General features: G+C 60.7%; 118 protein-coding genes and 1 pseudogene (1 of these 119 cut by a window edge). 84 read left to right on the forward strand and 35 right to left on the reverse strand.

The annotated features are described in order from the left end of the window. Nucleotides 1–17: 17 nt before the first annotated feature. The 8 genes from C7440_RS19795 to C7440_RS05125 form a co-directional block, all read right to left on the reverse strand. A complete protein-coding gene (locus C7440_RS19795) occupies nt 18–164 on the reverse strand; it encodes a hypothetical protein (RefSeq protein WP_165832447.1) in 147 nt (48 codons plus the stop codon). Next, nucleotides 161–397: a hypothetical protein gene (locus C7440_RS05100; RefSeq protein WP_116517672.1), complete on the reverse strand. Its 237-nt coding sequence runs from the start codon at nt 395–397 to the stop codon at nt 161–163. The genes C7440_RS19795 and C7440_RS05100 overlap by 4 nt, the downstream gene beginning before the upstream one ends. Before the next feature lie 416 nt (nt 398–813). Further along, nucleotides 814–1,098 carry a hypothetical protein gene (locus tag C7440_RS05105; protein WP_116517673.1) on the reverse strand — a complete coding sequence of 95 codons (285 nt, stop codon included), beginning with the start codon at nt 1,096–1,098 and terminating at the stop codon, nt 814–816. Then, nucleotides 1,095–1,412, reverse strand: a complete 318-nt coding sequence (locus tag C7440_RS05110; protein ID WP_116517674.1) for a hypothetical protein — start codon at nt 1,410–1,412, stop codon at nt 1,095–1,097. The genes C7440_RS05105 and C7440_RS05110 overlap by 4 nt, the downstream gene beginning before the upstream one ends. A 186-nt stretch (nt 1,413–1,598) precedes the next feature. Further along, nucleotides 1,599–1,973, reverse strand: coding sequence for a hypothetical protein (locus C7440_RS05115; RefSeq protein WP_116517675.1), 375 nt, complete (start codon nt 1,971–1,973; stop codon nt 1,599–1,601). A 32-nt stretch (nt 1,974–2,005) separates the two neighbouring features. After that, a complete protein-coding gene (locus tag C7440_RS19800) occupies nt 2,006–2,182 on the reverse strand; it encodes a hypothetical protein (RefSeq protein WP_165832448.1) in 177 nt (58 codons plus the stop codon). Beyond that, nucleotides 2,179–2,337 carry a DUF1391 family protein gene (locus tag C7440_RS05120; protein ID WP_116517676.1) on the reverse strand — a complete coding sequence of 53 codons (159 nt, stop codon included), beginning with the start codon at nt 2,335–2,337 and terminating at the stop codon, nt 2,179–2,181. The genes C7440_RS19800 and C7440_RS05120 overlap by 4 nt, the downstream gene beginning before the upstream one ends. 442 nt (nt 2,338–2,779) lie before the next feature. Then, the gene (locus C7440_RS05125) at nt 2,780–3,001 is read right to left on the reverse strand and encodes a hypothetical protein (protein WP_133244261.1); all 222 of its coding nucleotides are present in this window, start codon (nt 2,999–3,001) and stop codon (nt 2,780–2,782) included. A gap of 342 nt (nt 3,002–3,343) precedes the next feature. On the opposite strand from C7440_RS05125, the gene C7440_RS05130 reads away from it, so the two are divergent. Continuing rightward, nucleotides 3,344–3,979: an NYN domain-containing protein gene (locus C7440_RS05130; protein WP_218940598.1), complete on the forward strand. Its 636-nt coding sequence runs from the start codon at nt 3,344–3,346 to the stop codon at nt 3,977–3,979. A gap of 809 nt (nt 3,980–4,788) precedes the next feature. Here the strand turns inward: C7440_RS05130 and C7440_RS05140 are convergent. After that, nucleotides 4,789–5,892: a hypothetical protein gene (locus C7440_RS05140; protein ID WP_118984223.1), complete on the reverse strand. Its 1,104-nt coding sequence runs from the start codon at nt 5,890–5,892 to the stop codon at nt 4,789–4,791. 90 nt (nt 5,893–5,982) lie between these two features. Next, nucleotides 5,983–6,333 (reverse strand): helix-turn-helix transcriptional regulator, encoded by a 351-nt coding sequence (locus C7440_RS05145; protein ID WP_165832449.1) that lies wholly within the window; start codon nt 6,331–6,333, stop codon nt 5,983–5,985. A gap of 86 nt (nt 6,334–6,419) precedes the next feature. Between C7440_RS05145 and C7440_RS05150 the strand changes: the two genes are divergently transcribed. Both C7440_RS05150 and C7440_RS05155 read left to right on the forward strand, forming a co-directional pair. Then, nucleotides 6,420–6,671: a transcriptional regulator gene (locus tag C7440_RS05150; protein ID WP_116517976.1), complete on the forward strand. Its 252-nt coding sequence runs from the start codon at nt 6,420–6,422 to the stop codon at nt 6,669–6,671. Continuing rightward, on the forward strand, nt 6,664–6,951 hold the full coding sequence (locus C7440_RS05155) for a hypothetical protein (RefSeq protein ID WP_116517682.1): 288 nt from the start codon (nt 6,664–6,666) through the stop codon (nt 6,949–6,951). The genes C7440_RS05150 and C7440_RS05155 overlap by 8 nt, the downstream gene beginning before the upstream one ends. A gap of 1 nt (nt 6,952) precedes the next feature. Here C7440_RS05155 and C7440_RS05160 read toward each other — a convergent pair whose 3' ends face one another. Next, nucleotides 6,953–7,180 carry a hypothetical protein gene (locus tag C7440_RS05160; protein WP_116517683.1) on the reverse strand — a complete coding sequence of 76 codons (228 nt, stop codon included), beginning with the start codon at nt 7,178–7,180 and terminating at the stop codon, nt 6,953–6,955. Nucleotides 7,181–7,213: 33 nt separating this feature from the next. On the opposite strand from C7440_RS05160, the gene C7440_RS05165 reads away from it, so the two are divergent. From C7440_RS05165 to C7440_RS05210, 11 genes are all read left to right on the forward strand, one after another. After that, entirely contained in the window at nt 7,214–7,777 is a 564-nt protein-coding gene (locus C7440_RS05165) for a hypothetical protein (RefSeq protein WP_116517684.1), read from the forward strand. Next, the gene (locus C7440_RS05170; RefSeq protein ID WP_116517685.1) at nt 7,777–8,220 is read left to right on the forward strand and encodes a recombination protein NinB; all 444 of its coding nucleotides are present in this window, start codon (nt 7,777–7,779) and stop codon (nt 8,218–8,220) included. Before C7440_RS05165 ends, C7440_RS05170 begins: the two co-directional genes overlap by 1 nt. Continuing rightward, nucleotides 8,217–8,570, forward strand: coding sequence for a Ref family recombination enhancement nuclease (locus C7440_RS05175; protein WP_116517686.1), 354 nt, complete (start codon nt 8,217–8,219; stop codon nt 8,568–8,570). The genes C7440_RS05170 and C7440_RS05175 overlap by 4 nt, the downstream gene beginning before the upstream one ends. Nucleotides 8,571–8,727: 157 nt before the next feature. Then, nucleotides 8,728–9,105: a hypothetical protein gene (locus tag C7440_RS19710; RefSeq protein ID WP_133244262.1), complete on the forward strand. Its 378-nt coding sequence runs from the start codon at nt 8,728–8,730 to the stop codon at nt 9,103–9,105. 173 nt (nt 9,106–9,278) lie between these two features. Continuing rightward, the gene (locus C7440_RS05180) at nt 9,279–10,097 is read left to right on the forward strand and encodes a hypothetical protein (protein ID WP_116517687.1); all 819 of its coding nucleotides are present in this window, start codon (nt 9,279–9,281) and stop codon (nt 10,095–10,097) included. Beyond that, on the forward strand, nt 10,094–11,422 hold the full coding sequence (gene dnaB, locus C7440_RS05185) for a replicative DNA helicase (RefSeq protein WP_116517688.1): 1,329 nt from the start codon (nt 10,094–10,096) through the stop codon (nt 11,420–11,422). The genes C7440_RS05180 and dnaB overlap by 4 nt, the downstream gene beginning before the upstream one ends. Beyond that, nucleotides 11,419–11,649, forward strand: coding sequence for a hypothetical protein (locus C7440_RS05190; RefSeq protein WP_116517689.1), 231 nt, complete (start codon nt 11,419–11,421; stop codon nt 11,647–11,649). The genes dnaB and C7440_RS05190 overlap by 4 nt, the downstream gene beginning before the upstream one ends. After that, a complete protein-coding gene (locus tag C7440_RS05195) occupies nt 11,649–12,038 on the forward strand; it encodes a RusA family crossover junction endodeoxyribonuclease (protein ID WP_116517690.1) in 390 nt (129 codons plus the stop codon). Before C7440_RS05190 ends, C7440_RS05195 begins: the two co-directional genes overlap by 1 nt. Beyond that, nucleotides 12,035–12,385: a hypothetical protein gene (locus C7440_RS05200; protein ID WP_116517691.1), complete on the forward strand. Its 351-nt coding sequence runs from the start codon at nt 12,035–12,037 to the stop codon at nt 12,383–12,385. Before C7440_RS05195 ends, C7440_RS05200 begins: the two co-directional genes overlap by 4 nt. Next, the gene (locus C7440_RS05205) at nt 12,385–12,576 is read left to right on the forward strand and encodes a transmembrane Fragile-X-F family protein (protein ID WP_116517692.1); all 192 of its coding nucleotides are present in this window, start codon (nt 12,385–12,387) and stop codon (nt 12,574–12,576) included. Before C7440_RS05200 ends, C7440_RS05205 begins: the two co-directional genes overlap by 1 nt. Further along, nucleotides 12,573–12,932 carry a hypothetical protein gene (locus C7440_RS05210; RefSeq protein WP_116517693.1) on the forward strand — a complete coding sequence of 120 codons (360 nt, stop codon included), beginning with the start codon at nt 12,573–12,575 and terminating at the stop codon, nt 12,930–12,932. The genes C7440_RS05205 and C7440_RS05210 overlap by 4 nt, the downstream gene beginning before the upstream one ends. Nucleotides 12,933–13,252: 320 nt before the next feature. Here the strand turns inward: C7440_RS05210 and C7440_RS05220 are convergent, their stop codons facing one another. Then, nucleotides 13,253–14,011, reverse strand: a complete 759-nt coding sequence (locus tag C7440_RS05220; RefSeq protein WP_133244263.1) for a hypothetical protein — start codon at nt 14,009–14,011, stop codon at nt 13,253–13,255. Between the two features lie 26 nt (nt 14,012–14,037). Here C7440_RS05220 and C7440_RS05225 point away from each other — a divergent pair, with 26 nt between their 5' ends. The 15 genes from C7440_RS05225 to C7440_RS05305 all read left to right on the forward strand — a co-directional run bounded on the left by C7440_RS05225 (nt 14,038) and on the right by C7440_RS05305 (nt 24,767). Next, nucleotides 14,038–14,250 (forward strand): hypothetical protein, encoded by a 213-nt coding sequence (locus tag C7440_RS05225; RefSeq protein WP_116517696.1) that lies wholly within the window; start codon nt 14,038–14,040, stop codon nt 14,248–14,250. Between the two features lie 238 nt (nt 14,251–14,488). Continuing rightward, nucleotides 14,489–14,701: a hypothetical protein gene (locus C7440_RS05230; protein WP_133244264.1), complete on the forward strand. Its 213-nt coding sequence runs from the start codon at nt 14,489–14,491 to the stop codon at nt 14,699–14,701. 369 nt (nt 14,702–15,070) lie between these two features. Next, the gene (locus C7440_RS05240; RefSeq protein WP_165832450.1) at nt 15,071–15,721 is read left to right on the forward strand and encodes a putative metallopeptidase; all 651 of its coding nucleotides are present in this window, start codon (nt 15,071–15,073) and stop codon (nt 15,719–15,721) included. 30 nt (nt 15,722–15,751) lie between these two features. Continuing rightward, on the forward strand, nt 15,752–16,192 hold the full coding sequence (locus C7440_RS05245; protein WP_116517699.1) for a DUF2280 domain-containing protein: 441 nt from the start codon (nt 15,752–15,754) through the stop codon (nt 16,190–16,192). Next, nucleotides 16,189–17,523, forward strand: coding sequence for a terminase large subunit domain-containing protein (locus C7440_RS05250; protein ID WP_116517700.1), 1,335 nt, complete (start codon nt 16,189–16,191; stop codon nt 17,521–17,523). Before C7440_RS05245 ends, C7440_RS05250 begins: the two co-directional genes overlap by 4 nt. Further along, nucleotides 17,523–18,902 (forward strand): DUF4055 domain-containing protein, encoded by a 1,380-nt coding sequence (locus C7440_RS05255; protein WP_116517701.1) that lies wholly within the window; start codon nt 17,523–17,525, stop codon nt 18,900–18,902. Before C7440_RS05250 ends, C7440_RS05255 begins: the two co-directional genes overlap by 1 nt. Then, complete coding sequence (locus C7440_RS05260) at nt 18,889–20,061, forward strand: phage minor head protein (protein WP_116517702.1); 1,173 nt, start codon at nt 18,889–18,891, stop codon at nt 20,059–20,061. Before C7440_RS05255 ends, C7440_RS05260 begins: the two co-directional genes overlap by 14 nt. A gap of 240 nt (nt 20,062–20,301) precedes the next feature. Continuing rightward, nucleotides 20,302–21,069, forward strand: a complete 768-nt coding sequence (locus C7440_RS05265) for a hypothetical protein (protein ID WP_116517703.1) — start codon at nt 20,302–20,304, stop codon at nt 21,067–21,069. A gap of 8 nt (nt 21,070–21,077) precedes the next feature. After that, the gene (locus C7440_RS05270) at nt 21,078–22,082 is read left to right on the forward strand and encodes a major capsid protein (protein ID WP_116517704.1); all 1,005 of its coding nucleotides are present in this window, start codon (nt 21,078–21,080) and stop codon (nt 22,080–22,082) included. 4 nt (nt 22,083–22,086) lie between these two features. Then, a complete protein-coding gene (locus C7440_RS19715; RefSeq protein WP_133244265.1) occupies nt 22,087–23,007 on the forward strand; it encodes a hypothetical protein in 921 nt (306 codons plus the stop codon). Beyond that, nucleotides 23,004–23,381, forward strand: coding sequence for a hypothetical protein (locus tag C7440_RS05285; RefSeq protein WP_116517707.1), 378 nt, complete (start codon nt 23,004–23,006; stop codon nt 23,379–23,381). The genes C7440_RS19715 and C7440_RS05285 overlap by 4 nt, the downstream gene beginning before the upstream one ends. Further along, nucleotides 23,381–23,608 carry a hypothetical protein gene (locus C7440_RS05290; protein ID WP_116517708.1) on the forward strand — a complete coding sequence of 76 codons (228 nt, stop codon included), beginning with the start codon at nt 23,381–23,383 and terminating at the stop codon, nt 23,606–23,608. Before C7440_RS05285 ends, C7440_RS05290 begins: the two co-directional genes overlap by 1 nt. A gap of 1 nt (nt 23,609) precedes the next feature. Continuing rightward, nucleotides 23,610–23,966: a hypothetical protein gene (locus tag C7440_RS05295; RefSeq protein ID WP_116517709.1), complete on the forward strand. Its 357-nt coding sequence runs from the start codon at nt 23,610–23,612 to the stop codon at nt 23,964–23,966. Between the two features lies 1 nt (nt 23,967). Beyond that, on the forward strand, nt 23,968–24,351 hold the full coding sequence (locus C7440_RS05300) for a hypothetical protein (RefSeq protein WP_116517710.1): 384 nt from the start codon (nt 23,968–23,970) through the stop codon (nt 24,349–24,351). After that, nucleotides 24,348–24,767, forward strand: coding sequence for a phage tail terminator-like protein (locus C7440_RS05305; RefSeq protein WP_116517711.1), 420 nt, complete (start codon nt 24,348–24,350; stop codon nt 24,765–24,767). Before C7440_RS05300 ends, C7440_RS05305 begins: the two co-directional genes overlap by 4 nt. 41 nt (nt 24,768–24,808) lie before the next feature. Here the strand turns inward: C7440_RS05305 and C7440_RS05310 are convergent, their stop codons facing one another. Next, the gene (locus C7440_RS05310) at nt 24,809–25,555 is read right to left on the reverse strand and encodes an NUMOD4 domain-containing protein (RefSeq protein ID WP_116517712.1); all 747 of its coding nucleotides are present in this window, start codon (nt 25,553–25,555) and stop codon (nt 24,809–24,811) included. Nucleotides 25,556–25,584: 29 nt separating this feature from the next. Here C7440_RS05310 and C7440_RS05315 point away from each other — a divergent pair, with 29 nt between their 5' ends. Both C7440_RS05315 and C7440_RS05320 read left to right on the forward strand, forming a co-directional pair. After that, a complete protein-coding gene (locus C7440_RS05315; protein WP_116517713.1) occupies nt 25,585–26,508 on the forward strand; it encodes a phage tail tube protein in 924 nt (307 codons plus the stop codon). Between the two features lie 3 nt (nt 26,509–26,511). Next, a complete protein-coding gene (locus C7440_RS05320; protein ID WP_116517714.1) occupies nt 26,512–26,985 on the forward strand; it encodes a hypothetical protein in 474 nt (157 codons plus the stop codon). A 581-nt stretch (nt 26,986–27,566) separates the two neighbouring features. Here the strand turns inward: C7440_RS05320 and C7440_RS05335 are convergent. Then, nucleotides 27,567–28,235, reverse strand: coding sequence for an Arc family DNA-binding protein (locus tag C7440_RS05335; RefSeq protein WP_116517717.1), 669 nt, complete (start codon nt 28,233–28,235; stop codon nt 27,567–27,569). A gap of 500 nt (nt 28,236–28,735) precedes the next feature. On the opposite strand from C7440_RS05335, the gene C7440_RS05345 reads away from it, so the two are divergent. The 17 genes from C7440_RS05345 to C7440_RS05425 all read left to right on the forward strand — a co-directional run bounded on the left by C7440_RS05345 (nt 28,736) and on the right by C7440_RS05425 (nt 43,876). Continuing rightward, complete coding sequence (locus C7440_RS05345; protein ID WP_116517719.1) at nt 28,736–29,245, forward strand: hypothetical protein; 510 nt, start codon at nt 28,736–28,738, stop codon at nt 29,243–29,245. Then, a complete protein-coding gene (locus tag C7440_RS05350; protein WP_116517720.1) occupies nt 29,242–29,895 on the forward strand; it encodes a KilA-N domain-containing protein in 654 nt (217 codons plus the stop codon). Before C7440_RS05345 ends, C7440_RS05350 begins: the two co-directional genes overlap by 4 nt. Before the next feature lie 41 nt (nt 29,896–29,936). Then, on the forward strand, nt 29,937–30,464 hold the full coding sequence (locus C7440_RS05355; RefSeq protein ID WP_207775379.1) for a hypothetical protein: 528 nt from the start codon (nt 29,937–29,939) through the stop codon (nt 30,462–30,464). Then, nucleotides 30,457–30,915 carry a hypothetical protein gene (locus C7440_RS05360; protein ID WP_116517722.1) on the forward strand — a complete coding sequence of 153 codons (459 nt, stop codon included), beginning with the start codon at nt 30,457–30,459 and terminating at the stop codon, nt 30,913–30,915. Before C7440_RS05355 ends, C7440_RS05360 begins: the two co-directional genes overlap by 8 nt. 414 nt (nt 30,916–31,329) lie before the next feature. Beyond that, nucleotides 31,330–34,608, forward strand: coding sequence for a tape measure protein (locus C7440_RS05365; RefSeq protein WP_116517723.1), 3,279 nt, complete (start codon nt 31,330–31,332; stop codon nt 34,606–34,608). Beyond that, a complete protein-coding gene (locus tag C7440_RS05370; protein WP_207775380.1) occupies nt 34,605–35,300 on the forward strand; it encodes a hypothetical protein in 696 nt (231 codons plus the stop codon). The genes C7440_RS05365 and C7440_RS05370 overlap by 4 nt, the downstream gene beginning before the upstream one ends. Before the next feature lies 1 nt (nt 35,301). Further along, a complete protein-coding gene (locus C7440_RS05375) occupies nt 35,302–35,781 on the forward strand; it encodes a hypothetical protein (RefSeq protein ID WP_116517724.1) in 480 nt (159 codons plus the stop codon). Nucleotides 35,782–35,783: 2 nt separating this feature from the next. Next, the gene (locus tag C7440_RS05380) at nt 35,784–36,005 is read left to right on the forward strand and encodes a hypothetical protein (protein WP_116517725.1); all 222 of its coding nucleotides are present in this window, start codon (nt 35,784–35,786) and stop codon (nt 36,003–36,005) included. Nucleotides 36,006–36,009: 4 nt separating this feature from the next. Continuing rightward, nucleotides 36,010–36,204 carry a hypothetical protein gene (locus C7440_RS05385; protein WP_116517726.1) on the forward strand — a complete coding sequence of 65 codons (195 nt, stop codon included), beginning with the start codon at nt 36,010–36,012 and terminating at the stop codon, nt 36,202–36,204. After that, nucleotides 36,201–36,686, forward strand: a complete 486-nt coding sequence (locus C7440_RS05390) for a DUF1833 family protein (protein WP_116517727.1) — start codon at nt 36,201–36,203, stop codon at nt 36,684–36,686. The genes C7440_RS05385 and C7440_RS05390 overlap by 4 nt, the downstream gene beginning before the upstream one ends. Further along, nucleotides 36,683–37,075: a hypothetical protein gene (locus tag C7440_RS05395; protein WP_116517728.1), complete on the forward strand. Its 393-nt coding sequence runs from the start codon at nt 36,683–36,685 to the stop codon at nt 37,073–37,075. Before C7440_RS05390 ends, C7440_RS05395 begins: the two co-directional genes overlap by 4 nt. Then, complete coding sequence (locus C7440_RS05400) at nt 37,065–39,743, forward strand: sulfur carrier protein ThiS (RefSeq protein WP_243410826.1); 2,679 nt, start codon at nt 37,065–37,067, stop codon at nt 39,741–39,743. Before C7440_RS05395 ends, C7440_RS05400 begins: the two co-directional genes overlap by 11 nt. 59 nt (nt 39,744–39,802) lie before the next feature. Continuing rightward, entirely contained in the window at nt 39,803–42,160 is a 2,358-nt protein-coding gene (locus C7440_RS05405; RefSeq protein ID WP_116517729.1) for an SGNH/GDSL hydrolase family protein, read from the forward strand. Nucleotides 42,161–42,263: 103 nt separating this feature from the next. After that, nucleotides 42,264–42,746 carry a glycoside hydrolase family 19 protein gene (locus tag C7440_RS05410; RefSeq protein WP_243410827.1) on the forward strand — a complete coding sequence of 161 codons (483 nt, stop codon included), beginning with the start codon at nt 42,264–42,266 and terminating at the stop codon, nt 42,744–42,746. An 11-nt stretch (nt 42,747–42,757) separates the two neighbouring features. Next, nucleotides 42,758–43,090 carry a hypothetical protein gene (locus C7440_RS05415; RefSeq protein ID WP_165832451.1) on the forward strand — a complete coding sequence of 111 codons (333 nt, stop codon included), beginning with the start codon at nt 42,758–42,760 and terminating at the stop codon, nt 43,088–43,090. Continuing rightward, nucleotides 43,083–43,508 (forward strand): hypothetical protein, encoded by a 426-nt coding sequence (locus C7440_RS05420; protein WP_116517731.1) that lies wholly within the window; start codon nt 43,083–43,085, stop codon nt 43,506–43,508. The genes C7440_RS05415 and C7440_RS05420 overlap by 8 nt, the downstream gene beginning before the upstream one ends. Then, on the forward strand, nt 43,505–43,876 hold the full coding sequence (locus tag C7440_RS05425; protein WP_116517732.1) for a hypothetical protein: 372 nt from the start codon (nt 43,505–43,507) through the stop codon (nt 43,874–43,876). The genes C7440_RS05420 and C7440_RS05425 overlap by 4 nt, the downstream gene beginning before the upstream one ends. Nucleotides 43,877–44,023: 147 nt before the next feature. Here the strand turns inward: C7440_RS05425 and C7440_RS05430 are convergent, their stop codons facing one another. From C7440_RS05430 to C7440_RS05440, 3 genes are read right to left on the reverse strand one after another with little or no spacing between them, the layout of a single operon-like run. Beyond that, entirely contained in the window at nt 44,024–44,563 is a 540-nt protein-coding gene (locus tag C7440_RS05430; protein ID WP_116517733.1) for a hypothetical protein, read from the reverse strand. Between the two features lie 20 nt (nt 44,564–44,583). Beyond that, nucleotides 44,584–45,270 carry an SOS response-associated peptidase gene (locus tag C7440_RS05435; protein ID WP_116517734.1) on the reverse strand — a complete coding sequence of 229 codons (687 nt, stop codon included), beginning with the start codon at nt 45,268–45,270 and terminating at the stop codon, nt 44,584–44,586. A 2-nt stretch (nt 45,271–45,272) separates the two neighbouring features. Beyond that, a complete protein-coding gene (locus tag C7440_RS05440; RefSeq protein WP_133244267.1) occupies nt 45,273–45,578 on the reverse strand; it encodes a hypothetical protein in 306 nt (101 codons plus the stop codon). A gap of 364 nt (nt 45,579–45,942) precedes the next feature. On the opposite strand from C7440_RS05440, the gene C7440_RS05445 reads away from it, so the two are divergent. The 3 genes from C7440_RS05445 (at nt 45,943) to C7440_RS05455 (ending at nt 49,404) form a co-directional block, all read left to right on the forward strand. Continuing rightward, a complete protein-coding gene (locus C7440_RS05445) occupies nt 45,943–47,556 on the forward strand; it encodes a sensor histidine kinase (RefSeq protein WP_133244268.1) in 1,614 nt (537 codons plus the stop codon). 32 nt (nt 47,557–47,588) lie between these two features. Then, nucleotides 47,589–48,467 (forward strand): DMT family transporter, encoded by an 879-nt coding sequence (locus C7440_RS05450; RefSeq protein ID WP_165832452.1) that lies wholly within the window; start codon nt 47,589–47,591, stop codon nt 48,465–48,467. Nucleotides 48,468–48,624: 157 nt separating this feature from the next. Continuing rightward, entirely contained in the window at nt 48,625–49,404 is a 780-nt protein-coding gene (locus C7440_RS05455; RefSeq protein WP_165832453.1) for a response regulator transcription factor, read from the forward strand. Between the two features lie 63 nt (nt 49,405–49,467). Here the strand turns inward: C7440_RS05455 and C7440_RS05460 are convergent, their stop codons facing one another. Next, the gene (locus tag C7440_RS05460; RefSeq protein ID WP_017524967.1) at nt 49,468–50,370 is read right to left on the reverse strand and encodes an aspartyl/asparaginyl beta-hydroxylase domain-containing protein; all 903 of its coding nucleotides are present in this window, start codon (nt 50,368–50,370) and stop codon (nt 49,468–49,470) included. Between the two features lie 614 nt (nt 50,371–50,984). On the opposite strand from C7440_RS05460, the gene C7440_RS05465 reads away from it, so the two are divergent. The 19 genes and pseudogenes from C7440_RS05465 to C7440_RS20050 all read left to right on the forward strand — a co-directional run bounded on the left by C7440_RS05465 (nt 50,985) and on the right by C7440_RS20050 (nt 70,816). Beyond that, nucleotides 50,985–52,136 carry a porin gene (locus C7440_RS05465; RefSeq protein WP_116517739.1) on the forward strand — a complete coding sequence of 384 codons (1,152 nt, stop codon included), beginning with the start codon at nt 50,985–50,987 and terminating at the stop codon, nt 52,134–52,136. Nucleotides 52,137–52,749: 613 nt separating this feature from the next. Further along, a complete protein-coding gene (locus C7440_RS05470) occupies nt 52,750–53,853 on the forward strand; it encodes a porin (protein WP_017524969.1) in 1,104 nt (367 codons plus the stop codon). Between the two features lie 288 nt (nt 53,854–54,141). Further along, nucleotides 54,142–55,275, forward strand: coding sequence for a porin (locus tag C7440_RS05475; RefSeq protein WP_116517740.1), 1,134 nt, complete (start codon nt 54,142–54,144; stop codon nt 55,273–55,275). Nucleotides 55,276–55,623: 348 nt separating this feature from the next. Next, nucleotides 55,624–55,983, forward strand: coding sequence for an NADH-quinone oxidoreductase subunit A (locus tag C7440_RS05480; RefSeq protein WP_026068039.1), 360 nt, complete (start codon nt 55,624–55,626; stop codon nt 55,981–55,983). A gap of 97 nt (nt 55,984–56,080) precedes the next feature. Next, the gene (locus C7440_RS05485; protein WP_017524972.1) at nt 56,081–56,557 is read left to right on the forward strand and encodes a NuoB/complex I 20 kDa subunit family protein; all 477 of its coding nucleotides are present in this window, start codon (nt 56,081–56,083) and stop codon (nt 56,555–56,557) included. 46 nt (nt 56,558–56,603) lie between these two features. Further along, entirely contained in the window at nt 56,604–57,215 is a 612-nt protein-coding gene (locus C7440_RS05490; protein ID WP_017524973.1) for an NADH-quinone oxidoreductase subunit C, read from the forward strand. Nucleotides 57,216–57,217: 2 nt separating this feature from the next. After that, nucleotides 57,218–58,474: an NADH-quinone oxidoreductase subunit D gene (locus C7440_RS05495; RefSeq protein WP_017524974.1), complete on the forward strand. Its 1,257-nt coding sequence runs from the start codon at nt 57,218–57,220 to the stop codon at nt 58,472–58,474. 50 nt (nt 58,475–58,524) lie between these two features. Continuing rightward, the gene (nuoE, locus tag C7440_RS05500; protein ID WP_017524975.1) at nt 58,525–59,019 is read left to right on the forward strand and encodes an NADH-quinone oxidoreductase subunit NuoE; all 495 of its coding nucleotides are present in this window, start codon (nt 58,525–58,527) and stop codon (nt 59,017–59,019) included. After that, nucleotides 59,016–60,383 carry an NADH-quinone oxidoreductase subunit NuoF gene (nuoF, locus tag C7440_RS05505; protein WP_017524976.1) on the forward strand — a complete coding sequence of 456 codons (1,368 nt, stop codon included), beginning with the start codon at nt 59,016–59,018 and terminating at the stop codon, nt 60,381–60,383. Before nuoE ends, nuoF begins: the two co-directional genes overlap by 4 nt. Nucleotides 60,384–60,398: 15 nt before the next feature. Then, nucleotides 60,399–62,726 (forward strand): NADH-quinone oxidoreductase subunit NuoG, encoded by a 2,328-nt coding sequence (gene nuoG / locus C7440_RS05510; RefSeq protein WP_017524977.1) that lies wholly within the window; start codon nt 60,399–60,401, stop codon nt 62,724–62,726. After that, the gene (gene nuoH, locus C7440_RS05515) at nt 62,727–63,800 is read left to right on the forward strand and encodes an NADH-quinone oxidoreductase subunit NuoH (RefSeq protein ID WP_116517741.1); all 1,074 of its coding nucleotides are present in this window, start codon (nt 62,727–62,729) and stop codon (nt 63,798–63,800) included. Nucleotides 63,801–63,817: 17 nt separating this feature from the next. Then, nucleotides 63,818–64,306 (forward strand): NADH-quinone oxidoreductase subunit NuoI, encoded by a 489-nt coding sequence (gene nuoI, locus C7440_RS05520; RefSeq protein WP_017524979.1) that lies wholly within the window; start codon nt 63,818–63,820, stop codon nt 64,304–64,306. Nucleotides 64,307–64,322: 16 nt separating this feature from the next. Then, on the forward strand, nt 64,323–64,937 hold the full coding sequence (locus C7440_RS05525; RefSeq protein ID WP_017524980.1) for an NADH-quinone oxidoreductase subunit J: 615 nt from the start codon (nt 64,323–64,325) through the stop codon (nt 64,935–64,937). After that, a complete protein-coding gene (gene nuoK, locus C7440_RS05530; protein WP_017524981.1) occupies nt 64,934–65,242 on the forward strand; it encodes an NADH-quinone oxidoreductase subunit NuoK in 309 nt (102 codons plus the stop codon). Before C7440_RS05525 ends, nuoK begins: the two co-directional genes overlap by 4 nt. 16 nt (nt 65,243–65,258) lie before the next feature. Continuing rightward, complete coding sequence (gene nuoL / locus C7440_RS05535; RefSeq protein WP_116517742.1) at nt 65,259–67,265, forward strand: NADH-quinone oxidoreductase subunit L; 2,007 nt, start codon at nt 65,259–65,261, stop codon at nt 67,263–67,265. Then, complete coding sequence (locus tag C7440_RS05540; protein ID WP_116517980.1) at nt 67,262–68,764, forward strand: NADH-quinone oxidoreductase subunit M; 1,503 nt, start codon at nt 67,262–67,264, stop codon at nt 68,762–68,764. The genes nuoL and C7440_RS05540 overlap by 4 nt, the downstream gene beginning before the upstream one ends. Before the next feature lie 12 nt (nt 68,765–68,776). Beyond that, nucleotides 68,777–70,261, forward strand: coding sequence for an NADH-quinone oxidoreductase subunit NuoN (gene nuoN, locus C7440_RS05545; RefSeq protein ID WP_116517743.1), 1,485 nt, complete (start codon nt 68,777–68,779; stop codon nt 70,259–70,261). A 9-nt stretch (nt 70,262–70,270) separates the two neighbouring features. Beyond that, nucleotides 70,271–70,375: pseudogene (locus tag C7440_RS20045) on the forward strand (DUF2818 family protein); the annotation flags it as partial. A 171-nt stretch (nt 70,376–70,546) separates the two neighbouring features. Further along, nucleotides 70,547–70,816 (forward strand): DUF2818 family protein, encoded by a 270-nt coding sequence (locus C7440_RS20050; protein ID WP_243410855.1) that lies wholly within the window; start codon nt 70,547–70,549, stop codon nt 70,814–70,816. A gap of 636 nt (nt 70,817–71,452) precedes the next feature. On the opposite strand, the gene serB is transcribed toward C7440_RS20050, so the two are convergent. Then, a complete protein-coding gene (gene serB / locus C7440_RS05555) occupies nt 71,453–72,298 on the reverse strand; it encodes a phosphoserine phosphatase SerB (protein ID WP_116517745.1) in 846 nt (281 codons plus the stop codon). 123 nt (nt 72,299–72,421) lie between these two features. Continuing rightward, nucleotides 72,422–75,919, reverse strand: a complete 3,498-nt coding sequence (gene mfd / locus C7440_RS05560) for a transcription-repair coupling factor (protein ID WP_116517746.1) — start codon at nt 75,917–75,919, stop codon at nt 72,422–72,424. A 27-nt stretch (nt 75,920–75,946) separates the two neighbouring features. Between mfd and C7440_RS05565 the strand changes: the two genes are divergently transcribed. The 3 genes from C7440_RS05565 to C7440_RS05575 all read left to right on the forward strand — a co-directional run bounded on the left by C7440_RS05565 (nt 75,947) and on the right by C7440_RS05575 (nt 79,131). Next, a complete protein-coding gene (locus tag C7440_RS05565) occupies nt 75,947–76,696 on the forward strand; it encodes an IspD/TarI family cytidylyltransferase (protein ID WP_026068043.1) in 750 nt (249 codons plus the stop codon). After that, nucleotides 76,693–77,178 (forward strand): 2-C-methyl-D-erythritol 2,4-cyclodiphosphate synthase, encoded by a 486-nt coding sequence (gene ispF, locus C7440_RS05570; protein WP_116517747.1) that lies wholly within the window; start codon nt 76,693–76,695, stop codon nt 77,176–77,178. Before C7440_RS05565 ends, ispF begins: the two co-directional genes overlap by 4 nt. 129 nt (nt 77,179–77,307) lie before the next feature. Further along, nucleotides 77,308–79,131, forward strand: a complete 1,824-nt coding sequence (locus C7440_RS05575; RefSeq protein ID WP_243410828.1) for an alpha/beta fold hydrolase — start codon at nt 77,308–77,310, stop codon at nt 79,129–79,131. Between the two features lie 21 nt (nt 79,132–79,152). Here C7440_RS05575 and C7440_RS05580 read toward each other — a convergent pair whose 3' ends face one another. The 3 genes from C7440_RS05580 to ompR all read right to left on the reverse strand — a co-directional run bounded on the left by C7440_RS05580 (nt 79,153) and on the right by ompR (nt 81,918). After that, entirely contained in the window at nt 79,153–79,701 is a 549-nt protein-coding gene (locus C7440_RS05580) for a peroxiredoxin (RefSeq protein WP_017524993.1), read from the reverse strand. Nucleotides 79,702–79,772: 71 nt separating this feature from the next. After that, nucleotides 79,773–81,140, reverse strand: coding sequence for an ATP-binding protein (locus C7440_RS05585; protein ID WP_017524992.1), 1,368 nt, complete (start codon nt 81,138–81,140; stop codon nt 79,773–79,775). A 43-nt stretch (nt 81,141–81,183) separates the two neighbouring features. Then, nucleotides 81,184–81,918 carry an osmolarity response regulator transcription factor OmpR gene (gene ompR / locus C7440_RS05590; protein WP_017524991.1) on the reverse strand — a complete coding sequence of 245 codons (735 nt, stop codon included), beginning with the start codon at nt 81,916–81,918 and terminating at the stop codon, nt 81,184–81,186. Between the two features lie 268 nt (nt 81,919–82,186). Here ompR and tsaB point away from each other — a divergent pair, with 268 nt between their 5' ends. After that, complete coding sequence (tsaB, locus tag C7440_RS05600; RefSeq protein ID WP_116517749.1) at nt 82,187–83,458, forward strand: tRNA (adenosine(37)-N6)-threonylcarbamoyltransferase complex dimerization subunit type 1 TsaB; 1,272 nt, start codon at nt 82,187–82,189, stop codon at nt 83,456–83,458. Beyond that, entirely contained in the window at nt 83,451–84,440 is a 990-nt protein-coding gene (locus C7440_RS05605) for a uracil-DNA glycosylase (RefSeq protein WP_116517750.1), read from the forward strand. Before tsaB ends, C7440_RS05605 begins: the two co-directional genes overlap by 8 nt. A gap of 54 nt (nt 84,441–84,494) precedes the next feature. On the opposite strand, the gene lplT is transcribed toward C7440_RS05605, so the two are convergent. Further along, the gene (gene lplT / locus C7440_RS05610) at nt 84,495–85,799 is read right to left on the reverse strand and encodes a lysophospholipid transporter LplT (RefSeq protein WP_116517751.1); all 1,305 of its coding nucleotides are present in this window, start codon (nt 85,797–85,799) and stop codon (nt 84,495–84,497) included. A 321-nt stretch (nt 85,800–86,120) separates the two neighbouring features. Here lplT and smc point away from each other — a divergent pair, with 321 nt between their 5' ends. The 3 genes from smc to ligA are packed head-to-tail and all read left to right on the forward strand — an operon-like array spanning nt 86,121 to nt 92,747. Further along, complete coding sequence (gene smc / locus C7440_RS05615; protein WP_165832455.1) at nt 86,121–89,645, forward strand: chromosome segregation protein SMC; 3,525 nt, start codon at nt 86,121–86,123, stop codon at nt 89,643–89,645. A 43-nt stretch (nt 89,646–89,688) separates the two neighbouring features. Next, nucleotides 89,689–90,705 carry a cell division protein ZipA C-terminal FtsZ-binding domain-containing protein gene (locus C7440_RS05620; protein WP_165832456.1) on the forward strand — a complete coding sequence of 339 codons (1,017 nt, stop codon included), beginning with the start codon at nt 89,689–89,691 and terminating at the stop codon, nt 90,703–90,705. Continuing rightward, entirely contained in the window at nt 90,702–92,747 is a 2,046-nt protein-coding gene (gene ligA / locus C7440_RS05625) for an NAD-dependent DNA ligase LigA (RefSeq protein ID WP_116517754.1), read from the forward strand. The genes C7440_RS05620 and ligA overlap by 4 nt, the downstream gene beginning before the upstream one ends. A gap of 207 nt (nt 92,748–92,954) precedes the next feature. Here the strand turns inward: ligA and C7440_RS05630 are convergent, their stop codons facing one another. From C7440_RS05630 to msrB, 4 genes are read right to left on the reverse strand one after another with little or no spacing between them, the layout of a single operon-like run. After that, nucleotides 92,955–93,731 (reverse strand): peptidylprolyl isomerase, encoded by a 777-nt coding sequence (locus C7440_RS05630; RefSeq protein WP_116517755.1) that lies wholly within the window; start codon nt 93,729–93,731, stop codon nt 92,955–92,957. Nucleotides 93,732–93,745: 14 nt separating this feature from the next. Next, entirely contained in the window at nt 93,746–94,024 is a 279-nt protein-coding gene (locus C7440_RS05635) for a BolA family protein (RefSeq protein ID WP_017524628.1), read from the reverse strand. Next, nucleotides 94,024–94,596 (reverse strand): septation protein A, encoded by a 573-nt coding sequence (locus C7440_RS05640; RefSeq protein ID WP_017524629.1) that lies wholly within the window; start codon nt 94,594–94,596, stop codon nt 94,024–94,026. The genes C7440_RS05635 and C7440_RS05640 overlap by 1 nt, the downstream gene beginning before the upstream one ends. Continuing rightward, a complete protein-coding gene (gene msrB / locus C7440_RS05645) occupies nt 94,593–94,988 on the reverse strand; it encodes a peptide-methionine (R)-S-oxide reductase MsrB (protein WP_017524630.1) in 396 nt (131 codons plus the stop codon). Before msrB ends, C7440_RS05640 begins: the two co-directional genes overlap by 4 nt. Before the next feature lie 243 nt (nt 94,989–95,231). Here msrB and C7440_RS05650 point away from each other — a divergent pair, with 243 nt between their 5' ends. The 3 genes from C7440_RS05650 to C7440_RS05660 are packed head-to-tail and all read left to right on the forward strand — an operon-like array spanning nt 95,232 to nt 98,877. Then, on the forward strand, nt 95,232–96,269 hold the full coding sequence (locus C7440_RS05650; RefSeq protein WP_017524631.1) for a branched-chain amino acid ABC transporter permease: 1,038 nt from the start codon (nt 95,232–95,234) through the stop codon (nt 96,267–96,269). 2 nt (nt 96,270–96,271) lie between these two features. Next, complete coding sequence (locus C7440_RS05655) at nt 96,272–98,110, forward strand: branched-chain amino acid ABC transporter ATP-binding protein/permease (protein ID WP_017524632.1); 1,839 nt, start codon at nt 96,272–96,274, stop codon at nt 98,108–98,110. Next, the gene (locus C7440_RS05660; RefSeq protein WP_017524633.1) at nt 98,107–98,877 is read left to right on the forward strand and encodes an ABC transporter ATP-binding protein; all 771 of its coding nucleotides are present in this window, start codon (nt 98,107–98,109) and stop codon (nt 98,875–98,877) included. Before C7440_RS05655 ends, C7440_RS05660 begins: the two co-directional genes overlap by 4 nt. A 1,008-nt stretch (nt 98,878–99,885) precedes the next feature. Here C7440_RS05660 and C7440_RS05665 read toward each other — a convergent pair. The 6 genes from C7440_RS05665 to fdxA form a co-directional block, all read right to left on the reverse strand. Then, nucleotides 99,886–100,626 carry an ABC transporter ATP-binding protein gene (locus C7440_RS05665; protein ID WP_017524553.1) on the reverse strand — a complete coding sequence of 247 codons (741 nt, stop codon included), beginning with the start codon at nt 100,624–100,626 and terminating at the stop codon, nt 99,886–99,888. A 148-nt stretch (nt 100,627–100,774) separates the two neighbouring features. Beyond that, a complete protein-coding gene (nth, locus tag C7440_RS05670) occupies nt 100,775–101,413 on the reverse strand; it encodes an endonuclease III (RefSeq protein WP_116517756.1) in 639 nt (212 codons plus the stop codon). After that, complete coding sequence (locus C7440_RS05675) at nt 101,410–102,045, reverse strand: RnfABCDGE type electron transport complex subunit B (RefSeq protein WP_116517757.1); 636 nt, start codon at nt 102,043–102,045, stop codon at nt 101,410–101,412. The genes nth and C7440_RS05675 overlap by 4 nt, the downstream gene beginning before the upstream one ends. A 51-nt stretch (nt 102,046–102,096) precedes the next feature. Beyond that, on the reverse strand, nt 102,097–103,329 hold the full coding sequence (locus tag C7440_RS05680; RefSeq protein WP_116517758.1) for a polyhydroxyalkanoate depolymerase: 1,233 nt from the start codon (nt 103,327–103,329) through the stop codon (nt 102,097–102,099). Between the two features lie 255 nt (nt 103,330–103,584). Further along, nucleotides 103,585–104,469 carry a ferredoxin--NADP reductase gene (locus C7440_RS05685; protein ID WP_017524549.1) on the reverse strand — a complete coding sequence of 295 codons (885 nt, stop codon included), beginning with the start codon at nt 104,467–104,469 and terminating at the stop codon, nt 103,585–103,587. Between the two features lie 27 nt (nt 104,470–104,496). Further along, entirely contained in the window at nt 104,497–104,820 is a 324-nt protein-coding gene (gene fdxA, locus C7440_RS05690; RefSeq protein ID WP_017524548.1) for a ferredoxin FdxA, read from the reverse strand. 221 nt (nt 104,821–105,041) lie between these two features. Here fdxA and pncB point away from each other — a divergent pair, with 221 nt between their 5' ends. Both pncB and C7440_RS05700 read left to right on the forward strand, forming a co-directional pair. Continuing rightward, the gene (pncB, locus tag C7440_RS05695; RefSeq protein ID WP_017524547.1) at nt 105,042–106,220 is read left to right on the forward strand and encodes a nicotinate phosphoribosyltransferase; all 1,179 of its coding nucleotides are present in this window, start codon (nt 105,042–105,044) and stop codon (nt 106,218–106,220) included. 29 nt (nt 106,221–106,249) lie between these two features. Next, nucleotides 106,250–106,600, forward strand: coding sequence for a RidA family protein (locus C7440_RS05700; protein WP_017524546.1), 351 nt, complete (start codon nt 106,250–106,252; stop codon nt 106,598–106,600). Nucleotides 106,601–106,682: 82 nt separating this feature from the next. Here C7440_RS05700 and C7440_RS05705 read toward each other — a convergent pair whose 3' ends face one another. Next, nucleotides 106,683–107,195 (reverse strand): flavodoxin family protein, encoded by a 513-nt coding sequence (locus C7440_RS05705; RefSeq protein WP_017524545.1) that lies wholly within the window; start codon nt 107,193–107,195, stop codon nt 106,683–106,685. A gap of 147 nt (nt 107,196–107,342) precedes the next feature. Here C7440_RS05705 and C7440_RS05710 point away from each other — a divergent pair, with 147 nt between their 5' ends. Continuing rightward, on the forward strand, nt 107,343–109,449 hold the 5' portion of the coding sequence (locus tag C7440_RS05710; protein ID WP_116517759.1) for a RelA/SpoT family protein. Its footprint extends 116 nt past the window's final position; the window shows 2,107 of its 2,223 coding nt (coding positions 1–2,107); it begins with the start codon at nt 107,343–107,345; its stop codon lies off the right edge, out of view.

Consider the following 109,449-nt stretch of genomic DNA (forward strand, 5'->3'; position numbering starts at 1 on the left):
GAAATACTCTTCGGCTTTCATAAGACCGCCGTGAGCAGGTGATCTGCCGCCAGCCATCCAGTCACGAATAAAACGGTTAGCGGGTACGCATACCAAGGCGCCTTATCGGTGTCGCCCGGCTGGCGGTAGCATTCGAGGGTTATGCGGCTCAGCAGCTGTTTCATTTGGCCTCCATATATCGAATTTCCCACCACTCGTATTGATCTGGATCAGCCTCATCGGCCAATGCCTGGGCTTGTTGGGTGATGATTTCTTGCCAGTACTTCGGGGGCTTGCCGAGAAAGTCCTGTTCGTTGCGCATTGCGTGAGCCAGGGCGTGCCAGACAAGCTGCGGACAAAGGTCGACGCAATCCTGATCGACGACGCCCGAGTCGGGGTCTCGCGTGATAGTCAGCATGGGGATCTCCTTTGGGGAGTCAGAATGGGTGGAGGGTGCGCAACCGCCTTGAAGCAGGCTTGTTGGCTTTACACGTATCGGATTTCAGGAGAAGCGCCGGGGGCTAAAGTCCGGCGTACTGCGCACCCTCGCGAAAACTCACGGCGACATGGGCTTTCGGGAGGATGCTGATATAAGAATTTGGGTTATGTCAGGTTCGCGGTGGAAGTTGATTTAAGGGTGGGCCCGTATCGTGGAGCCCATGACGCGAAGCTGCACCGCCCGGCCGCACAGTCGCAACCCGTTATCCATATTGGCGGCGAAAATTTGCCACCTTTCGGCTTCAGCCTTTGCTCTTACCTCCCGGAACGGCTAGGCGGGCGACCAATATGGATACTTCATGGCCCTGCGCCGCAACCGACGCGGGCAGGGGTGGCCTATGGGTTATGGCTGGCCGGGCCGGGGAGGGGTGGGAGTAGGGCCTGAATGGAATCGAACACGAACCCCTCGACATGCACTCTGGAATCGTGCAATAGGTTCAATACCGATTCCACCGCCTCCCTCACACAAGCGTCTTTGTAGGCTTCGGCCTGGTCCACAGTGATAAGGCCCGATATCGTCAGGCCTGGCGTATCGAGGTCGACGCGCTTTAGGTCTACGACTCGAGCTCCGCTTGGGGCGGTGTAGAGGTAGGCGCAGGGGGTGGGCATCGTTACCTTCATGGCTGTTTCTCCATTGCGGCGTCGATCAGCCTTCCAAATTGATAGGCGATGTTGCCGAAGCCCCCGGAAAAATGGTAGCAGCCTGTCTCGTCGGGCTGTCCAAACATGGCTCGCACCATTTCATTAGTAGGATAGACTGGCACCGTCGCCCAGCCTTCCCGTAGCCTCTGCACCTCAGGAGATTGCAGGACGGCTTGCTCGATGAATGGCAATAGCGCCTCTGCCAGTGCGCCAGCTCCAAGATCATGCTTACCATCAACGCGGCGTATCTCTTGGGCTAGATCATCCACGTTAAGCAATGCTTCAGTGGTCATGGCTGGCTCCCTCAGTCTTGGCGGCAGGCTCTTGTTTGTGAGGACATTCGCCTAAGTAGCCGCAATACTTGCCGCCGACGATCACATACCCGCACATGAATCCGGGTCGGATCGAGCCGCGGACGGCGCAGGTTGGCTTTGGGTCTTGTTTGTGTTCCATCTTGTTCTCCTTGTTATCCGGCGCAGTCACTTAGCCAGCGATGCGGCGTATTCGATTAGGTAAATCTTTGGGGCGATCCAGATTTGGAGCCAGTCGAGACTCCATGCCAAGCTCGGAAGGCCGTAGAGAAAGCACAGAAAAAAGGCCACTAATGCTGCCGGAGGCATATTTTCGCCATCCCAAAAATCGGTGTTGCGCCAAACGCGGACTATTGCAATGGTGACGCCAATAAACCCCGCGATGGACAGCGAGAACAGCAGTCCGGACATAACCGCCTTCCACACCAACAACTGCTGAATGACATCCGGCAATTGTGCCGACAAGAACTGGGTACCGGCGTCGATTCCCTGCGTCGCCCTGGCCAGTATTTCGGCCAGCGCCGTTTGTAGTTGTTCGTTCATATGTCCTCACATGAAAATCGCAGCGCTGACGGTCAGCGGCGATGGGGTTGGGTTGGCTGGGTTATTCGCACGTCCGAAATGTGCTTCATCTGGCGTAGCTTTTCCGCGGCGCGCTCGGCGTCCGCTTTGTCTTTTGCGTAATACCGGCCTGAAAATTCCGGGTTTCGGTACCGGACGTAATCCACGCGCCAGGCCTCGACGATTTTCATTTCACGATCACGCCGCGCTTGGACAGCCAGCGAATGGCGGCAGGGCGGGTTTTGAAGGTCTTGGATTGGGCGAGCGTCAGCGCGAGGTAGCCATCGGCGGTTTCGATTAAGCCGCGGCTGATCCGCTCGTTGTTGCCTTGGTTGAGTGTTTGCATATCTATCTCCTTGTCATGCGAAACCAGCCTGCATCCAGGCTGATTTCGGATAACGCCACGCTGGTTGTCGTGGCTTTTGGCATGGACTTGCCCATGCCTGCAGCGGTCTGGTTAGATATCCCGCCTGCCGTCTTGTCCGAAACTTCCGGGCCTCCTCGGCTCCCCGCTACGTTTATCCACCCCGGGTGGGTGCATTGCGCTTTTCAGTCCGCGCCAGTGACTTGATGCTCAGCGGCTGGTTGTCCGCCTACGTTTCACTGCAATCCGCCTTAGCGGGGGTACTGCTGCATCTTCATTCGCCCTACTTGGCTGCGATCGCTCGCTAGGCCGTTCCTTGCGGGTGGTGATGCGTTAAATGAAGTATAGAAAAACTAGACCTAGATGTCAAGAAAATATTGACTAGGAATAGAAAAAATAGACTGAAACGGACAGGATTGGAAAATTACGCGACTTGCAAGAGCTTTTCTTGTGCCGCCTCAGCGTGCTCGAGCGCCACTAGCAGCAGATTCTGTCTATCGTCGAGGCCGATGTGGTCAAACAGGGAAGGGCAGGCCGCCCAGGACCGGAGTGTAGAGACGGTCAGGGATAGTTGCTCAATGCCGTCTATGAGCGCGGCGGTACGGTCATTCGGTGGTTGTTCGTGGTCTTTCTTGTTATCATCCATCTCGCTATCCTCATATAGCAAAAGCAGTTCCAGCGCCCCGCGAAGGTCAGAGTTCGCGGGGCGTTTCCTTTGGCACCTCCAAATTACACTGTATAAATAACCAGTACAAGGCGTAACAAGTGGATAACCTGTGAATAGATTCAGCAAGCTCAAGCAGGGCGGGGCGAAGGGGAATTGATCGGGGAAAACCCTACTCAGAACGAGCAGGGCGGATCAGGGAAGGGTGGGGCAGAATATTGCTATGGAATATTTAGTTTGCTACACTGTGGTTGATATCCCCCATGTCTTAGACATGGGCCGCGGGGCCTCTTCGGAGGCCCTTGCTTTTTTAGGCAGCAAATAATGAGAAGAACTGCTGTTTACGTCGACGGATTCAACCTCTATTACTCGACCCTGAAGGGAACGAAATATAAGTGGCTCGATCTGAAAGAACTGTGCCAGAGGGTTCTGCGCCCAGAGAATGACATCGTCTGCATTAAATACTTCACAGCAGACGTTAGCCCCAAGCCCTCTGATCCGGATATGCACATCCGGCAGCAGATATTTTTTCGAGCTCTACGTGCGCAGATTCGAGAGCTTGAGATCATTAAAGGCCAGTTTTCCAGTCACGTGGTGACCAAGAAGCTGCATCCGCCCATTAATGGCCAGCGGCACGCCACCGTCTTGGAAACGAAAGAGAAGGGGTCGGATGTGAATCTTGCTGTTCACCTAATCAACGACGCTTGGCTAGATAGGTTTGACTGCGCAATTGTCATTTCAGGTGACAGCGACCTGGCTGAGTCGATGCGATTAGTTAAAACACACCACCCCAAGAAGATCATCGGCCTGCTTACATCAAAGCGCGGCACTTCCAAAGAAATGGTTAAGTGCGCTGACTTCACGAGGTATATTTCCACGAGCGCTCTGGCCAACTCACAAATGCCTGATATCGTCATCCCGAATCTGGGCAACCCTATCAGGAAACCGGCGGACTGGTAGCGGGTAAGCGCCCAGAACGAGTAGGCAAAAGAAAACCCGCCGTGGCGGGTTGTTGACCGCCCCTCGACATGAGAGGCGGGGCGCGCAATTAACTACTTATTGCTTTGGTGTTGCCCAGACTTTTGACCAGGCTGCTCTTGGCCGGGCTTTTGCCCACCTTGCTGTGCGGATTTATTCTGGTCCTGTTCGCCTGGAGCCTGTTGCTTTCCGGGTTGGTTCGGTTGGTTCGATTGATTTTGTGTCATGGTTGTACTCCAGAAGTGTTCGATCCGCGCCTATCAGAATGATTCGACTACGGCTTAAATGGTTAGAGGTAGGGCATGCTGTCTGCCGGGCCGTACTGCTGCTTTAATAAGGCAGGCCGGAATGTTTCTCTTTCATCAAGCGAAGGACTCGGCGGCGAACTTGCGCCCGCCTTTTGCTGTGGCCGATTTCATCGAATGGCGATGGCGGGGGAGGTGGCCAGTCCATGTTGACTGCCTTCAATTCGGGCGTCGGGAACCGCAGGACATTGAGGTGATTCGTCATAAGAGCTCCAAGAGCATCCTAGCGGGTCCGCATAATGGCTGAGCTAGGACTATTTCCCTTGGCGGATCATTGCGACTTCGATGAAGCCGGTGCGCAAAGGGCGCATGCGGGGTGCACGCTTTAAGTGGGGAAGAAGCTCGGCTGGGTGTGTCGTGGTATGTCGCCGCTTCCTTAGCTGATGAATTCAGTGTGGGGCCCGCAGCGAATTAAAGATACCGTTACTTTGTATCTCTTGTTACTGGCAAAAGAAAACCCGGCGCGGGGCCGGGTTGGGGCGGTGGCTAGGGCCGTGGCGGCGGCGCTGCCAATGCAATCTCCGCCTGCTTCGGAGCTGGCGGGAAGCTCTCGATATACGCTTCTCGTATGCCGTCACTTGCCTTCTTCATTCTGACATTGATATAAAGCTTTTCGCCTGTTTTTGGCGCGAGGAACACAGCGTTTGATTGTTCGTCTGCAATCGGATGATCTTCATCCTTCAGGTTCATGTGCGCGGTAAACTCGTCCCCATTGCCCGCCAGGCCCACCCTTACTACTCCCTCTGGCGTTGGCTCGGTGGTAGATGTAACGCGATAGTACCCGACAATATTGAACACGTCCGGTATTTCTCTTGATGATCGTTGATTCAATTCCTCGATCTGCGCTCTGTCGAGTTCGACAGATCCAACTTTTAAGCTGGTTGCTTCGGGGCTATATTTGGCTATCGACTTTACGCCTTCCGCTGTGGCTGCGTTGAATCGACTGGCAATAGGGCTGCTTCCAATGGCAGAAGCTACCAGATCAGCTTGAATCTTATCCCGCTCAACTTCAGCGCGAATACGCTCGACTTCCGTCTCTGATGCAGCTTCCGCTTGGGCGGCCTTGTATTGTTCAGTTTGAACGGCTGTCTTGTGTGAAAAGTAGTCCTCGCTGAACGCTGTTGCCACCCATCCGGCGGCGGCAAACCCACCCAATCCCAGCAGGATTGAAAGCAATAGGGCCGCCTTCTCTTTTGGTGTCATTCCATCCATCGCCTTTTCAACCAGGCTCTTGCCAATGTCGAGCGTCTTGGCAAGAAGCTCAGTACATCCGTCATCAACATCGAATACCAGCGTGTAATTCTTAAGTTCTGGTTTTGGTATTCTGCCGTAGTTATCACTATTATAAATGGCGAACGCGACTGCCTTATAAATTTCTCTTTGGTAGTACCATAGGCCTCGAGCCAGTCCGCCAGTAATCGTTCCATGAAAGTTCGGCCCGCTGATTTCTATGGCTAGCTCAGCTATCTCCCCAAACAATTCCAGGCTTTCATAATCTTTCTCGGAAAAACTGAAGTCGTCTTGCTTTAATTTTTCCAGAAGAGACAGGGCCTCGCCAACGTTGCCAATTCTTATTTTTGATCCATCCATTTCCATTCCACCAACCATCTACACATCCCCACATCAAACTAAATTCTTGTTACTTGGCGGGCACAAAGTCACCACTCACTATAAAAATGGCTAATCTTTTTTGATGTCTAGGCTTACCGCATCTGCGGAATGCAGGATCGCTCGTTCGAGTTTGGCCCGCTGCTGATCGTCCAGTGATCGAACCTTATTTTCGTCAATCGAAGTGAACGGCCATGCGGCGCCGGTTCCGCTGGACGACTTTACATTAGCCTGGGCCGCAGTGCCTGGAAATGGTTCCCTGAACTCAGTGATCTCAGCGATCTTTATCAACTGGTCAAGGCTTGCTTCATGGTTGCCTTTCTCCCACGCCCAGACATTCCCTTTGGACATGCCCATACGATCCCCCAGTTGTTGCTGGGTGAGCTTTGCGTGTAGGCGTGCGGCCTTAATCCATCCCTTCATGTCCATATATCGAGTGTAAAGAAAATCTGTACAGATCGGGTCTATATAATCTTGACTTTAACGTCTAGAAAAACTAGACTATGCGCATGAATACCAAACCTCAGATCCATCCACTGGTAGAAGCGGCCCAAAAATTCGGCTCCGAGGCGGCGCTCGCTCGCGCTCTTGGGGTCAGTCGAGGCGCTCTTAACCAATGGAAGAAGAAAGGGCGCGAAGTTCCGGCGGAGCATGCCCCTGAAATCGAGAAGCTCACCGGCGTGCCGTGCGAGAGCCTGTGCCCATCGGTTCGCTGGGCCGTGGTTCGTCGTTCTGAACTCAAAGAGGCCGAGCATGCGTGAGCCTTTCGACTTTTCGGGCCTGAGGGCCAAACAAGAGTGGCTGATTCTTTATATGGGCTGGCGGCCCGGACAAAAGTACCCCGATGGATCGCCCTGGCCGCAGCCGAGCAAACCCACAGTCAGGAAGCTGATCGAGCGCGGCCTGATGGAGGCGGTCGAAGTGAAACAGAACTCTGGTCGATTCCTCTTGACCGTCACGGAGTACCGCGTCCCGCTTCATGTTCACGCCGCCTTCTGCCTGACATGCGGGCCTGACGAGGACGGGGCCACCCATGCCTAGCTCAATGCATCGTCACCGCCCCATCTTCGCCCGCTCCCCATTGGTGATTAAGCACCAGCCGGTGGTAGACCGCCTCTATATGGTCGTCGGTCGGGTCCGCAAAGGATCGATAGGCCAGGCCTACGGCCTGTTCAAAAAGGCTGTCGCAGATGTACTCGTCCATCCCCGCAGTGTGCCCGGGCGGCAAGGGCGGGGGAATTCGTACTTTCCGAGTGTTGTTTTTGTCCATGGCGCCATTGTGGCGGCAGGGCAGGAGTAAGTCATGCAAGTCAAATCGCAAAAAACCAAGCTGGCTCTCATGGCGCACTACGTTGACCAGTGGCGGGAGCGGGCAGGGAGCCGCGAGACGGTCGCTGTAGCCATCGTCGAAACCCATGTTGCCGCTGGCTTCAATACCCGCGCCAAGCTCCATTTCGACACCCAGGGCGATGCATTCACGCTGGCGAAGAACGCAGCGGACCGTATTTTCCGCTGGCTGGACGACAAGACGAAGGACGGCAACTTCATGCCGCCAAACTTCGAGGATTCGATTCTTCTGGCTATGCCCGAGGATTTGCGGCTGGGCTACCTGAATGAATGGCTGCGCCTGTTTGGCATGGCTGCCAAGGGATTGCACGATTCATCCGAGAGCGCCACGCCCAGCCAATTGCTTCCTGGTCTGATCAAGGAAAGCTCCGAAGCCACCCTTGCCCTGGCCTCATTGCCTGAAGACCCCACGACGGCACAGCTTGACGCAGCGGACCTCGAGTTCGCCGAGGCCATCGAAGAACTGCGAAAGGGCCGGGCCGCCCTCCAGGCTAAGCGTAAATTGCGGGCGGTGGCGTGATGGAGAAGCAAGTATTCCAATTCCGCCATGAAGCGGCCAGGCGCAATGCTGCTCAATTCTGCATGACGGCCCCTGAGGGCTGGTTCGCACGCTTTGATGCGCCGAAGAAATCCCGCGATCAGGAAGAAAAATACCACGCGATGATCGGCGACATCGCTCGGCAGGTTGATCTGCTGGGCGAGCGCCGCGACGTGGAAGACGCCAAGCGCCTTCTGATAGATGCCTTTTCCCGCGTTATGACCGCCGCAGGAACGCCGCTGCGTCAGAGAAGTCGCATCGTTCCTTCACTGGACGGCTCCGGATTCGTTCAGCTCGGCGTCCAGTCGCGTCGGTTTCTGGTTGGTGAAGCGTCAGAGTTTATTGAATACCTGTACGCCTTCGGCACCGAACATAGCGTCAGGTGGTCCGAGAAAAGCGGCGTGCGCGAGAGGGCGATGCCATGAAGGGCCGTTCTACCACAGCCGCGCAGAAGCGCTTCCACGACCTGCTTGCCCAAGAAATAGGCTGCGTCGCTTGCGCCAAGCTGGGCATCTTCACGAACTACGTAAGCATTCACCACATCGACGGCCGCACAAAGCCTCTGGCCCACTTTAAAGTGCTGCCGCTATGTGGGCCCCACCATCAGGACGCGGGAATTCCCGGCGTCGTCGCCGTCCACCCTTGGAAGACGCGCTTCGAGACCGCATACGGCCGACAGGCCGACTTGCTGGCCGAGAGCGTCCAGATTCTCATTGACCGCGGCTTTCAGTTGCCCTCCGAGGCCCTGGAAGCCGCCGGATTGGAGGTCGCATGAACGTCTATTTCAGAACCGATAACGGGCTCGTCCGAGTCTTTATTCGTGAGACTGACCCAGGAATGGCTCAGGTTCAAGCATACCTAATTGCTTGCGAGCAGCGAGTACTGCCTACGTCGGCGGTTCTCGCTGTCATTAGCGGGCGCGTGGAGGCCTCATGAACGGCCAACAACTCGCCGACATCGGCATCGAGACGGCTCGGCAGCACGCCGAGGCAGTGACAACCAGCTGGACGGAGCTCGTTATGGCTCGTCTGGAAGCATGGGCGCCGCGCCAGCGTGAGCCGTTCGCTTTGGAAGACTTCCGCTTTCACATCGAGCGGCACTTCGAAGAGCTGATTCCACCCAGCCCGAATGCCTGGGGTGTCATAGGCCGTCTTGGTGTTAGCCGCGGCATCCTGAAGCCCACGCGCGAATACCGATCAGCCCGCAGCCCAGGAACACATGGGCATCCCGTGCCCACATATACCGCAGCCCAAAAACAAAACCCGGCAACCGCGCCAACGGTTCCGGGCCCTTCAAGTGCACATGCGTAAGGAGTACGTGCAATGAATGAACAAATTCTATTTGATGCCAGGGACAGGGTCAAGGCCCAACAAATGGCAATGGCTAGGAATATTAGCAAGCTGACTACGAAGACTGCGCAGAAGCGTCAGGCGCACCTGCTGTGCGAATCGCTCAAGCAAAGCATTAGGGCGAGGGCGTAGGCATGGCGAGAGCGAGAAATATCAAACCAAGCTTCTTCGCCAATGACGATCTTGCAGATATTGATCCGCTTGGCCGTCTGCTGTTTATCGGGCTATGGACGGTAGCGGATCGTGACGGGCGATTGGAAGATCGACCGCGCCGCATAAAGGCAGAAGTGCTGCCGTATGACGATTGCGACATTGATACCCTGCTGGGAGACCTGCAGAAACACGGGTTCATCCATAGATACGAAGTGGGCGGGGAAAGGTTCATTCAGGTGGTGAACTTTGCCAAGCACCAGAATCCGCACGTCAAGGAATCGGCCAGCTCTATTCCGGCACCAGACGAGCACCATGCAAGACCGGTGCAAGAACAGGGCAAGGCACATCCTGAACCGGAACAAGTCGGGCTGATTCCTGATTCCGGATTCCTTGATACCAATAACCCCCCTAACCCCCCTGCCGGGGGTGAAAGCCCGACCACGCCAAAACGGGAACGCAAGCCACGCATCCAGCTGAAGACCTTCATCGATAACTGCCGAGCAGCCGGTGAAAACGCAATCAGTGGATACAAGCCCTTGCTGGAGTACGTAGAGGCCACAGGGCTGCCCATGGAGTTCGTTCAGCTCGCCTGGGATGAATTCAAGCGCCAGTTCGGCCCCGGAGGCAAGGACGAAGCTCGTAAGCAGGCCGATTGGCGTAGACATTTCCTCAACTACATCGAAAAAAACTACATGCGCCTTTGGTATGCCAGGGTGGCTGATGGTGGCAACGAGTACTTCCTGTCGACTCAAGGCTTGCAGGCCCAGGCGCTGCAGTCGAACCGGGAGGCGGTGGCATGATCTACAACCAAGATGCCGAACAGTCCGTTCTGGGCGCCTTGCTGCTGGACAATGACGCCTATGATCGTCTTGGCGACCTGCGAGCCGAGCACTTCTACCGCGCCGATCATCAGCAAATCTTCTCGATGGCGGCTAAGTCGATTGAGAGCGGCGGGCCGGTCGATGTCGTGACGCTCAGCGATAAGCTGCCGGAGAGCATTTCACTGGCCTACCTGCACGAACTGGCGACCAACACGCCTAGCTCTGCGAACATCGGGCGCTACGCCGAAATGGTGCGTGCTTGCGCTCAGCGCCGTGCCCTCGCAATCCTGGCCGGCGAGGTGACCGAGCAGGCAAAGATCAACGTCGATCCCGCAGGGATCATCGATAAGGCACAGGCAGCGCTGGAGTCCATCGCCGAACAGCGGATAAAGTCCGAGCCGATTAAGGCGGGCGATGACATGGTCCGGTATATCGAGGAGTTGGAACGTCGAGCCGAGGGAACGGGGCCCAAGGCGATCCCAACGGGTTTCAGCGACCTCGACGCCAAGATGATGGGCGGCTTTCGACGCGGTGAGCTCTGGATTGTGGCGGCAAGGCCCAAGATGGGCAAGAGTGCCTTTGCGTTCAACGTTGCACTGAATGCTGCCGAAGCGCATTCGGTGCTGGTTCTCTCGATGGAGATGCCAAAAGACCAGATCCACGATCGGAACATTGCCGTTCTGGGCGAAATAGACCTGCCACACGTCATCGACCCGCGTCGCATGCAGGGCAACGACTGGGCAAAGCTCACCCACGCCGCGCAGCGACTGGAGACGTTGAGCCTGTATCTGGACGACCAGGGCGCACTGCGGCTCATGGACGTGCGGATGAAGGCTCGCCAAGTCAAGCGCCGGCATGGGCTCGATTTGATCGTAATCGACTATCTGCAGCTTATGGATGGCGAGGGCGATAACCGCAATGCGCAGATCGAGGGCATTACTCGGGGCCTGAAGGCGCTTGCCAAAGAACTCAAGATCGCCATTGTCCTGCTCTCCCAGCTAAATCGCAGCCTTGAGCAGCGCCCCAACAAACGCCCGATGCCCTCCGATCTGCGCGACTCCGGGGCCATCGAACAGGATTGCGACGGCGCCATCTTCCTGTACCGAGACGAGGTCTATAACCCCGACTCTCCGGACAGGGGCATTTGTGAGGCCAACATCGGCCTAATCCGCCAAGGCGAGCCCGGAACTGTCGGGCTCAAATATGTCGGCAAGCAGACCAAATTTCAAAGCTTGGCGCTGGGTACTGTCTTTGGACAGGCGCGGCCTCCAGAGCGCAAGACGCGCGGAGGGCTGAAGGATTGAAAGTTCAATGCATCGACTGCCAGCACTTCAGCCTGCGCGACGCCGGCAAGATGGCCCGCCAGGGTTACGGGCACTGCGACCTGCAGAAAAGCAAGAGCTCGTTCGAGAGCGCCGACTTCGAGCGCCAGTGCCGCGAGCATAGCCACGTCGACAGAGAAACCTCTATCAGCCGGCGCGGCTGGCTGGAAGGAGAGCGCATGAAGTTTGCGAGGGAGGTGATGGGCTAATGATCATCCTTGATCTTCCATACCCGCCTTCGGTGAATACCTACTGGCGTCACGCCACGATCAAAGGGCAGCAGCGAGTCCTGATCAGCGAGGCCGGCCGTAAGTACAGAAAGGCTGTGTACGAAGCCGTGCTCATGGCGGCACCAAGCCAGCGTCGTGTAGCCGCGGGACGCCTCGAGGTGGGAATCAAGGCATACATGCCGGACCGCCGCGCGCGCGACCTGGACAACCTTCCTAAAGCGCTGCTCGACTCGCTGACGAATGCCGGGGTCATCGCAGACGACAGCTTGATAGATCGCCTCGTTATCGAGCGCGGCCCCATCGTCAAGGGCGGCAAGGCCCGCGTTTACATCGACGCCTTTACTGAGATCGAGGAAATCGACAAATGAACAGCTACGAACTCAAGAAAGCAGCCATCGACAAGCTGCGCGCAACGACAGGCAAGAAGCTGCCCTCAACCGCAGTCATGCTCGATATCTGCAGGGCCATAGGTCGGCACCCAAAGGGCGGGCTGACCCCGGCTCAAATTCTGCGCGACTACGTGGGGATCAAGAACGAGGCACCCACAAACGCGGTGGCCGCGCCATACAGACCGACCTTTCGAGAGATGGAGTCACGCCCGCACCCTCGGATGGCCGATATCCAGCGAGCGCAGCCGCCGATGATGACGCCGACAGGGACAGGGAACTGGAACCAGTATTCGCAGTACATGCTTGATAACGGACGGAGTCGCTAATGAAGCCCACAACTTTCCTCGGCCTGTTGGCCCTGATCCTCATAGGCCTGAAGCTTGCGGGCCTGGGCATGGTCGCCGACTGGTCCTGGTGGGTCGTTCTTTCGCCTATCTGGATGCCGTGGGCCATCGTGGTCTCCGTGGGAGTCCCGGCGCTGTTCGTATATGCCGCTGTCAAAGTGTGGCGCCGATGAGCGAAGCAATCACCGCCGACGATCTTCTCTGGAACTGGGCCCGCTGGTGCTGGTCGGGAGAGACTGTGGGCAACATGACGCCTTACGTGTCCTGGGAAGACGATCACAGGCCGATCAATCATGAGCAAGCCCAAATCGTGGACGAGATGCACCGCGGGCTGCCGCACCATGAAGGAATGGTCATCACGGCCGAGTATCCGCAGAAAAACGCAATGTTCGGGGAGTTGCACGCTCGGGCGCGTCAAGAATCAGCCCGGCGCTGGATAGGGCGGGTTACTGGCGTGTGGCTCACGGAGCACGAATACAAGCTTTACCTGGGATTTTTCAAAGATGCGGTCGGGAGGAAGCTGCTGTGAAGTATGCGCATGAGGTGATCGACTTGCTGGCGCCATACCCGGGCCGGCAGTTTCGGATGGCCGAGATTGTCCGGTATGTTGAGCCCCAGGCTAACGGGGTAGCCCGTCAGCGAGTGCACAAGGGCGTGCTTCGGGTACTGAAGTCGCTAGAAGAGCATGGGCAGGTTGAGATCCAGCCCGCAGCCGAGGCAGGCGGTTTTGCCCGGTACTCGTGGAAAGTGAGACATCAAGTCGTTGCGAACCGGGACAGAAACCGCGACAATATCGGCAGGGCTTTTGCGCCCTGAAAAAACGAACCCCGCCGCGAGCGGGTTTTTTTATTAAAAAGGTATTTTGTCGAGTACTTCTTTGCTTATCACCCATAGCTTTCCAATGTTGCCGGCTGTTTTGGCGACTTTGTCTATAACGGTGACGGTAGTTGCCATAGCCGATTTGAGCTTATCCAGCGCTTTACGAGTTTCTTCCGGATTCTCGTTGGCAGATGAGGTGAGGGCCTCTTGTTCTGAAACGATATCGGCGGTGATGGTTTTGATGGCTTTCTCTAACGGACCAATACCGTAAATTACGTAATCCTCCAGCGCGCTCCGCAGCTCGGTTACTTGTCTGCGCAGGATCTGCCGAAGTGCTGCTGGCAGCGAGTCGTCACCCAGCAGCGCCTCCAGCTCTGTGATTTTTGCTTGAATATCTTGTCTATCTTCGTTGGAGATTGTGTCTTCTAGCGAGCCTACCGCCCACTCCGCCCATCGTAGGGCAGTGATAATTTCCGGGCCAAAATGCGGCTTTATTTCGATCCATCGCTGAGACATCTTGGCGGGAGAAAGCCCATTCTTTATTTTCAAATGGGCATTGTGGTACAGAACTTCTGGAACGCCTCGCTCTCGCAGAAGTATTGATAGTTGATCCACTTGGTCGATTATGGCGACGAGCCGACGCGAGATTTCAGTCTCCTTCAATTGCTCGCCTTTGTCCGCAGGCTGGGCCAATACGTCCGCCCACCACTTCATGGCAGTTTCGTTCTCGTTGGCTTTTCTTTTTGAAATAGCAGTTGTGATGTTCAGAATTCTGCTGGCTGGATTCATAGCTTTAGAGCGTTGGATGGCAAAACATGAATATAAGACATTATTTGAAACAATTGGCGCTAGACTTGCCGGCCCGGAATGGGATCGACAAATCCGTATTCATCCTTGCTAGACTCTTCACTCCTCGCAGCCGCTGGCTTTCAACCGACCTGCGCATGGCAATGAATCTTGTTTTTGCCAAGTCCAAGCTACGGGCCCTGGCTCTCACGGTGCTGGGCCGCGATGCGGTGATCGGATAACACTTGTCTCCTCCCGAGGTTGTTCTCACCCTCTTTCGCGCCCGCCTGAGTCCTTGTGATTCGGCGGGCGATTCTTTTGGAGCTTGTTATGTTTGGTCCACAGGAAAAAGGACATTGCATCTTCACTCCCAAGCGCAGCAAGGGCCTGGGGCCTAACAAGGCATAGTAATGGACGGAGACGCAACGATCGAAGGCTGGTATGGCCGCATTCGTGAGAGCTGGACGTACTGGCCCAAGAATGACGGCTGACATGATCTTTTGCCTCTCTGTCTGCCCCGAGCAATGCCGCGTCATTCTCGACGATGAGCCGCACGGTGACGTATTGGCGGTGATCGAGGAAAAGAACTGGCAGGCGGCCCGACGCCAGGCGCTGGCGCTCAAGGAAATGGACCCGTATTTCTATCGGGACGGCTGGGGCTGGATGAAGAGGGTGGAATCTGGCATGCTGTAGCCTTGTGTTACAAAAAGGAGGGCCCGTGGCGGCAGGAATCGAACCGAACGTATGGTTTCCGGTGGTGTCGGTCGTGCTTGGATTTGTATGCAAGGGAATCCTCGATCACCTCACCGAACGACGGCGTATGAACGCCGATGGTACGGTTGGATGTTGCCGAGTTTCGCAATTGTGTGGCCGCAATTTCGTTAGCTAGGGGTGAAGCTGAGGCGGATTCCATCCTCCAGTCTTTATCGGATTTAGCAAGGACTTTACACGATCAAATCGGTCTCGAACTTCGGCGGTTGGATAGCAGCGAGGACATCATTCTGGCGTAGCTTCCACCGGTGAACGGTACAACGGCTCGAGGTGGATTTTTATTGGACGAACATGTCAAAGCGACAATCCGAGCCAGAGATTTCCCGCCCGGTCCCGCCGGCGAGCCTATTGCCCGGCTCCGAAGATTTGCTGATTTACACGCATCTTGTCCCCGCACCGGAGGTGGGCGCATGGGTACAGGACACCATACTTTCTACGGATGGCCCGCTGCATAATCCTGACCATGCGCACCTATTGGACGCTGATCTGTGTTTCCTTTGGGCCTCCAGCGCCTTCGCCAAACAAGCCCGCACGGTAGTAGGCCAAGCCGAACAGGTCATGTTCCGCGCTGGCGGCTGGCAGAAGGCCCGTCAGGAGCAGCAGATGCGCGAATGGTTCGGCTATGTCCCGAGCTTCATCATTACGCTGGCTGCCGACTACTGCGCCCAGTGCAGCGACGCCGAGTTCTGCGCCCTGGTCGAGCACGAGCTTTATCACATAGCCCACGCCCTGGATGAATTCGGCGCACCGAAGTTCGACAAGGAAGGCAACCCCAGGTTGATGCTCCGCGGCCACGACGTCGAGGAGTTCATCGGGGTAGTGAAGCGCTATGGCGCCAGCAAGGAAGTGTCACGTATGGTCGAGGCTGCCAAGCATTCACCCGAGGTGGGAAACATCAACATTGCGAGGGCTTGCGGAACCTGTCTGCTGAGGGCGGCGTGACGTAGACCTTGCTTAGACGGATTTCACATTATGGCAACGCTCAGTGAGGCGGCTAAGCGCTTCATTGTCCAAGCGCTTGCCTGCTACGACACACCGACGCAGGTCGCCGAAGCCGTCAAAGAGGAATTCGGCATTGATGTGCCGCGGAACCAGGTCGGCCGATACGACCCAACCAAGGCATCGGGCCATGATCTGCCAAAGAAGTGGCGAACGCTGTTCGAGGACACGCGCAAGAGATTCCGTGAGGAAACTGCCGAGATTCCGATAGCCCAGCGCGCCTACCGCCTGCGGAAAATGGGCCAGATAGCCGCCAGAGCCGAGCAGATGCGCAACCTGCCGCTGGTACTGCAGATACTCGAGCAGGCCGCCAAGGAAACGGGCGATGCGTATGTGAACCACAAAACAAGCGGGTCGGGTGGCAGTGAGGTCGCACAGGCGCTAACCGACTTGATCGACAAGCTGCCTTCATGAGTACCGGCAACCTGTTACTGGATCGTCAGATCGCCCGCTGGTATCCGCTCATTGATCATTCCGTCCAGCTGGCGCTGGTGGACGCGGTGCCAAACGGCATCCGGTTCCCTTTGGTGCCGGCCGGGCGTCGTAGCGGCAAGACGGAGCGATTCAAGCGATTCCTGGTCAAGCAGGCCAATCGAGTGCCCGGCCCATACTTTGCCGCGGCGCCAACGCACGATCAGGCCAAGAAGATATTCTGGGATGATCTGAAGGCATTCACGCTGTCGGCAGCGCACGCCAAGCGCCCGAGCGAATCGGACAGGATCATCTTTCTGCCCAACGGTAGCGAGATCCATGTGATTGGGCTGGATAAGCCCCAGCGCATCGAGGGGATTCCCTGGAAGGGCGGCGGCATCGACGAATTCGCCGATGTGAAGTCCACCGCTTGGGAGGCGAACATTCTCCCGGCGCTGAACACGGTCAATCCGCTGGATCCGGAATACCGGGCGTGGTGCTGGCTGCTGGGCGTGCCGGACGGCCTGAACCACTACTACGATTTGTGTAGCGCTGCGGAGACCGGGCAAAACCCCGACTTCGCGGTGTTTCACTGGAAATCTGCGGAGATCCTGCCCCCCGACGTGATCGCTGCGATGAAGCGAGCCATGTCGGCCAAGCAGTTTCGGCAGGAGTTTGAGGCCAGCTTTGAAACCGCCTCGGGACGAATCTACGAGGATTACAGCAAGGCCAATCACACGAAAGAGGTTATCCAGCCGCACGAGCAACTGATGTGGATGCATGACCAGAACTTTACGCCTCTGTCATCTGCCATTGGCGTGCGGCGCGGCCAGGACGGAAATGATCTGTATCTGCTGGACGAAATCGTGTTGACGAGCGCCGTATCGAAGCAGTCCGCGCTTGAGTTTGTCGAGAAGTTTAAAGGCCACAGAAACAAGCATGTCCTGATCTACGGAGATCCGGCGGGCCAGGCAGGCGAGAAGCACGGCCATGCCTCTGACTACACCGATATCGAGGGCGTGCTAAAGGCCAATGGCTGGACGTATACGAGGAAGGTCAGGCCCGCGCACCCGGCGATCAAGGATAGGCAAAACGCGATGCGAGCCAAGATTCGAACCGCAGACGGGCATATCAGCCTGTTCGTGAACCCGGTGACCGCCAAATGGTGTGACAAGGGCCTAGCAACCGTACAGCTCAAGGAAGGCTCGACCTTCCAAGAGGATCAGAAGAACCAATACCAGCACATCACGACCGCAATTGGATATTGTGTTGACCGTGAGTGGCCAGTTATTCAGCGCACAGGCGGCATCCGCCAAATAACAGGAATTCGATAATGCCCGTGCAAGACAAGAATCCCGACTACATGGTGCACATGGCAGAGTGGCGGATGATGGACGACGCCCTGGCCGGCGAATCGGCCATCAAGGGCAATGACGAATACCTGCCAAAGCCATCGGGTATGGTCGAGGCGGAAAAGCTGAATGCCGACAATGGCTATCTGTACAAGGGCTACCGCGAGCGGGCGCAGTACGAACAGTGGGTGCGCGACAGTATTCGCTCAATGATGGGCATGGTGTCGCGCCTGCAGCCTGAAATCAAGCTGCCACCCGGCATGGCTGGCATCGTCGAAAATGCCACCTCCGACGGCTTCAGCCTGAAGCAATTGTTCTTTCGCATGGTGCGCCAGGCTGTTTCCCATGGCCGTGTGCCGACTGTCATCAACGTGGACGATAAAGGCCAGCCGTACTTTTCCACCTACAAGACGGTCAACGGCATCAACTGGAAAGAGGAAAACATCGGCGGGCGCCAGGATTTGGTGTTGGCCGTTTTCATCGAGTTCCGCGAAAAGAACCCGAAAGACGAATATTCGCACGAGGTGACGCAGGTTTACCGGGTGTACACGCTGATCGAGGGCGTCTGCCACACGGGCGTGTTTGATGAGCGTGGCGCTGTCGTTGAAGAGTTCCGGCCACTTGGCACGACCAATACGGGCGGCGAACTTGTGCGCGGCCTGCCGTGGCTGCCGGTGATCTATTGCGGATCCACGGATAACAGCCCGGGCGTGGACGAAATCCCGCTATTGACGATGGCCAGGGCAGCGATCAAGTCCTACCAACTGAGCGCCGATTACTTCACGGCACTACACCAGACCAGCCACCCGCAACCATGGGTGTCGGGCCTGGATCAGAATACCGATCTTCGCGTAACCGGCCCGTCGGCGGCCTGGGACTTGGGGCCGAATGGGCAGTGCGGATATTTGGAATTTACGGGCGCCGGCATCGAGGCGGTTCGCCAGGCCATGAGCGACCAAAAAGGCGCAGCACTGGAAGCGGGCGCAAAGGTCATGGATGTGGGCGGCACAGAGTCAGGCGAGGCAAGGAAGGCCCGCCAGGATGATCAGCACGCCACACTGCATAGCATAGTGATTACGGTGGCTGAGGCTATCGAGCAGGGGCTACGGTACGCGGCTGAATGGCTTGGGTATCCGCCCGATCAGGTGACGTTTTCCGTTGAGCCGGACTTTTCTCACCCAGACGTCAACCCGCAGGTGCTGGCCCAGCTACATCAAGCTGTGCTTGCCAATGGCGTTAGTTGGGATACGTACTGGACTTATTTAACGACCGCCAAGCTGCCGGATCGTGAGTACGATGTGGAAGCGGCGCTGGTTGAAGGCGCGATGATCGGCGGGGCGATTGGCGATGGCGACGCGTGAGGAACTACGGGCGGCTCAACGCGCCATTGTCGCCGCCCTGGCGCAACACGCCGCCCACAACTACCGGGCATCATCGGCGGTCGTCAATGCGATTAACGTGGAAATTGACCGACTTGCCAGAGAATTGACCGCAAGTTTGGCTGAACGACTGGATGATCTGACGCAAGCCGAGCTGCAGGCCTTTGTGCAAGGCCGGTACACCACCCCGCGATTGAAGGCCATGCGCGCCGAAATCGACGGCTGGGGCGTGGCGCTGGATCAAGCTATTAAGGCCGAGTGGGACAAGACCGCCCTGGCCCTGGCCGGCTACGAGGCGGCCTACATCGGCGAAGTGATGCATAAGACTGTGGATGGCCTGCCCAAGGCGAAGGTCAAGCCCGAGCAGATCTTGACCAAGGCAAACCGCGCTCCGCTGTTTGGCCGGTTCGTCGACGACATGCTTTCAGACATCGGCCCGGCGCAAAAGGATCGGATATTTGCCAGCCTTCGCCAGGGCATTGCGGCAGGGGAAAGTAACAGCCAGATCATCCGGGCGCTACGAGGAACGCCCTCGCTCAAGCACCAAGACGGCTTGATGCAGGCAGCTAAGCGTGATGTGGAGCGGCTGGTTAGGACGGCACGAAACCATGTGGCCGACGTCGCAGGCGAGGAAATCTTCGATGCGCTGGGTGTTGAGCAGGTTGTCCGCGTAGCCACCCTTGAGGGCCGGACTTGCGCGGCCTGCGCGGCGCTGGATGGGAAGACCTACAAGCGTTCCGAGCCTCGACCCCCGGCTACCCTGCACCCGAACTGCCGGTGCCGCTATGCCCCATCATTTGATGGCGACCTGATTGGCAATCGGCCCTATGTGCGCGCCTTGAAGGTGCGAAAGCGTGACGGCAGCAACGAGTTCCGCTCCATTGGCGACATGACCAAGAAGCAGCGCGAGCAGGCCGGCCTAGACGTGGGGCAGGTCAAGGCCAGCACGACGTTCGGCAAGTGGTTTGGCGGGCAGGATGCGGCCTTTAAGCGCGAGTGGTTGGGCCCGGCCCGATACAAGTTGTACACCGAGGGCAAGCTGCCGCTGGAAAGATTCTCCGACCCGCGCGGAAAGATTTACACTCTGAATGATCTGCGTCAGCGTGATGCGGAAACATTCAAGGCTATCTTTGGAAACTAAGCCCGAACCCTGCGACGTTTATTTTTTACAGTGGTGGACACTTCGGATCGTCGAGCAATACCCGGCGCACGAGGTGCCGCAGGCGTGGCTGATGATGCAGATATCGATCAAAACGCAAGAGAAAGCTAACCCATTCTGACCCGCCAAGCGCGGGTTTTTGTATTTCTGGGCCCCGTCTAAGACGGGGCCTTTTCATTTGCTGGCCAGGCCGGCGCAAACAATCCCAAGGGGAACAACACCATGTTTGAAGACCTTGATCTGGCCGAGCTTGGCCTCGACATCCCGGAAGACAAAGCCGCGGCCCTCAAAGAGGCGCTGGCGGCCAAAGGCAAGGAAGCATTGGATCAAGCTGTAACAGGCTTGAAATCCAAGAACCAAGAGCTTCTGGGAACCATCAAGACTACGAAAACAGAACTTGAACAGTTCAAAACTCAGTTTGATGGGCTGGATATCGAATCGGTCAAGGCGCTGCTAAGCAAGGCCTCGACAGATGAGGAAACGCGGCTTCTGGCAGAAGGCAAGATCGATGAAGTCATCAGCAAACGCACCGAGCGCCTACGCAACGACTACGACAAACAGCTGAACGCCGAAAAGAGCCGGGCCGACAAAGCCGAGGCATTTGCCAATCAGTTCAAGGACAAGGTCCTGTCTGACTCGATCCGCGAGGCAGCAAGCAAGGCCGGGGCACTGCCTGAGGCGGCTGAAGACATCATTCTTCGGGCACGTGGCACGTTCCAGCTGAACGAGCATGGTGAGCCCGTGGCTGTCGACAAGGATGGCGAGACCATCTACGGCAAAGACGGCAAAACCCCTTTATCTCCGCTCGAATGGGCGGAATCCCTGCGTGAAAACGCTCCTCACCTGTGGCCAAGGGTCCAGGGCGCCGGAAAGACCGGCGATGACGGTGGTAAGGCTACCGGCAAAAAGCGAAGCGACATGTCCGCTGAAGAGGCGGCCGCTTTCGTCCAGAAACACGGGCGCGAAGCCTACTTGAAACTACCGAAATGAGGTGAACTATGGGTACCAACACTACCACCAACTCGAACCTGATCATCTATAACGATCTGGCTCAAACGGCCTACCTGGAGCGTCTGCAGGACATTCTGGCGGTCTTTAACCAATCGTCTGGCGGCGCCATTGTGCTGCGAAACGAGAACATTGAGGGCGACCTGCGTAAGCGTGCCTTCTATAAAATCGGCGGGTCGCTCGAGCATCGAGACGTGAACTCGGAGACGCCCGTGTCCGGCAAGCCTATCGGCGCAGGCGAAATGGTCGGCGTGAAGACCCCCTGGAAGTACGGCCCCTACCAAACCACCGAGGAAGCTTTCAAGCGCCGCGCTCGCAGCGTCGAGGAGTTCTCCATGCTGGTGGGCCAGGACATGGCTGATGCCGTGTTGGACTACTACATTCAGGCTGCTTTCGCGGGCCTTGGCGCCGCGATTGGCGGCAACGCCAACATGGTGGCCTCCGGCTCGTTCGCGGTCGACCACAAGAAGGTCCTGACTAAGGGCATGCGCAAGTTCGGCGACCGCTTCAACCGCATTGCGGTCTTCGGCATGGACTCCAATACCTACTTCGACCTGGTCGACGATTCGATCGATCAGAAAATCTTCGAAGAAGCGGGTGTTGTGGTCTATGGCGGCGGCCCCGGCACCATGGGCAAGCCTGTCCTGGTATCCGACAAGATCCCCGCAGACAAGATTTTTGGTCTGCAGGCGGGGGCCGTGACGATCACCGAGTCTCAGGTTCCCGGGGTTCGATCCTACGACATCAACAGCGAGGAAAACCTTGCCATTGGCTTTCGGGCTGAGGGCACGTTCAACGTCGACCTGTTGGGCTACTCGTGGAAAGACACGGCGGGCGTCAACCCGAACATGGCCACCGTAGGCGCCAGCGCGAACTGGGAGAAGTATGCAACCAGCGACAAGGCCACCGCAGGCGTGATCATCAACCTGCCTAGCTCGGGGTCTGGCTCCGCGTCCGCCTCCGGTTCGGCATCCGGCTCGGGTAGCGGGGTCTAAGCGCATGCGCGTCGGAATCTATTCAGGCGTGCGCAATGTGGCGGCCCTAGCGCTTGGCGAGGGATTCTCCCTCGTCGGCGCCGAGGTCAGCCACCGCAACGTCCAGTACTACCGGGGCGAGCGTGAGCGTTTCGATCTTGTCGTGACGCTTGCCTTGCGTGAAGGCCGCGCTGTGCTCGAGCAGTACAGCGGGGCCTGCCCCGTGCTGGTTGCTGATTGGGGCTATCTCGCCAGGGTCAGTCACCCTGGTGAGAGTGCCACCGGCCACTGGCAGGTCAGCCTGGGCGGCCTGAACAAGATTCCGACCTTCGCCTGCCCGCCCGATCGGTTCGATGTCCTCGGGCTCGATCTGGTCGAGCGCGGCGGCGACCCTGACGGCTATGCGCTGATTTGCGGCCAAGTTCCTGGCGATGCTGCCCATGGTATGGATGCGGCCGCGCTCAAGGCGTGGCTGCTGGAGGCTGTCGCCAAACACGGCAACGTCGTGTACCGCCCGCACCCTCGAGGTGGCATCGATCTGCCGGGCGTGAAAACGCAGCGCGGCTCATTGGCCGAAGCATTGGCCGGTGCGCGTCTGGTTGTGACCTTCAACAGCAACGTAGGCCACGATGCGCTGATTGCGGGCGTTCCTGTCCTATGTGGCCCCGGCGCGGCCTACGACGAATTGGCCGGCGAGGTGCTGCCCAGCATCCAGGCCCGCCGCGACTATTTCAGCCGCGTTGCCTATGGCCAATGGACGCTGGCCGAAATGCGTTCCGGAGCATGCCAGAGGTTCATTTTTGAGCATCTGCTGACTGGCGTGGGGCCGGCTATCGGATCTCCAAGTTCAGATGATGCCGAGTCTAGCCCTACAGTGGACTCAGGCGTGGCGCCGGCCGTAGCGGCTCCGAAGCGCCGCGGGCGCAAGCCAAAGGTAGCGGCATGATCGAGTACATCACAGTCGAAGAGGTCGATGCGCTGCTGGGTTCGTCCTGGTCCGCTGCCGACAAGAAGGACGAGGCCGTTTTGATTGCCAACGTCTGGATGACGAACCAGCAGTTGCCCGACACCGACCCCATGCCCGAAGAATGGAAACGTGCGGCGGCTTACGTGGCCCGCGAGGCGGCTAAGGGCGGCATATACGGCCAGGCCGAATACGGGCTCATGAGCAAGTCGGTTCAGGCCGGTGACGTATCCAGTTCCAAGACGTTCGCGAGCAATCACAAGATTGTTTCGGCGGGCGAATCGCTGGCGCTAGCCTTGCTCAAGCCGTGGCTAGGTGGCCTGGGCGGCGGTGTTTTTATGCTGAAGAGGATTTGATGGGCACCATCACCAGCCTGGACGATCATCGCCCGCACATGACCATGCACACCCAGCGCGACCGGGTGCATGTCATTCCGGCATCAGTGTTCGTCGGCATTGCCAAGGGCGAATTGACCGTCGATTGCCTGGATGACCGCGACGAGCTTATGAGCCTGATCGTTGCGGAATGGCTGGATTTTCACGGGCTAAAAGGCGCGGAAGAGCTGCGCGTGATTGAGGATTGACATGGGCCTTCGTGACGAAATCACCGCGGACATTGTGGAAGCATTCGATTCCGATCTTGCGGACGCCGTGACGCAGTTCACCGGCACGCGCATTACCGGCGAAGGTACCTACGACCCGATCACCGAAGAATGGACGCCCGGCACGCTGACCTACACGGGCCGCGGCGTTTTCGGAAGTTTCGAGGCGGCGCTGGTCGACGGCATCCAGATTCTGGCCACTGATGAGAAGCTGACTGCATTGCAGGCAGAAGTCACCGAAGCCCCGAAGGTCGACGACAAGATCAACGGTAGGACAGTGCTGGCTGTAGGGCAGGATCCGGCCGGCGCTTCCTGGTCGCTTCAGCTAAGGAAAGTCTGACATGGCCGGCTGGGACCGCAAACCCTCCGAATTCATGGTGCAGGTCAAAGGCGACCTGACCCAGCAGCGCCGCATCATCACGATGGAGGTACTGCAGGGCGTCGTTATGGCCTCCCCGGTGGACAAGGGCACGTTCCGTGCGAGTCACCAAGTGACCGTCGACAGCGTTTCGCTGACCTACGATCTAGAGAAACAGGATAAGGGTGGTGGCACCACGATCAGCGATGGCATGACGGCCATCGCGTCGATCGACAAGCCCTTTGGTGAGTCGACCGTGCAGACGAACCTTCCATACGCGGAGGAGCTTGAAAACGGCCACTCTGGCCAGGCGCCAGCGGGAGTGTACGGCGTCACATTCGCCGCGGTAACGGAGAAGCACCGATGACTTTCGATCAAATCCGAATCGCGATCACGACGCGAATGACGACTTTCGCCGGCATCGAGCAGGCCCGCATTGAATACCCAAACCAGCCAGGCATCTTCACGCCGCCGGACACTGGGCTGTGGTGCCGCTTGAGTATCCTGCCGGGCACATCGTTCATGGCAGGCATGGCCGATCAGCCTTATACACGCAAGCCAGGCCTGATCGTGGTCCAGTGCTTTGCTCGGGCGCGCACCGGCGTTAAGGCGCTGGCTGTACTCGCCGACGCGCTGGAGGCGCATTTTGCGTACTGGACGTTTGGTGATCTCGAGTGCCTGGAGGCCAGTCAGGTCAATGTGGGGGCTGGCGACACAGCGGGGCGCCCGGAGGGCACGGGCTTTTACCAGATCAACGTCAGCATTCCATACCGGGCCGGATAGCCCTATTCAAACCCATTTCTGCGCCCGATACCGGGCTTTTTCTACGCCTGCTTCGGAGGCCGGGTGTTCGGCACCTTATTCGGCATGGTTATCCACTCGCTTCGGGGAAAGTATGGCGGTTTGCCGCATTCAGGAACATGAACGTGTCCCCATTGCTTGCCGGTATTAATATTCGTGATCGACCCATTGGTGACGCCGTAAATTTTAGCGATGTGCTTTTGGGGCGTCCCAGCCTTTAGGCTTTTAATGATTGATCGAACGTCATCTTCGGTAAGTATTGCTTTGTGATGGCGAGACCCCTTTCGTCCCGATTGCAGCCCATTTTCATAAGAATGAATGGTGTTACCTCGAACGGTTGTCCATTCGAGGTTGTCGGCGTGATTGTTTGTTTTAACGCCATCCTTGTGATTGATAACGTCGCAGCCTTCGGTTTTGCGACAGAACTCAGTGGCAACCAGCCTGTGGATCCGATGAATCTTTGACCCTTCGGCTGAGAACATCCGAATAACGAAATAGCCGTCTGTCAGCGTTTGGCGCATCAACTGACCTTTCCTTCGGCGCTCTCGACCGGATGGGCCGACACATACGCGGTCTAAAGATCGTACTCGACCAAGGTTCGAAACTTCGTAAAGGGATTCAAAGCCCGAAACAGGCTTCCATATTTCTTGCATAAAACTCTCCATCAAAGAGTAGTCATCACTGAAGGAAGGCGCGGCAGAACCGGTGATGAGCCAGTCTTTTCGCCCGCTAAAGCTAGCCGCACCCACTGATTTTATCACCCGACGCATGGCGTCACATCAACCAAATGGAGGCCCTCATGTCGAGTGGAGCCAAAGTCGTTACCCACTACATTGCCGAAGTTACCCCCGGCACCACACCCGCCGTCGGCACCTGGAAAACTGCTCGGCTCACGAGCAATACGCTTTCCCCCACGCCCACGACCGAAGTATCGGACGAAATCACCAATAGCCGCTTGAATCAGGGCTCGGTAACCACTGGCCTGACCATCGCGGGCGATCTTGTAGGTGAAATGTCCTTCGGCACCTTCGATGACTGGCTCGCGGCGCTGTTTTACGGCACGTGGGCGACGGATGTGCTCACCATCGGATCGACGCGCCAAACGTTCAGCGTGCAAAAGGGCTTCACGGACGTTTCGACCTATCACCTGTTTAAGGGCGTTCATGCCGCAACGGGCTCGATTGAGATCCCCGAAGAAGGCAAGATCACCCTGACCATCGGCGCTCAGTGCCTGGATTACACCGATGCATCGACCTCGTTTGTTGTGGGCACGCCAGATGATCCGACTACTACTCCCTTCATGTCTTCGCTGTCGGTTGGCGATATCAAGGTCGACGAGGTGTCGCTGGCGGGCACGGCCTGCATTTCAGCGATGACGGTGAACATCGACAACACCGTGCAGCTGCAGCGCTGCTTGGGTTCGGGGAAATTGGGCCCAGGCGCAATCATCGAGACCGAGGCCGCGATCACCGGCACCATGACCCTGGCCTGGTCTGCGAAGGCTTACCAGATTTGGAAGGAGCAGATCTCGCGCACCCAGTTCGAGGTCGAATTCCCGATCACAGACAGCCTGGGCAATGCGTACACCTTCAACTTCCCCAAGGTCGAAATCGACGGCGAACTGCCTTCTGGCGGCAAGCGTGACATCATTCAAGCGACCCTGAACTGGACGGCGGTTCAATCGGCCCCCACCATTACACGCGTCCCTGCTGAGGAGCCTTAATCTATGGCGTTGCGTATTTCACAAGCTGACCCGGCGGCCATCGGAGAGCGATGGGTAGATTTTGATAAGGAGATTTCCTTCAAGATCGCCGGCATCGACACCGAGGCGTACCAGATCGCGCTGGAGCGGGCCCGCCGGCTAATTGCCCGGGAAGATGCCGGCCAGACACTGGCCAACCTGACAGCAGGCAAGAGCGATCGGCGCGAGCATGACATTCAATGCGACCTGCTGGGCCGGTACATCGTGCTGGACTGGAAGGGGCCCATTGAAGACGACGATGGCAAGGTCGTGGCCTATTCGCCTGAGCTGGCCGCCAAGCTGCTGCGCGCGAACGTCGCGGTTTTTGCTTGGGTCATCACCGAGGCAACTAAGGTGGCGCTCGACGCGAAGCAGGAGGTTGCCGAGACAGTGGGAAAGCGCTCGAGCGGTTCCGCTGGGAACGGGAATGGCAGGGCAAAAGCCAAAAGCAGGGCCTGATCTATTCCAAACTGGGTATGGCCGTGCCGCAGGAAGCGGAAACGGACCCGATTACCGACCACGTCATAGGCGTGTTCTGGGCGGCTAATCGAGCCAGACGTTACTTGGCCGGCATGGGTGGCGCCGCGGCGCTACCGCTCTCCTCAGTTGAGATTGGCCAGGCAGTCGGCGCTTACGGCTCGCCGTTGTCCCGAGTTGAACTGGACTCCTGCGTTCTGGCCATCGATCGCGATTATCTTGATGGGGTATAGTTTCCGTAGTATTTACTTACGGGGGATGGAGTGCGAAATTTATTCGGTTGTTTGGCGCTGCTTTTGATGCTGGCCGCCTGCGGGAAGCCTGACACCCAAAGAGTGGGTCGTGAGTTTAACTCCATGAAAGAGTGTCTGGAATTCATCGGAAAAGACACGAACGACTCACTGAAAGTTGCAACAGATAAGCCCGGGGACGTCTCTGGCAGAACGGTGCGCGATAAGCTGTTTTTCCGGTGCGAAGCGCGTGCCACCGGGACGCGAGGGGTGATTCTTGAGGGGCGATGGGATCGCCTGAAGTAAACAGGAGACCAACGCCGCCTAGTGCGGCTATTTTTTTGGAGATTTGCCGGCAGAGCCCAGTCCGCGTTTAGGCGCATTCTTGCCGGGGATAGTGGGGGTGCGCGATTTGCCGACGGATTCGACGGCTTTCTCTAGTTTCTCCCCTAGAGCAGACCGATCGGCATCAGGCCTGATTTTGTTGACCAGTACCAGGCGATCCACAATAGGGCCGGTATCCGAGTCAGTTGGCGTTTGGACTGGTTTCGCGGCCTTAGTGCGGGCCACATTGGCTGCTTGAATTTGATCTAACCGCTCTGCGATCTTCTGTATCTCGGCCGCGGTGAGCAACGCGCTCAGCGGGGTGCTGCCAACGATCTTTGAATAATGGCTTTCTACTTCTGCCGGTGTTCCGGTGAGGGCCGGTCCTTCTACCCTCTTGATGAGCGACGAGGCGCTTTCTTTCAGCACTTGATCTACGCCGCCGAGCCGATGTATTCGGTCCAGCAATAGAGAAAACTCCTCATGCCGCAGCACTTTCATCATCGCAAACCGGAGCTCAGCACCTCCATAGGTAGAAGATATGTCCGATAGCGTGAGCTCCAGGCGAGCCACGATCTCCGCTGTCAAAGTGCGGCCACTAGTTCTCGCAGCGTCGTCGAGCTTGTCACGTAGCTCCTGAGGCATGCGGAAATTTACTTGGGGGTCTGTTCTTGCCATTGTTGCAATTTAACCTAGCATCGTGCTTGCACACAACCAAGCAATGTGCTTAAATAGCACCGTGCTTGGTTGAAAGCATATTTGAAAGGAGAGTAGCAGGATGAAGCGAATAGGCTTTATGACTCGCCTGACACCCGAAAACCACAAATGGCTTGAGGGGAGGGCGAGGGAAGAGGATAGGTCAATGACCTATGTGCTGGATCGGGTTGTGTCGCACGCTCGGGAATCCGACCAGGCAAAAGAAAACGCACCAGAGGCGGCAACCTCTGATGCGTCGATGCAGTAATCCCCAACTACGAAATTAAGGAAAATGCAATGACTAATTTTAGCCGCGCTTTCGCAGAACCGCAAGGAAAGGTTCTTTATCACCCCGCATTCGGGCAGGAGCCCGTTGTAAATCCGCGCCGTCCGCGTCGCTTGCCGGAGGGCGTGATAGCAGGAGACTTCCGCCGCAAGCCCTCGGGTCCTGGGCTTCGCATCGTGATGCAGGAGGTGCGGGCATGAATACAGCAACCCATACGGTCACGAAAGGGCCAGCCATCCCGCCCGACATGCTGGAAGACGTGCAGCCAATTAGCCAAAAGAAGGCTGACAATTCGAGCGTCAAGAAAGCCAAGGCGATGAGGGACGCTCAGGCCCAAGCCCAGGCCGTTAACCGGCCCCGGCTTGCCATCGAAATAATGATGGGAGTGGTTGCTGGAAATCTAAAGACCTTGCATCGCGAAATGATTGATGAAATGGGAACGTCAAAAGAGCCTGAACTGCTCAGCGACGTGCTGCATTTGATCGAGATCAGCGAATCGATGCTTGGCTCCCTAATGGCGGGAAAGCCGGCCAATTATGATGACTTCGAAGGTGAAATCCTTCCAATAGGCGCATTGATGCGTGTTGCCAGTCGTTTCTACGGCAAACGCGACGATTATTTCTCCCGAGCGATCTGCGGCATCGAGCAGGTTATCGATGTTGCGTTGGAGGTGGTTGAGGCAGAATCGAGGAGGGCCGAGGCATGAGCGATATCATCACCATGGACTACGAAGGCATGCAGGTCGATTTCACGACTGATGCCTGGTTCAACGCGACGGCTGTGGCTAGCCGGTTTGGAAAGTTGCCTAATGAATGGTTGCGCTTGCCGGAGGCCACGGAGTATTTGAAGGCGCTCGAGCGTAAATACGGGAAAATCCCGCATTTCAAAACCCGGCGCGGGCGTGGGGGCGGCACTTGGATGCACCCTCGCCTGGGGGTGGCATTTGCCCGCTGGCTGGATGTGGATTTTGCCATCTGGTGCGACGAACAGATCGACCGCTTGTTGCGTGGGGAGGGTATGGACTGGCGGCGCTTGCGTCACGAAGCAGCGTCGTCTTTTAAAGTGATGACGGATGCCATCCTGTACACGCGTAACGAGGCGGGTAAGAATGTGGCGCCATACCACTTCTCGAACGAGGCCCGGCTGGTCAATTGGGCGCTGTCCGGACAGTTCGTCGGGCTAGATCGCGATGCGATGGCAAAGGCCGATCTTGACCTGCTTGGAAAGCTGGAGGTCCGCAATACCGTCCTGATCGCTCAGGGCCTGGATTACGAGACGCGAAAGCGTAAGTTGCACGCCTTTGCTGCGGCATGGCGATGCGCCCATCCCGACACCAAGGCTTTGGAGGTGGCGTGATGGAACTGCTTACGCTAAGAATCACTGGAACGAGCCCGCTCATGATGCACAGCGACAAGCTGGCGAATCCCCTCAACCCGGCAACGAAGGCGCACAAGGAGTTGACCGGAAAGCGCAAGAAGACCGACGACGATCACCTGGCGATTGCGCGATCCGAGTTCATCGCGGGGGCGTATTGGGATGATGTGACTGGCTTCTATGTGCCCGGCCAAAACTTCGATGCCACGTTCTGGACGGGCGCGAAGTTGCAAAAGCTGGGCGTTCATTGGAAGCGCGGATGCCTGGTGATGACAGATAAGGCCAAGTTGCTGTTTGATGGCCCAAAGACGCCAGAAAAGCTCTGGGAAGACCTGAGGTTCGTGGACTGCCGGGGCGTCAAGGTCGGACAGTCCAAGGTCATGCGGTACCGGCCGATTTTTCCGGAATGGGAGGCTTCGCTCGAGGTAGCTGTCAATACTGACGTGATTGACGTTGCGGAGGTCAAGAAGGCAATCGACGACGCGGGCGCCCTAATCGGTGTTTGCGAGTATCGCCCGCGTTTCGGACGGTTCGGGGTGCGTTATGACTGATGTGACGACCCTTCCAAGTTGGCGGCAGGCCGCCCAAGACCTCTTGCAAGAGTTCGGGTACGGCGACCTGATTCCTCTTGGCTGGCTGGAAGCCCGGTTCGGCATACCCAGCTTGTCGGAATCTCAGCGCCTGACCGCCGAGCAGTTCAAGGAGCGACAGTTCGAATGGTTGGCGAACGTTGAGGCGTTCAAAGACCATTTGCTGAAGGAGCATCAGGTGTGCTTACAGTCAGTGCGCGGCAAGGGTTACCGCTGGGTGCCGCCGCATGAGCAGACTGCCTTGGCTGTTCGCGAGTTTGAGCGTGATGCTCGGAGAGTGTTTCGGCAGACTGGAAACAAGCTGCGCAATTTGCGGCACACTGAGCTGACGGACGAGCAGCGGCGGGCCAATATGGACGCCACGGTGAAACTCTCGGCGCTGGCGGGCATGACTCGCAAAGCGTTAAGTTAACTAGTCAAGCTGCGGCTTGGTGTGGCTCACTCTGGTGAGCCAAGGCGTGGTGAGCTGGGGCATGGGCTGTAAGCAGCCGGTTCCGCATTCTTCTGAGTGCGGTTCCGGGTGGCGATAGCCGCCTTTATTTTGCCACGGCATGGCTCGATACGACTTGGCGCGTTTGGCCGGGGCCGGGCATGGCATGGGCTATTAACAGCGGCCAGCATCTTGCAAAGGGTGCTGGTCGATGCGAATAGCATCATATGGTTCGCTATGGCGTGGCATGGCGAGGTAGGGCCGGGCCTGTTTCGGCTTGGCGCGGTATGGCATGGGCCGAAAAGGCACTAAGGGCGACTCTTTAATGGGTCGCCCTTTTTTATTGGAAATTACCTGTCGGACTTGCATTTGCGGGTCTTTACTCTTGGTGCCGCAATGAGCGAAAGCAGATTATCTATCGTCATCGATTCGCGGTCGGCTGAGCAGAAGGCTCAGGACCTTGAGAAGGCCCTGACTGCGCTCGATGATGCTGGCATTCGCGTTGTCAGCACGACAACCAAGGCGGGCAAGTCCAGCACAACCGCTGGGCGCTCATTCAGCGCGACCGGCAAGGAAGCGCACCAGGGCGCCCGCGGCATCGACGACATGAACCAGTCGTTGCGCGAGACGGACGAACGCGCCGCAACCGCTGCCGCCACGATCAGCCGCACCCTGAAAGCAGCTATTGCCGGCTTTTCGGTCATGCATGTCATCGACACGGCTGACGAATGGGGCCAGTACGCCAGCCGCATTCGGATGGCGACCGAGAATGCCCAAGAGTACGAGCATGTGCAAAAGCGCATGGCCGAATCGGCGCAACTGACCTATCGCGGCATCAACGAGACTCGTGAAAGCTTCATCCAGCTTTCCCCGGTGCTTCGGGACATGGGTCTGACGCTTGACCAGAGCATTGACGCGGTCGATACATTCTCGGGCCTTTTGGTGGTCAATGGCGCCAGCGCCATGCGCAGCACTGCAGCCATGGAGGCCCTTGCCAAGTCGTTCCAGCGCGGCAGGGTAGAGGCTGACGCCTGGATGACCATCTACAGCACGGTGGACAACATCGTGAACCTGCTGGCGCAAAGCTCGGGCAAGACGACGACCGAAATCCGCAAGATGGGCATCGAGGGCAAGATATCGGCCGATATGCTGTCCAAGGCCCTCATTGAGGGCAATGAGCAGATTCTGAAGGCGGTGGAGGAAATGCCCACGACGGTTCGGGATGCGCTGCGCAATATCAATACCGCATTCACGGAGTACGTGGGCTGGAATAACGAGGCGGCTGGAGCGACGGCGGCACTTGCTGCTGGGCTCGGCATCCTGGGCGACAACTTCGAGACCATTGCTAATGTCATTGGCGTGACGGCTGCCGGCGCGCTCTTTGTTTATACCGCCCGCACCATCGAAAGCACCCGGGCAACCATTGCATCGTTCGCGGCCCGCACTCACGCAGCCAAAGCGATTCTCGACGAAGCGCAGGCGCAAGCCGCACAAACCGCTGCGACCCTAGCGCAAACTCGGGCAATGGCTGGCCTCACCGCGTCTCATGCGCAAGTTGCGGCCGCAACCAAGGCCCACGAAGCCGCGCTCAAGCAGCTTGCTGTCGCACAAGCCGGCTACACGCGCGCAGGCACGGCGCTTCTGGGCGTTTTGGGCGGACCAGTCGGGCTTGGCGTAACGGCCGCCCTGGCCGCCGCATCATTCCTGACGTTCAGCAGCAATGCGGACGCGGCACAGCGCAGCGTACTGGACCTGAAGCAGCCGCTCGAGCAGGTGACCCAGCAGTTCCGGGAGCTTGCTGAATCGCAGCGGCAGGTCGCGCTTAATGCCGCAAATCAGGAACTGAGCCAGGGCGTCAAGCAGCTTGATGCAGCCATGAAGGAACTGGCCCAGGGCTCGGTTGTGGACGGGGCGGCCGCGATGGCGCGCTGGCAGGGCGCCAGCACCACGGCGATCCGGGAACTGACCGAGTCGGCCAAGAGCGGGGCCATTTCCTACGATGAACTGGATTCGCGGATTGTCACCCTGATCCAGAGCTTCGCCCAGGCCGATGGGGCTTCCCAAGAATGGGTGCGCCATCAGACGGAGCTTGCGTCCCAGGTCGCCACGACCGCCCGGGAGATGGAGAGCGCCCGCACGCGCGCCGACGAACTGCGCAAGGCTAATGATGATCTTGCTTCGGCCGCATCCGGCGCCGCAGGGGCGCAGGAATCGCTGAATGCGGCGCTTCGGGGCTTTGATGGCGAATCGGGCAAGTACCTGACGACGCTGCAAGAGCGCGTTGCTAAGCTGCAGGACGGCAATAGCGAAACCAAGAAGGCCGAGCGCTACCTGAGTGGGCTGACTGACGTCTCGGATCAATACCGAACTGCCCTACTGTCGGCAGCTGCAGCGGCTGACTACTTGACCGAGCAGCAGAAGCTTAGCCGCTCCTCGAGCAAGGCATCGAAAGATAGTTTGGAGAGCCTGCTGCCCACCTTGCGCGAGCAGGCCGCCGTTTTAGGCATGACCGAAGAGCAGGCGGCCCGGTACCGAATCGAAATGGCCAAGGGCACCGAGGCCCAGCGTCAGGAAGCCTTGGCGCTGTTCGACAAGGCGCAGGCGCATAAGGATGCCGAACAGGCTCTGAAACTTGAAACCGAGGCCATGCGCGAACAGCGTAACTTGGCCGCCGAGATTGCGGTGTTTCAAGCGCAACAGGATCTGAGTATCACTGGGATGGGTATGGGGGATCGGCGCCGGGCGCAGTTGGAGCAGGAATACGCAATTCAGGAAGAGTTCGCCCGTCGACGCCGTGAGCTGGATGAGGCTCAGCGTGTCGAGTCGACCCGCCTATCCACAGAGGCCTATGACCGACAAGTAGAGTACCTGCGGGAGATTGAAGAGGTAAAGATCGGCATTATTCGTGATTCTGCGCAGCGGCGGATGATCGAGGAGCAAAACTGGGTGACTGGCGCGCGCGAGGCGCTCACCAACTATATAGACGTAAGCCGCGACATTGCCGGTCAAGTCGAAGCAGCTTTCAACAATGCATTCGCGGGCATTGAGAACACGGTCATTGATTTCGTCAAGACTGGCGAGTTGGATTTACGCTCCTTGCTGGCCTCTATCACGGAAGATGTCTTGCGGATGCTTGTCAGAATGGGTATCCAGATGGCAGCAAACGCGGTTCTGGGCAACACGCTAGGCGCTGCAACTGCCGCCGCATCTGCGGCTATGGGCACCGCGACGGCAGCGGCCTGGGCCCCAGCCGCAGCATTCGCATCGCTTGCTTCGTTCGGGGGCAACTCCGCGCCCGCTATGGCGGGTATCGCCTCGACAGTCGGGCTGGCTCAGGGCTTGGCACTCATGGGCATGGCGCATGATGGCATCGATTCGGTGCCTAAGACTGGGACATGGCTACTCGAGAAAGGCGAGCGCGTCACGACTCGCGACACGAGCGCACGGCTCGATGCAACTCTTGCCAATATTCAGGCCAGCCAACGCAATGAGGGTTCGGAAAGCAGCATCGTCGTGAACCTCATCGAGAGCCAGGAAAAGGCCGGTCAAGTTGAGCAGAAGGTTTCGGAAGACGGCGACCGGGAGCTCAACCTCTTTGTTGCCGACATCCATGGTGATGGCCCAAGATCGCGGGCGCTTGAACGGACATATGGACTTCGAAGGGTGGGGCGATGATCGCGTCCGATATAGATTTCCCGGCCGGGCTGCCGGATGCATTGCGCGATGGGTATGGTCTTGAGCATGTGTCGCCTTTTGAGCGCACGTCAATGCAGTCAGGTCGGTCGCGCTCGAGGCGTACTTTTACCAGCGTTCCAACGCGCGCCGATGTGGCCTGGTTCTTCACTGAGAACCAAGCGGCTGCCTTTGAAGCGTGGTTCCGCGATGAGATTCACGATGGCGTTGACTGGTTCAACTGTACGCTCAGGACGCCCGTGGGCGTTGGGAAATATGTGTGCCAGTTTGCCGAGATGTATCGCGGGCCAATCCTTGTTGGCGTCAATTATTGGCGCGTTTCTGCCAAGCTGGAGATATGGGAGCGGCCCCTGATGCCCGAGGGCTGGGGCGATTTCCCTTGGTTCGTCACTGGAGCCAGCATTTTCGACATGGCCATGAACCGGGAATGGCCGGCGCACGCCGCCGGCGCTCCGGAGATCGAGCTTCTGTCCGAAGACGACCTCTTTCTGCTGCTGGAAAGCTCCGGCACCGAGGCGGTGAAGATCTCGCAGCTTCCCCTGGCCCAGCCGTTGACCGGCAACGAATACATCCCGGTCGTGCAGTCGGGCGTTACCAAGAAGAGCAAGGCGTCGGACATCTCTAAGTCAGACACAACCAACTACGCCCTCTACTACGGCATTTCAAAGGATTGACATGGCAACTCAAGAGGCAAATCTGATTGCGGTGTTCCAGGCCATTGGCTTGGATGTGAAGGCGCTCTACGCGAACCAGGGCAATCTGGCCTCGCTCACGACCACGCAGAAGGGCAATCTCGTAGCAGCCTTGAACGAACTCAAGACCCTGATCGGGCAGGCCGGCGCGCAGATTGACGACGACACGCCGTCATCTTCGACCACATACTCGTCGACCAAGATCAACGCTGCCATTACGGCTGCAATTGCCGCTCTGGTGGACGGCGCGCCCACTACGTTCGATACGCTCAAGGAAATCGCTGACTACATCGCCAGCGACGAAACGGCCATGGGCACGATCACAACCGCGCTGAGCAATCGAGTGAAATTCAACGAGCCGCAAACTCTGACCGAGCTCCAACAGATCCAGGCCTGCGAAAACATCGGTATTGGCGATCCGACGACCGACTTTGAGGCCGAGTACGCTGCGGCGAAGGCTTAGCCATGCTCGTTGCAAAGATATCCGCCTTGGTCGCCGCGATAGGCGCGGACATTAAGGCCCTGACGACCGGCAAGGCGAACGATTCCGACCTGGCCGATGTTGCGAAGTCGGGCAGCTTCGACGACCTGTCGGACGTGCCCACCAACGCCCTGGGCAATCGAACGATAAGCACCGATCCGCCTTCTGGTGGCCAGGACGGCGATATTTGGTACCGGGTGGAATGATGATATGCCGCAAAGCCTCAACGTGGGTGGCGCCTGGAAAGACGCCCAGGAGATATACGTGCCGGTCGACGACGCGCCGCGTCGCGTGTTCTCCGGCCACATCAATGTAGGCGGTGCCTGGAAGGTCTTCCACATCCAGGGCCATCCAGACGATGGAATTCTTGACTTTGCCATAAACAGAGCGTGGCCTGAATCATGACTCAAGTAGCTGTGTGGTACGCAAGTGCCCCGACCGATGAATTGGCGATCGCCACCATTGAAATTCAGGTGCCCGGGAAAGACCCCATCCGGGTCTGCAATGGGTTTGAGGATCAGTGGTTAGGCATCGATGGCGTGATGCGCTTCTTCGAAGCCGGCTCGCTGTCCGTTGCCCTGCCTGCCAAGAACACGACCGGCCAGCAGACGCTGCGCTTTGGCATCTCGGGCGTGAATGGTGTGGCGCAGCGGCACGTGGACGACGCCCTGGCTGCCGGCGAGGTCGTGACGATGATCTACCGGATGTACCTGATCAGCGACAAGACCGCCCCGGCAGAGCGCCCGCGCGTCATGACGGTGGTAGGTGGTGCGTTTGAGGGCGGCGACGCAACGTTCGAGGGCAGCTACTACGACCTCCTGAACAGCGCCTGGCCTCGTGAGCGCTACACCGTCGAGACAGCGCCCGGCGTGCAGTACCTGTCATGACCCTGGATGATCTATTGACGACCCGCTACCGGAAATACGGGCGTGGGCCGGGTGAACTCGACTGCTGGGGGCTCGTCAGGATCGCCCGGGCGGGGTTGTTCGGGCGCGATTGGCTGCCCAGTTACGTGCAGATCGACCCGCAGGATAAACAGGGCCTGACAAAGGCGGCGGCGGAAGTCCGGGCGCAGGGCGGTTTTGTCGAGGTCGATATTCGGCCAAGTGCCATTGCAACGGCCTGGCGCGCCCGACTGTGCGTCCATGTGGGCATTGTGGTCGAGGCCGACGGGCGGCTCTGGGTGCTGGAGACGGACGAGGGCACAGGCCCAGGCCTGATTCGACCGGCTAGTTTTGAGCGCCGGTACTCCAAGGTTATCTACTATGACAATTAAGGTCTATCCGAGCTTGATGCCCGGCGAGCCCATGGAAACGCACGCCTGGTCCGGCACCTTCGCCGGCTGGCTTGAGTCCAAGGGCATTGACTACCAGGCTCATGAGGTCCAGCCTATAGGCGTTACGCTAAACGGCGAAGAACTTCCTGTCGAGCAGTGGACTGAGGTAGAGATTGCCAAGGAGGATGATGTCGAAGTCCGCCCGCTGCCTCACGGCGGCGTGTTCAAGGGCATCGCCAACATCATCGGCAAGCTGTTCAATGCCGTCTTTGGCTGGCTATTTCCTCGGAATGGTGGTGATGATTACCAAAGTCCCGCCCAGGGCAGGCAGCTGGAGGCCTCTGAGGGCAAGGCCAACCGCGCTAAGTTGGGTGATGTGGTACCTGAGTTGGCTGGCAGGTTCATCCGATACCCAGATTACCTAACCCCGCCGCGCCGGCATTTCGTCAATCGACGGGAGCAATGGCTGGAGTTCCATGCGTGTATTGGGCCTGGGAGCTATCAGATCAACGCCGCCGACGTAAAGGTGGGCGACACGCCGTTTTCCTCGCTGGGGGCCGACGGCTCCTATCAGCTGTTCGGGCCTGGCGCGAACCTGTCTGCAATCTCCACACATGAGCACTGGCATACGGTCGACGAGGTGGGCGGAACGTCCTCGGGTACAGCAGGCCTGGAACTAAGCACCGAGATCGGCAACCGGGTGAACTCGGACCCCGCCGCCTATGACTTTGACGGCCTGAGCGTAGTCCGCTCAAGTGGTCAGTTCCCGCCTGCTTGGGGAGCGCTAACTACTGTGTCGGTTGAGTACCCCAGGCCCTACGCAATCACAACCCAAACCGAAACGATTGGCGGGTTTCCTGCCAGCATTTCCGAATTCGAGGGATATTTCGGACATGTAGACGTCACGCTCAATGCCTCGGTGATGATCGGGCCTCGCGGGAGCGAAACTGAGTACATCGTACATTCGGCCACCGCTTTAGGTAGCGGCGTGTACAAGGTCCGATTCATGGAACTGACCGGAAGTCCGCCTTCCCTGACGCCCGTGGTGGTCCCGGCTTCTCCGAGCGAAACGCTGATGTTCGGCTCGAGCGTGGCCCGCTCAATCGCGTCGATGACCGAAACGTCGTTGACGCTGGCCGGCCCGGGCTTCGAAACTGCAACGGTGAGCGGTGCCACGGTGGCGCATGCGGGTGGTCGTGTCTATGGAGAGTGGACGAGCGAGTTTGTAGCGTGCCCCGGCAATGAAACGTCGAACACCTATGAAATCGACGTGTTCTTCCCGGGCGGCCTTGCGTTCATCAACGATGACGGCTCGCTTTCGGGCCGAGCCGTCGAGGTTGAGATTCAGTACCGGGACGTGGCCGGAGGCGCATCGACCACGATCTTCAAGTCGTACTCAGACAACACGCTGGACCAGATCGGCGTGACCGAGCGCCTGACGACCCCAACGATGCGGGCAGCATTCCGGGTGCGCAGGGTGAGTGCAGAAGGGACCGAAACCAGTGTGCGCGACACAATCCACTGGTACGGACTGAAATCTCGATTGCGCACACGCACCAGCTACCCAAACTGGACCACAATGTCTGTGAAGCTTCGCAGCGGAGGAAGGCTTGCAGCTCAGTCTGAGAACCAGATCAACGTGGTGGCCACGCGGATTCTGCCCACGCTGCAGCCGGACGGCTCTTGGGCGGCAGAGCAACCGACCCGAGACATATCCGCCTTCCTGCGATATATCGCCCAGTCTATCGGCTACGCCGACGGCGATCTCGACATGGAAGAACTGCAGCGCCTGCATGCCATCTGGACTAGCCGTGGCGAGACAATGGACCATGTTTTCGACCTCACGACCGTGAAAGAGGCGATGAATACCACGCTTGGGGCGGGCATGGCCGAATTGACCATCGCCCACGGGCTGATCAAGCCAGTACGGGACGAGCCGCGCACCCAGTTTGAGGCTGGGTATAGCCCACAGAACATGACGGGCCCGCTGCGCAGGACATTTCGGGCCCGCCGCCATGATGATCCAGATGGAGTCGAGGTCGAGTTCACAGACAGCGAAACGTGGACGCAACAGACCGTCATTTGCGCGCTACCCGGAAGCCAGCGCCTCAAACTTGAAAAGGTCAAGCTGCAGGGCGTGACGAGCCGCACGCGGGCCTGGCGCATTGGCATGCGTCGAGCAAGAGAGCAGCGGTACCGGAACTGGGACTACAGCTTCGAAACGGAAATGGACGCGCTCAACAGCGAGTACCTGTCCTACGTTCCCTTGCTGGACGATATCCCGGGATACGGGCAGTCAGCGCTGCTTGAGCATGTGACGTCAGCTGGCAGCAACGTCATTCTGCGCGTCACCGAGCCGGTTCGATGGGAAGAAGGGCAGAGCCATGTCGTGGCCTATCGCAGGGCGGACGGCACGTTGGCTGGTCCTTGGGTGGCAACGCCTGGGCCGGATGACTACAGCATTGTGGCGCCGATTCCTGCCGCCGAGCGGCCCACCGTCTCGCTCAAGCTGGAATTGCCCCACGTCTACGTGGGAACGGTCGAAAACTGGTGCTTCCCGGCCCTGATCACCGATATAAGCCCGCGCGGCACTGAGCGGGCCAGCGTATCGGCTGCGAACTACACAGACGCCATATACGCCGACGACGACAACAGCCCACCCAACTAAATCGAACCACTCCCATTAAGGCCTGCCACCAAGCGGGCTTTTTCTTTTGAGGCGACACAATGACGACTTACAACACTGGCAACCCCATCGGCTCGACCGCTGTACAGGATCTGTACGACAACGCGGAGAATCTTGATCTGCTGGTCAACGACCGCACCAAGCGCGAGCATGAAGACCGCCTCGGCGTGTCGCGCAAGACTTGGTGGGGCATGGAGCAAGATTTCCAGGACTTCCTTGTTGATTCTGGTTATCAGAATATCGGCGACTATGCGGCCGACTTGGAGGTCTCCGCGCGCAATCAGGTTTTCTGGAAAGACGGAGAGCTGTATCGTGCCGGTGCTGCGCTGGAGTTGCCCTATACGACGACGGGTGACTGGCTGGTCGAAGAGGGGCTGTTTGTGCCTGTGGGTGATGCTGCACTCCGGCAGGAGCTTTCTAGCCCCGAGGGCGACGGCATGATCGGCGTCAAGCAGCCCTTTACCGGCTCAGTGGCAACGACCCAGCATGAGGTTAATGCTCGCACAATATCGTTATTGGACTTTGGCGCCACTACAGACGGTACTGATGCGTGGCCAGCGTTCTCGGCCGCAATCTCGGCTGCCGGAGCAAATGGGGTGGTGAAGGTTCCCGGAAAGCCCGGCGATACATATTCGCTCCTGACAATCCCTACCGGGACTGCAGAGACTCTGAATAATGTGTTGTTCGACATCGATCCGGGAGTCGTCATCCACACGCCGCTGAGCATTGCGTATATGCAAAGCAACATGCGCGTGACCCGCACCACAAAATTTCTAAATGGGGCTGATGACTCCGTCTTCTACGCGTCTCCACAAACATCGGCACACGTGCAGGACAAGCTCATCTGGCCTGGCCCGAGTGATGCAGACCGATCATCCCTCGAGGCCATCGATGTCTTCGCAGAGACCCGGTTCGTGAAATTTAATCACGATGGTGGCGGCGACTCCTACGATGTCTACACGCCGGGTAACGCCGATTTCTCTTCGTTCTCCAACAGCGTCCCCCACGATGGTTACGTCTACTGTGGCCTGTGGAGAGCGCGTCCGGATGAAGAGATACGCGCCGGGTTCACCGGTTACAACACCAGTGCCACGGCTCTGTTCGCAGTTGTTCGATGCGCCTCTGGACGGTACGGAATCTATGGCGGGTATGCGTCGGCTAACTTCACTCGATTTAGCAAGACAGTTGGGGGGGCGCTGAAGACTACCGCCGTGTCCCCCGAGACAGCGGGGTTGACCAGCTATGCTGCGCTTCTCTCAGTCGTAGGCATTCGCGTGCAGAATGTTCGCAGATTCTGCGTAACGATTAACGGAGTGAGTGTCGCTGAGTTCGACACCGACAGTGACATTATCGAGGCTGGGTTTGGATGTTACGACCAAGGGTCGACCGGCACGTCCCTTAAAGTGCAGGACGTGGTTAAGACCCGTTACGCGACTGCCGTCCATGGAGTGCGCGGTCTGAACATAGCCGTTTTTGGCGACTCGATCACGGCTGGCGGCGGCGTTCAGCACGTTTATGGAAGCTGGCCGGAGCAACTGCGCAAAATGTACGATGGCGCCGCAGGCATGCGCATCAAGACGATCAACAACTTTGCCATCTCGGGGGACTCTTCGGCGGGCCAGAAGGCTTTGTGCACAAGTGCGAATCTAGTCGGCTCTGACATCGTCATGGTCCTCGTGGGAACGAACGATATACAGGGCGCCGTACCCGCGACGACGACGACCTCTAATGTCGCGGACATGATCGACACCTGCCTGAACGCCGGCAAACCCGTTATCGTAGGGCTGCCTCCCATGTTCTACCCAAACACGTTCACTGGAACAGGCCAGAACACGCACGGGTACTCCATAGGGGGGCCTACGCGCCAGGCGCTCGCGCGACTGTGCGCGGTGAAAGGCGTTCGGTGTGTCGATTCGATGGGCGGCCTGGGGAACGTTGCGCCGCTCTATCTGAGTTCTGTCTCGCAGGACGGGATGGTATTTGACAATATTCATCCGACATACTTCGGCCGACTCACGCTCGCCCAGTTATTTGGCAATGCCCTGCTGGGAATTTTTGCCGGCGAGCGGCAGGTGATTCAGTCCAGGCAATCACTGACCGACGCGGGCCTCCAGAACGGGGCAACGTTCACGACAGAACGGCCGTCATATGTGGTCGATCATATGTCTGGCACGGTGCATCTGGCGGGCCGTATCGATATTCCGGCTGGCTACACCACCGGCACCATTGTCTATACGTTGCCAGAAGCCCTGCGGCCTGGTTCGACAGTCCAGTTTTCGCAGCCAAACTCGACTGCGATGTCGATCCTACAGATCGCTCCGGACGGCAACGTTCGCTTTTTTCGCCCGCCGGCCGGCGCTGACTGGATCGGCGTTTCTTGCTCCTACAGCAATCGATAGGCGCCGGGACTGGCCGCCTAGATCGCCCTCTACGGAGGGCTTTTTTATGCCCATACCCATGACTAAAGACCAATTCCGAGCCGCCACTAGGCTGAGCGCAGCTATGGCTGACCTCTGGTATGAGCCCGTCGAGCGCGCCATGTTCGAGTTCGCTATCGTCTCGCCGTATCGAGCCGCGATGTTCCTGGCCACCATTGGCCATGAGTCAGGCGATTTCGTGCACACGCGGGAGATTTGGGGCCCTACGCTAGCGCAGCAGCGCTACGAGGGCCGGGCAGACCTAGGCAACACCCAGCCGGGGGATGGCTCGAGATATCGAGGCAGGGGCTTGATCCAGATCACTGGACGCGCCAACTACGCCGAAGTTTCCAGGGGTCTCGGGGTGGACTTCTTGAGTCAGCCCAGCCGACTGGAAGAAACGGAGCACGCAGCGCGATCGGCGGCCTGGTGGTGGGCTAGCAACGGATTAAACGAATTAGCCGATACCGGCGACTTCCGAGCGGTCACACGACGGGTGAACGGCGGCTACAACGGCATGGCAGACCGCCAGCGCCGATACGAACTAGCAATCAAGGTACTGGGGTGAAGATGCCGGAATTGGACGGAATACCAACATGGGTGTACGTGATCGGGGCGCCCGTGGGCTTCTTCGCCTTCAGGCTTCTGTGGCCGCTGATGAAGCAGTCGGTGGATACGCAGGTGGTGCAGGGCCGCACCGAATCTGGGCTGCTGGCCCAGGTGATGGTCGAGCGGGACCGGGCCTTGAAGCGCGCCGACGATGCCGAAGACCGGGCCGACGCACTATTCAAAGAGCTGGCCGATGTAAAGGCGCAACTGACGGTCATGGCCTACCAGTTGGAGGTAGCCAACGCCAAGATCGAAGCGCTGACCAACCAGATAAACGCCATGGCAGGAGAGCGCAATGCGTGAAACTATTTGCAGGCTCCGGCATCTGGCCGGGCGGTACAAGTTCATTTTCGCCGTAGCGGGCATTTTCCTGTCCGGCGCGCTGCTGGGAATGGGATATGGCTCCTGGCACTACGATGCCGCACTGACCCGCCAGCAAAAGGCCTATGAGCGCCAGGTCGCGCGCCTGGAAGACGACGTCAGCCGAGAGCGGGGGATCAACCGAAACCGACTTGAGGTACTTGCGCAAGAAATGGACGAAATTTCGGATGCCGTGGGGCGGCTACTGACCGTGGCCGAGGCGGCGTCGCAGACTGCTAAGACTGCAGCCACTACGGCCAAATCGGCGGCCGCCACCGCCCGGGGCGCCGCCAAGAACGCCGCGCAGGCCAACATCAAGATTACCGAGGTTAAGCCGGTAAAGAATATGAGGCTGGAATGATCAAGCTGCTTGCCAATAAGTACGTATTGGGCGCTTTGGGCCTGGCGGTGCTCGTGGCTTTCGTCTGGGGCTACGGTCGCTACCAATATGGTCAGGGGGTGACGGACACCGAGACAGCCGCCCAGCTGGCCGCCGCTGAACAGTACGTGGCCGACGTCAAGCGCATCAACAACAGTATCGGCGTGCTGCAGGCCTATATCGAGGAGCTAGAGAATGCGAAGCCAAGGACTATTACCGAATACCGCACCCGTACTGTGGAAGTGCCTTTGCCTGCTGATTGTCGTATTGACGATGGGCGGTTGCGCACAATACAGGACGGCATCGAACGCGCCAGAACTGCCGGCCAACCTGGCCGCCGCGTGCCCTGAAATACCGGTGTTTGATTCGCAGGACTGGGACGCGCTCGCTGAAGCTTACATTGACTTGGCATTCCAATATGCCCAGTGCCGGGCTAGGCATCGGGCGGTGGTAGAGGCGTGGCCGCGTTGACAGCTAGTTCAGAATAGGGGGGCTCGCTACGGGTTGGCAGCCTTTTCCAATACCGCGAGGAAGGTCCAGTCCGTATCGAACTCTGGCGCAGGTAACCGAGCGTCGCATCGCAACTCAGTGGCCAATTGCCATGCAGATAGCCCACGGATACCGCACTGTTTAATTGATGAGTACGTGGCTTCAATGGCGTCGTTGTAGACAAATATCGAAAACGAAATTTCTTCACTGCGGCGAATCAAGTGAGGCAGAGTCAGAACTCGTGATGCCAGAGCCGCGTTAATTGTCCGAAAGTCGGCATTAGCCGGGATTTCGAATTTGGGCGTCCTGACCTTAGAGAGCGTGTTGGTGTCTTGGGTGTGATATGCCTCAGCGATGTCTTCGCCGGCGCTCTCGATGTACCCGGCACAGTTAATTGCATAGGCTTCCAATGCGCTTATCAGTGAAAACGAGTGTGCGGTTTTGGCTTGATGCTCCTTTCGTTTGTCCAGTCGGTACGAGTAAAGGATCGTGAGCCCGGAAGCCAGCACGCCGCCGGCCAAGCCTGAGAGTATTGAGCTAACCCACATATTTTCCCCCACTGCGCCATTTATCTTGAACTGGGTATTGATCTTACAGGCTCCGCCGCATCTGGCATCTGATACTTGCTATTTCCCACCTTCCGCGTGACTTCCCACCACTGAAAAGCCGATTCGGGCCGCGGCGTTGACAGCAGCTCGAGCGCCGTATCGACGGGCAATTCGGGATCGATCCAGGCCCGCGCATCGTCGGGCGTCAGGCATATCGGGCGTCGGTCGTGGATATCGATCATTCCTCCCGCCGCGTCGTCCGTGACGATGACAAATCCCGTTTCGGCCAGCACCTCGCGGCCCGGCAGCCACGCAGTCAAGCCAGCCATCAATATCGGTTCGCCATCCTTGGGATTGATGTACCAGGGCTGCTTGTCCCCCTTTTCGCCGGTCCACTCGTACCACCCATCCGCGGGCACGATGATTCTGCGAGCAAGGAGGGGCCGCCAAAACGGCGAGCCCTTGAGCACAGTATCCAGACGGGCATTCGATGCTGGGCCCCGCTTGTACCAGGGTGGTTTGTAGCCCCAAAAGAGCCGGTCAATATGCTCAGCGCCGTCATTGAGGCGATGGATGACCAATGGCCGGGTACCTGGCGGCACGTTGTACTTCAGGCCTGATCCCGCGTCCAGAATCGTACCCACATTGGTACGAATCGTCTCCATGTAGTCGGCTTCATCGCGTGCCTGTTTGATCCGGCCGCACATGATCAATCCTCGAAATAGATTCTCCAGGTTTGATAGTAACGGCGGCCTTCAATTTCCTCAAAACCCTTGACCGATAAAACGCGGTCGCTCATGAACGCCAGCATTTCCGGATCTTGAAGCTCTGGAATCGGCGAGTCCTCGTCCTTCCCGAAATATCCACGGCGAACGACCGTCAGCCGGCCAGGGCCCCTGTTCAGTTCTGGATGCCGCATCCAGTACATTTGAACTGGGCCGGGAACAGGAGGGCCCCATTCACGTTCCGGGAGTAGCTGGCCAAGGCGATGAGTGCGAACGACAGTGACTTTCATGGTGCCGATAAACTGTATATATGTACAGTATTTTTAGCACAAAAAAGCCCGCACGGTGGCGGGCTGTTTTACTCCAATCTCCCCATTTCCTACCCAAATTTACCGCAATACCTTTATTCATGCGGAACCTCGAGTCTCGCCGTCGGCACCAAAATTTAAGATCGGTCTGTTTCATGTCAACGACCGACAGAACACCAGAAACCCGTATGTACGAAGTACATGCGGGTTTTTTACTGCAGTAAGCAGATATCGCGAAGGGTCGCCGCCTGGCAGAAAGCTCAACATCAAAAACTGATACATAATTGCAGAAGCAACTCTGAAAATCTCGGTGGTGCTATCCGGGTCGACATGGTTGGGCCAATTTATGTTGAATGACGCTGGTACGCAACTTGCGCTCGCCCATCCTCTGGTGGTGGTTCTCATTGCCCTTGGCGTGCTTGCGTTGTGGCGCGCCGATCCACGGCGGCCGCGGTATTTGCTTTACTTCGGCTTGAGCTATCTGCTCTATGCCGCCGGAGCCGCGTCACAGGTCGTTCTCGTTCCTTCAGCTCATGCGCACAACGTACTGTTCAGCGGCTTGATGTACTTGCTGGCCGTCATTGTTTTCGCGCAGGGGCTGATCGCTCTGTCCGGGGCGAGGCCTCGCTATGCGGTCCCGATGGCAATTCTGATTGCCGCCATGGCATGCCGGGCGTATTTCCTGTTCATCGAAGAAAATGGCGTTTTGCGGTCGTACTGTCTGAACGGCGCCGTTTTCCTGGTGTTTTTGCATGGTGCGGTGGCGGCTCGCAATCTGCGCAAGGGGCTGTGGGCCGAACGGGTGGCGTATTACGCCTTCCTGTTGTTCACACTTAGCACCTTGCCGCGGGCGCTGCTTGTGAAGTCCAGGCCGGCGGGCGACTATGGTTTCGACTTCAGCGCCTACTGGATATTCACCCAGCTTTCGATCTACGCCTTCGCCCTGGCGTTTGCGCTCGCCTTGATCGTCACCATCGTCCAGCGAAACGCCCGAGCGAAATCCATCAGCGACAAGAACCTCAGCCTCATCAGCCACGACTTGCGTGCCCCTCTGGCGACCATCGTCGGCAATCTGCGCCTGTTGGAAAAAACTGCGAGTCCGGAACAGGTTGCGCATATGCGGGCGATCGAGCGCAGCACGCAGTATCAAGCCTCGTTGATCGAAGACATTCTTGCGGGCGGGCACGACGATTTTCGCTTGTTGAACGTCGACCCTGGGCCCGTCCAGGTAGAGGCCTTCCTGACCGAGTTGTGTGTCCACGGCCGAACATGGTGTATTGCGGGGAACAACGACTTCTCCCTGCGCGTCCTGACGGAACTGCCCGGCCAGATACAGACGGACGAACGCCGATTGAAGCAGGTTCTGCTCAATCTGATTTCCAACGCGGCGCTGGCAACCCGCCGGGGCACGATTGAACTTCATGTGGCGGCGTCGCCCGGCGAATTCGGGTCGGCAAAGCTCGAGTTCAAGGTCCAGGATACGGGGCCGGGCATCGAGGCCGGTTTTCTAGCCATGCTCTTTCAGGAAAATCAGCGTCCCGATCAGGAATGGCCCGGCACAGGCCTGGGCCTGTATATTGCACAGAGAATTGCAAAGAATATGGGCGGCGTGCTCGAGGTGGCCAGCGAATCCGGCAAAGGTAGCTGTTTTTCGCTCGTGCTTCGGGTACCGGCATGCTCGCAGACCCCGTTGCCGGCCGAATGGCAGCCGCTCGAATCAAAATTAGAGACGGGTGGGACGGCCGTTGCTCATGGGCCTCCATCGGGCGGCAAGCCCCCTGGCGTAGTGCTGGAAAAGTTGGCAGCGTACGCCCTTCAGGGCAGTTATAGCGACATCGACGAGCTGCTCGAATCGGCGGTATTTTCTTCGTCATGCCATGATGGCTTCAGAACCGCGGTAAAAGCGGCGCTCGACGAATTGAATTTCGACGCAATCCGCGAGTTGGCTCAACGCAGCTGATTCGCCGCTGCTTTTGGGTATCATGGGCGCCTATGAGTGTTTTCTCTTCACGCGTCCCGTTGGGCATCGCTTGCATCACGAGCGGCATCTTCTGCCTGACGATCAGCGATACGCTGGCCAAATGGCTGGGGCATATGTATTCGCCCATGCAGATTCTGTTTCTGCGCGGCGGCTTGGCCGCAATCGTGCTGCTGGGCCTGGCCGCGGCGGCGGGCGGACGCCAGGCCCTGCACACCCTGCACCCGGGCATACATTTGCTGCGCGGGGCCCTCAATGTGGCGGCGGCATATTGCTTTTACCTGAGCCTGACCATGCTCCCCCAGGCCGAGGCCACGGCCATCGCTTTCAGCGCGCCGTTCTTCGTCACGATTATTTCCGTACTGTTCCTGAAGGAAAAGGTGGCGTTGGGAGGCTGGCTTGCGCTGTGTATCGGGTTCGCCGGCGTGATGCTGGTCGTGCGTCCCAGCCCGAGCCACATGCAATGGGCCGCGTTGCTGCCGCTGGCCACGGCGCTGGCCTACGCGGTCATGATGACTACGGCGCGCTACATCAAGGCTCAGGAAAGCATGCTGACCATGATGCTCTATCTTGCGCTGGGCCAGGCCATCTTTGCCGGACCTTTATCTGTTCCGGTATGGCAGCCCATACAGTCTGGACATCTGCTGGGCTTTGCCGGCATTGCGTTGTTCAGCACCTTGGGACTGGGTCTGATTTCCCAGGCCTTTCGCGTGGCCCCCGCCTCTATCGTCGCACCGTTTGACTACAGCGGCCTGATCTGGGCCGCGCTGTTCGGCTGGCTGGTCTGGCACGAAATACCCTCCAACTGGTTCTACATTGGCGCCTTGCTGATTACAGGCAGCGGCATCTACGTCGCGCTGTTCCATGAGCGCAGCGCCAAGAAGCCTTCCTGAGCCCGCCTCCGGGCATCCACTGTCAACAAACGTCAAGCCAGGACGAAATTCTTGGACAGGAAACAGGCCGTTTTTTATATATAGGGCCTGTTATTGTCCAAATGAATTTTGTCATTTTGTGAAGTCCTTTCCTTCTCTACCCCTACCCGCGGCCCATGTGCTGATTGTCGACGGCAGCGCCGAAGAGCAGCATCTTCTCAAGGAGATGCTGCGGGGGAACGACTTTCATCTGAGTGTGGCCGCAGAGGGCCGCGAAGCCTACGATCAGGCGCTGCAGAGCCGGCCGGACATGATATTGATGAATCTTCAGACACCGGGCCTGGATGCGTTCGCGATGGAGCGCATGTTGCGCGAGAACCCGCTTACCGAAGACGTGTCGGTGCTGTTCTACGCCACCGTCAAGCACCTGAGCGGCATCGAACTTGCCGATCGCAGTGAAATCCTCGATTACCTGATCAAGCCGTTTACGGTGGGGCAGCTTGTCGAGCGGGTGCAGGCGCAATTGCGCTTGTCTTTGATGTTGCGTGAGACTCGCGGCGCGCGCCGCGAGGGCGCCCGTTCCGGAAACCGGGGAGATTGGGATCTGGTTCGCCGGGCCAAAAAGCACATGGAAGAACGGCTGCCCGAGATACGGCGCCTGGCGGATATCGCCGAGGCCCTGGCCGTATCGGAGCGGCGCCTGGGCCATGCTTTCCAGGGCTGCCTGAACATGTCGGTGGCCGAATACATGCGCCAGGAGCGCATGCGCAAGGCCAAATATCTGCTGACCCACACGACCCTGAGCATACGCGCCATTGCCGCGACGGTGGGTTTTTCGAGTGCTGCCAATTTTTCCACAGCGTTCAACAGCTGGGTGGGCGCGTCACCATCGTCGTTTCGCAACCAGGCGCTGACGAACGCGCTGGCCCTGGACAGGGTGCTGGGCCGACAGCCCTAGTGTCCTGTTTGGCTAATTTTTAACCAAACAGGACACTAGCCTTGCGCCGCCGCCTGCGCCCGGTCAAAGGAAGATGATCAGTGCGATGACGCCCAGGACGAGGGCGGCCCGCACCAGTTGATAAACCGTTTTGTTCCAGCGCTTGAAGCGCCGACGGTATTGGCCCACCACCGCCGAGAAGCGAAAAAGGCGGCTGACCAGGCCCACTTGGTCGCCTTCCTGGTTGGGCGAGGCGGCCGCAGTCATGACGACCCTGGAGAACCAGCGATTGAATCGGGCGGCCCAGCCATACTTCAAGGGCCTTTCCAGGTCGCAGAACAGTATGGTGCGTGTCTGGTCGGTGGTGTTCTCGGCCCAGTGGATGTAGGTTTCATCGAAGACGACGCTTTCGCCGTTGCGCCAGCTGTAGCGCTGGCCGTCCACTTCGATGAAGCAGCCGTCGGCATTGGGTGTGTCCAGCCCCAGGTGGTAGCGCAGCGAACCCGCGTAGGGATCGCGATGAGGGTTCAGCTTGGCGCCGGGGGGCAGCACGGCAAAAAGGGCCGCCTTGACCTCGGGAATCTGGCGCAGAAGGGCCACGGTGCGTGGACATAGCTCGGCGGCCGACGGATGCTCGGCGTCGTACCACTTCAGGTAAAAGCGCTTCCAGCCGGTCTTGAAAAACGAATTGAAACCCGCGTCGTCGTTGTTGGCCGCCGCGCGTATGCGTTCAGCCTGCGCCAGGTTGGCGGCTTCGGCGCGTATCACTTCCCAGTTTTCGTCGAGCGCCACAAGCCCTTTTATGCCGGTGTCGGAAATATAGGGCCGTGCCGGGACAGCCGAAAACAAATACATGAAGGCATTGACCGGCGCCAGCAGGGCGGTGTGGTTGAACACCGTGCGAAAGAAACTGAGACGGACCTTGCCCCGGAAGTAGATATAGGTCAGTGAACCCAGCCACAGGGCAATGATGCCTACCTTGATCATACGGATTCCTGTCTGTGAACAATACGTGATTTTATCGCGTGTCGTCGCGTGTGGTCGCCGCACTGCGCCGCGGATTAGCGGGGCTATGCAAAAGGGGGGATAAGCGGGAGGGCGAGGCGTTTCGCTTAACGGCAGGGGTGCCTCTGTTCATTCAGCTAAGAAGTATGACAGGGGTAAATTTTGGCGCAATATTTTAGTTTACATAAATGCAGAAGTATGTGATCTGATTATTGTTCAAAAAAATTAAATGCAGTTATATATTGCGACGCGTCAAAAATGACAAGAAATAAAAATGAAATATAAATGTAGTGGAATAAAAGTGTAAAGAAAGAGGTTGGGAAAAATAAACAAAAAATATGTTCTTGAGAACGACCATTTAAAGGGTTTTATTGCACTGCACAATAAGACAATTGGGTTACAGAAAAGAGCGATAAAACAACAATTTCGTTGTATTTAAGCTGCAAAAACAGAAGAAAAGTGCGGCTTCCTCAAAGTGCTCATGGTTCGCCAAGCCGTTTTTTGCTGGAATACCTCCAACTTCCGCTCGCGAAGTTGGAAAGGCGGCAGGCCAAACTTCGCTGCCCCGCTACTTAAATCTACGGAGATTTTCAAACATGAAAAAGAGTCTGCTCGTTGCTGCTCTGATCACCGGCTTTGTCGGCGCCGCTCAAGCCGAAACCTCGGTAACCCTGTACGGTCGCGTCGACGGCGGTATTGGCTACCAGCAGTTCAAGGGCACCAACCCCACAACCGGCGAAAGCTTCAAGGGCAGCAATACCGGCATGGCCAATGGCATCATGGGCGGCAACCGCTGGGGCCTGAAGGGCGCCGAAGATCTGGGCGAAGGCCTTCAGGCTGTGTTCGTTCTTGAAAACGGCTTCAACCTGAGCGATGGCACGCAAAGCGACGGCATGTTCGGTCGCCAGGCAACCGTCGGCCTGAAGTCCTCTTCCTGGGGCCAGCTTGATTTCGGCCGCCAGACGACTGTCGCCAGCAAGTACCTGTCGGGCGTTGCCAGCCCCTTCGGCGCCGACTGGGGCCAGGCTTCTGTCGGGTCGGCCTTCAGCGCCATCAACAGCGTCCGCTACAACAACATGATCATGTACCAGACGCCCAAGTTCTCGGGCTTCCAACTGGGCCTGAACTACTCGTTCACCGGCAACGCCGGCAGCCAGGGTTTCAAGACCAGCGGCGGCGACGAGCCGAACGACAAGGCGTGGGGCGCCGCTGTGCGCTATGCAAACGGCCCTCTGGCAGTCGGCCTGTCGTACGACGAGTACAAGACTTCTGAAGTGCGTGTGGACGGCATCGGTGGCGATCGCGACACCGCGATCAAGTCCTGGAACCTGGCCGGCAGCTACGATTTCGACGTGGTCGAAGTCCACGCCGCCATCGGCCAGACCCGCAACGGCTGGTTCAAGCATGTGTCGGCGATCGATTATCGGGACATCGGCGGCACCGACGACATGACCGGCCGCCAGAGCTGGGGCGCCATCAATGACGCCAAGGTCAACTCGTACACTCTGGGCCTGAGCGCTCCGGTGGGCGCCAACGGCAAGATCCTGGCCTCGTGGGTGATGGCCGATCCCAAGGACGGTTTCGGCGCTGACCGCCAGGACAAGCAGCACTTCTACAGCCTGGGCTACACCTACAAGCTGTCGAAGCGCACCAACGTGTATGCCCTGGGTTCCTACGGTACCGGCGTTCATTTCTACGACGACCTGAAGGCCACCCAGTTCGCCGTGGGCCTGCGCCATCAGTTCTAAGCCAAACGCCGCGATTGCGGTAGCGGCGCAGTGAGACAAACGGGCCTCTCGATAATCGAGAGGCCCGTTTGCATGGAATGGGTACTGTTTGGAAGCGTTTCGCCGCAAAGCCGCAAAGGCTTGGTCGCGCAGCCGGAAGCGCCTCAATGCGTAGCCTGCTAGTTTGGTTTGGATACATTCCTCTTGCTATGGGTGATATCCCCTAGGTATTTGAAAAATAACAAGAACTGCTGCGATGCGGCGCTTTGATCGCGCAAGCTCCATCCCTTCGCCTGAAAACGAAAACTTGTCATAAAAACAAACGTTTAAGAAATTTACTTAGATTTAAGTTAAATAAAGTACATTGCCTTATCGGGGCGTTTTTCCCAGGGTTTTTTGCTTTGCGGTAAACGAAACAAGCCTCCTCTTTCCAACCCTAAAGTTGCAATAAAACTACATTTTTGTTGCGTTAAAGTGACAGAAACAAGACTGAAGCAAATTTTTCCAAGCATGTTCGTAGCCAGTCATCGGGTTTTTTGTTGGAATACCCCTCAACTTCCGCTTGCGGAGTTTTACAGACGGTGGGGCCCAGGGCCTTGCTGTCGAGCTACTCAAATCTACGGAGATTTAGAACATGAAAAAGAGTCTGCTTGTTGCCGCTCTGATCACTGGCTTTGCCGGTGTTGCCCAGGCCGAAACTTCGGTCACGCTGTACGGTATCGCTGATGCCGGTATTGGCTACGAGCGCCTGAAGGGTTCCGATGGCGAAGAGTCCTTCAAAGCCACTCGCACCGGCCTGCTGAGCGGTGGCCAGTCGTCCAGCCGCTGGGGCCTGAAGGGCTCGGAAGATCTGGGCCAGGGCCTGAAGGCTGTTTTCGTGCTCGAAAACGGCTTCAACCTGGGCACCGGCTCCACCAGCCAGGGCCGTCTGTTCGGCCGTCAAGCCACGGTCGGCCTGCAGTCCGACGCCTGGGGTCGACTGGACTTCGGTCGCCAAACCAACATCGCTTCGAAGTATCTGGCTGGTGTTGTCAGCCCCTTCGGCACCGACTTCGGTCTGGCTAAAGCCGGTACGACTTTCTCGGCCACCAACAGCGTGCGCTACGACAACATGGTCATGTACCAAACCCCGAACTTCTCGGGCTTCCAGTTTGGCGTCGGCTATTCGTTCAACAACGACGGCAGCCAGCAGTTCAAGCAAAGCGGTGGCGAACAGCCCAACACCCGCGCCTGGACCACCGGTCTTCGCTATGCAAACGGCCCGATCGCCGCTGGCGTAACGTATGACCAGTTGAAGACCCCCGGCACGCTGCCCGCCGACGAGCGCGACGTGAGCATCAAGGCCTGGAACCTCGGTGCCAGCTACGATTTCGAAGTGGCCAAGGTTCACGCCGGCTTCGGTCAGACCCGCAACGGCTGGCTCAGCGCCATCGAATTTGGCGATTTCGAGTCGGACGACGGCGGTTACATCGTTGAAGACGGCCTGAAGGTCAACTCGTACACCCTGGGCCTGAGCGCTCCAGTTGGCGCCAACGGCAAGGTACTGGCCGCTTGGGGAATGGCTGACCCCCGCGATGCGGAAGGTCTTGAAAAGCAACAGGTCTACAGCCTGGGCTACACCTACGCACTGTCCAAGCGCACCAACGTGTACGCCATCGGTTCGTACGTCAAGAACTTCGCATTTGCCGAAGACCTGAAGGCTACCCAGGTTGGTGTCGGCCTGCGTCACCAGTTCTAATCTGACGCAAAATGGCGGTAACGCCATGACCAGGCAGGGTTTTCGGGTTTACGCCCAAACCTCGCCTGAAACACGAACTTACGATTCGTGGACTTAAAACCACTCCTCGGAGTGGTTTTTCTTTTAAAAGCTCCGTGGGCAGGTTTAGTATGGCCTTGTGTACGGCATGTTTCGGATTTATTGCAACGGTCGTCATGTCCCCAGCGGCGGACAAACTTAAAAGCAGAGACACATCTGCGCTGTCGCTAAACCAAATCAGATCAAATCAAATCTACGGAGATTTCTCAAATGAAAAAGACTCTGCTCGCTGCTGCCCTCGCCACCGGCTTCGCTATTGCCGGTGCCGCGCATGCAGAAACGTCGGTGACGCTGTACGGTATCGTCGATGGGGGTATCGGCTATCAGCAACTCAAGGGTACCGTTTATGACGACGCCGGTAACGCGGTCGACTACAACGGCAAGCGCACCGGCATGATCAACGGCATCAACTCCGCCAACCGCTGGGGCCTGAAGGGTACTGAAGATCTGGGCGACGGCCTGCAAGCTGTCTTCGTGCTGGAAAGCGGCTTTGATCTGGGCACCGGTGTTTCGGGTCAATCGCTGGGCAACACCAACCGCATGTTCGGCCGCCAGGCCACCATCGGTCTGCAGTCCGACGCCTGGGGCCGTTTCGACCTCGGTCGCCAGACCAACATCGCCAGCAAGTACTTTGCTGACATCGCCAGCCCCTTCGGCGTCGATTTCGGCCAAGCGGCAGCCGGCGCTACCTTCAACTCGGCGGCCAGCCTGCGCTATGACAACATGGTCATGTACCAGACGCCCAACTTCTCGGGCTTCCAGTTCGGCGTCGGCTATTCGTTCAACGCCAATGGTTCGCAGCAATTCCGCGACAGCGGCGGCGACGATCCCAACACCCATGCCTGGACCACCGGTCTTCGCTATGCAAACGGCCCGATCGGCCTGGCTGCCACCTACGATCAGTTCGAAGCGCCTGAAACTCTTCCCGTCGACGGCGGCGTGAAGGTCAAGTCGTGGAACGTGGGCGCCAGCTATGACTTCTCGGTGGCTCGCCTGCACGCTGGTTTCGGCCAGACGCGCAATGGCTGGTTCCAGGGCATCACCTTCGGTGATCTGGACACCGCCGGCGCTCTGATGGTCAATGACGGCATGCGCGTCAACTCGTACACGGTCGGCGTCAGCGCCCCCGTGGGCCCCGGCGAAATCATGGCCTCCTGGGGCATGGCTGACCCGCGTGGCACCGCAGGCGACGATGAGAAGCAAAACATCTACAGCCTGGGCTACACCTATCCGCTGTCCAAGCGCACCAACGTGTACGCCATCGGTTCGTACGCCAAGAACGTGGCCTTCCAGGACGACCTGAAGTCCACCCTGATCGGCGTCGGCATGCGTCACCAGTTCTAAGAAAACCGCTCCGAGTCGGCCCGAGCCTCGGCCCGCGGCCTTTCGGTTTCCGTCCGGACATGGTCGAGTCTACCTGGCAATCTGGACGGCATTCCGGCCACCCTTCACAGGGTGGTTTTTTTTTGCCTTGGGGCGGTCGGCGGTCGGGCCCGGCATGCGCGGCGCCGGGATGGCGATTCAAGCGCCGGGCCCCCGTGTGTGGGGCGATTGCCACAGCTCTTGATGTGCGTCATGGAGCGCCCCCTGGGAGGGCCTGGGCAGATGGCGGGGCGGGTGGCGCCAGGCGGTGGCGCGGCCGCTCAAAATGCTACAATCGAACAGTTTACTTATAGTGATTGGATGTTGGGCATGAACCTGCAACAGTACTTCCCCGTCTTGTTGTTTATTATTGTTGCGATCTTGATAGGTTTTGCGCTTCTTACGGTCGGAAGGGTGCTTGGGCCCCATCGCCCCGATGAAGAAAAGCTGTCTCCCTACGAGTGCGGTTTCGAGGCGTTCGACGACTCGCGCATGAAGTTCGACGTGCGCTACTACCTGGTCGCCATCCTGTTCATCCTCTTCGATCTTGAAATCGCCTTCCTGTTTCCGTGGGCAATTGCCAACGACGCAGTAGGTCTCGTCGGGTTCTGGACGGTTGTCGTGTTTCTGGCGGTGCTCACCGTCGGCTTCGTCTACGAATGGAAAAAGGGCGCGCTCGACTGGGAGTAGCGCCGGCGCTCATCGCGGCATGGTCCGCATCGCAATTATCTGGCACGGCTCATACCGGTCGCCGTGCCCCTCGCTGTACAAGCGTTAAGGCAAACACATGGCTATTGACGGCATTCTCAAAGAAGGTTTCATCACCACCAGTGCGGACAAGTTCCTGAACTGGGCGAAAACAGGTTCCCTGTGGCCCATGACTTTCGGCCTGGCCTGCTGTGCGGTCGAAATGATGCATGCCGGCGCGGCCAGGTACGACCTGGACCAGTTCGGAATCATCTTTCGTCCTAGCCCGCGGCAATCCGACCTCATGATCGTGGCGGGCACGCTGTGCAACAAGATGGCCCCGGCCCTGCGCAAGGTATACGACCAAATGCCCGAGCCCCGCTGGGTGGTCTCGATGGGCTCCTGTGCAAACGGCGGCGGGTACTACCACTATTCCTATTCCGTCGTCCGGGGCTGCGATCGCATCGTGCCGGTCGACGTCTACGTGCCCGGCTGTCCGCCCACGGCCGAAGCCCTGGTCTATGGGCTGCTGCAAATGCAGAACAAGATCCGTCTCACGAACACGATTGCGCGCTAGGCATGCCCCGCGAACAGTCTCCTTCTTCAACGGTTGATGGCTTGCTATGACCCGGCTTGAAACACTGAAATCCAATCTGCTGGCGCAGTTCGGCGAGGGCGCGGCCCTTGTCGAGGCCCTGAACGAACTTACGCTCGAGGTGGCGGCCGACCAATGGGTCGATGTCTGCTCCACCTTGCGTGACCAGCCTGCGCTCAATTTCGCAACCTGTATCGACCTGTGCGCCGTCGACTACTCCATGTGGGGCCAGCCGGCATTCGACCAGCCCGCGCCGCAGTTTCCGCAGCGCTACGCCGTGGTGCTGCACCTGCTGTCGGTCACGCACAACTGGCGCTTGCGCGTGCGCACCTGGGTGCCCAACGACGAATTCCCCATCCTGCCCTCGCTGGTCGACGTCTGGCCCAGCGTCAACTGGTTCGAGCGCGAAGCCTTCGATCTGTTCGGCGTGGTCTTCGAAGGGCATCCCGACCTGCGCCGCATCCTCACCGACTACGGCTTCATCGGCCATCCCTTCCGTAAAGACTTCCCTCTGTCCGGACATGTGGAAATGCGTTACGACACCGAGCAGAAGCGGGTGATCTACCAGCCGGTCACCATCGAGCCGCGCGAGATCACTCCCCGCGTCGTGCGCGAAGAAGGCTACGGAATAGAGCGTTAAACATGGCAGAAATCAAGAACTACACCCTGAACTTCGGGCCCCAGCATCCGGCGGCGCACGGCGTGCTGCGCCTGGTGCTCGAGCTCGACGGCGAAGTCATCCAGCGCGCCGATCCGCACATCGGCCTGCTGCACCGCGCCACCGAGAAGCTGGCCGAGCACAAGACCTATCTGCAGGCCTTGCCTTACATGGATCGCCTCGATTACGTCTCGATGATGTGCAACGAGCACGCCTACGTCATGACCATCGAGAAGCTGCTTGGCATCGAGGTGCCGCTGCGAGCGCAGTACATCCGCGTCATGTTCGACGAGATCACCCGCATCCTCAATCACCTCATGTCCATCGGCTCGCACGGGCTCGACGTGGGCGCCATGGCGGTGTTCCTGTACGCCTTCCGCGAACGCGAAGACCTGATGGACTGCTACGAGGCTGTCTCGGGGGCCCGCATGCATGCCGCCTACTATCGGCCTGGCGGGGTGTACCGCGACCTGCCCGACGCCATGCCGCAGTTTGGCGAAAGCAGCAAGTACCGCGGCGACAAAGAGCTCAAGGCCATGAACGAGGCGCGTTCGGGCTCGCTGCTCGATTTCATCGAAGACTTCACCAATCGCTTTCCCGCCTGCGTCGACGAATACGAAACACTGCTGACCGATAACCGCATCTGGAAGCAGCGCCTGGTCGATGTCGGCGTGGTCGACCCCGAGCGGGCCAAGGCGCTGGGCTTTACCGGCCCCATGCTGCGCGGCTCGGGCATCGAATGGGACCTGCGCAAGATGGAGCCCTACGAGGTCTACGATCGCCTCGACTTCGATATCCCCGTGGGCACCAATGGCGACTGCTACGACCGCTATCTGGTGCGTGTGGCCGAGATGCGTGAAAGCAACCGCATCATCCGACAGTGCGTCGAATGGCTGCGCAACAACCCGGGGCCCGTGATTATCGACAACCACAAGGTGGCGCCGCCTTCGCGCGAGCGCATGAAGCTGGGCATGGAAGACCTCATCCACCACTTCAAGCTGTTTACCGAAGGCATGCACGTGCCCCGGGGCGAAGCCTATGCGGCGGTCGAGCACCCCAAGGGCGAGTTCGGCACCTATATCGTGTCCGACGGCGCCAACAAGCCGTATCGCCTGAAAATCCGGGCGCCGGGCTTCGTGCACCTCGAGGCGCTCGACGAGATGTCGCGCGGACACATGATTGCCGATGCCGTCACCATCATTGGCACGCTGGACATCGTGTTCGGCGAAATCGACCGTTAGGGCCTTTTAGTGCCAACAGGCCCAAACCAGGTATAAACCGGATTCAAATTATGCTGCTTTCCGAACAAGCCTACCGAAAAATCGATAGGGAATTGACCAAGTTCCCCGGCGATCAGAAGCAATCGGCCATCATGGCGGCGCTTGCCATCGCCCAGGACGAGCAAGGCTGGGTTTCGACCGGCATCATCGAAGACATCGCCAACTACCTCCAGGTGCCGCCCATCGCGGTACAAGAGGTCGCGACCTTCTACAACATGTTCAACACCAAGCCGGTGGGGCGCTACAAGATCACGGTGTGCACCAATCTGCCCTGTGCCTTGCGCGACGGCGTGAAAACCGCCGAATACCTCAGCCAGAAGCTGGGCGTCGGCTTCCATGAAACCACCGAAGACGGCCTGTTTACCCTGATGGAAGGCGAGTGCATGGGCTCTTGCGGCGATTCGCCCGTGCTGCTGGTCAACAACAAGCATATGTGCGTGCGCATGGCCCCTGAAAAAATCGACGCCATGATCGACGAACTCAAACGGCACGGAGAATCGGCATGAACGCTCCGGAAATACTCAGCCAGTTTTCGCAAGGGCTCGAAGCGGCCCCCAGCGGCGATCTGCCGCGCAGCATGATCTTCCATGGCCGGCACATCAAGCCCCAGATCGTTGCTGATCTCGACGGCAGCAACTGGCGCCTGCAAGACTACGTGAAACGCGGCGGCTACGAGGGCCTGCGCAAGATCCTCACCACCGGCATGAAGCCCGAGGACGTCATTGCCGAGGTCAAGGCTTCCGGCTTGCGCGGGCGTGGCGGCGCGGGCTTTCCGACCGGCCTCAAATGGAGCTTCATGCCGCGCAATCTGCCCGGCCAGAAGTACCTGGTGTGCAACTCCGACGAAGGCGAGCCCGGTACTTTCAAAGACCGCGACATCCTGCGCTTCAATCCGCACATCGTGATCGAAGGCATGGCCATCGCGGCATACGCCATGGGCATCAGCGTGGGCTACAACTACATACACGGCGAGATCTTCGAAATCTACGACCGTTTCGAAGAAGCCCTCGAAGAGGCGCGCGAAGCGGGCTTCCTGGGCGATCGCATCCTGGGCTCCGACTTCAGCTTCCAGTTGCATGCCTTCCATGGCTATGGCGCCTACATCTGCGGCGAAGAAACCGCGCTGCTCGAATCGCTCGAGGGCAAGAAGGGCCAGCCGCGCTTCAAGCCGCCGTTCCCGGCCAGCTTCGGCCTGTACGGCAAGCCCACCACCATCAACAACACCGAGACCTTTGCCGCCGTCCCCTGGATCTTCCGCAACAGCGGCCAGGCTTATCTCGAGACGGGCCTGCCCAACAACGGCGGCACCAAGCTGTTCTCGGTGTCCGGCGACGTCGAGCTTCCCGGCAACTACGAGGTGCCCCTGGGCACGCCGTTCTCCGAGCTGCTGGAACTGGCGGGCGGGGTGCGCGGCGGGCGCAGGCTCAAGGCGGTGATCCCCGGAGGCTCCAGCGCTCCGGTGCTGCCGGGCGACATCATGATGCAGACCACCATGGACTACGACGGCATCGCCAAGGCCGGCTCCATGCTCGGATCGGGGGCGGTCATCGTCATGGACGAGACCCGCTGCATGGTCAAGTCGCTGATGCGCCTGTCGTATTTCTATTTCGAAGAAAGCTGCGGCCAGTGCACGCCGTGCCGCGAGGGCACGGGCTGGCTGTATCGCATGATCGAACGCATCGAGAACGGCCAGGGCCGCCCTGAAGACCTCGACGTGCTCGACTCCGTGGCTTCCAACATCATGGGGCGCACCATCTGCGCCCTGGGCGATGCGGCCGCCATGCCGGTGCGCAGCTTCATCAAGCATTTCCGCGACGAGTTCGCACACCACATCGAGCACAAGAGCTGCGTGGTGCCCAAATATCTGTAGGGTCAGGACAAGCTAATGGTTGAACTCACCATAGACGGCAACAAGGTTGAAGTCCCCGAGGGCAGCATGGTCATGCATGCGGCCCACAAGCTGGGCTTGTACGTGCCGCATTTCTGCTATCACAAGAAGCTCTCCATTGCCGCGAACTGCCGGATGTGCCTGGTCGAGGTCGAGAAGGCGCCCAAGGCCATGCCGGCCTGCGCCACGCCCGCCACCAACGGCATGGTCGTGCACACCTGCTCTGAAAAAGCCGTGGCCGCCCAGAAAAGCGTCATGGAGTTCCTGCTGATCAATCACCCCCTCGATTGCCCCGTGTGCGACCAGGGCGGCGAGTGCCAGCTTCAGGATCTGGCCGTGGGCTACGGCGAATCGGCTTCGCGCTACAAGGAAGAAAAGCGCGTGGTGTTCCACAAGCCCATGGGCCCGCTCATCTCGGCCGAAGAAATGCCCCGCTGCATCCACTGCACGCGCTGTGTGCGTTTCGGCCAGGAAATCGGCGGCATCATGGAACTGGGCATGCTGCACCGTGGCGAGCATTCCGAGATCACTTCGTTCGTGGGGCGGGCGGTCGAATCCGAGCTTTCCGGCAACATGATCGACCTGTGCCCGGTGGGCGCGCTTACCTCCAAGCCCTTCCGCTTCGAGGCGCGCACCTGGGAACTCGCCCGCCGCCGCTCGGTCAGCCCGCATGACAGCCTGGGGGCCAACCTGGTGGTCCAGGTCAAGGGCGACCGCGTGCTGCGCGTTGTGCCGTTCGAGAACGAAGAAGTCAACGAGTGCTGGATCAGCGATCGCGACCGCTTCTCTTATACCGGCCTGTACACCGAAGACCGCCTGGCCCATCCCATGGTGCGCGACGCATCGGGGCAATGGCACGAGACCTCCTGGAGCGACGCGCTGCAGGCCGTCGTGCGCGGCCTGAACCAGGTGCGCGAAGAGCATGGCGCCGAGCAGCTGGGTGCCATCGGCGCGCATACGGCCACGGTCGAAGAGCTGACCTTGCTGGCCCGGCTCACGCGCAGCCTGGGCTCCGACAATGTCGACTTCCGCCTGCGCTGCAACGATCCGGCTCTTGATTCGGCCTTGCCCGGCGTGCCCTGGCTGGGCATGTCCATCGAAGAATTCTCCAGGCTCGACCGCGTGCTGGTGATCGGCTCCTTCCTGCGCAAAGACCAGCCCCTGCTGGCCCAGCGCTTGCGCCAGGCCGCCAAGCACGGCACGCGCATCGCCTTCATCGACAGTGCGGCCGACGATCCGCTGTTCCCGGTCGCCGCACGCCAGACCGTGGCGCCGGCCGGCATCCCCAACGCCCTGGCGCAGGTGCTGGTCGCCTGGGCCAAGGCCAACCAGCAAGAAGTGCCCGAAGCGTTCGCCTCGGTCCAGCCTTCCGAGCAGGCCGGCCAGATCGCCGCAAGCCTGGCGGGTGGCGAAAGGGTGGCCGTCATGCTGGGCAATATGGCGGTGTCGTCGCCCGAGGCGGCTCTTATCGCCGCCAACGCCCAGGCGCTGGCGCAAGCCGTTGGCGGCCGCCTCGGCTTCCTTACCCCCGGCGGCAACACGGTGGGCGGCTATCTTGCGGGCGCCGTGCCCCAGGCCGGCGGCCTGACCGCCGAGCAGATGCTGCGACAAGGCCTGAAGGGCTATGTGGTGCTGCACGCCGAGCCGGCATTCGATTCCGACCATGGCGCGCAAGCCGTTCAGTCGCTCAAGAACGCTCAGTTCGCGGTGGCGCTTACCTCCTTCCATTCAGCTGCGGCCGAATGGGCCGACGTCATGCTGCCCATTGCGCCGTTCACCGAAACCTCGGGCACCTTCGTCAACGCCGAAGGGCGCACGCAAAGCTTCAAGGGCACCGCGGCGCCTTATGGCGATACCCGTCCCGCCTGGAAGGTGCTGCGTGTTCTGGGCAATCTGTTCCAGCTTGCGGGCTTCGATGACGAAACCTCCGAGACGGTGCGCGACACCGTGCTGGTCGATGGCATCCAAGAGCGCCTGTCCAACCAGGTTACTGGGCCGATCGGCCTTGGGCAGGGCGCGCAGGGCCTGCAGCGCGTCGCCGACGTGCCCATCTATCGCAGCGACGCCCTGGTGCGGCGCGCCGAGCCGCTTCAGCAAACGGCCGCTTCACGGGCGCCCACCGCCCGCATGAACGCAGCCACGCTGCAAGGCCTTGGGCTGCACGATGGCGATGCGGTGCGGGTGCGTTCGGCTCATGGCGAGGCCGCGCTCAAGGCCGAACTCGATCCCGCGGTGGCGGATGGCGCCCTGCGGATTTCCACGGCGTTTGCCGAGACCCTGCCGCTGGGGTCCTCCTTTGGCGAAATTACGGTGGAGCGTGCCTAAATGGATTGGTTGAATCAACTGGAAGCCTTCGGCAGCGGCCTGATCGGTCCGACCGCCTGGTATGTGGTGTGGACGCTGGTCAAGGTGCTGGTCGTCGCAGTGCCGGTCATCCTCATGGTGGCCTATCTTACTTATTGGGAACGCAAGATGATCGGCGCCATGCACGTGCGCCTGGGGCCGACCCGGGTCGGCTACCGGGGCCTGCTGCAGCCGTTCGCCGACGTGTTCAAGCTGCTTACCAAAGAACTGGTGCTGCCCAGCAAGTCCAACAAGGTGTTGTTCCTGCTGGCTCCCGTGGTCACCCTGATGCCGGCGCTGGCGGCCTGGGCCGTGATACCTTTTGGTCCCGAGCTGGTGCTGTCCAACGTCAATGCCGGCCTGCTGTATATCATGGCGGTCACCTCGCTGGGTGTGTACGGCGTCATCGTGGCGGGTTGGGCCTCCAACTCCAAGTACGCCTTGCTGGGCGCCATGCGCGCCTCGGCCCAGATGATCTCCTACGAACTGGCGATCGGCTTTGTGCTGCTGACCGTGCTGCTGGTGTCCGGCTCGCTCAACATGAGCCAGATCGTGCTGGGGCAGGGCAGCGGCTGGTTCGCCGACCGCGGCCTGACCTTTCTTTCCTGGAACTGGCTGCCGCTGTTGCCGCTGTTCGTCATCTACGTGATTTCGGCCGTGGCCGAGACCAACCGCCATCCCTTCGACGTGGTCGAAGGCGAGTCCGAGATCGTGGCCGGCCATATGGTCGAGTACTCGGGAACGGCCTTTGCGCTGTTCTTCCTGGGCGAGTACGCCAACATGATCCTGCTGTCCGCGGTGGCCTCCATCATGTTCCTGGGTGGCTGGATGGCTCCGTTCGACTTTGCGCCCTTTACCTGGGTGCCGGGCTGGCTGTGGCTGGGAATCAAGACTTTTTGCGTCGTCTCGCTTTTCATATGGTTCCGCGCGACCTTCCCGCGCTATCGCTATGACCAGATCATGCGATTGGGCTGGAAGGTGTTCATCCCCGTGACCGGCGTCTGGCTGCTGGTGGTGGCGATCTGGATGCAGACGCCTTGGAACATATGGCAATAGACTGACTGGGGCTAGATATGGAAGCTATCAAAGATTTCTTCGGCAGCCTGATGCTGTCCGAGATGCTCAAGGGTATGCGCCTGACCGGCAAGTATTTTTTCCGGCGCAAGGTCACCTTGCGCTACCCACAGGAAAAAACGCCTGCGTCGCCGCGTTTTCGGGGGCTGCACGCGCTGCGCCGCTATCCCAACGGCGAAGAGCGCTGCATCGCCTGCAAGCTATGCGAAGCGGTTTGCCCGGCCTTGGCCATTACCATCGAATCGCACGAGCGCGAAGACGGCTCGCGCCGCACCACGCGCTACGACATCGACCTGGCCAAGTGCATTTTCTGCGGTTTCTGTGAAGAAAGCTGTCCCGTCGATTCCATCGTCGAGACGCACATGCACGAATACCACGGCGAGAAGCGCGGCGATCTTTACTACACCAAGGACATGCTCCTGGCGGTCGGCGACCGCTACGAAGCAGAAATCGCCCGCCGGCGCGAAGCCGACGCGCCTTACCGCTGACATCGGGACCGAACCCATGACCTTTTATTCCGTCCTGTTCTACCTTCTTTCGTTCGTGCTGGTGTATGCCGCTATTCGCGTCATCGCCGCGGCCAGCCCGATCACCGGCGTGCTTCACCTGATCCTGGCCTTCTTCACATCGTCCATGCTGTGGGTGATGGCCGGCGCCGAGTTCCTGGGCCTGTTGCTGGTCCTGGTCTACGTGGGCGCCGTCATGGTGCTTTTCCTGTTCGTCGTCATGATGCTCGACGTACGCATGGAAAGCCTGCGGCGCGGCTTCAAGACCTATATGGTCATGGGCTCGATCATCGGGCTCATCATGGTGCTCGAGCTGGCCTTCGTGCTGGTGTCGCTGTGGTATGGCTTCGGGCCCCCGGCCGACATGGGCGCCGACTTCAACAACACGCACGCGCTGGGCAGCCTCATGTACGGCGAGTATGTCTTTGCCGTACAGGTGGGCGCCGTCATCCTTCTGGTGGGCATGGTCTCGGCCATTGCCCTGACCCTGCGCAAGCGCCGCGACGTCAAGCGCACCGATCCCTCCAGGCAGGTGCGCGTGCGCGCTTCCGACCGCCTGCGCCTGGTCAGCATTCCGTCGCAGACCGAACCAAGCAGCAAGGACACGAAATGACAATCACGCTGGCTCACTACCTGATACTGGGCGCCATTCTGTTCGCCGTGGGTGTATTCGGATTTTTCCTGAATCGTCGCAATCTCATCATTCTGTTGATGTCGATCGAGCTCATCCTGCTCGCCGCCAACTTCAATTTCGTGTCGTTCTCCACGTGGTTCGGCGACATGTCGGGCCAGGTGTTCGTTTTCTTCATCCTGACGGTCGCGGCGGCCGAGGCGGCCATCGGCCTGGCCATCCTGGTGCTGCTGTTCCGCAACCTGAATACGATCAACGTCGAAGAACTAGACCAGCTTAAGGGTTGATGGGATTACCGATACTATGAGTTCAATCAGTCTCTATCTCGTTATTGCGCTGGCGCCGCTGGTCGGGGCCCTGATCACGGGCCTGTTCGGCACCGGCTTCATGGGCCGCTTCGTGGGCCGAAGCGCCGCGCACTGCATCACCATTCTCGGTGTACTCGTTTCCTTCATCGGCTCGATCGTCGTGCTCTTCCAGGTGCTGAACGGGCAGACCTTCGACGGCACCGTGTATCTGTGGAACGCCATCGGCGACATCCAGATCGAAATCGGCTTTCTGATCGATTCGCTCAGCGCCATGATGATGGTGGTGGTGACGTCGGTGTCGCTGATGGTGCACATCTACACCATCGGCTACATGGCCGACGACCCCGGCTACCAGCGCTTCTTCTCGTATATTTCGCTGTTCACGTTTTCGATGCTGATGCTGGTCATGTCGAACAACATGCTGCAGCTGTTCTTCGGGTGGGAAGCCGTGGGCCTGGTCTCGTACCTGCTGATCGGCTTCTGGTTCAAGCGCCCCACGGCCATCTTCGCCAACATGAAGGCCTTCGTCATCAACCGGGTGGGCGACTTCGGCTTCATCCTGGGCATAGGCCTGCTGTTCGCCTATACCGGCAGCATGCACTACGGCCAGGTGTTCGAGCAGACCGACAAGCTGGCCACGCTGCCTTTCCCCGGTACCGACTGGCAGCTGGTTACCGTGGCCTGCATCTCGCTGTTCGTGGGCGCCATGGGCAAATCGGCGCAGGTTCCGCTGCACAGCTGGCTGCCTGATTCCATGGAAGGCCCCACGCCCATCTCGGCGCTGATCCACGCGGCCACCATGGTGACGGCGGGCATCTTCATGGTGGCGCGCTTTTCGCCGGTATTCGAGCTGTCTTCCACGGCCTTGTCCTTCATTATCGTGATCGGCGCCATCGGTGCGCTGTTCCTGGGCATACTGGGCGTCATCCAGAACGACATCAAGCGGGTGGTGGCTTATTCCACCTTGTCGCAGCTGGGCTACATGACCGTGGCGCTGGGGGCTTCAGCCTACTCGGTCTCGGTCTTCCACCTGATGACCCACGCCTTCTTCAAGGCCTTGCTGTTCCTGGCGGCCGGCTCGGTCATTATCGGCATGCACCACGACCAAGACATCCGCAACATGGGCGGCCTGCGCAAGTACATGCCCATTACCTGGATCACCTTCCTGTTGGGCACGCTGGCCCTGGTCGGCACGCCTTTCTTCGCGGGCTTCTATTCCAAAGAGCACATCATCGAGGCGGCGGGCGCGGCCAATGTGTGGGGCGCGGGCTTTGCCTACTACGCCACCCTGATCGGCGTGTTCGTCACTTCGCTGTATTCGTTCCGGGTGTACTTCCTGGTCTTCCATGGCAAGGAAAGGTTCGACACCACGGGCCACGGCCACGCCGATGACCACGCCGACGAGCACGGCCACCATGGCGGCGTGCCGCACGAGTCGCCCTGGGTGGTGACCCTGCCCCTGATCCTGCTGGCGATTCCTTCGGTGATCGCGGGCGCGCTGCTGATCGACCCCATGCTGTTTGGCGGCTTCTTCGACGGCTCCATCACGGTGCTGGCCCAGCATCCGGCCATGGCCGAGCTGGCCGCTCATTGGCACGACTGGCTGGCCTTTGCACTGCACGGCTTCGTTACCGTGCCGTTCTGGCTGGTGGTCGCCGGCCTGGTCGTGGCCTGGTATTGCTACATGATCAATCCGGCGGTGCCCGCGGCCCTGCGCCGCAGCCTGTCGGGCGTCTACGGCCTGCTCGAGAACAAATACTACGCCGACTGGTTCAACGAACGGGTGGTGTCGCGCATGGCGCTGTGCCTGGGCCGCGGCCTGTGGCAGGGCGGCGATCGCGGCATCATCGACGGCATCGTCGTGAACGGCAGCGCGAAGGTCGTCGGCTGGGTGGCGGCCGTCAGCCGGCACTTGCAGTCGGGCTTCATCTATCACTACGCCTTTGCCATGATCATCGGCATCATGGCGTTCTTAACCTTTTTCGTGCTGACGGTTCACTGATGGCTAGCGATATGGCGTCTTCAACTTTTCCCTGGCTGACTCTATCGATCTTCGTGCCGATCGTCGCCGGCCTGCTGGTTCTGCTTCTGGGCCGCGACGATCGGCCGGGGTTCACGCGCTGGCTGGCGCTGGCGGGATCCGTGCTGGGCTTCCTGGTCACGCTGCCCTTGTACACGGGCTTCAATCCGGCCACGGCCGACATGCAGTTTGTCGAGAACACGCCGTGGATCGAGACCTTCGCCGTCAACTATCACCTTGGCATCGACGGCATCTCGCTGTGGTTCGTGTTGCTTACCGCCTTCATCACGGTGATCGTGGTGCTGGCCGGCTGGGAGGTCATCACCAAGCGCGTCGCCCAATACATGGGCGCCTTCCTGATTCTGTCGGGCCTGATGGTGGGCGTGTTCTCGTCGCTCGACGGCATGCTGTTCTACGTGTTCTTCGAGGCCACGCTCATCCCGATGTACCTCATCATCGGCGTGTGGGGCGGCCCCAACCGCGTCTATGCGGCGTTCAAGTTCTTCCTGTACACGCTGCTGGGTTCGCTGCTGACCCTGGTCGCCTTCATCTACCTGTGGCATGCGGCCGACGGTTCGTTCGACATTCTTACCTGGCACCAGCTGCCGCTGGGCCAGACCGCGCAGGTGCTGGTGTTCATCGCCTTGCTGGCCGCTTTCGCGGTCAAGGTGCCGATGTGGCCGGTGCACACCTGGCTGCCCGACGCCCACGTCGAGGCCCCCACGGGCGGCTCGGTGGTGCTGGCGGCCATCATGCTCAAGCTGGGCGCATACGGCTTCCTGCGGTTTTCACTGCCCATCGCGCCCGACGCCTCGCATAGCCTGGCGGGCCTGATGATCGCGCTGTCGCTGATCGCCGTCATCTACATCGGCCTGGTGGCCATCGTGCAGGACGACATGAAGAAGCTGGTGGCCTATTCGTCGGTCGCCCACATGGGCTTCGTCACCCTGGGCTTCTTCCTGTTCAACACCGCCGGCATGGAAGGCGCCATCGTGCAGATGGTGTCGCACGGCTTTGTGTCGGGGGCCATGTTCCTGTGCATCGGCGTGCTGTACGACCGCATGCATACGCGCCGCATCGCCGACTATGGCGGGGTGATCAACGTCATGCCGCGCTTCGTCACTTTCTTCGTGCTGTTTTCTCTGGCCAACAGCGGCCTGCCGGCCACCAGCGGTTTCGTGGGCGAGTTCACGGTCATCATGGGCGCGGTCGAGTACAACTTCTGGATCGGCCTGCTTACCGCCACGGCCCTGATCTGGGGCGCGGTCTATTCGCTGTGGATGCTCAAGCGCGTGGCGTTCGGCGAGATCGGCAACGACAATGTCCGGGCCATGCCCGACCTCAGCGCCCGCGAGTTCTTCATCCTGGGAATCATGGCGGTCATGGTGCTTTATATGGGCATACACCCCAAACCGTTCACGGACGTCATGCATGTGTCGGTACAGGCCTTGTTGCAGCACGTCTCCATTTCGAAACTGTAGGCCTGGATCACTATGCAAAATCATTTTCACTTCGCATTGGCGCTGCCCGAGATTCTGCTTCTGGTCCTTACCGCGGCGATCCTGCTGATCGACGCCTTCTCCAAGACCGCGCAACGCCACCTGACTTTCGTGCTTAGCCTGGGCGCCTTGCTGGCGGTCACCGTGGTCAGTGCCCTGCAGTGGTCCAACGGCGTGGCCGGGTCCACCTTCCACGGCCTGTATGTGGTCGACCCGCTGTCCCATCTGCTGAAGATCGCGTCCTACATCGCTGTGGCGGTCACGCTGATCTACGGCCGCTCGTATGCCGAAGAGCGGGACATGCTGGGCAACGGCGGAGAGCTGTACACGCTGACCCTCTTTGCCCTGCTGGGCCAGATGGTGATGATTTCCGCCGGCAGCATGCTTACGGTGTATCTGGGCGTCGAGCTGATGTCGTTCGCGCTGTATGCCCTGATCGCCCTGCGCCGCGACCATATGCCCGCGGTCGAATCGGCCATGAAGTATTTCGTGCTGGGCTCGCTGGCGTCGGGCGTGCTGCTGTACGGTCTTTCCATGATCTACGGCGCGACGGGCCATCTTGACCTGGCGCTTATTGCACAAACCATCGCAGCCGGCGAGGCAAGCCGCCTGGCGCTGGTGTTCGGCGTGGTGTTCGTGGTTGCCGGCCTGGCGTTCAAGCTGGGCGCCGTGCCTTTCCACATGTGGGTGCCCGACGTCTATCACGGCGCGCCCACCTCGGTGACGCTTATTCTGGGTGCCGCGCCCAAGCTCGCTTCTTTCGCCATTGTGCTGCGCCTGCTGACCGAGGCGCTGCACGGCGTGGCGCTCGACTGGCAGCCCATGCTGCTGATCATGGCGGTGCTGTCGCTGGCCATCGGCAACCTGACCGCCATCGTACAGACCAACTTCAAGCGCATGCTGGCGTATTCGACCATTTCGCACATGGGTTTCGTGCTGCTCGGGCTGCTTTCGGGCGTGGTCCAGGACCAGGCCGCCGCAACCGGCCAGGCCTATGGCGCGGCCTTGTTCTACATGCTGACGTATGTGCTGACTACGCTGTCCACCTTCGGCCTGATCCTGCTTCTTAGCCGCAAGGGCTTCGACTGCGAGCGTATCTCCGACCTCAAGGGCCTGAATCAACGCAGTCCGGTGCTGGCGGGCGTGCTGCTGGTCTCGATGTTCTCGCTTACCGGCATTCCGCCGATGGTGGGTTTCTATGCCAAGCTGGCGGTGCTGCAGGCGCTGGTGGGCGCAGGCTATGTGTCTATCGCGGTCGTGGCGGTGCTGTTCTCTCTGGTTGGCGCTTTCTATTACCTGCGCATCGTCAAGATGGCTTATTTCGACGAGCCCGAGGGCGAGACGCTGTCGACGCCCAACGGGGTGCTGCCTGGTGGCCTGATGTCGCTCAACGGCCTGGCTCTCCTGGTCCTGGGCATACTGCCGGGCGGCCTGATGGCGCTATGTGTGCGCGTCATCGAGTCTTCGCTAAGCTTCTAGCGGCCGTATATGGATCAGTCTCTGGCGGTCTGGGTGGTGATCCTGCTGGCGTTTGGCACGGCAAGCCTGCCGTTCCTGCTGCAGCGCCACTTGCTGGCGCTGCCCTGGGCCCAGCCCGGCGAGCCGGGCCGCCCTGCATGGTTGCGGCTGCTTGAGTCGGTGGTGTTCTTTGCGTTGCTGGCGGGGTGGTGCTTGCTGACGCTCGATCTGATCGGCGGTGCGCTGATCATCGGGGCCGACGCGGCTTCGGCGCTGTTGTTCCTGGGCAAGCTGCTGGCGGTGGCGATTGCCGCGGTGCTGCTGCTGTCGTATCCGGGCTGGCGCAATCGCGGGGCGGTTGTCGGCAAGCCTGTGTTCGCCCGCTTGCTCGAGGTGCTGGTGCTGTATGTAATGGTAGGCACAGTGGGTTTTGCCTTCGAAGCGAACATCGGCAATCCCTTCCAGCAGACCTGGGAGTTCTACGCGATTACGCTCAGCCTGTATCTTGTGCTGGCTTATCCGGGGTTTGTGCTGCGCTATCTGCTGCGGCGGCATCATGCGGGGCGGAAGAGGTAGCTCTTCTGCGGAAGGAGGCTGAAGCTGGTTCTCGATTGTTATGTCGAGTCCGGGAGCGGATTCTATCCGAGCCTACGTTTTACCTGATGTTTTTCTGGAACCTGCGCTGTGCAGGTTTTTATTTGGGTTCTTGAGCGCCGCTGAAGAAGAGCCTATTTGTGCCGGGCGGTCGGGCGGTTTGTGGCAGCGCCCTCCAACGCCCGGCACAAATAGGCTCTCCTCCAGCGGCTTATGTCGAGGCAGACCATACAAGCCGGCACGCCGGCCTTTTATATTCGTCGCGAGCCGAAACCGCAAGCCGTCGGAGGCGGGGTGTCTTCAGGCGGGCGTCGGAGGGCGCCGCGGGCTGACGAAGGGAGCGTGGGGGCAGTCGGCGAAAGCTTGTCCGAGTTCCGAGCCGCGTAGCGGCGAGGGCGAGTTCTTTCGCCGCCCACGCGTACGAGGCAGACGCGGGTAGTCCGGCGAAGCCGGACCGCCCGACCGCCCGCCTGATGACACCCCGCCTCCGGCGGCGCTAAAGAACTCAACAAAGCCGCATCGTGAACAATCAACGGCGCTGAAGAACTCAACAAAGCCGCATCGCGAACAACCAGCAGTACTGGAGGGCTAGGCAAGCAGCCGGGCAACAGGCACCGGCTAAGCCTTGAACCAATTCAACACCGCATCCAGCCCGCTGAAATTGAGGGCAAAGCGCGTCTGCTCGCGCACCACGGGCTTGGCCCGGTAGGCTACCGAATAGCCCGCCAGCGCGAGCATCTTCAGGTCGTTGGCGCCGTCGCCCAGGGCGATGATCTGGTCCGCCGTGGCGTCCAGGCGTTGGGCCAGGGCTGCGACGTGGTCCGCCTTGGCCTGGCCGTCGACGATGGGTCCCAGCACCTTGCCGGTGAGCATGCCGTTTTCCACTTCCAGCACATTGGCGTGCGTTTCGTGCAGGTTCAGACGCTCTTTCAGCCTTTGTGTGAACAGGGTGAAGCCGCCCGACACCAGCAGGGTCTTCAGGCCCGCCGCGTGTGCGGTTTCGATCAGGCGCTCGCCGCCCGCATTCAGGCGCAGGCGTTCCGTGTAGACGCGCTCGAGCTCCGAGGCCGGCACGCCCTCGAGCAGGGCGACGCGGCGGCGCAGGCTTTCGGCGAAATCGGCGATCTCCCCCCGCATGGCGGCCTCGGTAATGGCCGCCACCTGGGCCTTGCGGCCGACCATGTCGGCGATTTCGTCGATGCACTCGATGTTGATCAGTGTCGAGTCCATGTCCATGGCCAGTATCTTGCAGTCGGACAGGCTGCGTATGTTGTCCAGAAATGCGTGGTCTATGCCCAGGGTGTCGCAGAGCCGGCCGATCTCGGCGCGCTCGTTCTGGTCGACACCCAGCAGGTGGGCGGCCGTGTTGCCCAGGCTGTGCACGCCCTGGGCATTGGCCAGGGCGGCGATCTGCTCGACGTTCTCGGCGCGCAGGGCGGGGGACTGGAGTATGAGGTGGCTCATGGCTTGGCGTTCTTCGAGAAATGGTTGGGCGGGTGGATCGGAGGTTTCATGTTGAGGCGCCGCCTTGCGTGGTGCTGCGGCGCGGCGCGAACGGTTTTGGGGGCTGAGTGGGGAAGGTACCACTTACACCAGCGCGCGCAGTACCGAACGCACGGCGTCGATGCGGTTGGAGACCTTGCCTGCGGGCGCCGGGCGCGGTTCGTCCTTGCCGGCCGCCGCCGCGGCCTTTATCTCGACCTTGATGCGGTCTTGCCCCGCGAGCTTCACGTGGCGCTGGGTCTGCACCAGCTGGATGATGCGCATGGGATCGATATTGGGCTTGGCGCAAAACTGTATCATGGCCTGGCTTTCGCTGGCGTCTATCTTGACGATGCCCAGCGGTTCGGCGATAAGGCGCAGCCTGTGCGTGGCCAGCAATGTCTGCGCCGCTTCGGGCAGTTTGCCGTAGCGGTCGATCAGCTCTTCCTGGATCACGATGAGATCGTCCTCAGTGCGCGCGTGCGACAGCTTCTTGTACAGCCCCAGCCGAGCGTGCACGTCCGGACAGTAGTCCGGAGGCAGCAGCGCCGATGCATGCAGGTTGACTTCGCAGCTCGATGCAAAGGGCGTCTCGAGATCGGGTTCTTCGCCGGCCTTCAGCGCACGCACGGCCGTGTTCAGCATTTCCGAATACATCGAGAAGCCGATCTCGTGGATGTTGCCCGACTGCGATTCGCCCAGCACTTCGCCAGTGCCCCGTATTTCGAGGTCGTGCATGGCCAGGTAGAATCCCGCGCCCAGCTCTTCCATGGCCTGGATGGCCTCCAGGCGCTTCTTGGCGTTGCTGGTAATTGCGTCGTCGCCCGGGGTCAGCAGATAGGCATAGGCCTGGTGGTGCGAGCGGCCGACGCGGCCGCGCAATTGATGCAGCTGAGCCAGGCCAAGGCGGTCGGCGCGATGGATGACGATGGTGTTGGCCGAGGGTACGTCGATGCCGGTTTCGATGATGGTGGTGCACAACAGCACGTTGTGGCGCTGCTGGTAGAAACCCTTCATCACTTCTTCGAGTTCGCGCTCGGGCATCTGGCCGTGGGCCACCGCGATGCGCGCCTCGGGCACAAGTTCTTCGAGCCGCGCGCGGCGGTTGTGTATGGTCTCGACTTCGTTGTGCAGGAAATAGACCTGGCCGCCGCGCTTGAGTTCGCGCAGCAGGGCTTCGCGTATGGTGCCGTTGTCTTCACGCCGCACGAAGGTCTTGATGGCAAGGCGCTTCTGCGGCGCGGTAGCGATGACGGAAAAATCGCGTATGCCTTCCAGCGACATGCCCAGTGTGCGCGGAATGGGGGTGGCGGTGAGGGTCAGCACGTCGACCTCGGCACGCAGCGCCTTGAGCGCTTCTTTCTGGCGCACCCCGAAGCGGTGTTCTTCGTCGATGATGACGAGGCCCAGGCGCTTGAACGACACATCCTTGGAAAGGATTTTGTGTGTGCCGATGACGATGTCCACGGTTCCGTCCTTCAGGCCCTGCATTGCGGCGGCCACTTCCTTGCTGGAGCGAAAGCGCGACAATTCGACGACCTTTACGGGCCAGTCGGCAAAGCGGTCGGAAAAAGTCTGGGCATGCTGCTCTGCCAGCAGCGTGGTGGGACACAGCAGGGCCACCTGCTTGTTGTTGGCCACGGCCAGGAAAGCTGCTCGCAGGGCGACTTCGGTCTTGCCGAAGCCCACGTCGCCGCACACCAGGCGGTCCATGGGCTTGCCCGAAGTCATGTCGCCGATGACCGCCTCGATCGCGCCGGCCTGGTCGGGGGTTTCCTCGAAGCCGAAGCCCTCGGCAAACGCCTCGTAGTCGTTCAGCGGAAGCTTGAAGGCGTAGCCTTCGCGCGCGGCGCGCAGCGCGTAGAGCGCCAGCAGTTCGGCGGCGGCATCGCGCACCTGGCGCGCGGCCTTGCGCCGGGCCTTGTCCCACTGGCCCGAGCCCAGTTGATGCAGGGGGGCGGTGTCCGGGTCGGCGCCGCTGTAGCGGGCGATGACGTGCAGCTGGGAAACCGGCACATACAGCGTGCTGCCGCTGGCGTATTCCAGGTGCAGGAACTCCATGGTGCCTTCGCCCAGGTCCATGTCGACCAGGCCCTGGTAGCGGCCTATGCCGTGCTGGGCGTGGACGACGGGGTCGCCTTCTCGCAGCTCCGACAGGTCGCGCACCATGGCTTCGACGTCGCTGCTGCGCTCCTGGGCCCTGCGCCGCCGGCGCAGGGCGTGGGCCTGGTTGGGATAGAGGTCGTTCTCGGTCAGCAGCATCAACTGGTTGCCGGGCAGGAAGAAACCTGCGGCCAACGGCGCTACGACGACGCTGAAATGGTTGTCCCGGTCCAGGAACTCCTGCAGTGTGTCGGCGCTTGCATCGGGCTGTATGCTGTATTCGGCCAGCATCTGCAGCAGGGTCTCCCGGCGTCCGGCCGAGTCGGCGCACAGCACCAGGCGCGAATCGGTCTGGTGCAAGGTGGCCTGCAGCCGGGCAAGCGGGTTCTCGGCCCGTCGTGCCACGGAAACGTCGGGCACGATTGAAAAGTCGGGGTGCGATCCGCCTGCGGCCAGGGCAAGGCGTGCAAAGGCCTTGAGCCGCAGGAACAGCGCCTCGGCGTCCAGGAACAGCAGGTCCGGAGGCAATACGGGGCGCTCTCTGTCGCTCTTCAGGAACTGATAGCGGCTATGGGTATCCTGGGCGAAGCTGCGCATGGCTTCGTCGATGTCGCCCACCGAAACGGTCAATGTATCGGCGGGCAGGTAATCGAAGAGGGTGGCCGTTTGTTCGAAGAACAAGGGCAGGTAATACTCTACGCCGGCAAACGCGATGCCGTTGCCCATGTCCTTGTAGGGCAGGGCGCGTGAAGGGTCGCCTTCGATGAACTCGCGAAAACCGGCCCGGAAGCGGTTGCGGGCCGCCTCGTCCATGGGAAACTCGCGGCCGGGCAGCAACTGCACTTCTTTCACCGGGTACAGGCTGCGCTGGCTGTCGACGTCGAAGGCTCGTATGGATTCGATTTCGTCGTCGAACAGGTCCAGGCGATAGGGCAGCACCGAACCCATGGGAAACAGGTCGATGAGCCCGCCCCGTATGCAGAACTCGCCGGGCGCGGTAACCTGCGTGACGTGAGAGTAATTGGCCAGGGTCAGTTGGCGGCGCAGGGCTTCCTCGTCGAGCTGGTCGCCTTGCCGGAAAGAAAAGGTGTAGGCGGCCAGGAAAGAAGGCGGAGCCAGGCGATACAGCGCAGTAGTTACAGGCACGGTCAGGATGTCGACCGTTTCCCGCAGCAGGGCGTGAAGCGTTTGCAGCCGCTCTGAAATCAGGTCCTGATGCGGCGAAAAATTATCGTAGGGCAGGGTTTCCCAGTCGGGCAGCTGGCGTATGCGCAGCTGCGGCGCGAACAGCCGGATCTCGTCGGCCAGGCGCTGCGCCGCCAGGGGGTCGGCGCACAATACGACGATAGGGCGCGAAGCCTGGCGCGCCACGTCGGCCAGCAGCCAGGCGTCGCCCGAGCCGGGCGGCATGGGCACGGTGTGGCGCTGGCCGGGCTTCAGGGCCTTGATGAGGGCGGAAGTAGAGGGAAGCAAGAGGGGAAGGGTGGTATCTGTAGCCATTTCAACCTCTCATTATAAAATCTTTGCATGTCAGATAAATTGATCGCCATTGTTCCGGCTGCGGGAACCGGCCAGCGCGCGCAACGGCCGGGCTCCGATCAGCCGCCCCGGCCCAAGCAATACCGCCTTTTGCGGGGCGAGCCCATGCTGCGGCACGCGGTGCGGGCCCTGCTGGCCGATGCGCGCGTTGCGCGCGTGCTGGTGGCCGTCTCCCCGGGCGACGACATGGCGGAGCCGGCCCTGGCTGGTCTGCCTCGCGTGGAAGTGCGCCCCTGCGGCGGGCCCACCCGGGCGCAAACAGTCATGGCCGCCCTGCGCGAGGCTGCGCCGGGCCCCCACGACTGGGCCCTGGTGCACGACGCGGCCCGTCCGGGCCTGTCGGCCCAGGCCCTGGCACGGCTGATCGACACCTGTCTTGCCCACGAGTCGGGCGGCTTGCTGGCGCTGCCTGTGGCCGATACGGTGAAGCGGGCGGTCGAGGCCGATCGAGACTCTTGTCTGCTGACCGGAGGCGGCGGCGTGGCCCAGGCGGCAGGGTTCGTCGTGCAGGCTACGCTCGATCGCGAGGCCTTGTGGGCCGCCCAGACCCCCCAGATGTTTCCAGCGCTTCAACTGCTGCAGGCGCTCGAGAAGGCGCATGCGGCCAATCGGCCAATCACCGACGAGGCTTCGGCGATGGAGCTGGCGGGCTGCAGGCCCCGGCTCGTGCCCGGCTCGGTGCGCAACTTCAAGGTAACCTGGCCGGAAGATTTCGAACTGATGGAAAAATGGCTATGAGCATTCCCTTTCGGGTGGGGCAGGGTTTCGACGTGCATGCGCTGGTCGAGGGGCGGCCGCTCATCATCGGCGGTGTGAATATTCCGCATACGCACGGGCTGGCCGGTCATTCCGATGCCGACGTGCTGCTGCATGCGGTTACCGACGCCTTGCTGGGCGCGGCGGGGCTGGGCGATATCGGCCGGCATTTTCCCGATACCGATCCCGCCTTCAAGGGGGCCGACAGCCGCCGCCTGCTGCGTGAAGCTTACGCTAAGGTTGCGCAGGCCGGCTGGAAGGCGGTGAACATCGATGCCACGGTGCATGCCCAGGCGCCCAAGATCGGCCCGCATGCCGCGGCCATGGCGTCGAACATCGCCGCCGACCTGGGCCTGGAACAAAGCGCCATCAACATCAAGGCCAAGACGAACGAAGGCCTGGGCCACCTGGGGCGCAAGGAAGGGATAGCGGCCACCGTGGTGGCACTGCTGGCCACCTTGTAACGGGTTTCTCGCGCGTTTTCCGGCGCTGCCCTCCGGGCAAGGAAGCAGGGGCTTCCGGGGGCTTTTATGGAAGGGTATACTTTGGCACCAAAAGTTCGCTTTGGTTACCAACCCTTCTAAAATAGCCCCATGCTCCCTGCCTTCATGAAGATTTCGACCATTCTGATTTCCTGCGCCGCGGCGCTTGGCCTGGCCGCTTGCGGAGGGGGAAGCGGTAGCTCGTCGCCCACCCCCGAGCCCGACCCTCTGGCCTTCTATAAGAACCAGGCAGTCAGCTGGGGCGATTGCAGCCGGTATTTCGTCGCCGGCAATGAGTCGGAAGGCAGCAAGTATCTGGCCAAGCTGGGCGACCGGGTGCAATGCGCGGACATCAAGGCGCCCCTCGATTACCAGAACCCCGACGGCCTGCAGGTTTCATTGTCGATGTTGCGTGTGCGGGCGGCCGAGTCGCCCGAGCAGAAGCCCAATCTGTTTTTCAACCCCGGTGGCCCCGGCGGCGACGGCCTGATGCTGTCCCTGCGTTTTGCATTGCTGCTGTCCGAGGGAAACGATGATTCGACCCTGGGGAAAAAATACAAAGAAGTTGGCGAAGCCAATAACTTCGTGGGCTTCTCTCCGCGCGGAGTGGGTGCCAGCACCACCATCCAGTGCACGGGCAATGAACTCGTCTATCCAACCGACGACACCAAGTGGGGCGATACCGTCGAGAACATTCGCCGGCTGACTGACATTGCGCGCTACACCGCCAGCAATTGCCAGAAGAACCCGGTCTCCGACTACATCAATACCGATGCCACCGCGCGCGACATGGATCTCATGCGACACCTGCTGGGCGATGAAAAGCTTCATTACTATGGCGTCTCGTACGGCACCTGGCTTGGCTTCTGGTATGCGGGCGTCTTCCCCGACAGGGTCGGCCCCATGGTGCTGGACAGCAACATGAACTTCAGCAAGCCCATACATGTTGCGTCCATCAGCTACCTCGAGGGTGTGATGCACACTTTCAAAGAGTACATCGCGCCGTATGCAGCCCGGCACGACGACATCTTCAACATGGGCACCAGCGCGCAAGCCATTGTCAACGAGCTGAATACCATCGGTCACGAGGTCACGCAGGCCCTGCTCGACACCGGCGGAAGCTTCAGGGCCGAGCCCGGCAACATTCCGGGGTATCTATCGTCGGTCAAGGCCGCCATCGAAACGCAGAAGCTTCTCGACCAGGGCAAGACGCTTGACGAAATTGGAACCACTCTTACCAACGGCGATCCTTACTTCGCCGATCCCGAGCTGAACGAGCTTTTCATCAAGCGGGCGGCATCGCTGGTCACGCGCATCGCGGTCCTGCGCAACCCCCTCTTTTACACCGAGCCGGAATACTTTTCGCTCGACAGTGAAGGCGCCGTGTGGGACACCGTAGTGTGCAACGACGAGCCCCTGGCAAACAAAGACCAGGTGTTCTGGGTCGACAAGGGCTTCGAGCTTTCCCGCGGGCTGCCCATTGCCGCCAACAGGGTGGCGAAGCAGCCCTGCCTTTACTGGGACCGCAAGGCAAACATAGACAAGCCCTCGATGGACAGCCTGAAAGAAGCGCCGTTGCTGATGGTGCAAAGCCAGTTCGATGTCCCGACGCCGCTTAGCGGCGCCCTGGAAACCTTCGACCAGTTGCCGGCCGTCAGCATGGTGCGTGTCGAGAACGAAGGTGCGCACGGCCTGATGGTGTATCAGACCGAATGTGTCGACCTTACAGTAATGAACCACCTGCTTGGCAACGCGCCTGCCCAGCGCCTGACAGAATGCCAGGGCAAGCCGCTGCCCTTTGACGAGGCGCTGCCGCAGGACGAAACCTTCATGGCCAGGGCGGCCTCTTCGAGTGCACAGCCGCTGTCCAATTTTGAAGACCCCCAGCTTGCGCAAGAGCTGATCGACAGCTTGCGCAAGAGCATCGGCCGATAGCCCTTTTAGTGTTAACAGGCCCTAAAGCGTCGCGCCGCCTATCTGGCGGTTGCAGGCGCACAGGCCGTCGGCCTGCAGGCCGTCAAGCACGCGCAGCACTTCTTCAGGGCTGCGTCCCACTTCCATATTGTTGACCGACACGTGCTGGATGATGTTGTCGGGATCGACGATAAAGGTGGCCCGCAGGGCCACGCCCTCTGATTTGCGGCGTATGCCCAGCTGGTCGATAAGCGAGCCGGTGGTGTCGGCAAACTGGTAGTGGCCGAGTTTGTCGAGTTCAGGGTCGGAGCGCCGCCAGGCGAGCTTGACGTACTCGTTGTCTACCGAGCCGCCCATCAGTATGGTGTCGCGCTGCTCGAACTGCGGGCCCAGTTGGTCGAAACCCACGATTTCGGTGGGGCACACGTAGGTGAAGTCTTTGGGATAAAAGTAGATGACCTTCCACTTGCCCGGAAACGAGCTTTCGGTAATGTCTTCGAAGGCCGACACGCCGTTTTCGTCGGGCAGGTTGAAGCCGGGCTTGACGCCGATGACTTTGAAGGGCTCGAGTTTGTCGCCTACGGTTTTCATTTGCTCTCCTTGATGCCTGCAATAAGCAAATTATGCCTCAGCTTGAAGCGCCTGCCCCGGCATGCGCCGGCTCAGCCCCGGGCCCGGGGCAGCTCGATGCGGGCGATCAGGCCGCCCGACGGGCGCTGAAGCAATTTAAGCTGCCCACCCACCTGGCCAAGCAGGCGCTCGACGATGGACAGGCCCAGGCCGGCGCCGCTGACGCCGGTGCGGGCCGATTCGCCCCGGGAAAACGGCCTGAGCAGGCGTTCGATGTCGGCTTCGGCGATGCCCGCGCCCTGGTCGGTGACCTCGATTGCCAAAGTGCTGCCTTCCTGGCGGGCCAGCAGCTGGATATAGGCGCGGTCGTCGGCGGGCGAGCGGCCGTAGCGCCGGGCGTTCTCGATCAGGTTGCTGACCACCCGCTTGAGGTCGTGCGCGGCGATCTTGGCATACAACCCGGGCTGTATGGATGCGGACAGATGCCCGCCCAGCGACTCGGTATGGGTGCGCTCGCGGTCGAACAGGTCGTTCAGCACCCGCGAAATGTCGATGCCCTTGCTGGGTACGATGCCCGCAGGCCGGGCGTATTCCATCAATTGGCCGATGCTGTGGTCGATTTGGGCAAGATCTTCGTCGATGGCCTGGCGCGCCTCGTCGCTGACCGAGCTCATTTCGATCTCGAGCCGCATGCGCGCCAGCGGCGTGCGCAAATCGTGCGAAATGCCCGCCAGCATGATTTCGCGGTCTGCCTCCGCCTGGCGCAGGTCGCGCGCCATGCGGTTGAAGGCAATGTTCATTTCGCGGATTTCGAGCGGGCCTTTCTCGGGCAGGGGCGAAGGGGTTTCGCCTCGGGCCAGCTGCTGGGCCACTTTGGCGAGCTGGGCCAGGGGCCGGTTGACGAAACGCACGCTGATGGCCGAACCGATGAGCGCCAGCAGCAAGGCCGTGACGCCCCAGCCGAACCATTCTATGCCGGCGGTCAGGCCCAGCTGTTCGCGATCGAAGACCAGCCAGTACTGGTCGCGGTTGATTTCGAAGCTTACCCATATGCCGGGGGCTTCATTGACCGACCACATGACCTGCGTGCCGGCCCCAAGCCGTTTTTTGATCTCGGAGGCGACGTGGTTCCAGTAGTTGGAGTCGGGCAGGGGTTCGAGCCGGTCGGTTTCTTCGCGGGGCTGGATGCGCAGGCTTTCTTTGGTGGCCAGGTCGAGCAGCAGGGCGGGCCTGACATGGGTGGGCGCATAGACCAGCGCCGAGCGCGTGATGCTGACCGACGTGGCGGCCCGCTGCGCCATCTGCGTGGCGCGGGGGCCTTCTTCCATGCTGAAGAACACCTGCAGCCATGCCCCCAGGCTGACCAGCATGAGGGCGGCCAGCAGCAGGAAGGAACGGCTGAACAGGCCCAGGCGCAGCCTGGACGTGATTTTTTTGAGTTGTCTGGAAAGGCGCGACATGCAGGCGACTGCAAAAAACTACCCGACGCCCCGCCGGGGGACGTCAGCGTCCGCCGTCGGGCACGAATACATAACCCAGACCCCAGACCGTCTGGATGAAGACCGGTTTGGACGGATTGGGTTCGATCAGCTTGCGCAGGCGCGAGATCTGGACATCGAGGCTGCGGTCGAAGGCCTCGTATTCGCGGCCTCGGGCGAGCTCCATGAGCTTGTCGCGCGAAAGCGGGATCTTGGGATGGCGGGCGAACACCTTGAGCACCGAGAATTCGCCCGTGGTGATGGGCACTTGCTCGTTGTTGCGGGTAAGGGTGCGGGTGGAGAGATTGAGCACATAGGGCCCGAACTCGATGGATTCGTTCTCTTGGCTGGGCGCCCCGGGATGCTCTTCGGTGCCGCGCCGGCGCAGAATGGCATTGACCCGGGCAAGAAGCTCGCGCGGGTTGAAGGGCTTGGAGAGGTAGTCGTCGGCCCCCATTTCGAGCCCGACGATGCGGTCGATTTCTTCGGCCTTGGCCGTAAGCATGATGATGGGGGTGTTGTCGTGCCCCCCGCGCAGGCGGCGGCAGATGGACAGGCCGTCTTCGCCCGGCAGCATCAGGTCGAGCACCAGCAGGTCGAAGTGCTCGCGCTGCCAGAGCTTGCTCATTTCTTTGCCGTCTTCGGCCACGAAAACGTTGAAACCTTGTTCGGACAGGTAGCGACGCAGCAGGTCGCGCAGTCGCGGATCGTCGTCGACGACGAGGATTTTTCGAATGAGGGATTGGTTTTGAGTATTCATGGTCGAAAATGTAACAGGCTCGGGGAAACCCGGAAAGGGGCTGGTAGCAAGATATTACATATTAAGCGTTTGGTAGAATCGGCCCTTGCATCGGCGCATGTCAAGGAAAGAGGCGAGGGCGATTTTTATAGGGGCCCACGCAGGGACCGTTTCGTTCTGCGATGCTCGAATCAAACCGTTTACCATCTCAGGCAGGCCATATAGCTTAGCATCATTGGTCTTAAAATGGACGTCGGCGCGGGTGGGCACAGGCATTTTCTGGAGGGACATGGGCATTACCGGACATCATCTTCTTGCACTGGAAACTTCTTCCAGCGTGTGCGGTGTGGCGCTGCTGTCTTCCGAAGGGCAGGCATACAGGCTGCGCTCCCTGTCTCATGACGCAACCGGCGAACACGCCGAACGCTTGCTGCCCATGGTGGACGAGCTTCTCGAACAGGCCGGGCTTGGCCGCGGCGATCTCGACGCCATCGCCTTCGGCCAGGGGCCGGGCGGCTTCACCGGCCTGCGGGTGGCTTGCGGCGTGGCCCAGGGCATGGCGTTTGCCTTGGGGGTGCCGGTCATTCCCGTGGTATCGCTGCATGCGGCGGCCCTGCGCGACACCGGCGACGAGCCCATCCGGGCCGTAGTGCAAGACGCGCGCATGTCCGAAGTCTATGCGGCTGTCTATGGCAAGGCTGCCGATCACCCTTCGGGCTGGCACACCCTGCACGAGCCTGTCCTGCTCGACGTTTCCGACGTCCTGCCCTGGGTCAGGCGGCAGGCGCGCCAGTGGGCGCGCCAAAGCACGCCGGCGGTCAAGCTGCTGGGCGACGCACTCGATGCCTATCCGCAGATACTGGGCGAAGAAGCCCTGGCCGCCGTGGCGCGGGATTCGGCCGACGACGTGGTGTTGCGTCGGGGCGCCCCGCTGCGCGCCAGCGCCGAGACGGTGGCCCAGCTGGCTTGGCATGCGTTCCAGCGCGGGTGCGTCGTGCAGCCGCATCAGGCGGCGCCCCTTTATGTGCGCGACAAGGTCGCCTATACCACGGCCGAGCGCGAGCAAGGCCGGGGGGGCAATCCCAAGGCGAGGCCGGCCTTGCTCATTCGCGGCATGACCGACGCCGATGTCGACGAGGCGGCATCAATTGAAGGCGCCGTCCAGGCCTTTCCATGGACCAGCGGCAATTTTCGCGACGCGCTCCAGGCCGGCTATGGCGCCTGGGTGGCCTGCGCAGAGGGGCGGATCCAGGGTTTCGCCCTGACGATGTTTGCTCCCGACGTGGCGCATTTGCTGCTGATCGCCGTGCGCCCGGACGCCCAGCGCGGCGGCGTGGGCCATGGCTTGTTGCGCCATTGCGAGGGGCAGGCCCTGGCCCGTGGCCTGCCTGCGATCATCCTCGAAGTGCGTCCGTCCAACGCCCAGGCCCTGGCTTTTTATCGCAACCGCGGATTCACGCAGGTGGGCATGCGCAAAGACTACTATCCCAAGGGCCGCAACGAACGCGAAGATGCTCTGGTGATGGAAAAAAAACTCGGCACCCAGGACGGCCATGGCTGAACTTGTTCCCGATCCGCCGAGCCTGACCGAGGCCCAGAGGTTGTGGTTGCTTGAGCTGGGCCTCGACCGCCCCATGCTGGCCCGCCTTGTGCGCCGTAATCCGCCCCTTGAAGGCGGGGCCGGGCCGGCCGCGGCCGGCGCTGAAGCCGCTTCCGATGTCCAGGCGGGTTCCATGCAGGGCGGCCCTGCGCAGACAGAGGCAGGCGCGGCTGCGCCCGACTCCGCGGCAGGTGCGCAGACGCATTCCGGCGCCCGGCGCGACGAACGAAGCCGCGCCCTGGCCGCTCTGGCAGCTCTCAGACAGGGCGGCAGGGCTGCTTCCGCTCCAGGTCCTGGTCCCGACACCCCCGGCCCAAGCCCAAGCCCAAGCCCAAGCGCCACTCCCGCTCTTGCTTCCCAAGATCCAATGGCGGCGGGCGGATCATCCGACTGGCACGCCCTGGAGGCCGCCATACTAACTTGCGAAGCCTGCGGCCTGCATGCCGGCCGCCAGGCTGCGGTGCCGGGGGCGGGTGCGACCGAATCCGTCGACTGGCTGGTGGTGGGCGAAGCCCCGGGCGGGCGCGATGACGGCCTTGGACAGCCGTTTCAGGGCAAGGCGGGCGACCTTCTGCACGCCATGCTGGCGGCGGCGGGCATCGAGCCCGCGCAGAGGGTTTTCTACACGAATCTGGTCAAATGCCGCCCGCGCAGCAACCGGCCACCCACCCCTGAGGAAATCGCCGCCTGCCTGCCGCATCTGCGCAGACAGGCCGAGCTGCTGCAGCCGCACGGCATACTCGCCCTGGGCCGTCTGGCGGCTCAGGCCTTATTGGGCGAAGCCGCTTCTTTCGAGCATTACAGGGGGCGTGTCCACACCTTTCAGTCCGGGGGGCGCGACATTCCGGTGGTGGTTACCTACCATCCCGCGTCCCTGCTGTCGCGGCCGCGCCACAAGGCCGCGGGCTGGCGTGACCTGAACCTGGCGCGAACGGTGTGCTGAATTGCGAAGCGGCGCGCTGTTTTGCCCGCCGCTTCGCCCCAATGCATCAAGAATTCAACGAAGCGCCTGGCCGTGGCCATGCTGGCCGATCTGCTTGTGCAGATCGGGGTCCCGCTTGTGATTGAGGTGGCTCCAGCGCATGAACAGCAGCATCAGAATGGCAACCAGCAGGCCGAAGATCACGATAATGACCCCGATGCGCAGGTTCAGCCACAGCATCAGGCTGTAGACGGCCAGCATCAGCAGGATATTGAGCTGCTCGTTGAAGTTCTGCACGGCAATCGAGTGCCCCGCCGACAACAGCACATGGCCCCGGTGCTGCAGCAGCGCATTCATGGGCACCACGAAAAAGCCCGACAGGGCGCCCACGAGCAAAAGCAGGCCGTATACCTCCCAGGTTCGGCTTACCAGGGGCATCAGCAGTACGGCTAGCCCCATCAGCACGCCCAGGGGCAGCACCGACAGCGCCTTGCGCAACGGCACGCGTCCCGCGCAGATGGATCCGAACACCGTGCCCAGGGCCGCCACCCCCATCAGGATGGAGGCCTGGTCCAGGCGATAGCCCAGATGCTGGGCGCCCCATTCGATGACGATGAACTGCAGCGTGGCTCCGGCGCCCCAGAAAAGGGTGGTGACCGCCAGCGAGATCTGGCCCAGTTTGTCCGTCCAGAGTATGCGCACATAGCCGGCGAACTCCATCACCAGCTTGCAGGGATTGGTCTGCTGCTTGGGGTAGCTGATGCCGGTTTTTGGAATCAGCAGGTTGCACAGGGCTGCCAGGCAGTAGACGCAGCCTATGAACAAAATGGCCGCCTCGGCCCGGGTCTGCACCACGTCTGGCATCCAGGACAGTTCCAGCAGGTGCTCCGACACCCGGGGGCTGACGAGCACACCCCCCAGCACCGTGCCCAAAATAATGGAGAGCACGGTCAGGCCTTCTATCCAGCTGTTGCCCTTGACCAGTTGCTCGGGCGGCAGCATTTCGGTGACGATGCCGTATTTGGCCGGCGAATAGGCCGCCGCGCCGATGCCCACCAGTGTATAGGCGGCAAACACCAGCACCAACTGGCCGGTCACGTCCAGCCCCGTCATCTGGTAGCTGAACATAAGCATGCAGCCCACGACCTTGACCGCGTTGGTGGCGAACATGACCCGGCCCTTGGGGTAGGAATCGGCGAAGGCGCCGACGAAGGCGGCCAGCACGACATAGGCCAGGGCGAACCACCATTTCATCATCGGCGCCATCCAGTCGGGTCCGTGCAGGTCGACGATGAGCGCAATGGCCGCGATCAGCAGCGCGTTGTCGGCCAGAGACGACAACGCCTGGGCGGCCATGACGAGATAAAAGCCTTTATTCAATGGTGTTCCCGGTTGATGAAGGGAAGGGCAGTGGTGGGACTGGCGTTCGGGACCATCAGCAAGAGGCGGGCGGAGGCTTGTTCAGGGTATATGGCATGGGTCGCGTTTCAGGCAATCATCGAAACAATTCGCGAAAAGAGTTAAAGAGTATAGCGTCAGCGGCACCCCGGCATGGCGCAGGGGCGTGAAAACTCGCGGTTGTCCGGCAAAACTCCCTTGCTGGAACTGCTTTGCGGTGCGGTATCATACAAACCAATTGCCGTCGGAAGCATTTTCCGTTCATTATCTTGCCGCTCCTACATTTCAGCTCATCCGTTCATTGTGCGCCTGACCCAAATAAAACTTGCCGGCTTCAAGTCCTTCGTCGAGCCGACGGTCATACCCACGCCCAGTCAGATGGTGGGCGTGGTCGGCCCGAATGGTTGCGGAAAATCCAACATCATCGACGCCGTGCGCTGGGTACTGGGCGAAACCCGGGCCTCCGAGCTGCGCGGCGAATCGATGCAGGACGTCATTTTCAATGGCTCGGGCAACCGCAAGCCGGCGGCGCGCGCCTCGGTCGAACTGGTATTCGACAATTCCGAGGGCCGCGCGGCGGGCCAATGGAGCACCTACTCCGAAATCGCGGTGCGCCGGGTACTTACGCGCGACGGCACCAGCAGCTATTTCGTCAACAACCAGCAGGTGCGCCGGCGCGACATCCATGACATCTTCCTGGGCACGGGCCTGGGCAGCCGCGGCTACGCCATTATCGGCCAGGGCATGATCAACCGCCTGATCGAGGCCAGGCCCGAAGAGCTCAGGGTCTTTCTCGAAGAGGCCGCCGGGGTGTCCCGGTACAAAGAACGCCGGCGCGAAACCGAGAACCGCCTCAGCGACACGCGCGAAAACCTTTCCCGTGTCGAAGATATTTTGCAAGAACTGGGCGGGCAGCTTGCCAAGCTGGAGTCACAGGCCGAGGTCGCGGCCCGCTATCGCTCTTTGCAGGAAGAAGGAGAGCAAAAGCAGCACGCCCTGTGGTTGCTGAAAGAATCCAATGCTCGCCAAGAGCAGCAGGCAAAGTTCCTGGCCATCGAACAGGCCCAGACCGAACTCGAAGGAGCGATCGCCGGCCTGCGCGCGGGTGAATCCGCACTGGAATCGCGCCGGCAGGCGCATTACGCGGCTGCCGATGCCGTGCACGCGGCGCAGGGCCAGTTGTTCGAGGCCGGCGCCCTGGTCAGCCGGCTCGAGGCCGAGATCCGTCATGTGGTCGATTCGCGCAATCGCCTGCAGGCCAGGCGCGGGCAATTGCAGCAGCAGATCCAGGAATGGACCGACCAGGAGCGGCATTGCACCGAGCAGCTGGCCCAAAGCGAAGAAGAGCTTCAGGCCGCCGCGGCGCGCATCGAAGAAACCCGGCTGCGGGCCGAAGAAGCGGCCGCCGCCTTGCCCGAGATCGACGCCCGGGTCAGGGCCGCCGGCTCCTCGCGCGACGAACTGCGCGGCGTCCTTGCCCGGGTCGAGCAGAACCTGGCGCTGGTGGCGCAGGCGCAGCGCGATGCCGATCGCCAGCTTGGCGCCCTCGAGCAACGTCGCGAGCGCCTCCAGCAAGAGATGCGCGAGTTGGACGCCCCCGACCCCGAAACCGTGCAGCGGCTGGCCGGCGAACTGGCCGTGCTGGGCGAGCAACTCGACGAATCCCAGGGCCGCCTGGCCGAGCTGGAAGACCAGTTGCCCGACCTGGACACCGGACGCGACCACGCACACACCGCCGCGCGCGAAGAATCGCAAGAGCTTGCCCGGCTCGAGGCCCGCCTCTCGGCCTTGGCCAAGCTGCAGGAAGACGTGCAAAAGCAGGGTGCGCTGCAGCCCTGGCTCGAGCGGCACGAACTGACCTCCCTGGGCCGCTTGTGGCAAAAGCTGCAAATCGAGCCCGGCTGGGAGCCGGCCCTCGAGGCAGTACTGCGCGAGCGCATGGCGGCGCTCGAGATACGCCAGCTTGAACATGCCCGCGCCTTTGACGCCGAGCCGCCGCCCGCCAGACTGGCCTTCTATCAGCTTCCGCCCGCCGCACCGGCGGGTCAGGCGCCCGAGGGCCTTACGCCGCTGATATCGCTTCTGCGCATCAGCGATGCCGATTTGCGCACCCTTCTGAACGACTGGCTGCAAGACGTCTACCTGGCCGACGGCGTCGATACGGCGCTGGCGCAAAGAAACCAGCTTCCGAACAACGGTTTGTACGTCGTCAAGGCCGGCCATATGGTCGATCGGCACAGCGTGCGTTTCTATGCCCCCGATTCCGAGCAGGCCGGCTTGCTGGCGCGGCAGCAAGAGATCGAGAACCTGCAGCGCCAGGTCAAGGCGCGGCAACTGCTGGCCGACGAAGCGGTGGCCAAGGTCGCCCGGGCCGAGGCCGCCTGGCAGCAGGTTTCGCAATCCGTGGCGCCCGCCCGCACCCGGGTGGGCGAACTGACCCGGCGGCTGCACGACGTGCAGCTCGAGCATTCAAGGCTGGACCAAAGGGCAAGGCAGTCCAGCGAAAGGGCGGCCCGCATCCGCGAAGAACTGGCCGAGATCGAAGCGCAGTCCGAAGAGCTGCTCGCCAGCCGCGAAGAAGCCGAAGCCCGCTTCGAGGCCTTGGACATCGAGCTGGCCGACCACCAGACACGCTTCTCCGACGCGGAAATGTCGGGCGAAGACCTGGCCCGCGAGGCCGAACAGGCCCGCCAGCAACTGCGCGACCTCGAACGTGCAGTGCAAGAGGCCGAATTCGCCGAGCGCTCCTTGCGAACCCGCATGGCCGATCTCGAACGCAACCTTCAGTTGGCGCGCGACCAGGTGGGACGTGCCAACGACGAACTCGAGGGCCTGCAAGGCGAGCTGTTCGAGCTCGATGCATCGGCGGCTCAGGCTGGGCTGCAAGACGCGCTCGAAGAAAGAGCCAGCCGTGAAGAAACCCTCAATCTGGCGCGCATCGAGCTCGACAACCTGGCCGCCCAATTGCGCACCGCCGACGAAGAACGCATGGCGCAAGAGCGCTCTCTCGAGCCGCGCCGCGAACGCATCATGCAGCTGCAACTGCAAGAGCAGGCGGCGCGCCTGGCGGTAGAGCAGTTCTCCGAACAGCTCGATGCGCACGAGGTCGACCGCGAAGTCTTGAGCAAGCTGTTGGAACAGCGCCCCGACGACTGGCGCCGCACGGGCTGGCTGCAGTCCGAGGTGCAGCGCATTTCCCGCCAGGTCGATGCACTGGGTCCGGTCAACCTTGCCGCGCTCGACGAGCTTTCCACGGCGCGCGAGCGGCGCGCCTTTCTCGACGCGCAGCATCAGGATCTTTGCAGCGCCATCGAAACGCTGGAAGACGCCATACGCAAGATCGACAAAGAAACGCGCGAACTGCTACAAGAGACCTTCGATACGGTCAACGGGCATTTCGGCGAACTGTTCCCGCGCCTGTTCGGCGGCGGTGAAGCCAGGCTGATGATCACCGGCGAAGAGATCCTCGATGCCGGAGTCCAGGTCATGGCGCAGCCACCGGGCAAGCGCAACAGCACCATCCACCTGCTGTCGGGCGGCGAAAAGGCCCTGACCGCAACCGCCTTGGTCTTTGCGCTGTTCAAGCTCAACCCCGCACCTTTCTGCCTGCTGGACGAAGTCGACGCGCCGCTGGACGACGCCAATACCGAGCGCTATGCCAGCCTGGTTTCCAGCATGAGCGAACAAACCCAGTTTTTATTCATATCTCACAATAAAATTGCCATGCAGATGGCTCGCCAGCTTGTCGGCGTCACCATGCAGGAACAAGGCGTTTCGCGCATTGTCGCCGTCGATATCGAATCGGCGCTGCAACTGGCCGAAGCCTGATGCTTAAAGTGCTTAACAGTTTACGGACGCTACGGGGCGGACAATGAGTGATTTGCAGATAGGCCTGATTTCACTGGGCGTGATCCTGATTCTGGTGCTGGTGTGCTTCAACTGGTGGCAGGACCGCCGTGTCAGGCAGCGCATGCAAGAACATTTTCCAGAGGCGGACGAAGACCCGCTCATGGGCGGCCTGCCCGTCGCGGCGGGGCGGCGCGAGCCGGGCATAGGCCCCGCCGCCGGCGCAGACCCTGCCGTCGACGAAGTCACCGAAGCCGATCCGGTCTGCGAGGCGGTCATCGACGTGGTGTTCTCGCACCCCGTTTCGGGTGCGGAGCTGCAGCAGGCGGTGCGCGCCATCCAGAAGGCCGGCGAGAAGCCCGTGCGGGTGCTGGTCGAGCACGAGGGCGGCCACACGCTTCGCCTGCGTGAAGGCAATGCCTATTTGTCGGTGCAATTGGCGGTGTTGCTGGCCAACCGAAGCGGCGCGCTCACCGACATCGAGTGGTCGCATTTGTGGACCATCGCGCAAGACCTGGCCGAGCGCTTCGAAGGCTCAGTCGAGGGGCCCGAGCAGCCGCAGGTGCTGCAGCGCGCCCAGGCGCTCGACGAACTCTGCGCCAGCCTCGACGCCCAAGTGGGCCTGGCGTTGCGGCTGGGCGGCACGCGTGCCCTGGGCGAGGTCCTGCAGGCGGTCAAGGACGCCGGTTTTGTTTCGTACGGCAGCCAGCTTGCCTGGATGTCCGAGGCCGGAGTGCCCAGGTTCATACTGTTGTTCGATGGTGAGCCGGCGGCCGATTTCCAGTCCGAGGGGGTGGACCGCCTCGACCTGCTGCTTGATGTACCGCGCAGCCAGCCCGATGAACAGGCATTCAGCCGCATGGCCAGCGTGGGCCGCGACCTGGCGGCCCGGCTCGGGGGCACCCTGGTCGACGACCAGGCGCAGCCCGTGCTTGAAAACGCCGATCACGCCATCGACGAAAAGCTGCACGAACTTTACAAGAACCTTGAGAAGGCAGGCTTTCCGGCCGCCGAAGGGCGCACGGCAAGGCTGTTCTCGTGAGCCGCAACCACGAATCCGCCCTCGACGTCCAGGAGACCCTGCAGCGCCTGCGCGAAGAAATCGCCGCGCACAACCATCGCTACTATGTGCTCGATGCGCCGGTCATATCCGACGCCAAGTACGACGAGCTCATGACGCAGCTGCAGGCGCTCGAGCAGCAATATCCCGACCTGATCGTGCCCGAGTCGCCCACCCAGCGTGTGGGCGGAGCGCCGCTGTCCGCCTTCGACAGCGTGCGCCACGCCGTGCCCATGCGCTCGCTGGGCAATGCCTTCGAGCCCGACGACATCGTGGCTTTCGACAAGCGCGTGACCGACACCTTGCGCGCTGCGGGCATGGTGGGGCAGGACGAGGCCGTGGAATACATGGCCGAGTGCAAGTTCGACGGCCTGGCCATCAGCCTCCGGTATGAAAATGGCCGGCTGGTGCAGGCCGCCACGCGTGGCGACGGACGGGTGGGCGAAGACGTCACCAGCAATATCCGCACCTTGCGTTCCGTGCCTCTGAAGCTGCGGGGCGACGTGCCCGAGATACTGGAGGTGCGCGGCGAAGTGCTGATGTATCGCAGCGACTTCGACGCGCTCAATGAGGCGCAGCAGGCGCGCGGCGAAAAAATCTTCGTCAATCCGCGCAACGCCGCGGCGGGCAGCCTGCGCCAGCTCGATCCCCGCATCACGGCCCGCCGGCCCTTGCGGTTTTTCGCCTATGGATGGGGACAGGTCCAGGGCACCAGCCTGCAGAGCCAGGCCGGCGCACTCGAGTGGTTCGAGAGCCTGGGCCTGCCCGTCAATCGCGATCGCGCCTTGTTAAGGGGCGCCGAGCAGTTGCTGGACTACTACCAGCGCATGAGCCAGCGCCGGGTAGCCCTGCCTTTCGATATCGATGGCGTGGTGTACAAGGTCAATGCGCTCGATGCCCAGGAGGTCTTGGGTTATGTGGCCCGGGCCCCTCGCTATGCCGTTGCGCACAAGTTTCCCGCCCAGGAAGAAACCACGCTGCTCATGGGCATCGAGGTCCAGGTCGGCCGTACCGGCGCCATTACGCCGGTGGCCCGGCTCAAGCCGGTGTTCGTCGGGGGCGTCACGGTCACCAACGCCACCCTGCACAATGAAGATGAAATCCGCCGCAAGGACGTTCGCGTGGGCGATACCGTCATCGTGCGGCGTGCCGGTGACGTCATCCCCGAGGTGGTCGGCCCCGTCGTCGAGCTACGGCCCGAGGGGACCGAGCTGTTCGTCATGCCCACGGCCTGTCCGGTGTGCGGCTCGGCCATACAGCGGCTGGAAGGCGAGGCGGTATCGCGTTGCACGGGCGGCCTGTTCTGCGCCGCGCAGCGCAAGCAGTCCTTGCTGCATGCCGCCGGCCGCAAGGCGCTGGACATCGAGGGCCTGGGCGAGAAACTCATCGATCAACTGGTCGACAGCGGCCGCATCCGTTCATTGGCCGATCTGTTCACCCTGCGGGTCGAAGAGCTGGTCCTGTATGACCGAATGGGCAGGAAGTCGGCCGAGAACCTGGTGGCGGCCATCGACAAGGCGCGCAGCCCGTCGTTGGGGGCTCTGTTGTTCGCCATGGGCATCAGGCAGGTGGGCGAGACCACGGCGCGCGATCTGGCCCTGCATTTCGGCTCCATCGAGGCGGTCATGAACGCCGACGAAGAGGCGCTGCTCGTCGTCAACGACGTGGGCCCCGTGGTGGCCAGTTCCATCCTGCAGTTCTTCGCCGAGCCGCACAATCGCGAGATTGTCCAGGCACTGATGGACGCTGGCGTGCATCCCAGCGTCGATGCGGCGCCCTCCGGCAGGCTGGTCCTGAGCGGAAAGACGCTTGTGCTGACCGGCACCCTGCCGTCGCTCACGCGCGACGAAGCCACGCGGCGCATATTGGCAGCCGGCGGCAAGGTTAGCGGTTCGGTTTCCAAAAAAACGAGCTATGTCGTGGCGGGCGAAGAGGCCGGCAGCAAGCTGGTGAAGGCCCAGGACCTGGGCGTTGCCATTCTGGACGAGGCCGGCCTGATTGCGTTGCTGGATGGGGTTGCTTGAGTTTTTTTTGAGTCCTTGAACCGCCGTCGGCGCCGGGGCTGAATCGGCGGGCGGAGCTCACGGTCCAGCCTGGCGGCTGGACTTCCCGCGTTCAGGACATTTTCTGGTGCGAATCGTGGTATGCAAAACGGCCGCCGTGCCTTTGTGGGCGCGGCGGCCGTTGTTGTGATTGGCTGGCAAGTTGCTGCAGCCAGCCGGGCACGGTTTTTACTTGACGTCGGCCGACTTCATGAGTTCTTGCTGGAACTGTCCGAGCTTGTCCTGGCGCAGCATTTCTTCGATCTGCGTCTTGACGTCCTTGAGTTCGGGCAGCGAGACGGGGCGGGCGTCCTCGACCTGGATGACGTGCCAGCCGAACTGGGTCTGGACGGGCGCATCGGTCATCTGGCCTTTCTTGAGCTTTTCGACGGCCTGGGCGAACTCGGGCACATAGTTGCTGCTGGGGCCCCAGCCCAGATCGCCGCCCTTGGCGCCGCTGCCCGGATCGATGGAGTCTTTCTTGGCGGCTGCCTCGAAGGTGGTCTTCTTGCTCTTGATGGCGGCAATGATGTCTTTGGCGGCCTGCTCGTCCTTGACCAGGATGTGGCGCAGCTTGTATTCCTGGCGGCCTTCCTGGGCCTTCTTGATTTCGTCGTACTCGGCCTGGATATCCGCGTCGGTGACCGGGTGCTTCTTGAGGTGGTCGGCCATGAGGGCGCGCACCAGGATGCTTTGGCGGGCCAGTTCGATTTCTTGCTTGACGGCGGCCTGCTTGTCGATGCCTGCCTTTTCGGCCGCTTGCACGGCAACCTGCCTGCCGATCATTTCTTGCTTGACCTGCTCGCGCAGCTGGGGAGAATCAGGCGCCCCTTGCGAGATCAGCAGGCTGACGAAGTCGTCGAGCTGCTTTTGTGTGATGGCCTTGCCGTTGACCGTGGCGACGTTTTGAGCGTATGCCGGAATGGCGATGATGCAGCTTGCGGCAAACAGGGCGAGTCGTTTCATGGATACCTTTTTGTTCAAGATTTACTGGTCACGATGGCCAGGGCGTGGATGGGATGGGGGATGAGATCGTGCACGCGATCATACACGAGGCGGTGGCGCGCCAGACTGCCAAGGCCCGCGAAATGCGGCGAGGCGATGACGACGCGGAAATGGCTGGCGCCGTCGCGCGCACCGGCGTGCCCCGCATGCAGGTGGGATTCGTCGATGATTTCAATGCTGGACGGATCGAGCCCGGCCAGCCGCTCACGAAGCAGCGCGGCACGTTGGCCGGCAACGGTGTCGGATGCGGACATCAGGGGTTTTCCTTTTTTGGCAGCGAAGCGCCGGTGTCTTCTTTGATGTGGCGCCCCAGCCAGATGGACTGGGCAATGACGAAGACCAGCATCAGCGCCATCAGGCCGAACACCTTGAAGTTGACCCACTGGGCATCGGTGAAGTGGCCCGAGAACGCCACATAAAGATTGAGGGCGCCCGAAAGAATGAAAAAACCCGCCCAGCTGGCGTTGAGCTTGTTCCAGACGGCCTCGTCAAGCGAGATCTGCCCGCCCATGACCTTCTGCAGCAGATTGCGCCCGAAGACCCAGCGGCCGACCAGCAGAATGCCGGCGAAAAGCCAGTAAAGAACAGTGGGCTTCCATTTGATGAAGGCGTCGTTGTGCAAGAGCAGGGTGGCGCCGCCGAAGACGACGATGACCCCCAGGTTGATCCAGTGCATGGCTTCGATCGCCTTGCCCCGCAGCTTGAGCCAGATGATCTGGCCCACGCCGGCCGCCATGGCTACGGCGGTGGCCGTGTAGATATCGTAGAACCTGAACGCCAGAAAGAAGAGAATCAGCGGGAACAGGTCGAAGAGGAATTTTTTCATTCAGAGGGTTCGAAGTCGAGCGACAGGGAGTTGATGCAGTAGCGCAGGCCGGTGGGGGGCGGGCCGTCGGGGAAGACGTGCCCCAGGTGGGAATCGCACACATTGCACAGGACTTCAGTGCGCACCATGCCGTGGCTGGTGTCTTGCTCTTCGCGGACGAGATCGGGGTCGAGCGCCTTGAAATAACTGGGCCAGCCGCAGCCGGCATCGAACTTGGTGTCGGAGGCGAACAGCGCGGTGCCGCAGCCCACGCAACGATAGATGCCGTGCTGGGTAGTGTCCCAGTAGCGGCCCGAGAAAGGGCGCTCTGTGCCTTTTTGCCTTGCGACGTAGTATTCTTCGGGCGAAAGCTGCGCCCGCCATTCGGCGTCGGATTTACGAACCTTTTGCATGAAAACACCCTGCCGTGTCGTGTATTGAAGCATTCACTATGTTAATCGACTTTGAAAAGCCGCGTCGGTTCCCCGCCAAGGTGAAATCAGCACGGTGGCTGGTGCGGTTGTCGGGCGCTATGCAGGGAATCCCCTAAAAGACTTTGCCCTCATTTCTCTCCATAATGCCTAGTTAGCACAAACCTGAAATGTATTTCAGGCTAACAGTTGTGCTGCTTAATCGACTCACACAGTGTGGTAGGGATGGATTCGACAATAATACTGATATTGCTCCAGGACGGCATCCTGAATGGCGCCGTATATGCACTGCTGGGGCTTGCCCTGGTACTGGTGTTCCTGGTCACGCGGGTAATTTTCATTCCCCAGGGCGAGTACGTCGCCTATGGGGCCCTTACTTTGGCCTTCCTGGTCAACGGCAAGATTCCGGGCACGGTCAATCTGCTGCTCATCGTGGGCATCGTGGTGTTCATCGCCGATCTTATCGCGGCGCTGCGCAGCCGCGAATGGGCCACCCTGCCCAGAAAGGCGTTCTGGTCGCTGGTGGTGCCCCTGATACTGTTCTTCGCGGCGCCCTACATCGTCAGCACGACCACGCCCCTCTGGGTCAATGTCCTGTATGCCTTGGCGCTGGTCATTCCCCTGGGCCCCATGGTCTATCGCCTGGTGTTCCAGCCGGTGGCCGAGGCCAGCGTCCTCGTCCTGCTCATCATTTCGGTGGCGGTGCACTTTGCCATGACAGGCCTGGGCCTGGTGTTCTTCGGCGCCGAGGGCTGGCGCACGCCGCCCTTCATGGAAGGTGAAATCCAGATGGGCGCCATCTCGTGGTCGGCGCAGACTTTCTTCGTGCTGGCCACCTGCGCGCTGCTGATCATCGCACTGTGGATCTTCTTCGGTAAAACCCTGTACGGCCGCGCCTTGCGCGCCACGGCCGTCAACCGGCGCGGCGCCCGGCTGGTGGGCATCAGCACCAATATGTCCGGCAGCCTTACCTTTACCCTTGCGGCCGCCATCGGCGCGCTGTCGGGCATGCTCATCGCACCCGTTACCACCATCTACTACGACACAGGCTTCCTGATCGGCCTCAAGGGCTTCGTGGCCGCCATCATCGGCGGCCTGGGCAGCTACCCCCTGGCCGCCATCGGCGCACTGTTCGTCGGCATTCTCGAGGCATTCTCGTCGTTCTGGGCCAGCGCCTATAAAGAGGTAATAGTGTTCACCCTGATCATTCCGGTATTGCTGTGGCGCTCGTTCGGCACAACTCACGTTGACGACGAGGAGTAATCATGAACCGCATCATCCTGATTGTTTTCCTCGTCATCATGGCGTTGCTGCCGGCCTGGTCGGGCACGCCCGAATTCTGGATCACCCAGCTCAATTACATCGGGCTTGCCTCCCTGGTCGTGCTGGGGCTCATATTGCTTACCGGCGTGGGCGGCCTGACCTCGTTCGGCCAGGCGGCCTTCGTGGGCATCGGCGCTTATGCCACCGCCTACCTCACCACCGCCTCGGGCTGGTCGCCCTGGCTTGCCCTGGTGGCGGGCCTGGTCATCACCTTCGCGGTGGCCTATGTTCTGGGCGCCATCACCCTTCGGCTGTCCGGGCACTATCTGCCCCTGGGCACCATCGCCTGGTGCCTGTCGCTGTACTACCTGTTCGGCAACCTCGAGTTCCTGGGCCAGTACGACGGCATCGCCGGCATCCAGGCCATCAACTTCCTGGGCCTTTCGCTGCGCGACGGCCGCGACATCTACTACCTGATCTGGCTCGTCGTGCTGCTGTCCATGTGGGCCACCCGCAACCTGCTCGATTCGCGCCCGGGCCGGGCCATCCGGGCCCTGCGAAGCGGCGGTGGCATGGCCGAGTCCTTCGGCATCAACATGGCTTCGTACAAGGTCATCATCTTCGTCTACTCGGCCCTGCTGGCCTGCCTGTCGGGGTGGCTGTACGCCCACATGCAGCGCGCCGTCAGCCCCAGCCCGTTCGGCCTGAACTACGGCATTGAATACCTCTTCATGGCGGTCGTGGGCGGCGGCACCAGCGTCTGGGGCGCCATCGTGGGCTCGGGCCTGATTCTTACGCTCAAGGACCAGATCCAGAACGTGCTGCCCAAAATCATCGACACCACGGCCAACTTCGAACTCGTGGTCTTCGGTATCCTGATGGTGCTGGTGCTGCAGTATGCGCGCGACGGCGTCTGGCCCATCATCGCATCGTGGTGGAACAACATCACCGGCCAGGCCAAGAGCCGCCGCAGCGCGGTCGCGCCTCCCGAAGCGCCCGCATTGCCGCAGCGCCAGCGCCCCGAGCTGGGCACGCTGGTGCTCGACGTCGACGCCGCGCGCAAAGAGTTCGGCGGCCTGGTCGCCGTGAACGACATCAGCTTCTCGCTCAAGGCCGGTGAAATCATGGGCCTCATCGGCCCCAACGGCGCGGGCAAAAGCACCACCTTCAACCTTATTACAGGCGTGCTGCCGGCCACAAGCGGCAAGATCACCTTCCTGGGCAACCGCCTCGACAAGCTGCCTTCGCGCGAAATCGCGAAGCTGGGCGTGGGGCGCACCTTCCAGCACGTGCAGTTGCTGCCCACCATGACAGTGCTCGAAAACGTGGCGCTGGGTGCGCACCTGCGCAGCAAGGTCGGCGTGCTGCCCGCCGCGCTGCATATCGAGCGCCGCACCGAGGCGGCCTTGTTGCACGAAGCGGCCAAGCAGCTGCAGCGCGTCGGCCTGGGCGACTACCTGTACGAACAGGCGGGCAACCTGGCCCTGGGCCAGCAGCGCATTCTCGAGATCGCGCGCGCCTTGGCGGCCGATCCCATCCTGCTGCTGCTCGACGAGCCCGCCGCGGGCCTGCGCTACAAAGAAAAGCAAGAGCTCGCCAAGGTGCTTGACCAGCTTCGCAAAGAAGGCATGAGCATCCTGCTGGTCGAGCACGACATGGATTTCGTCATGAATCTTACCGATCACCTCGTCGTCATGGACTTCGGCACCAAGCTGGCCGAAGGCACGCCCGCCGACGTCCAGCAAAACCCGGTCGTGCTTGAAGCCTATCTGGGCGGCATCGACGACGATCTCGAATTCGAGACATCCGAAGACACGGCAACCGCAGGAGGCACAGCATGAGCACCGCCGCGCAACAACCGGTGCTGAAGGTCGACAACCTCTGCACCCAATACGGCAAGGTCCATGCCCTGCTCAATGCCAACATCACTGTCGCGCCCGGCAGCATCGTTACCGTCATCGGCGGCAACGGCGCGGGCAAGTCCACGCTGCTCAACTCCATCATGGGCTCCTTGCCCACCACGGGCAGCAGCGTAGGCGCGGTACAGTACCTGGGCCAGCAGGTAAGCGGCTGGAATGTCGAGCGCCGTGTGGCGGGCGGCATGTCGCTGGTGCCCGAACTGCGCGAGCTGTTCGGCAGCATGACGGTCGAAGACAACCTGCTGCTGGGCGGTTTCCGGCTGTACCGGGCGCGCCAGGCGGGCTGGAAAGAAAAAATGGACGAAGTCTTCGACATCTTCCCCAGGCTTCGAGAGCGCCGCCAGCAGCACGCCGGCACGCTTTCGGGCGGCGAGCGGCAGATGCTGGCCGTGGGGAGGGCGCTAATGGCCCAGCCCAAGCTGCTTATGCTCGATGAGCCCAGCCTGGGCCTTGCACCCCGCATCGTGCGCGAGATCTTCCAGATCATTGCGCGCTTGCGCAGCACGGGTGTGTCCATCTTGCTGGTCGAACAAAATGCGCGCGCCGCGCTGCAGGTGGCCGACTATGGGTATGTGCTTGAAACGGGCGAGGTGGTACTTGAAGGCCCGGCAAAAGAGCTGGCGCACAATCCGAGGGTGATCGAGAGTTATCTGGGGCTGGGCAAGAAGGGCGAGGCCGAGCCGGCCTGATCTTTTTGCTGTGTTCTTGTTTTTGTGAAAGGGAGCATTTTTGCTCCCTTTCTTCGTCTGGCTATTTGCGCTTTGTTGTGGTGTTTCTTCAAGCGTCAGGGCGTTGGTTCTTGCTCCGTTCGTCCGCTTTCTCTGGGCGTGAAGATGTTTGTTCTTGCCCATTCCCGCGTTATGTATGCGCTGCGACGGCATTTGCTCTCGCTTCGCTCTGTCTTGGTTGCGGAGGCGTTGGTTCTAAACCCGTTCCTGCGTCTGACAGTGAGGGCGTTTGCTCTAGCTCCTATTTCTGCGCTATCTCATGATTGTGATGGTGTTCGTCTTTAACCCGTTCCTGCGCTGCGGGGTATGTCTGTTCCGGTCGGAGCCGGTCGGCCCTTCGGGCCCGCCTGCCCGCATCCTCCGGGCCTTCGCCCTCCGTTCTGCGGCGCCTGGCTCGACCGCCAACGCCCGGCCCAGACACACCCCACATCACAGGAACTGCATTGGGGTGAATAAACGGCCTGTTTTCGAGGCGCAGGGACGAAATTATGGCCCGCTTGCGAGGCACGTGTTTGAGTGTTGCCTCTTGAGAGAAGAAATCCAACCCTTCAAACCAAGAAGTTCTGAAGCGCATCAATCCTAGACACCGAGAGGCGTGATGCGGGGAAATATTTTGGGCGACGTTGAGCGAGCCGAGCGGCCTGTCATTTTTGGGGATGCAAGCCCGCAACTGTTCGAGCGCGACGGGTGTGTACAGCCCGGGGGGCTGTACACCGCGCGAGTTTTGCGGGCGCCCCAAAATGATAGGGTGCGAGGGCAGCCGGCGAAGCCGGCCGAAGCTCTCCGGCGCCCAAAATATTTCCCCGCAGCGCGCCGGTTTAAGACTCAGAAACTGCCTTTCGATCCGCAGCGCGCCGGTTTAAAACTCAGAACCAACCTTCCGGTCTGCAGTACGCTGGCTCAAAGACCTAAAAAGACAGCCTTCCAATCCGTAGCACGCCGGATCAAGAACTCAAAATACAGCCGCGGCTAAATGCCCAGAAGCGCCCCGAAGGTATCCTGCTTGGACGCCAATGCATCAGGCTCGGCCTGGTCGATGACCTGGCCCTCGTGCATGACATAGAAGCAATCGGCCAGAGAGCCGGCGAAATCAAGGTTTTGCTCGATGAGAACCGCCGTATACCCCTTGTCGCGCAACTGATCGATGAGGTGGGCCAGGCCCTGCACCATCACAGGAGCCAGGCCGTCCGCGATATTGTTCAGCAAGAGTAGGTTCGCGCCCGTGCGCAGTATGCGCGCCACCGCCAGCATTTGCTGCTCACCGCCCGAAAGGCGCGTGCAGGGCATGTGCCGGCGCGGGTAGAGATTGGGTAGCAGCTCGTAGATTTCGGCCAGCGACATGCCCCCGCCCAGCGTGTCTTCGGTATTGGAGGGCAGAAGCAGGTTCTCTTCACACGACAAGCCCGTGAAGATGCCCGTATCCGCCCCGCAGTAGCCCACCCCGAGATGCTGGATTTTGTCGTGTGTGTGGTGGATGGATTCAGTGCCGTGGATGCGCACCGAGCCTGTGCGAAAGGAAGTAAGGCCCATGATGGCCGGCAGCAGCGTGTCGTGGCCCGAGCCGGGGCGGCCGAGAAGCGCCGTGACCTGGCCTGCAGGCACCATGAAGTCGACGCCCCTGAGCACATGGGCGCCCTCATGCCAGGCATGCAGGTCGGATGTTTCGAGAGCAGGAATACTCGATAAGGCGGCCAGAAAACGTTCAGGCATATTATTGATTGTCGAAACGACGCTTACAGGGAACCGGCATGGGCGGCCAGCCAATGCCGATTAGTATGAAATTTTCCTGTAATAAGCGCCATGGGGGTTTTTCATAGGCTATGGAAAACCCCCATTCAACCAAACAGAAGAGAGCGGGTCAGCGGGGTGGCGTCTTGTGCTTGTAGTCGCACAGGTCGGCAATGCCGCACTGGGGGCATTTGGGAGTGCGCGCCACGCATATATAGCGCCCGTGCAGGATCAGCCAGTGGTGGGCGTCCTGTAGGAACTCCTTGGGGATGTACTTTTCGAGCTTGCGCTCCACCTCGAGCACATTCTTGCCGGGGGCCAGGCCGGTGCGGTTCGCGACGCGGAAAATATGCGTGTCCACCGCGATCGTGGGGTGGCCGAAGGCGGTATTGAGCACCACATTGGCCGTTTTCCGGCCCACTCCCGGCAGCGCCTCGAGGGCTTCGCGGTCTTCCGGCACCTCGCCGCCGTACTGCTCAAGCAGAATGTGGCATGTTTTCAGGACGTTCTGGGCCTTGGTCTTGTACAGCCCGATGGTCTTGATATAGTCGGTCAAGCGCTCGAGGCCCAGGTCGACGAGCCCTTGAGGTGTCCCGTGGGCGGGAAAGAACTTCGCGGTGGCCAGGTTCACCGACTTGTCGGTGGCCTGGGCCGACAGAATGACCGCGATCAGCAACTGGAACGTCGTCTCGTAGTGCAGTTCGGTGGTCGGAGAAGGGTCGGCGGCCTGCAGGCGTTCGAATATCTGGCGGCGTTTCTGCTGATTCATGGAGTGGCGGAAGCTCGGCGCGCGCGTGCCCGGGCAAGCGCATCTGCGATGATTTTTTGTTTGGCGTCTTCGTTGAGCAGGGCGGCGGAACTGAGCGAAGCCTTGTTGGCCAGGGTGCGCGCCGCCAGCGACGAAGATTCTGGATGCTGCGCCTGCAGCCGGCGTTGGCGCGCCTGGTGGTGTTCGCGGGCCTGTTCGGCATGGGCGGGCGTCCATTCGTGGCCGGCCGGCCGCATCTCGATGCAATCGACGGGGCAGGGCGGCAGGCACAGGCCGCAGCCGGTGCACTGGCTTGCCAGGACCGTGTGCATGAGCTTGTTGGCCCCCACTATGGCGTCGACCGGACAGGCCTGGATGCACAGGGTACAGCCGATGCAATGGGATTCGTCGATTAGGGCGACAGTCAGGGGCAAGTGCTCGCCGCAGGAAGGGTCCAGCTGCTGCTCGGGCCTGGCAAGCAGCCGGGCCAATGCCTGGACGCCCTGCTGGCCGCCCGGAGGGCAGCGATTGATGGCCTCGTTCTCGTGGGCGATGGCCTGGGCGTAGGGCCGGCAGCCCTCGTAGCCGCATTGCGTGCATTGCGTTTGCGGCAGCAGGGCATCGATCCGGTCGACGAGGGAAGGCAGGGTCATGACGAAAAAAAGGGGCGTGGCGCCCCGATGCGGTGCAGGGCCGGGCCCTGGTCAGGCCGCTTGCGATTGACGAATGAACTCTGTGATTTTAGGACAAATCGTTTCACGCCACCGGCGGCCCGAGAAAATGCCGTAATGGCCCGCACCGGGCGCGGTGTAGTGGCTCTTGCGTCCCGACGGAATGTTCTTGCACAGCTTATGCGCTGCGCGAGTCTGGCCCAGGCCCGAAATATCGTCCAGCTCGCCTTCGATGGTCATGAGGGAGGTGCGCGTAATGGCCGCCGGGTCGACCCGTTGGCCGTCGATCTCCCATTTGCCGCGCGGCAGCAGGTGTTCCTGGAAAACGACGCGGATGGTGTCCAGATAGAACTTGGCCGGCATGTCGAGCACGGCATTGTATTCGTCGTAGAAGCGCCGATGCGCCTCGGCGTCGCCGTCGTCGCCCTTGATGAGGTCGAGATAGAAGTCGTAGTGCGAACGCACATGCCGCTGCGGGTTCATGGCGACGAAGCCCGCATGCTGCAGGAAGCCCGGGTACACCAGGCGACCCGCGCCGGGATAGCGGGGCGGCACGCGGTGGATGAGGTTGTCTTCGAACCAGGAATAGGGCTTGGTGGTGGCGAGCAGGTTGACTTCGGTGGGCGATTCGCGGGTATCGATGGGGCCGCCCATCATGACCATGCTGGCCGGCGTACAGGGGTCTTTGTCGGCTGCCATGAGGGAAATGGCGGCCAGAACGGGCACCGTGGGCTGGCACACCGAGATGACATGGGTGTCGGGCCCTAGGAACTGGATGAATTCGCGCACGTAGCGCACGTAGTCGTCAAGGCGCAGAATGCCCAGATCGGCCGGCACCATGCGTGCATCGATCCAGTCGGTGACATAGATGTCGTGCGCGGGCAACAAGGCCCTGACCGTGTCGCGCAGTAGAGTGGCGTGATGGCCCGAAAGCGGGGCGACCAGGAGCACCTTGGGGTCGGCGGGCCGGTTGGCCGGCAGCTTGCGCTGGAAATGCACCAGGTCGCAAAAGGGCTTGTGCAGCACTGTCTTGTCGCGCACGGCGACAGCCTTGCCATCGACCTGGGTGGAATCGAGCCCCCACGCGGGTTTCTCGTAGTCTTTGCCCAGCCGGTGGATCAGTTCGTAGCCGGCCGCAATATGGCGCGACATGGGGGTATAGGCCAAGGGGCTGTACGGATGCGAGAACAGCTGTGACCCGGTATCTGAAAAGGCCAGAAGCGGGGTCAGGAACGAGCGCTGGAGTTCGTGCAGGTCGTAAAGCATGAAAACCCGTGGCGAAGTGGTTGAAGGTTAAATTATAAGGTTATGCCCAATAATAATAAAAATATTCTTTTACTGAATGTATTGGACGCATACATCAGGCCCACCGGTGTGGCGCCGTTTTGCCCTTGCATGGTTGCATTCGGCATGCCTGGGGCGGCCGGCGCGCCAGTACTGGGTCTTTTTATATATTTTATATATTAAAAGCGTGCCAAATAGCCAGGCGCGTGTTGTCCAGAGGCCACGGTGGCGGCCTGCCTACCAGTAGTTTTCCAGGGCCAGGTTGCCCGGGTTGCCTCGACGGCCCACGGCAAAGCCGCGCGTCTTCAGAAGTTGGCGGGCCTCGCTCAGCATGTCGGGGTTGCCGCAAAGCATCACCTTTGAGACATCGGCGTTCAGTTCGCGGCCCGCCAGGGCTTCGAGCCGGCCGTCCTCGATCAGGCGGGTGAGCCTGGCCTGGGGCATGTCCTGATAGGGTTCGCGAGTAGGAACGGGCAGATAGGTAAGCCGGGCGCGCCGAGGCAGGGCGGCGGCCTCGGGCAGGCCTTCGCGGCTCCATTGCAATATGCGTTCGCGATACGCCAGTTCTTCGACGGACCGCACGCCGTGGACCAGGACGATATGGTCGAAGGCGGACCAGGTGGCGGGGTCTTGCAGCAGCGAAAGATAGGCCGACAGCCCCGTGCCCGTGGCCAGAAGCCAGAGATCGCCGTATCCCGTGGCATCGTCCGGTCGATTGCCGGCCGGGGAAACTGCATCAATCGCCGTGCCGTCCGGGCTGGACGGGGCGGCGCCGCCCGGAATGAACCGATCTAGAGTTAGAAAGCCGAAGGCGGTCTTGTCCACATACAGCGGGTCGCCCGGCTGCAAGGCCGCAAGACGGGGGCTGAACTCGCCCTCGGGTACGACGATGGAGTAGAACTCGAGCAAGTCGCGCTGCGAGGGCGGCGTCACCATGGAATACGCGCGCCAGATGGACGGCGGTTCGTCGGGCAGCCCGGCGGCGGGCAGCCCCAGACGGGCGAACTGGCCCGCCGTGAACTCGAATTCGGGGCTGCGGGTGGTTTTGACGGACAGGAGCTTACCCGGCACCCAGGAGTCGACCTGCAGGACGGTTTCGCGCGTGTACTTCGAATCAGGCATGGATATGTCTTGCTATGCCGAAAAGCCTTAGCGCTCGAGATGCTGCAGCTTGCCTTCGACGCCGTTCCATTCGTCGGCGTCGGGCTGGGGTTTCTTGGACCGGTTGATCATGCCGAACTCGGGCGACAGCTCGGCGTTCAGCGCGATGAAGTCGACCTGGTCGGCCGGCACGTCTTCTTCGGCGAAAATGGCATTGGCCGGGCATTCGGGCACGCAGACCGCACAGTCTATGCATTCATCGGGGTCGATGACCAGGAAGTTGGGGCCTTCGCGGAAGCAGTCGACAGGGCAGACATCGACGCAGTCGGTGAATTTGCACTTGATACAGTTTTCGGTGACGACGTGGGTCATGAAATGAAGCTCCAGTAAGTATCGCAATGGTCAATACCCTGGCGACCTGGCTTGCTGGGCTTTGCTGCGTCGAAAAGGAAAGGCATTAAACATTACAATAGGGCGATAGTACGCGATAGAGATTTTACCCAATAAAAACAGAGACTCCCCGATAGACCTGCCCCAGCGTCGGGTCTTTGGCCCGCTTCCCCGGCATTGCGCCCTTACGAATCCGTCGTTTCATGATCATTACTTCGCTTCTCGATACCGATCTGTACAAGTTCACCATGATGCAGGTGGTGCTGCATCATTTCCCCGCCGCGCAGGTCGAGTATCGCTACAAGTGCCGAACGCCCAACATCAATCTAAGCGCCTATCTCGACGAAATCCGCGCCGAAGTGCACTCGCTGTGCCAGCTCAAGTTCACCGAACAAGAGCTCGACTACCTGCGCAGCCTGCGTTTCATCAAGAGCGATTTCGTCGATTTCCTGGGGCTGTTCCATTTGCCCGAAAAATGCATCCAGCTGTCGCTGGGCGAGCGTACGGGCGAGATCGACATCACGGTGAAGGGGCCCTGGCTGCACACCATATTGTTCGAGATCCCGGTGCTGGCCATCGTCAACGAAGTGTATTTCCGCAACGAATGCAAGGATCCGGGCTGGGATGAAGGCCGCCAGCGTCTGCAGTCCAAGATGCAGCTGGTTACCGACGACCCCGAGCTGGCCGATTTCCGGGTGGCCGAGTACGGCACGCGGCGCCGTTTCTCCAAGGTGTGGCACGAAGAAGTCGTCACCACCATGAAAAGGCAGATGGGCGAGCATTTTGCCGGCACCAGTAATGTAAAGCTGGCCATGAAGCACAACGTCACGCCCCTGGGCACCATGGGCCACGAGTACCTGCAGGCCTGCCAGGCGCTGGGCCCCCGGCTGCGTGATTCCCAGGTGTTCGCGCTCGAGGTCTGGGCCAAAGAGTACCGCGGTGACCTTGGCATCGCCTTGTCCGACGTCTACGGAATGGATGCATTCCTGCGCGACTTCGACATGTATTTCTGCAAGCTCTTCGACGGCGCGCGCCACGACTCCGGCGACCCTTTCCTGTGGGGCGAGCGGTTGCTGGCGCACTATGCGGCGAACCGCACCGACCCGCGCACCAAAACCCTGGTGTTTTCCGACGCGCTGACATTTCCGCGCGCCATCGAGCTTGCGCGTCGCTTTGCCGGCCGCTGCAAGGTCTCTTTCGGCATCGGCACCAATCTTACCAACGACCTGGGGCACGAGCCCCTGCAGATCGTCATGAAGATGGTCCGCTGCAATGGACAGCCGGTGGCCAAGGTGTCCGACGCGCCCGAGAAAACCATGTGCGATGATCCCGCCTACCTGGCATACTTGCGCCAGGTATTTCAACTGCCCCCCAGCCCCTGAGCCAGGGCGGGGCCATCCAAGGAAAAACAATGAGCAATATTCAACGCGTCAACGTCGGCAAGCGCCTTTCCGATATGGCGGTCTACAACGGCGTGGCGTATCTGGCGGGACAGGTTCCCGATGACGGCAAGGCCGATATCGGCGAACAGACCCGACAGGTCCTGGCGACGATAGACCGCTTGCTGGAAGAGGTGGGGTCGGACAAGACCCGCATCCTGATGGCCCAGATATTTCTTGCCGACATCCAGGATTTCGCCGGCATGAATGCCGCCTGGGAGGCCTGGGTGCCGGCAGGCAACGCGCCGCCGCGGGCCACTGTGCAAGCGCTGCTCGCGAATCCTGACTACAAGGTCGAGATCGTCGTTACCGCCGCTGTCTGAGGCGACCGACGCCGCAGCCTTGACGCCTTGATGGTCAGCTATTTGCGTGCTCATGCGACTGTCCTTTTAGTGTTAACAGACCCTACAGCAGCAGGGCGGCCAGCGTGCCGCCCAGTTCATGGCAGTGGGCCCGGTCTTCGGGCCCGATTTCTTTTGGGGCGGCGATCGCCTGCGGGGTCTGGGCATGGGTCAGCACGATGCGTGGCGGCGCAACCTGCTCCAGCCGCCAGCCGGTGCAAATTTTTTGTGTCTGGCGCACGGCGCCCTGGCCGTCCGAGCCGGCGGCCACCAGCAGGCCATAGGGGCGTCCGTTCAGCCTGTCCAGCACGCCGTAGTAGCAGCGATCGAAGAACTCTTTCATTTCACCGCTGAGCGAGCCCAGGTTCTCGGGCGCGCAAAAAATGTATCCGTCGGCTTGCAGCAGGTCTTCGGCGCCTGTTTGCGCGGCCCGCACGAGCCTGGCCTCGAAACGGCCCATGGCATCCAGCTCGCGCGCGATGTCCTGGGCGCCCCGCTGGGCGGCCTCGGCCATCTGGCGGGCGGCGCCGGTGCGCGAATGCCAGACGATAAGTAGCTTGCGGTGTGTGTTGTCCATGGGCGGGCGGGGTTGGCGGCTTCTGTGGCGGGTGGTTTCAAGAAACGGTAGTATAGAAGCCGCGCCACGGGCAATACCCTGCGCGTGCAGCCGGCGTGCCGCCGCGCCCCGAATCAGGCTGTAAACCTTTTTGCCTCTTGTCCTTTTATGTCCAGTACGCTTCCTTCCGATGCCGACGCGCCCCCCTTCGATGCGTCGTGGTTCGAACAGGTGGGCGCCGGCGTGGACGATGACGGCAAGGCGCTGCTTCGATCCGCTGTCCAGTGGGTGCGGCAGCCCCTGCGCGAAACCAGGGCCAGTACTGGTGAACCCCTCGACGCGCATTGCGCTTCGGTCGCCCGCATTCTGGCGCAGATGCACACCGACGCCGCAACCCGGGCCAGCGCCCTGCTGGCCGTGCTGCCCGACGAGGCCCAGACCGACAAGCGCAAGAATCCCTTGCTCAAGACCTTCGGGCCCGAGGTGGCCGCCCTGGTGCAGGGTACCCGCTCGCTGCTGCGGCTGGGCCGCATAGCCGGCCAGTCGCGCGACGACTCCGCCGACCGGCAGGACCAGAAGGAAATGCAGCGCAAGATGCTGCTTGCCATGGCGGCCGACCTGCGCATCGTGCTGCTGCGGCTGGCATCGCGCCTGCAATCGCTGCGCTGGCACGCTGAATCGCGCACGCCTTGCCCCGCCGAGTTCGCGCGCGAAACCATGGAACTCTATGCGCCCCTGGCCAACCGGCTGGGTATCTGGCAGATCAAATGGGAGATGGAAGACCTGGCTTTCCGGTTCTTGCAGCCCGATACCTACAAGGCCATCGCGCGACAGCTCGAAGAGCGCCGCGTCGAGCGCGAAACCTTCATTGCCGACGTGGTGGCCGAGCTCGAGACCATGCTGGCCGACGCGCACATCGCCGCGGCGGTGTCGGGCAGGCCCAAGCACATCTACAGCATCTGGAACAAGATGCGCATCAAGAACCTGCCGTTCGACAAGCTGTACGACTTGCGCGCACTGCGGGTCATCGTCGAAGACGAGCGAGACTGCTTTGCCGCCCTGGCTCTGGTGCATGCGCGCTGGACGCCCGTGTCCGACGAGTTCGACGACTACATCTCCCGCCCCAAGCCCAACGGCTATCGGTCCTTGCATACGGTCGTCGCCGACGAGCGCGGGCGTACTTTCGAAATCCAGATACGCACGCACGAGATGCACGTCTTCGCCGAGTACGGCATGGCGGCGCACTGGCGCTACAAAGAGGCCGGGGCGCAAGGCGGCACCCAGAGGGCGGCGGGCGACTACGACCGCAAGATCGCCTGGATGCGCCAACTGCTTTCCTGGGGCGGCGAGACGGCGCCGCAGCCCGCGCTCGCGCCCGAACCCGCGCGCGAGGCGCCGGCCGATCGCATCTACGTCATGACGCCGCAGGCGCGGGTCATCGAGTTGCCCCAGGGGGCCACGCCGGTCGATTTCGCCTACTACCTGCACACCGACCTGGGGCATCGCTGCCGCGGCGCGCGTGTCGACGGCCTGATGGTGCCCTTGCTCACGCGGCTTCAAACAGGCCAGACAGTCGAGATCGTTGCGGCCAAGTCGGGCGGGCCTTCGCGCGACTGGCTCAACCCGCAACTGGGCTACCTGGCCAGCCCTCGCTCACGGGCCAAGGTGCGGGCCTGGTTCAATGCCATCGAGCTTCAAGAGCGCATCTCCAATGGCCAGGCCATGGTCGAGAAAGAGCTGCAGCGCCTGGGCCGCACGGCCATCAATCTCGAGCAACTGGCCCAGCAACTGGGTTTTGCGCGCGCCGATGACTTGTACGTTGCCGTGGCCAAAGACGAGTTCAGCCTTCGGCAGATCGACCAGGTCCTGAAGTCGCCTGCCTCCACGCCCGAAGGCGCCGCCGGGGGCGAACAGGTATTTGTGCCCGTACAGGCCAATGTGGCGCGGGCCGAGGGCAGCGGCGTTCTGGTCATGGGGGTCGATTCTTTGCTGACCCAGCTTGCCCGGTGCTGCCGGCCGGCGCCGCCCGACAGCATCGCCGGCTTCGTCACGCGAGGCCGGGGCGTTTCCGTTCATCGGCGCGATTGCCCCTCGTTCGCCACCCTGGCCGCGCGCCAGCCCGAGCGCGTCATCGACGTCGACTGGGGCGATACGGGCGACGAGGTCTATCCGGTCGACATCGTCATACACGCCCAGCAAAGCGCCAACCTGCTGCGCGACCTGTCCGACGTGTTCGGCCGCCTTCGCCTGAACGTCATCGGGGTCAATACCCACA

The sequence above is a fragment of the Pusillimonas noertemannii genome (assembly GCF_003096595.1).
GTDB classification, from domain to species: Bacteria; Pseudomonadota; Gammaproteobacteria; order Burkholderiales; family Burkholderiaceae_B; genus Pusillimonas; species Pusillimonas noertemannii.

What these genes read in the sequence shown, in the direction of transcription:
- C7440_RS19795 (WP_165832447.1), bottom strand. Translation starts at nt 164, where the DNA reads ATGAAACAGCTGCTGAGCCGCATAACCCTCGAATGCTACCGCCAGCCG.
- C7440_RS05100 (WP_116517672.1), bottom strand. Translation starts at nt 397, where the DNA reads ATGCTGACTATCACGCGAGACCCCGACTCGGGCGTCGTCGATCAGGAT.
- C7440_RS05105 (WP_116517673.1), bottom strand. Translation starts at nt 1,098, where the DNA reads ATGAAGGTAACGATGCCCACCCCCTGCGCCTACCTCTACACCGCCCCA.
- C7440_RS05110 (WP_116517674.1), bottom strand. Translation starts at nt 1,412, where the DNA reads ATGACCACTGAAGCATTGCTTAACGTGGATGATCTAGCCCAAGAGATA.
- C7440_RS05115 (WP_116517675.1), bottom strand. Translation starts at nt 1,973, where the DNA reads ATGAACGAACAACTACAAACGGCGCTGGCCGAAATACTGGCCAGGGCG.
- C7440_RS19800 (WP_165832448.1), bottom strand. Translation starts at nt 2,182, where the DNA reads ATGAAAATCGTCGAGGCCTGGCGCGTGGATTACGTCCGGTACCGAAAC.
- C7440_RS05120 (WP_116517676.1), bottom strand. Translation starts at nt 2,337, where the DNA reads ATGCAAACACTCAACCAAGGCAACAACGAGCGGATCAGCCGCGGCTTA.
- C7440_RS05125 (WP_133244261.1), bottom strand. Translation starts at nt 3,001, where the DNA reads ATGGATGATAACAAGAAAGACCACGAACAACCACCGAATGACCGTACC.
- C7440_RS05130 (WP_218940598.1), top strand. Translation starts at nt 3,344, where the DNA reads ATGAGAAGAACTGCTGTTTACGTCGACGGATTCAACCTCTATTACTCG.
- C7440_RS05140 (WP_118984223.1), bottom strand. Translation starts at nt 5,892, where the DNA reads ATGGATGGATCAAAAATAAGAATTGGCAACGTTGGCGAGGCCCTGTCT.
- C7440_RS05145 (WP_165832449.1), bottom strand. Translation starts at nt 6,333, where the DNA reads ATGAAGGGATGGATTAAGGCCGCACGCCTACACGCAAAGCTCACCCAG.
- C7440_RS05150 (WP_116517976.1), top strand. Translation starts at nt 6,420, where the DNA reads ATGAATACCAAACCTCAGATCCATCCACTGGTAGAAGCGGCCCAAAAA.
- C7440_RS05155 (WP_116517682.1), top strand. Translation starts at nt 6,664, where the DNA reads ATGCGTGAGCCTTTCGACTTTTCGGGCCTGAGGGCCAAACAAGAGTGG.
- C7440_RS05160 (WP_116517683.1), bottom strand. Translation starts at nt 7,180, where the DNA reads ATGGACAAAAACAACACTCGGAAAGTACGAATTCCCCCGCCCTTGCCG.
- C7440_RS05165 (WP_116517684.1), top strand. Translation starts at nt 7,214, where the DNA reads ATGCAAGTCAAATCGCAAAAAACCAAGCTGGCTCTCATGGCGCACTAC.
- C7440_RS05170 (WP_116517685.1), top strand. Translation starts at nt 7,777, where the DNA reads ATGGAGAAGCAAGTATTCCAATTCCGCCATGAAGCGGCCAGGCGCAAT.
- C7440_RS05175 (WP_116517686.1), top strand. Translation starts at nt 8,217, where the DNA reads ATGAAGGGCCGTTCTACCACAGCCGCGCAGAAGCGCTTCCACGACCTG.
- C7440_RS19710 (WP_133244262.1), top strand. Translation starts at nt 8,728, where the DNA reads ATGAACGGCCAACAACTCGCCGACATCGGCATCGAGACGGCTCGGCAG.
- C7440_RS05180 (WP_116517687.1), top strand. Translation starts at nt 9,279, where the DNA reads ATGGCGAGAGCGAGAAATATCAAACCAAGCTTCTTCGCCAATGACGAT.
- dnaB (WP_116517688.1), top strand. Translation starts at nt 10,094, where the DNA reads ATGATCTACAACCAAGATGCCGAACAGTCCGTTCTGGGCGCCTTGCTG.
- C7440_RS05195 (WP_116517690.1), top strand. Translation starts at nt 11,649, where the DNA reads ATGATCATCCTTGATCTTCCATACCCGCCTTCGGTGAATACCTACTGG.
- C7440_RS05200 (WP_116517691.1), top strand. Translation starts at nt 12,035, where the DNA reads ATGAACAGCTACGAACTCAAGAAAGCAGCCATCGACAAGCTGCGCGCA.
- C7440_RS05205 (WP_116517692.1), top strand. Translation starts at nt 12,385, where the DNA reads ATGAAGCCCACAACTTTCCTCGGCCTGTTGGCCCTGATCCTCATAGGC.
- C7440_RS05210 (WP_116517693.1), top strand. Translation starts at nt 12,573, where the DNA reads ATGAGCGAAGCAATCACCGCCGACGATCTTCTCTGGAACTGGGCCCGC.
- C7440_RS05220 (WP_133244263.1), bottom strand. Translation starts at nt 14,011, where the DNA reads ATGAATCCAGCCAGCAGAATTCTGAACATCACAACTGCTATTTCAAAA.
- C7440_RS05225 (WP_116517696.1), top strand. Translation starts at nt 14,038, where the DNA reads ATGAATATAAGACATTATTTGAAACAATTGGCGCTAGACTTGCCGGCC.
- C7440_RS05230 (WP_133244264.1), top strand. Translation starts at nt 14,489, where the DNA reads ATGACGGCTGACATGATCTTTTGCCTCTCTGTCTGCCCCGAGCAATGC.
- C7440_RS05240 (WP_165832450.1), top strand. Translation starts at nt 15,071, where the DNA reads ATGTCAAAGCGACAATCCGAGCCAGAGATTTCCCGCCCGGTCCCGCCG.
- C7440_RS05245 (WP_116517699.1), top strand. Translation starts at nt 15,752, where the DNA reads ATGGCAACGCTCAGTGAGGCGGCTAAGCGCTTCATTGTCCAAGCGCTT.
- C7440_RS05250 (WP_116517700.1), top strand. Translation starts at nt 16,189, where the DNA reads ATGAGTACCGGCAACCTGTTACTGGATCGTCAGATCGCCCGCTGGTAT.
- C7440_RS05255 (WP_116517701.1), top strand. Translation starts at nt 17,523, where the DNA reads ATGCCCGTGCAAGACAAGAATCCCGACTACATGGTGCACATGGCAGAG.
- C7440_RS05260 (WP_116517702.1), top strand. Translation starts at nt 18,889, where the DNA reads ATGGCGACGCGTGAGGAACTACGGGCGGCTCAACGCGCCATTGTCGCC.
- C7440_RS05265 (WP_116517703.1), top strand. Translation starts at nt 20,302, where the DNA reads ATGTTTGAAGACCTTGATCTGGCCGAGCTTGGCCTCGACATCCCGGAA.
- C7440_RS05270 (WP_116517704.1), top strand. Translation starts at nt 21,078, where the DNA reads ATGGGTACCAACACTACCACCAACTCGAACCTGATCATCTATAACGAT.
- C7440_RS19715 (WP_133244265.1), top strand. Translation starts at nt 22,087, where the DNA reads ATGCGCGTCGGAATCTATTCAGGCGTGCGCAATGTGGCGGCCCTAGCG.
- C7440_RS05285 (WP_116517707.1), top strand. Translation starts at nt 23,004, where the DNA reads ATGATCGAGTACATCACAGTCGAAGAGGTCGATGCGCTGCTGGGTTCG.
- C7440_RS05290 (WP_116517708.1), top strand. Translation starts at nt 23,381, where the DNA reads ATGGGCACCATCACCAGCCTGGACGATCATCGCCCGCACATGACCATG.
- C7440_RS05295 (WP_116517709.1), top strand. Translation starts at nt 23,610, where the DNA reads ATGGGCCTTCGTGACGAAATCACCGCGGACATTGTGGAAGCATTCGAT.
- C7440_RS05300 (WP_116517710.1), top strand. Translation starts at nt 23,968, where the DNA reads ATGGCCGGCTGGGACCGCAAACCCTCCGAATTCATGGTGCAGGTCAAA.
- C7440_RS05305 (WP_116517711.1), top strand. Translation starts at nt 24,348, where the DNA reads ATGACTTTCGATCAAATCCGAATCGCGATCACGACGCGAATGACGACT.
- C7440_RS05310 (WP_116517712.1), bottom strand. Translation starts at nt 25,555, where the DNA reads ATGCGTCGGGTGATAAAATCAGTGGGTGCGGCTAGCTTTAGCGGGCGA.
- C7440_RS05315 (WP_116517713.1), top strand. Translation starts at nt 25,585, where the DNA reads ATGTCGAGTGGAGCCAAAGTCGTTACCCACTACATTGCCGAAGTTACC.
- C7440_RS05320 (WP_116517714.1), top strand. Translation starts at nt 26,512, where the DNA reads ATGGCGTTGCGTATTTCACAAGCTGACCCGGCGGCCATCGGAGAGCGA.
- C7440_RS05335 (WP_116517717.1), bottom strand. Translation starts at nt 28,235, where the DNA reads ATGGCAAGAACAGACCCCCAAGTAAATTTCCGCATGCCTCAGGAGCTA.
- C7440_RS05345 (WP_116517719.1), top strand. Translation starts at nt 28,736, where the DNA reads ATGAATACAGCAACCCATACGGTCACGAAAGGGCCAGCCATCCCGCCC.
- C7440_RS05350 (WP_116517720.1), top strand. Translation starts at nt 29,242, where the DNA reads ATGAGCGATATCATCACCATGGACTACGAAGGCATGCAGGTCGATTTC.
- C7440_RS05355 (WP_207775379.1), top strand. Translation starts at nt 29,937, where the DNA reads ATGATGCACAGCGACAAGCTGGCGAATCCCCTCAACCCGGCAACGAAG.
- C7440_RS05360 (WP_116517722.1), top strand. Translation starts at nt 30,457, where the DNA reads ATGACTGATGTGACGACCCTTCCAAGTTGGCGGCAGGCCGCCCAAGAC.
- C7440_RS05365 (WP_116517723.1), top strand. Translation starts at nt 31,330, where the DNA reads ATGAGCGAAAGCAGATTATCTATCGTCATCGATTCGCGGTCGGCTGAG.
- C7440_RS05370 (WP_207775380.1), top strand. Translation starts at nt 34,605, where the DNA reads ATGATCGCGTCCGATATAGATTTCCCGGCCGGGCTGCCGGATGCATTG.
- C7440_RS05375 (WP_116517724.1), top strand. Translation starts at nt 35,302, where the DNA reads ATGGCAACTCAAGAGGCAAATCTGATTGCGGTGTTCCAGGCCATTGGC.
- C7440_RS05380 (WP_116517725.1), top strand. Translation starts at nt 35,784, where the DNA reads ATGCTCGTTGCAAAGATATCCGCCTTGGTCGCCGCGATAGGCGCGGAC.
- C7440_RS05385 (WP_116517726.1), top strand. Translation starts at nt 36,010, where the DNA reads ATGCCGCAAAGCCTCAACGTGGGTGGCGCCTGGAAAGACGCCCAGGAG.
- C7440_RS05390 (WP_116517727.1), top strand. Translation starts at nt 36,201, where the DNA reads ATGACTCAAGTAGCTGTGTGGTACGCAAGTGCCCCGACCGATGAATTG.
- C7440_RS05395 (WP_116517728.1), top strand. Translation starts at nt 36,683, where the DNA reads ATGACCCTGGATGATCTATTGACGACCCGCTACCGGAAATACGGGCGT.
- C7440_RS05400 (WP_243410826.1), top strand. Translation starts at nt 37,065, where the DNA reads ATGACAATTAAGGTCTATCCGAGCTTGATGCCCGGCGAGCCCATGGAA.
- C7440_RS05405 (WP_116517729.1), top strand. Translation starts at nt 39,803, where the DNA reads ATGACGACTTACAACACTGGCAACCCCATCGGCTCGACCGCTGTACAG.
- C7440_RS05410 (WP_243410827.1), top strand. Translation starts at nt 42,264, where the DNA reads ATGGCTGACCTCTGGTATGAGCCCGTCGAGCGCGCCATGTTCGAGTTC.
- C7440_RS05420 (WP_116517731.1), top strand. Translation starts at nt 43,083, where the DNA reads ATGCGTGAAACTATTTGCAGGCTCCGGCATCTGGCCGGGCGGTACAAG.
- C7440_RS05425 (WP_116517732.1), top strand. Translation starts at nt 43,505, where the DNA reads ATGATCAAGCTGCTTGCCAATAAGTACGTATTGGGCGCTTTGGGCCTG.
- C7440_RS05430 (WP_116517733.1), bottom strand. Translation starts at nt 44,563, where the DNA reads ATGTGGGTTAGCTCAATACTCTCAGGCTTGGCCGGCGGCGTGCTGGCT.
- C7440_RS05435 (WP_116517734.1), bottom strand. Translation starts at nt 45,270, where the DNA reads ATGTGCGGCCGGATCAAACAGGCACGCGATGAAGCCGACTACATGGAG.
- C7440_RS05440 (WP_133244267.1), bottom strand. Translation starts at nt 45,578, where the DNA reads ATGAAAGTCACTGTCGTTCGCACTCATCGCCTTGGCCAGCTACTCCCG.
- C7440_RS05445 (WP_133244268.1), top strand. Translation starts at nt 45,943, where the DNA reads ATGTTGAATGACGCTGGTACGCAACTTGCGCTCGCCCATCCTCTGGTG.
- C7440_RS05450 (WP_165832452.1), top strand. Translation starts at nt 47,589, where the DNA reads ATGAGTGTTTTCTCTTCACGCGTCCCGTTGGGCATCGCTTGCATCACG.
- C7440_RS05460 (WP_017524967.1), bottom strand. Translation starts at nt 50,370, where the DNA reads ATGATCAAGGTAGGCATCATTGCCCTGTGGCTGGGTTCACTGACCTAT.
- C7440_RS05465 (WP_116517739.1), top strand. Translation starts at nt 50,985, where the DNA reads ATGAAAAAGAGTCTGCTCGTTGCTGCTCTGATCACCGGCTTTGTCGGC.
- C7440_RS05470 (WP_017524969.1), top strand. Translation starts at nt 52,750, where the DNA reads ATGAAAAAGAGTCTGCTTGTTGCCGCTCTGATCACTGGCTTTGCCGGT.
- C7440_RS05475 (WP_116517740.1), top strand. Translation starts at nt 54,142, where the DNA reads ATGAAAAAGACTCTGCTCGCTGCTGCCCTCGCCACCGGCTTCGCTATT.
- C7440_RS05480 (WP_026068039.1), top strand. Translation starts at nt 55,624, where the DNA reads ATGAACCTGCAACAGTACTTCCCCGTCTTGTTGTTTATTATTGTTGCG.
- C7440_RS05485 (WP_017524972.1), top strand. Translation starts at nt 56,081, where the DNA reads ATGGCTATTGACGGCATTCTCAAAGAAGGTTTCATCACCACCAGTGCG.
- C7440_RS05490 (WP_017524973.1), top strand. Translation starts at nt 56,604, where the DNA reads ATGACCCGGCTTGAAACACTGAAATCCAATCTGCTGGCGCAGTTCGGC.
- C7440_RS05495 (WP_017524974.1), top strand. Translation starts at nt 57,218, where the DNA reads ATGGCAGAAATCAAGAACTACACCCTGAACTTCGGGCCCCAGCATCCG.
- nuoE (WP_017524975.1), top strand. Translation starts at nt 58,525, where the DNA reads ATGCTGCTTTCCGAACAAGCCTACCGAAAAATCGATAGGGAATTGACC.
- nuoF (WP_017524976.1), top strand. Translation starts at nt 59,016, where the DNA reads ATGAACGCTCCGGAAATACTCAGCCAGTTTTCGCAAGGGCTCGAAGCG.
- nuoG (WP_017524977.1), top strand. Translation starts at nt 60,399, where the DNA reads ATGGTTGAACTCACCATAGACGGCAACAAGGTTGAAGTCCCCGAGGGC.
- nuoH (WP_116517741.1), top strand. Translation starts at nt 62,727, where the DNA reads ATGGATTGGTTGAATCAACTGGAAGCCTTCGGCAGCGGCCTGATCGGT.
- nuoI (WP_017524979.1), top strand. Translation starts at nt 63,818, where the DNA reads ATGGAAGCTATCAAAGATTTCTTCGGCAGCCTGATGCTGTCCGAGATG.
- C7440_RS05525 (WP_017524980.1), top strand. Translation starts at nt 64,323, where the DNA reads ATGACCTTTTATTCCGTCCTGTTCTACCTTCTTTCGTTCGTGCTGGTG.
- nuoK (WP_017524981.1), top strand. Translation starts at nt 64,934, where the DNA reads ATGACAATCACGCTGGCTCACTACCTGATACTGGGCGCCATTCTGTTC.
- nuoL (WP_116517742.1), top strand. Translation starts at nt 65,259, where the DNA reads ATGAGTTCAATCAGTCTCTATCTCGTTATTGCGCTGGCGCCGCTGGTC.
- nuoN (WP_116517743.1), top strand. Translation starts at nt 68,777, where the DNA reads ATGCAAAATCATTTTCACTTCGCATTGGCGCTGCCCGAGATTCTGCTT.
- serB (WP_116517745.1), bottom strand. Translation starts at nt 72,298, where the DNA reads ATGAGCCACCTCATACTCCAGTCCCCCGCCCTGCGCGCCGAGAACGTC.
- mfd (WP_116517746.1), bottom strand. Translation starts at nt 75,919, where the DNA reads ATGGCTACAGATACCACCCTTCCCCTCTTGCTTCCCTCTACTTCCGCC.
- C7440_RS05565 (WP_026068043.1), top strand. Translation starts at nt 75,947, where the DNA reads ATGTCAGATAAATTGATCGCCATTGTTCCGGCTGCGGGAACCGGCCAG.
- ispF (WP_116517747.1), top strand. Translation starts at nt 76,693, where the DNA reads ATGAGCATTCCCTTTCGGGTGGGGCAGGGTTTCGACGTGCATGCGCTG.
- C7440_RS05575 (WP_243410828.1), top strand. Translation starts at nt 77,308, where the DNA reads ATGCTCCCTGCCTTCATGAAGATTTCGACCATTCTGATTTCCTGCGCC.
- C7440_RS05580 (WP_017524993.1), bottom strand. Translation starts at nt 79,701, where the DNA reads ATGAAAACCGTAGGCGACAAACTCGAGCCCTTCAAAGTCATCGGCGTC.
- C7440_RS05585 (WP_017524992.1), bottom strand. Translation starts at nt 81,140, where the DNA reads ATGTCGCGCCTTTCCAGACAACTCAAAAAAATCACGTCCAGGCTGCGC.
- ompR (WP_017524991.1), bottom strand. Translation starts at nt 81,918, where the DNA reads ATGAATACTCAAAACCAATCCCTCATTCGAAAAATCCTCGTCGTCGAC.
- tsaB (WP_116517749.1), top strand. Translation starts at nt 82,187, where the DNA reads ATGGGCATTACCGGACATCATCTTCTTGCACTGGAAACTTCTTCCAGC.
- C7440_RS05605 (WP_116517750.1), top strand. Translation starts at nt 83,451, where the DNA reads ATGGCTGAACTTGTTCCCGATCCGCCGAGCCTGACCGAGGCCCAGAGG.
- C7440_RS05620 (WP_165832456.1), top strand. Translation starts at nt 89,689, where the DNA reads ATGAGTGATTTGCAGATAGGCCTGATTTCACTGGGCGTGATCCTGATT.
- C7440_RS05630 (WP_116517755.1), bottom strand. Translation starts at nt 93,731, where the DNA reads ATGAAACGACTCGCCCTGTTTGCCGCAAGCTGCATCATCGCCATTCCG.
- C7440_RS05635 (WP_017524628.1), bottom strand. Translation starts at nt 94,024, where the DNA reads ATGTCCGCATCCGACACCGTTGCCGGCCAACGTGCCGCGCTGCTTCGT.
- C7440_RS05640 (WP_017524629.1), bottom strand. Translation starts at nt 94,596, where the DNA reads ATGAAAAAATTCCTCTTCGACCTGTTCCCGCTGATTCTCTTCTTTCTG.
- msrB (WP_017524630.1), bottom strand. Translation starts at nt 94,988, where the DNA reads ATGCAAAAGGTTCGTAAATCCGACGCCGAATGGCGGGCGCAGCTTTCG.
- C7440_RS05650 (WP_017524631.1), top strand. Translation starts at nt 95,232, where the DNA reads ATGGATTCGACAATAATACTGATATTGCTCCAGGACGGCATCCTGAAT.
- C7440_RS05655 (WP_017524632.1), top strand. Translation starts at nt 96,272, where the DNA reads ATGAACCGCATCATCCTGATTGTTTTCCTCGTCATCATGGCGTTGCTG.
- C7440_RS05660 (WP_017524633.1), top strand. Translation starts at nt 98,107, where the DNA reads ATGAGCACCGCCGCGCAACAACCGGTGCTGAAGGTCGACAACCTCTGC.
- C7440_RS05665 (WP_017524553.1), bottom strand. Translation starts at nt 100,626, where the DNA reads ATGCCTGAACGTTTTCTGGCCGCCTTATCGAGTATTCCTGCTCTCGAA.
- nth (WP_116517756.1), bottom strand. Translation starts at nt 101,413, where the DNA reads ATGAATCAGCAGAAACGCCGCCAGATATTCGAACGCCTGCAGGCCGCC.
- C7440_RS05675 (WP_116517757.1), bottom strand. Translation starts at nt 102,045, where the DNA reads ATGACCCTGCCTTCCCTCGTCGACCGGATCGATGCCCTGCTGCCGCAA.
- C7440_RS05680 (WP_116517758.1), bottom strand. Translation starts at nt 103,329, where the DNA reads ATGCTTTACGACCTGCACGAACTCCAGCGCTCGTTCCTGACCCCGCTT.
- C7440_RS05685 (WP_017524549.1), bottom strand. Translation starts at nt 104,469, where the DNA reads ATGCCTGATTCGAAGTACACGCGCGAAACCGTCCTGCAGGTCGACTCC.
- fdxA (WP_017524548.1), bottom strand. Translation starts at nt 104,820, where the DNA reads ATGACCCACGTCGTCACCGAAAACTGTATCAAGTGCAAATTCACCGAC.
- pncB (WP_017524547.1), top strand. Translation starts at nt 105,042, where the DNA reads ATGATCATTACTTCGCTTCTCGATACCGATCTGTACAAGTTCACCATG.
- C7440_RS05700 (WP_017524546.1), top strand. Translation starts at nt 106,250, where the DNA reads ATGAGCAATATTCAACGCGTCAACGTCGGCAAGCGCCTTTCCGATATG.
- C7440_RS05705 (WP_017524545.1), bottom strand. Translation starts at nt 107,195, where the DNA reads ATGGACAACACACACCGCAAGCTACTTATCGTCTGGCATTCGCGCACC.